The following is a 115,343-nucleotide window of genomic DNA, read 5'->3' on the forward strand; positions in this document are numbered from 1 at the left end:
CGCCGCCCGGCAACGGCACCGTCACGATCAAGCGCGGCAAGGTCAGCGCCACCAACTACAAGCAGTGCCTCGCCCTGGAAGTGCCGGGCTTCATCGCCTTCTATCAGTCGAAGGCCGACTTCGCCGGCACCGACACGGTGACGCTCGAGGTCAAGTTCCCGCAGGGCCGCACCGAAGTGCAGCGGATCATGATCAACGTCGGCGTCGGGCCGGCAGGGCAGAAGATCTGAGCCGCAGCGCATCGGCGCGCCGCCGCCTCCAGCCATGAAAAAGGGCCGCCTCATGGGCGGCCCTTTGCTTCTGCTGTCCCAAGCCGACCGGATCAGACGTGGACCTGCGTCTGGGCGTGGCTGTTGTCGATGATCATCTTGATCACGTCGTCGCCGGCCGTGAGGTTGCCGCCGGTGTCCTTGATCGTCGCGACGTTGGTCCAGCCGGAGCCGGCGTTGATCTGCAGCGTCAGGTCGCCGTTGTTCAGCACGCCGCTGCCGTTGGCCGAGGCCAGGCTGGTGTGCCCGCCGCTGTCGACGAAGCGCACCGCGTCGGCATGGTTGCCGGACACGCTGGCCAAGAGGCCCGAGAGGTCGATGACGTCGCCGGACGTGCCGGTCTGGAAGTCCAGGATGGTGTCGAGCCCGCCGCCGGCGAGATCACCGGCGTTCCACTTGAACGTGTCGGAGCCGCCGTTGCCGGTCAGCTTATCCGAGCCGGCGTCGCCGATCAGGACGTCGTTGCTCGAGGAACCGTTGATGACGTCGTCATAGGCCGAGCCGATGACGCCTTCCATGTTCTTGTAGGTGTCCTGGCCGATCCCGGACAAGGTCGGGCCGGTAGTGTTGCTGCTGCTCTGCGTCAGCGTGAAGGTGATGCCGGCCGTCGCATCCGAGAAGTCGAGCAGGTCGATCCCTGCCCCGCCATCGATGGTGTCGTTGCCGCCACCGCCGCGGATGATATCGTCGCCGTCGCCGCCATTGATCGCGTTGGCAGCACTGCTGCCGATCAGGATGTCGTCGCCCGAGCCGCCGGTCACGCGCTCGATATTGGCGATCGAGCTGAAGCCGGTGGCGGTGCCGGCCCCGAGATTGACCGTCACGTCCTCGTTGGTGATGTAGGTCAGCGTGTCGCTGCTGTTGCCGCCGAGATCGGCGGTCACCGCCTCGATATTGCTGAGCTTGGTTCCGTTGACGTCGGTGATCACACCGCCGGCAACCGTGACGTAGATCAGGTCCTGCGACGACGTCCCCTCGATGACGAAGGTGTCGGTACCGCTGCCGCCGTCAACGATGTCGACGCCGTCGTTGACGCCCCAATAGAAGGTGTCGTTGCCGGAGCCGCCGATGGTGACGTCGTTGCCGCTGCCGCCCCGGATCGAGTCGTTGCCGGCGCCGCCATTGATGTAGTCGTTGCCGGCGCCGCCGAGCAGCGTGTCGTTGCCGCCGAGGCCGTAGATGCCGTCGTCGTCGGCACCGCCGTTGAAGTTGTTGCCGCCGCTCGACCCGATCATCACGTCGTAGCCGTTGTTGGCATTGGCCTCGAGCGGGTTGTCGACCGTGGCGGTGATCGCGTCGCCGTCGTTGGCGCTGTAGCCGGACAGCCACGGGGCCGAACCGACCACCCACGACTTGTCCGACAGCGAGTTGATGGTGAGGTTGAGCGCACCATTGTCGAGCGCATTGAAGGCCAGATAGGTCGATACGGACGATACCGAGTCGGTGGCCGTGACCTTGTAGACATACAGGCCCGCGTCGTTGTTGCTCGGATCTCCGGTGAACTGATTGCCGGTCCGGTGGATCCAGCTGTCGTCGCCGGTCGAGCTGTAGACGAGGCTGTAGGTGTAGGTGACCGTCCCCATTCCGCCCGAGAACAGCGTCGCCGCGTCCAGGCTGATCACGTTCGGCGAGTCGCTGTTCTTCGACAGCGCATAGCGTCCGTCGGCGCTCGTGGTGTCCACCACGGCCAGCGGCGCGGGCTCATTCGTGCCGCTGATGGTCACGTCGATGACCTGGCTGGCCGTGCCGTCGACCGACTTCACCGTCAGCGTGTCATGCTTGACGTCGCCATTGTTGAGCGCCTGCACGTTGGCAGCCGAATTGTTCAGCGTATAGCCCCAGTCGCCTGTCACCGCATTGAAGGTGAAGGTGCCATACGTCCCCGCCAGCGAAGCCGGCGTCTGGAACTGGGCTTCTCCGCTATCGACGTCGGTGACCGTCAGGGTCCCGCCTGCCGTCAGCGTGGCGTCCTCCTTGACCGCACCGCTTGCCATGCCCGCGATCGACGCCGCATCGTTTACGCCGTTCACCGTAACGGTGACGGTCTGCATCGTCGTCCCGCCGTGACCGTCATCGATCTTCACCGTATAGGTCTGATCGATATGGTCGCTGGCGCGCAGCGACTGGATGTCGGCGTCATTGACGGCGAACGTCCAGTTCACCTTGTGGCCGGTATTGTCGACCGTGGCGCTGAACGAGCCGTAGTAGTTGCTGCCGGCCGGTGTCGTGTAGGTCACGGTCTGGGCATCGCCGTCCACGTCGGTGAAGGCGATCGCGCCGGACGCCTGCTCCACTCCCGGTGTCACGACCGTGCTGGGCCGCACCGAGATGTCGTCGATGACGGCGCCGCCGCCGCTCGCGAACTTGATGGTGGTCGACGTCGAGGTCGCGGTGAACTGGTAGGTCTGCTCCGTCCAGCCAAAGTTCCAGGCGCTCGTCGTCAGAAGGGTTGTTCCATCAACGGCTGATGTCACGGCCGTGCCGTAGGTCATCACGTAGAAGTCGACGGTATAGGTCACGCCGACGACGGTGCTGATGGTCTGGCTCATCGAGCTCGATGCGCCGTAGAAATCGGCCGAGCCGCCGTCCGTGCGGCCGCCCACGACGGTGACGGCATGGGCGCCCCCGACCGTCCACGCATCCAGCGTGTAGAAGTTGCCGTTGTAGTAGCCGAACGAGCCGTTCTGGATCAGGTTGCCGCTCGGCGCCGCATAGGAGGCGTCCTCCGTGACGCTTGCCGTGGTCGTTCCCGCCCCGAAGGTCGGCGCGTGGTTCGGCGCCGTGACCGAGCCGGTCTGGCCGCTGGTCACGTTCTCGGCAAAGCCCTGGCCGTCGGTGTAGGTGACGTTGGCCGAGATCTTGTGGCCGACGTCGTTGGAGCCCAGCGTGTAGGTCGAGCCCGTCGCGCCGTTGATGACGGCGCCGTCGCGCAGCCAGTGATAGACGACGTTCGACGCGGCACCATCCGGATCGCTGCCGAGATTGGCGGTCAGCGTCTGACCTTGCGTCGCCGTGCCCGACACCGTCACGCTCGCAGCGCCGTCATTGACCGGCGTGATGGTCAGCGTGAAGGCGTCCGAGACGGCATATTCGCCGTCGCTGGCGTAGACCGTGACGTTGACCGTGCCTGCGAAATTGGCCGGCGGGGTGCCGCTGAAGGTGCCGGTCGTGGCGTCGAAGTGCAACCACGCCGGCAGGTTGCTGCCGTCGCTGAGGTTCGCCGACAGCGTCAGCGGGTTCGCGGTGCCATCGAAGCGGCCATCGACATCGGCAAACGTGTTCGACGGGATGGTGAAGCTGAACGGCTGATCTTCGGCCGAGCTGCGGTCCGCCAGCGCGTTCTGCAGGGTCGGCGCGTCATTGTTGCCGATGATCTGGATCGTCACCGTCTTGGCGGTGCCGTCCTCGGTGTAGACGGTGAAGCTGTCGGTCAGCGTGGTCTCGCCTTCCTTCAGCGCCTGGATTCTCGGGTCGTTGTTATAGATGCCGTAGGTCCACCTGCCATCGCTGCCGATGTCGTACCAGCCGTAGCCGTTGGCCGTGTTCGAGGACGTCGCCTGCCACACATCGTTGTGCCCGTCGACGTCGGTCGCATTGAGGTCGCCGCGGGCGATGCCGTAGAGCGGGCTGCTCTGGCTGTTGGCGATGCCGCCCTCCTCGGCGACGGTGCCGGTGGCGTCACCGCTGATCACGGCCGCGTCGTTGACGCCGGTGACCGTGATCTTGAGCGTCGCGGTGTTCGACACCGCGCCCGACGGATCCTTGTCGGTATAGGTGAAGGTGTCCACCGCGGGCACGCCCGCCGCCAGCGCATCGGCCTTGTCGGCGACATAGGTGTAGGAGCCGTCCGAATTCAGCGTCAGATGGCCGTAGGCGCCCTCGATCGAGGTGCCGACGCCCGCCCCCTGCGTCACGCTGCCGGTGCCAGCCACGACGCCGGACACGACGAGCGAGCTGACGGGGTTGTCGACGTCGCTGTCGGCCACCGAGCCGCCGGTCGAGCCGCGGATGACGCCGTTCGCCGCCGAGATGTTGAGGCTGCCATCCTCCAGCACCGCATGGGTGTCGGAGTTCGCCACCGGCGGGTGGTTGGCGGGGATGACCTCGACGCTGACGGTCTGGGTGGCACTCAGATTGCCGCCGCCGACATTGCCGTTGTCGTTGATGGTGATCGTGACCGACCCCGGATGGTCGCTGTTCGGGGTGAAGACGGCAGAGGCCAGATAGGTGTTCAGATCGCTGATCTTGAACCCGCTCATCGAGAGCGTCTGTTCAGCGTTGAAGACGCCGAGCGACGGAATGGACAACGTGCCGCCGGAGATGTCGAACCTCACGGACTCGACGACATCGCCGTCCGCGTCGGAGAAGGTGATCGCGTTCGCTCCGGTGAAAGCGAACGAGGCGCCTTCGTTGGCCGTCACATGCGTCGGGGCATGGATCTCCGGCGCATCGTTGACGGGCGCCACGTTGATCGTCAGCGTGCCGGTGTCCGTCTGTCCGGCCGCATCACGCACCGTGTAATCCACGGTATCCGCGCCATAGAAGTCGGCCTTGGGCTTGTAGACATAGGTGCCGTCGGCATTGAAATGGATCGTGCCGCCCTTGGCCGTCGTGAAGTCACCCGCCACCACGCTCAGCGTGTCGCCCGTATCCGGGTCGCGGTCGTTGTGCAGAACGCCCTGCACCGGATTGGACACGGTCAGCGTCGTGTCCTCGTTCACGCTGGCCGTGTCATCTACGGCCGTGGGAGCATCCTCGATCGGGTTGATGTTGATCGTGATCGTCTGCGTCGCGCTCAGATTGCCGCCGCCGACATTGCCGTTGTCGTTGATGGTGATCGTGACCGATCCCGTCGCGTCGTTGTCGGCTGATGGCGTGAACACCGCCGACGCCAGATAGGTGTTCAGGTCGCTGATCTTGAACCCGCTCATCGAGAGCGTCTGGCTGGCGTTGTAGACGCCGAGAGACGGTATCGCGAACGTGCCGCCGGAGATGTCGAACCTCACGGACTCGACGACATCGCCGTCCGCATCGGAGAAGGAGAACGCGTTCGCGCCGGTGAAGGCGAATGGCGTATCCTCGTTCGTCGTCACCTGCGTCGGCGCATGGATCTGCGGCGCGTCGTTGACCGGGGTCACCGTGACATCGATCGTCTGCAGTGCGGTGTTGACGACGTCGGTGTGGACGTTGCCGTCCGACAACGTAGCCTGGTCGGTAACCTCCGCGACCACCGACAGCGAGAACGTGCCGTTGTAATTCGCGGGCGGCGTGATCTGCAGCGGATGGCTGTCGAACGCGGCGATCGCGGCGGCGCTGTCGATCACCCACTTGCCGGCGTCAGCGCCGGTTCCGGCATGGCCGACCGAGAAGGTCGCGCCGGCCGGATAACCTGTAATAAGCAGCCGCAGGCTTTCGGAGCCGTCGGTGTCGGTGACGGCGGCACTGATGAGCTTCAGGTTGATCGTGGTGTCCTCGGCACCCGAGGCCGGGCCGAGATCCATGAAGCCCAGCGTCAGCGCGTCCGCCTTCGGTGCGACGTCGACCGTGACATGCGCGGTCGCGGTCCCGCCATCGCCGTCGCTGACCGTGTAATCGAAGCCGGCAACGCCCGAGAAGTTCTTGTCCGGCGTGAACACCGGATTGCCGTTGGAGAGCGAAACGGTGCCGTGCGTCGCGTTCGACACGCCGCTGACGGTCAAGGTGTTGTTGTCGACGTCGGTGTCGTTGTTGAGCAGGCTGAGCAGCGCGTTGACCGTGAGCGGGCTGTCCTCGCTCGCTTGCACCGCGTCGTCATGAGCCACCGGCGGCGTGTTGAAGACGCCGGTCAGCGTGCGCGTGCCGTCGGTGAAGGCAAAGCTCTCATAGTTCGTGAACGTATCGGTCAGGCCGTTGTGGGTGACCTGCACGCCGATCAGCGTCACGCCGTCGGTGGCGAACACCTTGGTGTAGGTCGCCTCGGCGAACTTGAAGCCGAACTTCACGGTGTCGGTGTCAGACCCGCCGTCGGACACAACGCTGGTGTTGCCGGCAAACCGGAAGAGATCCAGCGTGTCGTTGCCGGAGCCACCGTTGAACACGATGGTCGACGGCGCGATCGCGGTGCCGCTGATATCGGTGATCGTCACCGTGTCGCTGGCAGTGCCGCCGGTGATCGTGATGCGCTCGATCTCGTCGGCGCGGATGGTCGCTCCGTTCGGACCGTCATAGCGCACCAGAATGTCGGTGGCGTTGCTGGCGGAGGGATCGTTCAGCGTCGGATTGATCTCGGTGCCGGTCGAGGTCTTGCCGATGGTGAAATTGCGCGCATTTCCATCGCCCGTGATCGCGAGCACGTCGTAGTTCGGAAAGGTCGTGCCAGACTCCGAGCCGCCGTCGATGACGTCGCTGCCGTCGCCCACCGTGTAGAGGAAGGTGTCGTTGCCGGCGCCGCCGAACAGCCGGTCGCCACCTCCTCCGCCGATGATGATGTCGTTGCCGGCGCCGCCATACAGGACATCGCCGCCCACGCCGTTGCCGCCGACCAGAATGTCGTCGCCATTTGAGCCGTGGGCCTCGGTCACGCCGCCGAGCTTGTCGGTGCCGACCACCTTGTCGGTCACCGCGGCGCGGTCGGTCACGCTGTGAGCCCCGACCGTCTCGCCGAGGACCGTCGCCGAGCTGTCGCCGAGATTGACGAACACAGGCGAGTTCGGCGCGTCATAGCGAGTCGTCGTCACCGTGCCGGCAGCATCGACCCGGACAGTGAAATTGTTGGTGAAGACGTCGTGGTCGCGATCCTCGACCGCGAAGGCGAAATTGATGTCGAGATACTGGTCGGCGGCGCTCGAGGTCCCGATCGGCGCGGGGTGATCGAGCGGCTGCAGCAAGGTGAAATTGTAGGAGCCGGTGCCAGCCTCCGACAGCGTCACCGTGAACACGGCAGCATCAGCCGCGTTGCCCGTCACCAGACCATTCTGGCCGATGTAGCTGCCACCGCTCATGCGATAGGCGGTCAGCGTGGTGTGATCGGCCGACATGACGTAGGTCAGACCGAAGCCGAGCGAGGTCAGCCCGGAGAGCTGGTGGTTGGCCGCATCGTAGGCGCGCACTGGCGACGCGCCGAGGAACGTCACCGACGGACCGGAGCTGTCGCCATCGGCTCCATAGGTGATGCGCAGATCGACCGCGCCGGTCGAGACGCTGCCGGCTGCCTCCGAGATCGCGACGGTGTCGACGTCCTGCGACTGCGGGCTGTCATCGTTGACGGTGATGATGATCTGATCGTGCAGCGCAACGGAATCGCCGTCGGAATCGGTGGCGGTCACCGCCGTCGACAGGTCGAGCGTCAGCGTGTTGTCATGGCCGGTGCCGACATGGTCCAGCGCGCCCTTCAGACGGAACGAATACTGGCCGGTGTTGGCATCGACCTGGAACTCGAAGATCGTGACGCTGCCAGCCTTGGCGATCAGCGTGTTGTCGACCCCGATGCTGTAGGTCAGCACCACGCCGCCCGACGTCAGCGACAGCAGCTCGGGCGCGAGGTTGGTCTTCTCGACCGTATAGGTGCCGGGCCTGTCGGCGCCGAACGACACCAGCGAGCTCAGATTACCGGTGAAGTAGGAATCGTTGCCGTTGAGGTCGCCGCCATGGTTGCCGGTCGCGGTCACTACCGTTCCGTTCGGCAGCTCGCTCTCGTAGACCGCCGCTCTCAACACCGTCGCGGTCGCGACGGGGGTGTCGTCGTCGATCGTCACGGCGAATGACGAGCTGGCGCTGTCGCCATCCGCATCGGTGGCGGTGAAGCCGAAGGTCAGCTTGACGTCGTTCTCGTTCTGGCCGGCCGGATGATCGACGTGCTTCAGCAGCGTGAAGCTGTAGCTGCCTGCACCGGAATCATCGAGCGAGACCTTGAACACCTGGCTGGCCACCGACGGCGGGTTGCCGTTGGTCGGATTGCTGCCGGTGTAGCCATAGACCGTATTGCCGACGACCCAGAGCTTGACCTGGACGCCCTCGACCGTCAGCGAGCCCGCGTCCGAAGTGGCGTTCTGGCCGTTGGTGATGCCGCTGAACGCGACCGCGCGGTTCACGCTGCCGCTGTTGTTGTCGTCGGCGCCCCAGGAGATCGCCAACGAGCCGTTGGCCGTGACATTGGCACCGGCGACGTCGCCGGTGGCCGCTCCGGTGTTGCCGCCGGAAAGCCCATCCTCGTCGACGGTCCCGGCATCAGCCGTGCCGATCGCGGGCCGGCCGTTGTCGTCATTGATGGTGACAGTGAAGTTGCCGCCGGAGGCGGTATCGCCATCGGCATCGGTCGCGGTGAAGCCGAGCTTCAGCGACAGTGCATTGGTCTGGCCCGAGCCGACGTGATCGACATTGTCCAGGAGCTCGAAGGTGTAGCTGCCGGAGCCGTCGTCGGACAGCGTGATGTGGAACACCTTGCGGTCGTTCGTCGTGAGCTGGCCGCCATTGTCGTTGGCGACGCCCCAGATCTCGGTGTCCGACACGCGGATGAACTGCACCGCCGTGCCGTTCGACGTCAGCGTCGGGCTGCCTGCGCCGGTGGTCTTGACCACGTCGCCGGTATGGATCGCGCTATCGAACGCGACGCTGCGATTGGCCGCGCCCGAATTGTTGTCGTCCGCGCCCCAATTGATGTTGAGCGCGACACTGGCCGCGGTCTGGGTCTGGAACACCTCCGCCCCGGCGGATCCGGTGGTGTTCTCGGTCACCGTCGCTGCGGTCGGCGAACCGAGCACCGGCACGTCGTCCTTGACCGAGACGGTGAAGCTGTTGCTGGACGTGTCGCCGTCGCCATCGGTCGCCGTGAAGCTGAAGGACAGCTTGACGATGTTCTCGCCGCTGCCGGCGGGATGATCGAGGGTGCCGAGCAGCTTGAAGCTGTAGGAGCCGTCGTTCTGGTCGCTCAGCGACACTTCGAACACGCGGGTGCCGTGGGCGAGATCGCTGCCGGTGTAGCCGACCAGCACGCCATTCTCGAAGCTGTACTTCACCGTCTGGCCGTCCGACGTCAGCGCCAGATTGCGGCCTGCGCTGTCCTCGGCGTCGACATTCGCGCCTGCGCTCGTGTAGCGGAAGCTGACCGAGCGGTCGCCGAGCCCGCCGCCCGAGGTCTTGTTGCTGTCGTCGGAGCCCCAGCTGATGTTGAGGTCGCCGCTGATCGCGGTCGGCTCCTTGGAGACATCGGTGCCGCCCGGCAGATCGTCCTCGTCGACGGTCCTGGCATCGCCGGCCGCCGCCACCGGCGCGGTGTCGAGCACCGTGACCTTGAAGCTGCTGGTGACGCTGTCGCCGTCGGAATCGGTGGCCTTGAAGCCGAACGTCAGCGGCAGGCTGTCATCGTTCTGGCCGGACGCCGGGTGGTCGATGTTGTCGTACAGCGTGAACTTGTAGCTTCCATCGCCGCTGTCGGACAACTGGATGGTGAAGACGGTGCGGTGATCCGCGGTGACCGCCGTCAGCAAGGTGCCGTCGCCGGAGATCGTGTAGCTGATCGCCGAGCCGTCGGAGGTCAGGCCCGTGGCGCCGGCGGCGGTCGTGAAGGCCACCGCGCGGTTGTGCCCGACACCCGTATTGTTGTCGTCGGCGCCCCAGGAGATGTCGAGGCGGCCGGTCTGGACCGTCGAGTTCGATGCATCCGGATGGCTGGTGTCGTAGCCGTCGGTCGGCAGGCTGGCCTCGCTGACGGTCTCGTCCTCGGCGCAGCCGACGGTCGGCACGTCGTCCGTCACCGCCACCGTGAAGCTGCTCGCGGCGCTGTCGCCGTCGGAATCGGTGGCCTTGAAGCCGAAGCTCAGCGCCAGGCTGTCGGTGCCCGACTTGCCATGATCGAGGTTGTCGAGCAGCGTGAACTTGTAGCTGCCGTCGCCGTCATCGCTCAGCGTGACGGTGAAAACGGTGCGGTGATCGGTGGTGACCGCGCTCAGCGTGGTGCCGTCGGACGAGACCACATAGCTGACCGCATAGCCGTTCGACGTCAGCCCGTCCGGTGCGGTCGTGTTGAAGAACGCCACCGAGCGGTTGTTGGTCGCGCCGGAATCATTGTCGTCGGCGCCCCAGGAAATCGCGAGACGGCCGGTCTGCACCGTCGAGTACGGCGAATCCGGGAACAGGACGTCATAGAGATCGGTCGGCAGGTTGGCTTCGCTGACGGTCTCGCTCTCGGCGTGTCCGATCGTCGGGACGTCGTCGACCACGGTGACGGTGAACGTGCTGCTGCTCGAATCGCCGTCGGAATCGGTCGCGGTGTAATCGAAGGTCAGCTTGACGACGTTGCTCTCCTGCCCGGCCGGATGATCGAGATTGCCGAGCAGCTTGAAGGTGTAGGTGCCGGTGCCGTCGTCATCGAGCGAAACCTCGAACACGCGCTGACCGGAATTGAGGCTGTTGCCGGTGTAGCCGACCAGCGCGCCATGATCGAAGGCGTATTTCACCTGCTGACCGTCCGACGTCAGGCCACTGAGGCCGACGTCGCTGCCGTTGGTCACATGGACGTCGTCGGCGGCGTTGGACGTATTGGCGAAGCGAACCGAGCGATCGGCGGCGCCGCTGTCGTTGTTGTCGGCACCCCATTTGATGTTGAGCGCGCCGGTCACCTGGGGATCGCGGCTGCCGCCATCGTGACCGCCGAAATCGGGGCCGCAATCGCCACCGCCAGCGTTGAGATCAGCTTCGCTGATGCTCTTGGCCGTCCCGGTATGCGCCTCCGGGCTGTCGTCGTTGACGCTGACCTTGAACGTGCCGCTGACCTGGTCGCCGTCGGAATCCGTGGCGACGTATTTCAATGTCAGCGCGATGCTGTCCTCGGTGTTGGGCACCGGGTGGTCGAGATTGTCGAGCAGCGTGAAGCTGTAGGATCCGGAATCGAGGTCGGACAGCTTCACTGTGAACACGGCGGCATTGGCCTTGTTGCCGGTCCAGTTGCCGTTGCCGTCGATGTAATGCTGTCCATCGAAGCGGTAGGCCGTGATCAACGTGCCGCCTTCGCTGACGTCGTAGGTCAACGCGACGCCGTTCGAGGTCAGGTGCTGCGCGGCGAGCGTGGTGGTGGCGTCGGACGCGAAGGTGACGGCGCGGTCGCCGTTCACCGGGGACGCACCGGTGATCCCGACATTGCCGAGATTGTTGGCGCTGTCGCTGCCCCAGGAGATGCCGAGATCGCCCGTTGCGACGGTGTTCTGGCCGGGGACGTCGCCAGACCCGCCCGCGAGCCCGGTCGGGAGCCCGTCCTCATCGACCACGCCGGTCGCAATCTCCCGGTTCAGCACCGGCGCGTCGTCGTTGATCTTGACCGTGAAGGTGTCGGAGACCGCATCGCCATCCGAATCCGTGGCGACGAAGCCGAGGGTGAGCGTGACGTCGTCCTCGGTGTTGTGGGCCGGATGATCGATATTGTCGATCAGCGTGAAGCTGTAGGACCCCTGCCCCTGGTCGGACAGCGACACCGTGAACACCGCAGCCTTGGCCGGATCACCGGTGGCATGGCCCTCGCCGTCGACGTAGGTGTGATGCGCTTCATCGTAGCGGTAAGCGGTCAGCAGCGTGCCGTCGGGGGACACGGTGTAGGTCAGCGCGACGCCGTTCGACGTCAGATGCTGGCCGGTGAGCGTCGAGATCACGTCGGAGGCAAAGGTGACGGCGCGGTCGCCATTGACCGGCGTACCGTTGATGCCGCCGTCGACATGGCTGTTGGCACTGTCGGCGCCCCAACGGATGCCGAGGAAATCGGTCACCGTCAGATTGGCGCCGGCTGCGTCCTTGCCGTCCGAATAGGAGTTGCCGGGATTGCCGAGACCATCCTCGTCGACCACGGAGTAGCTGACGCGCTCTCCAAACACCGGAGCGTCGTCGTTGACCTCGACATTGAAGCTGCCGTGGATTGCGTCGCCGTCGGAATCGGTGGCGACGAAGCCGAAATACAGCCCTTGATTATCCTCGCTGCCGTGGACCGAATGATCGAGATTGCCGGTGAGATTGAACGTGTAGGAGCCCTGGTCCTGATCCGACAGCGAGACGGTGAACACCGTGGCGCTGGCGAGGTCCTCCGTCGGCTTGCCGTTCGCGTCGACATAGGTCTCGTGGGCGGCGTCGTAGCGATAGGCGGTCAGCAGCGTGCCGTTCTCGGAGACCTGATAGCTCAGCGCAATCCCGTTCGACGTCAGCCCCAGTTCCTCGAGCGAGGGAACGGTGTCGGCGGCGAAAGTGACGGCGCGATCACCCTTGACCGGGGCGCCATCGATGCCGCCGTCGACATGGCTGTTGGCGCTATCGGCACCCCACAGGATCGCGAGCGTCTTGGTCACCGTGAGATCGGCGCCGGCGACGTCGCTGCCTTGCGCATAGCTGTCGCCGGCATTGCCGAGTCCGTCCTCGTCGACCACGCCAGCGCTCGGCGCATCGCCGAACACCGGCGCGTCGTCGTTGACCTTCAGGGTGAAGCTGTCGGTGACTGCGTCACCGTCGGAATCGGTGGCGACGAAGCCGATGTTGAGCGTGATGTCGTCCTCGGTGCCGTGCACCGGGTGATCGAGATTGCCTTTCAGCTCGAACGTATAGGAGCCGTGATCCTGATCGGACAGCGCCACGGTGAACACCGTCGCGTGGGCCGAATCCGTCGGCTTGCCGTCTGCGCCGACATAGGTCTCGTGCTCGGCGTCATAGCGATAGGCGGTCAGCAGCGTGCCGTTCTCGGACACGACGTAGGTGAGACCGAAGCCGTTCGAGGTGAGATTCTGGGCGTCGAGCGTCGCGACCACGTCGGCCGCGAAGGTCACGGCGCGGTCGCCATTGACCGGCGCGCCATCGATGCCACCATCGACATGGCTGTTGGCGCTGTCGGCGCCCCAGCGAATGCCGAGCGTATCGGTGACCTTCAGGCTTTCGCCATAGGCGTCGCCGTCGTCCTTGTAGCTGTTGCCGGCGTTGCCGAGGCCGTCCTCGTCGACCACCGAATAGCTCGGCTTCTCGCCGAAGCTCGGGGCGTCGTCATTGACCTTCACCGTGAAGGTGTCGGTGATCGCATCGCCATCGGAATCGGTCGCGACGAAACCGATGTTGAGGGTGATGTCGTCCTCGGTGCCGTGCACCGGGTGATCCAGGTTGCCCGACAGCGCGAAGGTATAGGAGCCATGGCCCTGGTCTGACAGCGACACCGTGAACACCACGGCGCCCGACAGGCCCTCGCCTTCCAGCGGCTTGCCGTTGGCGTCGACATAGGTCTCGTGCGCGGCATCATAGCGATAGGCGGTCAGCACGGTGCCGTTCCCCGACACCTCGTAGCGCAGGGCAAAGCCGTCGGAGGTCAGATCCTTTGCCTCGAGCGAGGCCGCCACGTTTGCGGCGAAGGTGACGGCGCGGTCGCCATTGACCGGCGTTCCGTTGATGCCGCCGTCGACATTGTTGTTGGCGTCGTCGGAGCCCCAGCGGATTCCGAGCGTATCCGTGACCGTCAGGTCTTCGCCATAGGCATCATGGCCGTCGGCGTAGCTGTTGCCGGCATTGCCGAGCCCGTCTTCGTCGACCACCGAATAGCTCGGCTTCTCGCCGAAGCTCGGGCCGTCATCCGCGACGTTGACGGTGAAGGCGCTGTTGACGGGGTCGCCGTCGGCGTCGGTCGCAACCACCTTGAAGGTCAGCGGCAGCGAGGCGTCGTTGGCGCCGTTGTGGTCGATATTGTCGGACAGCGTGAAGGTGGCGCTGCCGGAGCCGGTGTCGGACAGCGACACGGTGAAGATGGTGCGTGCGCCCTCACCCTCGCCTGCGGTCGCGATGATCTCGGTGCCGTTGGCCGACAGCGTGTAGGAGATGGCCTCGCCGTTCGAGGTCAGGCCCAGCGCCTGCAAGGTCGCGATCTCGGACGCATCGAACACCAGCGAGCGGTCGCCGTCGACCACGGTGCCGTTGGAGCCGCCATCGACCTTGCTGTTGCCGTTGTCGGCGCCCCAGCCGATGTTGAGGTCCACGCTCGCGGTGGTCGGCTCGAAGCCGTCGCCGCCCACGACCTTGGCGACGAGCTCGCTCTCGCCGCCGCCTTCGCTTCCGCCGCCGGTGTGCTCGGCGACATTGATCGCCTCGACGGTGCCGGCGACCGGCGAATCGTCGTTGACGCCGATCACGATCGTCACCGGCGCGGTGTCGCCGCTGCCGTCGATGGCGATGACGTTGATGGTGAGGTTCAGCGTGTCTTCGGTGCCGAACACCGGATGATCGAGCGGCTGCAGCAGCGTGACCGTGTAGGTCCCCGCGATCGTCGAGTTGGCGTCGAGCGTGACGGTGAAGACCTGGTTGGCGACGATCGAGGGATCACCGCCGATATAGCCGATCAGCTCCGGCTGGCCGTTGACGGTGGTGATCGCAAAATGCAACTCCTGGCCGCCGGACGTCAGCCCGGCAAGACCAGGCTGTGACGCCGCGAACGCAAAGGCGCGGCCGATCACGTCGGTGCCGAAGTCGACGTTCAGCGAACCGGTGAAGCTCGTCACCACGCCGCCGATGTCGCCGCTGCCGCCGGGCCGGCCTTCGGACAGGCCGTCCTCGTTAAGCACCACGCTGTCGGCAACGCCGGCGATTGGCGTCGGATTCGGCGTGACCGGGTTGTCGCCGAATTTGGTGGTGGAGTCCTCGGGTCCCAGCAGCCCGAGCGGCGTGCCGACGGTCAGCGGGTCGACCTTGAACGTCCCGAAGTTCGCGCCGGCGGGCACGCCGGGCGCACCGGGCGTACCCGCGGCAGGCAGCACCGACTGGTCGGTGGTGATCGGAAACAGCTCGGCGAACTGATCGCCATTGATGATTCGGTCGGGGCCGACTTCGAAGCTGACGTCCTTCAGCGGGGCGCCGTTGGCGTCGAAAACCGGGTCGATCGAGACCGTCGACTGATTGTCGAACAGGATGATCAGGCGGTCGCCGATCTTGACGAAGGTCAGCCGCTCGCTGGCGATATCGCTGAAATCGATCTGGCTCTGGCCGTCGAGATGAATCGTAACGGCTTGGTTGCCCGGCGGTTTCCCGATCTTGAGGTGCTTGGCCGAGGCGCTGGATGGCTGCGTGGACGTGCCGGTCAACTGGGCCAGCAGGACAGGAGCATTCATGCGCCAAAACCTCCAAATATGGGGCGTTTTGGTGGCGCCCCACTTCTAATCGTTAAACTATTATTAAACGAGAATACGGGTCAATATTACCGGTTCTTGTTAATCGGACTTTAGGGACTTTGGGTAAATGCAGTCAAGTGCAGCGGCATTTATGAAGGTAAACAAGGCTGTGCCTATGCTTCCGCCCCCCGCGCGGCAGGGGCGGAACGACAAGAATAAATGGAGGCAGGGCCCGGAGAATTACTGCTAATTGGCAGTTATTCGATCACACAATACTTGGGGAACAACGCGCACGCTGTTGGGAATAAAAGCTTGCCGCCATGAAACGGCCGAAATGGAACCGGCCTCTCGCGAATTATTTGCGAAAGGCAGGAACTATTCTTGAGGAGCGTCGAAGTCGCGGCAGATTGCCTCAGATGCGACTGACCACGCAGGCCACCGGTTCGTATTTGCGGAAATACAACAATGCCTGGTCACCGATGCCATCGAGCCACACGCCGCGGCCCGCATAGCGATAGCCGTCGCCCATCGGGACGAGACGGACCGGAATCGCACGGTGAGGATGGAGGTAGAGTTGCGCGGTAACGATCTCGCCCGGCGCGAGCACGGGACGAGAGCGCAGCACGTAGCTGCCGCCATTCTCGCAGGCGATCGAAAACGCAGCGCCCGGCAGCATCACCGCGTGAGCCTGTGCACCGCCGATGAGTCCACCGATCGCCGACAAGGCCAATGCCCCGCAAACCATGACTTGCTTGATATTCACCGCAGCCCCCTGCTCGCCAGCTTCCCTGCGCGCATTAAGACCGCAAATGACCTCGGCTACAAGCCGTCCACCTGCGACATTCAGAGCAGCAGCGGCCGCCCCGGATTCCCGCCGCCGCCGATGTCGGCCTCCGCCGCCGGCGTGACGTCGCTCTCGCTTTCGTGGTGCGGCCGCTCGGCATAGGGCGCAGCGAACAGGCTGACGCCGCGGTGATCGATGGCAAACAACGGCATGAAGGACTGCAGATCGCGGCTTTCCATCAGAGCGGCCCGCCGGTTGTCGAGCACGGACCATTTGCCGTCGAGCCGCACGGCGACGACGGCGTGATCCTGCCGCACGGCGAGGTCTCGGACCAGCAGCAGCTTGAGATCCGATTCGGGCGTCCCCGCCGCCAGCAGCAGCGCGTATTTGGCAATCGAGTAGTCTTCGCAGTCACCGAGTCCACTGCGCAAGGTCTGCAGTGGCGAACTCCAGACGTCCGGCAGGCCGTGTTGCTGATCGTCGCTGACGTAGCGCACCGCCTGGTTGACGCCGCGATTGATCATTTCCGCGCGCGTGCGGCCGTCGCTCACCGCAGACGCCGACCGGGTCAGCGCGACGAAGAGGCGCTCCGAGGCCGAGCAGCGCGCGTCATCGCGGTTGCAACGTTCGACCGAGATCCGCTCGCTCGCCATCGCCCCCTGAATGCCGCGCCACTTCACCCACAGCACACCCTCGGGTGCGCGGAACGTCATCAGGCCGAACGGCTCGTCGCTGGGAGTCGCGACCGCGGGTCCCTGCGGAGCGTCGCTGACTGATCCCGCAGGCCCGGCCGGGTCGGTCGATGCGACTTCCACAGCAGCGGAGGCGGAGCGACGCAGGCCGTCATGCTTGGCAAGCACGGCATTGATGGTGAAGAAACGGACGGGCGGCGGTACCGGCAGCGCGCCATCCGCAGTGCCTTGCGGAGATCTACGATTTGAAGTCTCGGCAAACGCAGCGCCGGCACAACCGGCCACGACCGACAACACAAGCGCAAGTCCCAGCGCGCGCGGGAGAACCCGCGGCCGATCGATCCGCAACATCAGTGACGCCCCGTATGCTCCGGGGCATCGGCCGACGTCATCGCGTCGATCCCTGTCCCGGTTGTTATCGGATCAGGGATAGGGCCGGCGCTGCTGCGGGCCGGTTAAACCGCGGTGATGTTCGCCGCCAAGCTGCGAACGCGACTAATCACGGCCGACCAAATCGCGTCGCATTTGAACGATTCAGATTTTGGCAACGCTGTCCGCCGCACGGGACGCCCCGGATGAGCGCAGCGGCATTCTGGGTCACACGCGCTTTCGTGGAGAACCCGGGTTTCGGTGCGCTCGCGCGGACGCCTGCTCAGCGCTCGCGCAGCGCCTCGTCACGCAGCATGCGGGCAGGCTTGACGAGATAGTCCAGCACCGATTTCTTGCCCGTCAGGATCTCCACGGTCGCGACCATGCCGGGGAGGATCGGAAGCGGCTGCTGGGCGGTGCCGAGATGGTTCTTCTCGGTGCGCACCATCACGCGATAGAAGGTCTCGCCGCGCTCGTTCTTGTCGCCCTTCTCATCGGTGATCGTGTCGGCACTGATGCGCTCAACGCGCCCGTGCAACGAGCCGTACACAGATGAATCATAGGCGCTGAGCTTGACCACCGCCTCGTGGTTGGGACGGATGAAGGCGATGTCCTGCGGACGGATGCGGCCCTCGACCAGCAGCGTATCGTCGAGCGGCGTGATCTCCATCAGGCTGGCGCCCGGCGCGACCACCGCGCCGATGGTGGTGACGTTGAGCTTGTTGACGATGCCGCGCACCGGCGAGCGCAGCTCGGTGCGTCGCACCCGGTCCTGGGCCGACTTGATGTTCTCGTCGAGCACGGCGAGATCACCGCGGGATTTCGCGAGATCGTCTTCGGCCTGCGCGCGGAAGGCGGTGACGATGTTGAGCCGGCGCGAGCGCGCCTCCTGCACCGCCGCCTCGGTCTTCACGATGCTCGCCTGCACCACCGCGAGCTGGCCGCGCATGTCGGTCGCCTGGCGGTCGGCGCGCAGCATCTCGATCTCCGGCACCACCTTCTGGTCGAACAGCTTGCGGGTCAGTCCCAGCTCGCGATTGAGCAGCGCCAGCGTCTCCGAGAAGCGCTTCTCGGTGGCCCTGAGCTCGTCGATCTCCTTGCTCTTCTGCTGTTCCTGCTGCTGCACCACGTCGATGTCCTGCGCGAGCTTGCGTGCATGGGCGTCGAACACCGCGCGCTCGGTCTGCACCGCGCGCGGGGCGTCGGCGACGAGGTCGTCGGGAAACTCGACCGGGCTGCGGCCCTCGGTCTCCGCCGCGAGCCGGATCACCCGGGCCGCCATCGCGCCGCGGCGCTCGCGGATCTCGCCGAACTGCGAGGCGAAATTGGTGTCCTCGATGCGCGCCAGCGGCTGATCCTTCTCGACGATCGCGCCTTCCTGCACCAGGAGGTCGGCGATGATGCCGCCTTCCAGCGACTGCACCACCTGGGTCTGGCGCGACGGCACGACCTTGCCGTTGCCGCGCTTGACCTCGTCGAGCACGGCGAAATGCGCCCAGATCAGGAAGGTGAAGAACAGGCCGAGCGAGGCGAGCAGCAGCATCCGCGCCGTCTTCGGCGTGCGCAGCTCGACGGCAGCCCTGATGTCGTTGGAGAACGCGAAATCGCTGTGCGCCATGTCACCTCGTCCCCTGGACCGGCTTCACCGCGTGGCTCGCGGCCGGCGCCGCCGCGGGCTGCTGCGGACGCAGCATGGTGAGGATCTGCGCGGTCGGCCCGTCGGCGACGATCTTGCCGGAGTCGAATACCAGGATGCGGTCGACCAGCGACAACAACGACGGTCGGTGGGTCGAGACGATGATGGACATCTCGCCTTTGGCCAGAGACTTCAGGCGCTCGAGGAATTCGCCCTCGCTGCGGACGTCGAAATGCGCGGTCGGCTCGTCGAGGAACAGCACGCGCGGCTTGCGGATCAGGACGCGCGCGAGCCCGATCGCCTGCTTCTGCCCGCCCGACAGGCTGCGGCCGCCTTCGGCGATCATCATCTCGTAGCCCTGCGGATGACCGGCGATGAAGGTCTCGACGCCGGCGAGCCGCGCGGCCTCCAGCACCTCCTCATCGGTCGCCGCCGGACGGCCGAGCGTGATGTTGTCGCGCAGCTTGCCGTAGAACAGGTCGGTATCCTGCAGCACGAAGCCGATGCCGGCGCGCAGATCGGCCGGGTCGTATTGCTGGATGTCGATCCCATCGATCAGGATGCTGCCTTCCGTCGGCGGATAGAACGCGGTGGCGAGGCGACCGACCGTGGTCTTGCCCGAGCCGACGCGACCGATGATGCCGATCTTCTCGCCGGGCTTGATGTCGAAGGAGACGTTGTCGAGCGCCTTGGTCTGGCTTCCCGGATAGGAGAAGCTGACGTTCTTGAACTGGATGCGGCCCTGGTTGATCTCGCGCGCGACGTAGATCTTCTCCGGCGGACGCTCACGGTCCAGCGACATCAGCCGGTCGATCGAGCGCAACGCCGACGTCGTCTGGGTGAAGCGCGTCATCAGGCCGGCGATGCCTGCGATCGGACCGAGCACGCGACCCGACAGCATGTTGGCCGCCACCAGCGCGCCGACCGAGAGCTTGCCGTCGAGGATCAGGAACACGCCGACGACGACCAGCAGCAGGCTGCAGAACTGGCTCGCGACGCTCGCCGCTGTCATCGCCATCGAGGCCCAGAACTGGACGTCCTCGCTGGAGCGCGCCTGCGCCGCCACCGAACGCTCCCACACCGTCTGCACCCGGCTCTCGCCGGCCACCGCGCGGACCGTCTCCATCCCGTTGAGCGATTCCACGAGAATGCCGTGACGCGCGGCGGATTGCGCCTGCATCTGCCGCATCGCGCGTTCGAGCGGCCGCTGGATCAGCAGCCCGACGGCGATCATCACCGGCAGCATCAGCAGCGGAATCCAGGCGATGGGACCGGCGATGATGAACAGCACGATGATGAACACGACCGCGAACAGCATGTCGGTCGCCGACACCACGGTGCCGGAGGTAAAGAACTCGCGCACCGAATCGAAGTCGCGGAGCTGATTGGCGAGGATGCCGACCGATGGCGGCCGCTTGTCCATCTTCAGCGACATCACGTGCTCGAAGATGTTCGCGGCGAGCACCACGTCGATCTTCTTTCCGGTCATGTCGATGATGCGGCTGCGCACCACCTTGAGCAGGAAGTCGAATCCGATGGCCAGCATGAGGCCAACGCCGAGTGCGACCAGCGAGGGGATCGCGCCGTTCGGGATCACGCGGTCGTAGACGCTCATCGTGAACAGGGGCGCGGCCAGCGCCAGGATGTTGACGATGAACGCGGCGATCGCGACATGGCCGTAATTGGCGCCGAAGCGGCTGACCACCGACCAGAACCAGTGCGTCTTCGGCACTTCACCGGCTGCCGCCACGCGCGGATCGGCAATTGTGGCGGGCCGCACCAGATAGGCGAAGCCGACATACCGCGCCGCGACCGCCTCGAAGCGCTCGATCGCCGGCTGTTCGCGGCGCGAAGGATCGACGATGGTGAGACGGCCGGCGGCCTCGTCGATCGTCAGCAGGATGCGCGTGGTGCCGTCGTGAAACATCAGCACGCAGGGCAGCACCAGCGCGGGAATATCGCTCAGCGGCCGTTCGACCAGTTGCGCCTCGAGCCCGGCCCGCTGCGCGGCGCGCTCGTAGAGCGCGATGCTGAGCACGCCGCTGTCGAGCGGCAATCCGGACAGCAGCGCGCTGCGGCTCAGGGCGCGGCCGTGATGAGCAGCGAGGTAAAGCAGACTGTCACTGAGAGGATCAGCTGCTGGTGCGGCTGCGCTCATCTGGGGCATCACGTGCGCCGTCTCTTCGAGCTCGAACCTTGTCGGACGAATGTTCAACGACGCCTCGGAAATCCATCTGGCCCACCGAGCAACGCGGACCGGCACCCATTGCTTCTTGCTAATAATTTGCCTTAGCCTAATTCTTTGGCCCGCACTTGGCTTTTCTGAGATTTTTACAGGTGTTTCGCGACAAACTCAGCGCAAAGTAAATGCGTATGGTGAAAAGCCGGCGCGACATGCACCGGCTCTTGTTAGTCTCACCTATTTCGGCGCGTGCCCGTTGGGGCTCTGAGCGTATCCGCCGTATTTTCCGGACGCGACGAACAGCGTCGTATCCTCGGGATCGCTCGAGGCCCACCGATCGCCAAAGGTAATCGGCGCGGGATGCTTCGGCGTACCGTCATGCAGGCCGAACATCGGCACCGGACCGGCGGAGCTCAGCGGCTGCGGTCCGGGCGCCGGCGCACTCAGCCGAATGGGCGCCAGGCTGTAGCCGATGAAGCCACTCGGCGTGTCCACCGGCTCGGTCTCCGGCGGATGCCCGGTCTTCAGGTAGTTCAGCATCTGGCCCATCGCGGCGAGCAGCTGATAGTCGGCAAACACCACCACACCGCGCGCCGACACCAGCGACACGTTGGCGTTGAAGTACTGGTTCTGGGAGTTCAAGAGATCGATCAGCGTGCGCTGGCCGAGCTCATACTCCTTGTTGTAGGCGACGAACGTGCGGCGGGCCGCTTCGACATCGCGGACAAGAGCTGAGACGCGATCGGCGGTGATGATCCGGGCCGCCCAGGCCTTGTCGATCGACTCCAGCGCATCGCGCTGCAGACGAGCATGCTTCTGCTGCTCCTGGATCATCCGCTGCGCGGCTTCTTCGCGGCGCCAGCTGTTCTGGCCGCCGTTGAAGATATCCCAGGATGCAACGACCTTGCCGCTGACCTCGTCGTAACGATTGTTGTAGGTGATCGATTCCTTGCCGGTCGTCGCGCGGCCTTCGAGCGAAAGCGTCGGCAGGAAGGTGCCGGTGGTGGCATCGAATCCCCGCTTGGCGGCCGTCACATCCGCCGCGGCAGCGCGCAGGGTCGGATTGAACTTGTAGGCGATGTCGAGCGATTCCGCCTTGTCCCGCGGCATGTCGGACAGCCGGCCGGGGAAACGCAGGTTATAAGGCTCGACGCCGACGACCTTGCGGTACTTCGCGCGCGCCACTTCGAGGCTGAGACGGAATTCCTCGAGCACGGCCTGCGCTGCCGCAACCCGTTCCTCGGCCTGCTGCGTGTCGCCCTCGCCGGCCCGGCCGCCCTGGAAACGGGCCAGCACGTTCTTGCGCAGTTCGAGATGAACCTTGAGGTTCTTCTCGGCCAGAGCGACCAGCCTGGAGTAGCGCACCACGTCGACATAGGCTTCGGCGGCATCGAGACCAATCAGTTCGGTTCGCTCCAGCACGCGGTACGCGGCGGCATCGACCCGCGCGGCCTGTCGCCACACTTCATTGATCGAGGAAAAGCCATCGAACAGCAATTGACGGACCACCACGCCGGCCTCGCGGCCGCGCAGGTAGCGGCCATTGTTGCTCGGCGCCGGCGAGACATACTGCTTGAGCATCTCCGGTCCGGCGCTCGCATCGAGCCGGACCTGCGGCAGCAGCGTCCCCTGGGACTGGCGAAGCTCGGCTTCGGTGGCCCGCCGATTGGCGGCGGCCTCTCCGACACCGGGATTGGTCTTCACCGCCTGGTTGATGGCGTCCTGGATGGTGAACGGCTCAGCGCCCAATGCCGGGCTAAAGCTCATTCCCACAACACATATGAAAATGGGTGTATATACGATCTTCAACATAGGGAACCGATAACAAACCCGAGATCGGCTCGCAATGTGACTCGCCACATTTGCGGCGAAAAGCCGCCCGGTTGTGGCAGAATAGCTACGCTCCGCCATATTCCTCAGGGCAAAGATTTCAAAATCTGAAGCGAAATCAACGTTGTGGGGATGACGTGAGGCTGAGGCGGTGATTTAAAGTCAGCTATTTATTTCATAAAGAAAAATCTCGCGTCAGAGAATGTCGAGTTTTTCGTGTTTATCTTCAATATGGACCGCTTCCGCGGCATTAACTGAGATGTCGCAGCCGGGGCCCTCAACCCGAGACGGCGGAACGGCAACAGGCGATCAGTCGCCCGCCATTGCCACGTCGGCCCCGCAGATGTCGGAAGCCTGGGTTCTGGCGCGTCGTCACGACAGCCGTGAGCGATCGCCGCCCAGGGATCGCGAACAACGAAGGATCCAATGAAGATCACGACCGGCCGGCAGACCCAGATGCGACCCATATATTTCGACGCATAGTCTGCAGGGAAGCAATGGCCAATGGGGTCCATTGTCCTCGAAAAATCTAGTGGAGCTGAGAGGCAGTGAATGGTGGGGGAGGCAGGACTCGAACCTGCGAAGCCATGAGGCGGCTGATTTACAGTCAGCTCCCTTTGCCACTCGGGACACTCCCCCGTATCGATGGCAATTCGGGCCGGCCGCGGAACAGCAGCGTCGGGACCATCAGCGCCATGGAGACGGTAAGACCGCGGGGCCCGAAGGAGCGGGCGCGCGCGGCCGGGGCCCTTATGATCGAACCCGGCCCTCGAAGTCAACCAAGGGACGACGAATTTTCCCGTCTCAGCGGTGCCAAATTGCCAGAATCCGCAGGCCGTGACAGAAGCTCGGGCCATGAGCGAACGCGATCGAAAGCCCCCTTTTCGCCGTCCGGGCGGTAAATTCTCCGGCAAACCGCGCGGATTCGAGCGCCCCCAGCCGTGGCGGGAGCGCGACCAGGACTCGGATGCCCCCGTCATTCTCTATGGCTGGCACACCGTGACCCTGGCGCTCGCCAATCCGAAGCGGCGGATTCGCAAGCTTTACCTGACCGAGAACGCCGCCAGGCGGCTTGCCGACGAGCGGATCGAGACGCGGGTGACGCCCGAGATCGTGCGCCCCAGCCAGATCGACCAGCGGCTCGGTCCGGACGCCGTGCACCAGGGCCTGTTGGCGGAGGCCGAGCCCCTGCCCTCGCCGGACATCGACACGCTCGCGGCCGAGGGACTGATCCTGGTGCTCGACCAGATCACCGACCCGCACAATGTCGGCGCAATCTTGCGCTCGGCAGCGGCGTTCGGCGTAAAGGCAATCGTGACCACCGCCCGCCACAGTCCGGAGGCCACCGGTGTACTGGCCAAGTCCGCATCGGGCGCCCTGGAGCTGGTGCCGATCGTCACGGTGCAGAACCTCGCACGCGCGCTGACGCGGCTGAACGAGCGCGGCTTTCAGACGGTGGGGCTGGACAGCGCGGGCGAGGAGGACATCGCGGCGGTCGCCTTGCGCGAGCCGCTCGCACTGGTGCTGGGCGCCGAGGGCAAGGGCCTGCGGCAATTGACGCGCGAGACCTGCAGCGTCGTGGCGCGGCTCGACATGCCCGGCGCGATCAAGAGCCTCAACGTCTCCAATGCCGCCGTGCTCGCGCTCTATATCGGCGCGAGCCGGCTCGGCTTGATGTCAAAATGACGAAACGCCCGCGCGCATGAGGCGCACGGGCGTTGGCGCGAACGAACGTCCGTCTGATCAGTAATAGCGGCGCAGCACGCGCTGCCCGTGATAATAAGGCGAAGCGCCCCAGCGATAGGCGTGGCGGCGGTGATGATAGCTGTAGACCGGAAGCGCCTGCTCCTCATAGGCAGGATACGGCGCGAAGGCGCCAGGACCGCTGTAGGTCGGGCCCTGGTTGACATAGTAATACTGCCGGGTCGGCTCGGGCAGCCGCTCATAGCTCGCGCCGCAGGCGCCGCAGCCATGGCCGTAGGTGTAGGTGTAGCCGGGCTGATAGAAATATTGCGGCCGATACGTCACCGTGGGCTGGTACGTCACGGTCGGCTGATAGGTGACCTGCGGCGCGCACGGCGCGGCGTAGCCGCACGGGCCGCAGGCGGTGGCGCCGCAGGCCGCGGCCGGCGCGCTGCCGGCGACGGCGAGGCCGGCAATGGCGACAAGTCCTGAAACTACTCCACGCATAACTCTCTCCTGTTGATCTGTTCTTGCTTGGTCTGGCTGTCGATGGTGAGTTGCTGGCTAGCGGCGGTAGGCCGGCGGCCGATTGGGATAGCCGTGAGGATCACCATCGGGCGGAGCCAGGATGACGGCAGGCGGATACATCGGCACCGCCGGCTCCGGCGGCTGCATCTGGGATTGGGCGCCCCACGAGCGGGAATAGCTCTCGGCCGGCTTCGGCAGCTTGCGATCGGCCGGCGGCTCGATCTCCATCCGGCCATAGCCGGGCCTTGCTCCGAGGGTTGGATAGTAATGGCCAACATATGGCTCGGGCTCGACCGGCCGACCGCCATAGATCGTCGGCTGCATGTAGTTGCCCCTGCCAAGACCGTACTGGCCTTCGACGACGGCGTAGGACGCATCGATGCCGTTGATGACGACGGGCACGCCGGGCCGCTGCGGAATGACGATCTCGAAGCCTTCGCTGGCGAGCGCGGCGGAAGACGCTCCAATCAGAATCACAAGAGCCGTTGTAGTACGCATGAATTCACGCCCCGGTTGTCATCCTACCAATACCGCAACGCGCGCCCCGATGGGTTAAACGCGCACATCAATCTGCTGGTAAGACTAACGCGGGAGCCACCATTCCGGGTTAAAGCCCGGGTGGGGTTCGAGTGCGAGGGTTAATGGCTGATCATCAGCCGATGAGCGACAATATTGCCAGCATCAACCCCGCTGCTCTGTCCTCAAGACTAACAGTCTTCGGGTCGGAGCAAGCCGGACCGCAACCGCGGCTCCGGCCTCCGAAGGCACTGGGCCTCATGTCGTTCCAAAACATTCCCGTCGCGGCGGGAACGACGGGGCCGGCTTGCGCTTAGCAGGTGGGGCGCAACGATGGAGTATTCCATGACACGATTTGCTATTCTCGGGGCTGCGATACTCGCAACGGCGCTCGCCGGCCCGGCCATGGCGCGCGACGTGCACCACCGGCATATGAACCAGCAGGAAGGAATGATGCAGCACCGGCACATGGCCCGCCAGGACGGGGCCATGATGCAGCAGCGCACCGATACCGGATGGAACAACAACGGCTGGGATCGCCGCAACAGCGGCTTCTGGCCGGCTGACGTCGCCGCTGGAGCGGTCGGCACCGCTGCCGGCATCGCAGGCGCAGCCATCGGAACCGCCGGCGCCATCGCGACCGCGCCGTTCCGCACCGCGGATGCCTATGCGTACAGTCCCGGCCCCTCTTACGGCCAACCGAGCTATGATCGCGGCCCGAACGGCTATTATGGCGACTGGAACAGTTACGCGACCCGCAACGGCCTGGTCTGCCGCCCCGGCACCATGTTCAAGGGCAGCGACGGGCTGATGCACATCTGCCAGTAAAGATCGAGCCGGAGCGGCTTCGACGATCGGCTCCGACAGGGGCGGCCCAACGGCCGCCCTTTTTGCTGGGCTGATGGCAGAAGCGGCGCTCACGCGGGGAGTAGCCGGACTGCATCAACTCTGGTAGGAACACCGCGCTTCGCGAGACCTCGTCGCAAACTGACGACGAGATCTCCGCCACCAGCATTCGCCGGCTTAGCTCAGCGGTAGAGCAGCGGTTTTGTAAACCGAAGGTCGGGGGTTCAATCCCCTCAGCCGGCACCAGCTTCCGTGAAGTTGGGATTTGCTGCGGCAATGGCTGTCACCGGCTTTAGGCGTCAATTCGCCCTCGTCCTGACCGCGGGTCTGGCGATGCCGGTCGCCGACGGCGGCCTGGGCGCAGTCCACTCTGGATCCGGCAACGGCCCGCCGCCCTCGCCGGTCGCTCCGATGAGTTGGCCGGGCACCTGATCCGTGACCAGCACCCAGCCTTGCGTCGCGCAGAACAGCCCGAGCAGACAGCCCTTGACCGCCAGCATCTTCGGGCCCTCGCGCCAGATCGAGACGGCATAGGTCTTGCCGTCCTCGGCGTTGTAGACCTCGCCGCTGTGGCGGCCGTCGGCGTTCAGCTTCAGGCCGAGCAGCATCTGGTGGCCCAGCAGCAGACGGCCGCGCCTGGCCGGATCGGGATTCAGCCGGTCGCGGAACGGCTGCCCCTTGGCATCCGCCGTCTCCTTCATCCACACGATGTAGCCGCAGACGCGGTCGGCCATCGCGCCACAGCGCTCGACGCGGACGCGGGCGCGGCCGTCCTCGGTCAACCATGTGCCGAACGGATCGCCGACGGGAGCGGCGTGACCGCGGCCCTCCGCCATCGACAGCAGCAGGCCGACGACGATGCGTAAGCCGACGCGCAGAACGAATCTCAATGTCATGTCCAGGGACCTCACTGTCTCCATGGCCTCGAGCCACGCGCTCGTACGGCCGGGTTGACGTCGCCGCTGACTGCCCGAGATCTGGCCGTGCCCTCGATGCCAAAGCGCGCACACGAAGGCGCCCCGATGCGGGGCCATCTGCCCGCGCGACGCGATCGTTCGCACGGCCCGCTCACTGGAGCTGCGCGACCAGGGCCTCGGCGCCCTTGCCGATTCCGGCCTCGGCGGCCGCGAGCGCACCAACGCTGGCCTTGATGTCGTAGGGCGAGGGATATTGCTTGCTGACGAAGGCGCTCAGCAGTCGCCCGCTCGCGGCATCGAAGATCTCGGCCGCGTAGAATACCGAGCCGGTCAGCAGTCCCTCACCGTCGCGTGCACTCTGCACGCCGTTGTAGAAGGCTCCCGCGAGATCAAAGCGCGAGGCGGTGCCGAGCACCGGCGTGTTGGCGACGGCGCCGGTCAGGGTGAGCCGCACGCGCAGCGTATTCGGCCCCCGCTGATGGACGATCTGGAAGCGCGCCGAGAGACTTTCCAGGAAACGCCGCTGCATGTAGGCGGCGAGCGCAGCCTTGTCCCGGTCGGACATGTCGCCGAACTGATGATCCGCGCCGCGATAGATCACGACCGGATCGAGCGTCACCTTGTCGTAGCTGCGCCAGTCGGTGGCAGTCCCGTAGCGGTAAGGCACCCGGCCCGATGGATCGGATGTGTTGGGCGCCAGATAGCGCGCCGACGCCACCCCGGAATAGGCCACCGGCGTCACCGTGTTGCATCCGGCACAGAGGCTCGCGGCGATCGCCGCGAAGCCAGACATCGGAAATCGACTCCTCATCCCCTCCTCCACGATTGCGGCGCCGTTGCCAGCGCGTCCACATGGCCACCTCAATAAACCGACCAGACGGTTTGTAAATACGAAATCGAATGAAAAGAATTGTTCACACGTCGATGCGGTCGGCACGGGACCTCCAGGAGGCATCGGCGGACGGAAGTCGGACGGCAAGCCAGCCCGACTTCGCTCAGATCGAACCGTCCAATGATGGAGATGGCGCCGAGCTCGAGCGTGTCATCGCTCCCCGGTCGTCCCGACCTGCCGGAATGTGGTCCATTGTTGGTCGTCGAGCAGGCGGGCAAACAGACGGTCCAGATCCGGCTGCTCCAGCGGCGAGACGCGCAGCATCGTCATCAAGGCAAGCCCACGTGCCGCCGCCCATCGCAGGACCGCGAGATCAGCGTCATCGGCCTCGCCGCGGATCTCGGCTACTCTCTCGGCATCCTTGGCACGGGCATCGGCCAGCAATCCCGGCTCCTGGGCGAGCGCCCCGAGCATGGCCTGAGCCACCGAATATTGCTGGGCGATCAGCTCCCGCGAGATCGCGATCTGCGTCGCGAGTTCGGGCTGATCAGCCGCTTTGCCGGCTCCAGCCCTGTACCTGCTGGCGAATTCGTCGAAATGCAGGAATTGCTGTTCCAGCAGAGCCTTGAGCACCGCTTCCTTGTTGGGAAACTGGTGCATCAGGCCGCCCTTGCTCAGCCCGCTCTCGCGGGCGATGGCGTCGAGCGTCAGCCGCCCCGGACCATCGCGGGCGATGATGGTGAGGGCGGCGGTGAGCGCGGCCTTGCGCGACCGCTCGGAGCGTGAAGGGTTGTCCATCGAAGTCTGCGAAGTGCCCGGACAGTGCACGAAGGTTGCGAGCAGATGATGCCCCGAAGACCGGGGCGGCTCGGCCATAGGGGCGAGCCGCGCTCCTCTGTCAAGAAGAGCTCCGGAAAAACGCCGCTTAGGAACCATCTGTGCGGGATTGGATTTCCGGTATCGCCTTTCGCGGGTGGGGGACGAAACGAGTTCAGACTGTGGCAACATTGTTGTCACATCTCACCTAGAACTCCTGCTTATCCCCAGAAGTCACTGGTCTTCAACTTGATTTCGTCAGCCGCTTTTGTTGCAATTGAGGCATCGGGGGACAAGCGTCATGACGTGGAAGGAAGAGCGTGATGCGCTGATCGCGCAGACCATGGCCTTTGTGCAGTCTGTGACCGGCAAGCCGGCCGACTTCGCCCAGTTCGAGCTGCCTACCGTTCCGGTCGGCACCCCCGTCACACCGCAGCAGGCCGGGGCCGGTCGCCCGACGCACGCCGCTGTCGAGCACGTGATCGCCAACACCGTTGAAACCGAGGCACGTCGCGGCGGCAACGTGCAAGTCGCAATCCCCAATGCCGTGGGGGAGCCTGCAAGGCCGAGAGCGCCCGACGCCATTGCATCCGAGGCTTCGTTCGCCGCCCCGAGCCCGGTCCCTGCGGAGCGTTTCACCAGCATCGCCTCGCAGCTCGATCTCCAGCGCGACATGCAGGCGGAGATTCGCGCCCGCGTCGCGCGCTTCCGGGCCCATCAGGAGCGCTTCAATCGGGAGCGTCAGGAATATTTCAGCGCGACACTCGCGCGCCTGAAAGCATCGGCCGGACGGAGCGCCCTCCCTGAGGACTAAAGGCGACCGCGCCGAGGATCTATGGCCGAGGGTACACAAACATATCCGCAATCGACACGCCGGCTCACAGCCAGGCGCACAGCAGCGCCACATTGGCGACGAAGGCGAGCAGCAGCCCAAAGGCGAGCGTCAGCTGGATCCGCCCGCAGAAGATGTGGAGATCGGTTCCCATGGGCTTAACCATCTGGCGATTCTAGCCCCGGAGTCCCACGGATTCTTTTTTCAAAAATTTAGGACTCGTTTACGACTCGGCCGCCCGAAAAGGCCCCTTTCCTGCCCCAGGCGCGCCAGTGTCTCGCTGCACGTGCCGTTCATTCTCGGTTCATCCTTCGCTTCTCTGGAGCTGTTTGGAATGCCCTACGCGCTGTTTTGCAACGACGCCAAGTTGAGCAAGGCCTATCCGACCGAGGGGGATGTCTGGCGGCTGGCGCGGCAGAGCGGGCTGGTGGTGGACGTGATGATCAATGCGCGATCGACCGCGCATCTGCAGCTCGACAATGATTACGAGATCCGGCCCTGCGCCGCCGAGCCCGAGGAAGATCCCTGGCAGAACCGTGCCGAAGCCGAGCAGGAGTTCAACATCCCGTTCGCATCCTGAGCGGCTGCGGCGGAAGCGCGCCGCGGGTGATACTTCTCGGGTGATACTTATAGTCTCCGTGCGCTGCTGTCCCCGAGCCTCGCCGTGCCTGGACGGAAGCCGCCGGCAGAAGACATTCACGTCTTCATGCCAGTCCGGTCCCGCGGACGACTTGCCTTCATCAAGGATTTTTCGACAGACAGACCCGCGATCAGCGGGCAGCCGGAGCTGCCCGCTGGAAGGTCGCCATGAAGCCCGTTCTCAGGGCGTCGCCGTCGCCAGCGATGCCGTTTCGGCCGGAAGGGCGACACAGGCACGCTTGCGGCTGACACCGCGGATCGCACCGGTCACCTTCAGCACCTTGCCCGACGGGCAGGACGCGGTTTGCACCAGCGCCACCTCGTAGGGGGCCAGCATCAACGGTTCGGTCTTCAGAACGGTCTGGGCGGAGCACGGCAAAACAGCCGCCGACAACAACAGCACGGACACCAAGATACGCATGTGGGATGATCCATCAAACCGGCGCACCGATAATATCAACTGATGGCGAAAGTTTCACGAAGGTTTGAAAATTTTTTCGCACTGCGTGAGCGATCCCGAAACCATCGCCAGCCAACCACCGGACAGCAACACGCCCGCACCAGACGGCGCGGGCGTGTTGGAATTGAGGCGTGATCCGCTTCCAGCCGAACGCCGCCGGCCGCGGGCTCGGCGATCTCGCTTAGTACTTGCTGGCGGCTGGTCCGCCCCAGCCGAAGCGGTAATTCACGCCGACCTTGACCGTATGCTCGTCGCTGTTGAAGCGGCTGCCCACAACCGGAGCCGGCCCACCCGTGAAGGTCGTATTGCCGAAATTGTAGTACTGGTACTCAGCCTTGGCCGACCAGTTCGGCGCGAACATGTATTCGAGGCCGGCGCCGACGGTGTAGCCGTCCTTGCTATTGCCGGACGTGGTGAAGCCCGTCGGCACGCCGGCGACGCTCACCCCGAGATTGTTGCCGTCCCGCCAGGCATAACCGCCCTTGGCATAGAGCAACGCCGGTCCCCAGGTGTAGCCGAGACGGCCGGTGACCGAGCCGAGCTGGTTGGCGCCGGTCGAGGTCACGACCGCAGCCCCCGGGAAGCCGAAATTGGTCGTATTGCGATCCATCCAGCTGTACTGGGCTTCGATGCCGAGCACCCAGTTCGGGGCGAACTGGTAGTCGAAGCCGCCCTGCACGCCGCCCAGGAAGCGGCCGTTGTTGCCTTCCAGGCTGTTATTGCCCGCGAAGGCGCCGCCGAGGTGACCACCGAGATAGAAGCCGGTCCAGTTGTAGATCGCCTGAGGCGGCGTGTAGACCGGCGCCTTGGTGTAGGTGCGCGGAGGCATATCGGCGGCGAAAGCCGGGGCAGCCAATGTGGTCAAAGCCACTGCACTGAACAAAAACCGCTTCATGGGACGTCCCCGTTATTCGTTTGCGACATCTATCGAACATCATGGCCGCATTTGGGTTGCCCGGTGGCGGTGACGCAGCTGTGATTGCCGCTGCGGTGTCACCAGAGGGCAACAAAGGCCTTTTGTTCCATAGGCTTCCCGAATATTTCGTGAAGCTGACGCCTCGCCCGATATTTGGTCGCCGCGAGGCGACAAAGCGTTCGGTCCATCCCTGATTTGTGATCGGGCAAGCGGCTTGGCAAGGCGCTGCGACGACGTGGCAATCCTTCGAAAACGCCGGGACCTGAAAACGCCGCGGTCTAGCGCGTGAGGCCCGCCAGCTCCGGGAATGGCGCGTAAGTCGACCCGGCACAGAGCTCGCCGGCATCCTCGACCAGACGGTCGAACCGGCCGTCGACGAACACCGCCGCGCGCTCCTGCGCCGGACGGTAGCTGCCGTCGGACTCGCGCGCCGCATAACGGAGGCAGCTCACATAGCGCAGCCGGCCACCGACCGTCCGTTGCACCGGCTCCGCCATGACGCCGTCGCGCACCCCGACCGGATTGTTCAGGTAGGTCCTGAGATAGGACAGGATCTCGCTGCGGTGGTTGGCTGGAAACGGCTGGCTGCCGACACCACGATCGCCGGTGTAGGAGATGCCGCGATTGTCCTCGCTCATGAACGCGGCGGGACCTCCGCTGGCGCACCCCGCCAACAGCAGCGCCAGCGCGGTTGCTGGCCACCAGCTCATTCTCCCCATCCCCAGGCGCCCAACTCTTGAAAGCCAATCCCGCGGCCGTTCTAGCTCAAAGCCAGAGGCCGGGAAATCCGTCCCGGCTCACGCCTTCGTCAAGCCGCTGCCGCCGGAGCGCTCTGGCGCGCTCCGGCGGTCAACGACCAGATCGGCTCTGCGTGGCCTTGGCCGGATCAGCCGCGGCGGGTCGCCGGCGTCACGCGCTTGAAGCTCACCTTGTTGTGATGGCTGAGATGCGCCACGTGGCGATGCTTGTGGCGGACAAGCGAGGCATGCGGCTTGGTCTTCGTCTTGCCGACGGTGGGCTTCATCTCGTTCGCCTTGTCGCCGGCCTGCGTCGCGCCCGGCTTGGTGACGTTGGTCTTGGCCGCATCGGTCTTGCTCACATCGGTCTTCGCGGTGCCCGTGGTCTGGCTGGACTTCGCGGACGTATCGGTTTTTGCAGCACCAGCAGCGAACGCGGGCGCAGTCAGGATCGACGCGGCGAGCAGCGCAACAGACATTGACTTCAGCATGGTCGTCTCCGTGATGTGAAGATCTGGAGGCACCATCCAGTCTGGATGGGCTCGTGATCATGGAGACGACGATAGGGAACCGGCACTGAACCCACCCTGAAGTAAAGCGCTGTTTTCGGTTCATGGACATGAAGGGATAGTCATCGAGGTGACTGGTCTGTCATCATGTCGTCCGTATAATGCACCGATCGCGGCGCAAAATCCGCGCAAATGGCCGGGAATATTTCGCAGCTGCGGGAGTTCTTCCCCGTACGCAGTCACCTGTTGGATCGACAACTCGGGAGATACGAATGAAAAAGTCTGCGCTCAGGATTGCCACGCTGGCTCTGTTCTCGATGGCCGTGGCCTCCGGGCCGCTGCTTCTGTCGAAGGCCTATGCCGCGGGCAGCGATACCCCGTCGTCGCCGCCGGCGTCGGATTCGGGCAAGAAGAAGAAGGACAAGAGCTCGAGCATCGAAGATCCGAAGTTCCTGGCGGCCTATCGCACGGCCTATACCTCGATCTATGATCGCGGCGACTACGCCACCGCGATCCAGCAGCTCAAGGCGCTGAACCGCGAGGACGTCGCCGACGTTGCCAATCTGATCGGCTACTCCTATCGCAAGCTCGGCAACTACCAGGCCTCCAAGCAGTACTACGAGCAGGCCCTGGCGGATGATCCGAACCACGTGCGCACCTGGCAGTACTACGGCCTGTGGCAGCTCGAACAGGGCAACCGCGAGCAGGCCAAGTACCACCTCGACAAGGTCGCGCAGCTCGCCGGCACCAACAGCCCCGAATATCGCTCGCTGGCCGACGCGCTCGAGAAGCAGCCGGGCACCGGCCTCGTCTACTGACGACGCGATCGGACCAGCTCCGATCTCGACAGTGGCGCAACCCGAAAGGGTTGCGCCATTTTCGTTTGTCCGCTGTCGTTGATCCGTTATGGATGAAACCTCGTGCAGACCATTTTCATCAGATTTTTGAATGGGAGATTGCCTCGTGGAGTCCTGGCTTGGCGCAGCACTCGATTACATCAGGGATTGGCTGGCCTTTCAGGTCGCGGTCTCCGAGCAACCCGGTTGCATTATTGCGATCGCCCATCGCGGTGAGATCGTCCTGGAGGCGGCCTTCGGGCACGCCAATCTCGACAGCGGCGAGAAGCTGACGCCGCGGCACCGCTTCCGCATCGCTTCGCACACCAAGGCGTTCACCGCCGCCGCCATCATGCGCCTGCGCGAGCAGAAGCGGTTGAAGCTCGACGACACCGTCGGACAGTACGTCAAGGATCTGCATCCGGATGTCGCCGCGGCCACACTGAACCAGCTGCTGTCGCACACGGCAGGCCTGATCCGTGACGGCAAGGATTCCGGCCAGTTCACGGATGGCCGGTCCTATCTCGACAAGGACGAACTGCTGGCCGAGCTGAAGCAGCCGCCGGCGATCGACCCCAACAGCCGGTTCAAATATTCCAACCATGGCTACGGCCTGCTCGGCCTGGTCATCGAGGCGATCGCCGGCGAGTCGTACCCGGCCTGGCTCCAGCGCGAGGTCATGACGCCGCTGGCCTTGCGAGAAAGCGCGCCCGACATGACGCTGCTCGGCAAGAGTGTCCCGTTCGCGCGCGGCCATTCACGCGTCGTCCCCGTGGGCCGCCGCGTCGTGATTCCCGGCGACAATCCGACCAACGCGATCATGCCGGCAGCGGGCATCGTCGCGACCGCGGCCGACACCGCCCGCTTCTTCGCCCAGCTTGCCCCGAACGCGAAGAAGAGCCTGCTGTCGGTCGCGAGCCGGCGCGAGATGGTGCGCCGGCAATGGCGCGTGCCCCAGGACGTCGAAGAGGCCTATTACGGCCTGGCGCTCATGAGCGGGACAACGGCCGGCTTCGACTGGTTCGGCCATGGCGGCGGCTTCCAGGGCTACATCTCGCGGACGTCGGTCATTCCCGCCCGCGACATCACGATCACCGTGCTGACCAATGCCGTCGACGGCTGGGCACCCGGCTGGGCCAATGGCGTCAAGTTCATCCTGCAGGCCTTCGCCACCCACGGCGCGCCGTCGCGCAAGACGCGCGACTGGACCGGCCGCTGGTGGACGCTGTGGGGCGCCGTCGATCTCGTCCCGTTTGGTGACAAGGTCATGGTCGCCAATCCGGTATTCATCAACCCGTTCCTCGATGCCGCTCGCATCGACGTGACCGGGCGCGACACCGGACGCATCGTGCACGCCGCCGGCTATGCCAGCCATGGTGAGGCGGTGCGGCGCGTGCGCACCAAGTCCGGCGTCAGCGAGATCTGGCTGGCCGGCGCGCGGGTGCGGCCGGAGCGCGTGGTGAAGGCCGAGATGGAGCGGAAATATCCCAAGGGCCGGCGCAAGAAAGACTCATAGCCCGGGTGTCGCTGCACTCATCGGGCCTCCTCCCTGCCCTCCTTCATCAACGCCTCGGCCTCGCCGCGGAAGGCTTTGCGCGCATCGTCGCGGGAATAGAACATGTGGCCGCCCGGATAGACCACGAGCTTGACCCGCGGCGGCCGCGCGAAGGCCGGCAATTGGTCGAGCAGGATCTTCGAGCCGTAATATGGCGTGGCGAGATCGAACAGGCCGTGGCCGACCAGGAGTTTGAGCTTGGGATCGAGCGCGAGGATCTGCCGGAGCTCGCCGGTGGACTCCGGCGGGTTGGTGCCCTTTCCGAAATCCCATGACCGGTTCACCGCCCCGCTCAACAGCTCATAGGAGCCGTCGGGGTGCCAGTTCAGCTTGCGTGTCGTCAGCTCGACCGCGGCGCTGGTCAACGGCGCGGTGAGCACGTCCCCGGATGGATCGGAGCTGCGCGAGCGGCTCGAATCCGGATAGGGATCGATGCCCAGCACCGAGCCGTCATAGCGCCCGGTGATGCGGCCGTTCTTGCGGTCGAACTCACGGCGAAACTCCGAGACGTCGAAGCGGCCGGCCAGCCTGCGGCTGACCACCTGGTCGATGCCGGTCAGGGTCGCGACCCTGTCGGCGAGCCGATTGGTGGCTTCCGTATCGGCCTCGCCCTTGACGAGATCGAGCAGGAAGTCGCCGCTGGCGTAACGCTCGACGTCGGCAAGATCGGCGCGGGTCACCGGCCCCTTCATCTGCTTCGCGACGGCCGCATAGCTCGGCAGGCTCGCGACATATTGCATCAGGCTCGAGCCGGAATAGTCGCGAAAGTCCATCAGCGGCGACAGCAGGATCAGGCCGCTGATGCCGATGCCCTGGTCATGCTGCAGGTTGTTGACGATCTTCGGACCGCGAATGCCGCCATAGCTCTCGGCCGTGATGAATTTGGGCGATGCGAGACGGTCGTGCTTCTCCAGCCAGCGACGCACCACGAGCGACAGCGAACGCACGTCGCCGTCGACCGAGAAGAACCGTTTGCGCACCTCGTCGCCGGTTGCGACGAAACGGCTGTAGCCGGTCCCGACGGGATCGATGAACACAAGATCGGTAAAGTCGAGCCAGGTGTCTGCATTCGGCATCAGCTCCAGCTTCGACGACGGCGTCACGCTGGCCGCATCGATTCCGATCCGCCACGGACCGGCATTGCCGAGCTGCAGATAGGCGGACGAGGCACCCGGCCCGCCGTTGAAGAAGAAGGTCACCGGGCGGCTGGCGCGGTCGGCGCCATCGAGCTGATACGAAGTGTAGGCGATGTCGGCCTGCGGCTCGCTCTTGTCGTCGAACAGGCGGACCGAACCGGCAGTCGCCGTGAACGACAGCGTGCGGCCGGGCAGTTCGAGCTTCTGTGTCGTGGTAGAGTCCGGCGGCAGCTTGTGCTGCTCGGCGGTCGATGCTGAGCCGGGCGGGCTGGCGGCGCGATTTCCGGCCGAGCCGGTGCGATGCGAGCCCGGCGCTGCCGCGTCGTGCGCCGCCGGTGGCGCATCCTCGGCGTGCAGGGCCGGGCCGGCGAGCAGTGCCGTCACGGCGAAAGCCATCAGTCTCGGCCACGCGACGGATGATCTCATCCCTGCCATCAGCTCACTCCCCTAGGCGCTTGGCGCAACACGCCACCTCTGCAAGGGCATGAACCGCGGCTTGGAAGCAAGCTCAAGCAACTCTTCCGTGATCCAAGTCACATCCGCACCAGTGCCTGTTCCCCTCAGGTGTGTTATGGGCTCGAACCTCTCCATCGCCTCCGACGTCCCATCACTGGGACACCCAGCAGGTTTGGGGCAAGAGGCCGCCGCCGATTGCGATCACGGAGTTCATCATGAAGTTGCCGACGCTCATCATCGCAGCCCTCTCCGGGCTCGCCGGACCGGCCGTGATCGGATCGCCGGCAGCCTGGGCCGGTCCGCCGGCGGCGCTGGTCGAGGACGTCCAGGGTGATGTGGCCGGCGCCGAGCTGATGGACTATGTCGCGCCCGGCCAGGTGATCAAGCTCGGCCCGGATGGCGCCGTGGTGATGAGCTACCTCAAATCGTGCCGGCGCGAGACGGTCAACGGCGCCGGCAGTGTCACCGTCGGCCCCGGCGAAAGCACGGTCGACGGCGCGACGCTCAAGAGCGACATCGTCAATTGCGACGCCAGCCATGCACAGGCCACCTCGCGCGAGACCAGCGAGGTCGCGGCCACGATCGTGCGCAGCGTTGGACCGGACAGCGCGCCGGTGGCGCAGGCGATCATCTACAGCGCGTCACCCATCTTCGAGGCCAAAGGGCGCGGCACGCTGACCGTCGAACGCCTCGACCAGCCCGGCGAGCGCCAGCAGGTCGAGCTCTCGGGCCGGCAATACAAGGGACGATTCTACGATTTCGCCGGCACCAGTCACCCGCTCACGCCCGGCGGCACCTATGTCGCGAGCTTCAGCAACTTGCGCATCGTGTTCAAGGTCGACGCACAGGCCAAGGCGGGCCCCGGCCCGGCGGTCGGGCGATTGATCCGGTTCAACTGAGACCGAAGGCTCTCGTCGGTGGCGATCGGACGCCGGACGCGCGACGCGCTTGCCGTCATCGCCATCGCGCTGGCGTGCGCGGGCCTGTTCGTGTCGCCCCTCTTCGAGCGCGGCCGCGGCCTGTCGCTGGATGCGCTGACATGGCTGCGCTTCGAGACCTTCGGCAACCGTCACGATGCAGCAGCGAGTCCGGCGGTGGTGATCGCGGTCGACGAGGAGAGCTATCAGGCGCCCCCCTTCAAGGGCGCGCCGCTGTTGACCTGGACCGGCGAGATCGGGCGCGTGCTGACGGCCGTCCTCGACGGCGGCGCCAAGGTGGTCGGTTTCGACATCGTGTTCCAGACTTCGATCGAGCAGTCGGAGATTCCGCTCGGCGACAGCACTCTCGGCGAGAAGACGCGCGGCTTCGATCGCGACTTCCTGCGTGCGCTCGCGGCCGCGGCCGCCGGCGGCAAGGTGGTGCTGGGCGAGATCTTTGCCGAGCCGCCGATCCTGCCCGCGCCCGGCCAGCGCATCGCGGTGCGTCAGCAGCAGAACCTTCGTCCGCTCAACACCTATACCGACAACGACGATGTCGTCCGCCGCCATCCGCTGACGCTGTCGGTCGACGGCAAGGCCGTTCCGAGCATGGCGCTGGAATTGGCGGGGCGCGCAACCGGCACCGCGCCGGTCATTGTCGCCGATGGCGTCACACTCGGTGCGTACAAGGTGCCCGGCAGCGTGCCGAGCACCATGACCCTGAATTTCGCCGGCGGCGCCCAGGACATTCCGACCTATTCGTTTGCCGACTTGCGCGCCTGCGCGCTCAAGGGCGACAAGGACTATTTTCGCCGCGAGTTCGCCGGCAAGGTCGTCCTGCTCGGCACCGTCGGGATCGAGGATCGGCGGCTCACCTCGAAGCGCTTCGCAACCCGCGCCGAGGGCGCGCGGCGGCCGCGCTGCGTTCTGGACGAGCGCAGGATCTCCGAGACGTTCGCCCGCAGCACCATTGCCGGCGTCTACATCCACGCCACGGCGGTGAACAATCTGGTTCGGCAGGACGCGGTCACCGAGCTCGGACGCCCAGCGATCTTCGCCATCGCCGCAACCATCGCCCTGCTGGCTGCGCTGCTCGCCCGATTGCTGCGCCCCGCCTCTGCAGCGGCAATCCTGGCAGGGCTCGCGCTGCTCTACACCGCGCTCGCCACCATCCTCTTCGACCATGCCTACGGGCTGCCCTTGACGGAGCCGCTCGCAGCCGGTGTGCTCGCGCTGGCTGCGACCACCGGCTATCGTTTCATGGTCACCGACAAGGACCGCAGGCTGCTGCAGAAGAGCTTTGCCTATTACCTCGCACCGCACGAGATCGACCGCATGCTCGCCTCGCGCCGGCTGCCGCAGCTCGGCGGCGAGACCCGCGAGGTCACCGTGTTCTTCTCCGACATCGAGGGCTTCTCGTGCCTCGCCGAGCAGATGACGCCGGAGCAGCTCATGGCGCTCACCAACGAATATCTCTCGGCCATGACCGACGTCATCGAAAGCCACGACGGCTATGTCGACAAATACATCGGCGACTCCGTGGTCGCCGTGTTCGGCGCTCCGCTCGACGATCCCGACCATGCGCGCAGCGCGGCGCGTGCGGCGCTCGACTGCAAGGCGAAGCTCGCCGAGCTCAACCATTCGTCGACGGCGTTCCAGGGCATCAAGGTGGCACAGCGCATCGGCATCAACAGCGGCGCCGCGCTGGTCGGCAATTTCGGCTCGCAACGCCGCTTCAACTACTCCGTCATGAGCGACGCCGTGAACGTGGCCTCGCGGCTGGAGGGCGCCAACAAATTCTACGGCACCACGATCATCGCCTCCGAGAGCACGGTGGCGCTGGCCGGCACCGAGTTTGCCTGGCGCGAGCTCGACACCATCCGGGTCAAGGGCCGCGAGCAGTCACTGAAGATCTACGAGCTGCATGGCCGCGCAGCCGAGCTCACGCCGGAGGAACAGGCCCTCCTCACCAGCTATGCCACAGGCCTTGCGCATTGGCGCGCCGGCGAGCTGCCGCAAGCGGTCGACTGCTTCGCGCAAAGCGCACTGAGCGATCGGCCAAGCCACTTCTTCGCCGAGCGCGTGAAAGCAAGCTTGGCGACCGGGTCCCTGGCCTGGGACCCCGTGCGCAGCCTGCAGGAAAAATGACGCCACGATGACTTCCGTGCGTGCGCGCACGTCCGGGCCATATCAGCCTCATCCCGGCCCCATTGCCCCAGGATACCGGCCGCGATGGACAAGCACGGGCAAGGTCGGCTAGACGACACGGCGCCTGTCACCGGCCAACTGACCAGCGAGCCCTGCGACGCATGACCACGTCCAAGCGATATGAGCGGATCGCCTTCGTCGCGAGTCCGAGTGCCGAAGCCCAGGCCGCCCTGACGCAGCTCTCCGCGCTGTACGGCAACTCCGATCCGGACCTGGCGGACGTCGTGGTCGCGCTCGGCGGCGATGGCCTGATGCTGCAGACGCTGCACGACCACATGCGCTCGGGCAAGCCGATCTACGGCATGCATCGCGGCACGGTCGGCTTCCTGATGAACGAGTTCAGCACGATCGATCTGCACGGACGGCTCGAAGCGGCCCAGGAATCGGTGATCCATCCGCTGCTGATGCGGGCGACCGATGCCGCGGGCGTCGTTCACATCCACCACGCCATCAACGAGGTCTACCTGTTCCGCCAGACGGCACAGACGGCGCGGCTGCGCATCCTGATCGATGAGCGCGAGCGCATGCCGGAGCTGATCGCCGACGGCGTGCTCGTCGCCACGCCCGCAGGCTCCACCGCCTATAACCTCTCGGTGCAGGGCCCGATCCTGCCGATCAACGCCGCGCTGCTGGCGCTGACGCCGATCAGCGCGTTCCGGCCGCGTCGCTGGCGCGGCGCCCTGCTGCCGAACACGGCCTATGTGATCATCGAGGTGCTCGAAGGCGACAAGCGGCCGGTCGCGGCGGTGGCCGACCATGACGAGGTCCGCAACGTCCAGCGGGTCGAGGTGCTCTCCGACAAGACGATCTCGATGCGGATGCTGTTCGACGCCGGCCACAGCCTGGAAGAGCGGATCCTGAGCGAGCAGTTCGGCTACTGACATCGGGCGGTTTTCCGCGCCTTTTTGCTCCGTGGCCGCCCTGGGCAACGCTTTGTTAACCCGCGGCTCCGTATGGTTAATGTGGGTATACCGCCATCACCGGTGATCCCTTCGGGCCGGCCAAATGTACCGCATCGACTTCAACAAGCTGCGCTTTCTCGTCTGCGACGACAACCCGCACATGCGCCGCATCCTGCGCACGCTGCTGCATTCGTTCGGCGCCCGTGAGGTCAACGAGGCCGAGGACGGCGCGACCGCGCTCGAGATGTACACTCATTTCTCGCCAGATATCGTCATCACCGACTGGGCAATGCCGATCTTCGACGGCCTCGAGCTCGCGCAGATGATCCGGCAGCCGGAAGCCAAGGGCAATCCCTACGCGCCGATCATCATGCTGACGGGACATTCGGAGAAGCGCCGCGTCACCGTCGCGCGCGACGCCGGCGTCACGGAATTCCTCGCCAAGCCGATCTCGGCCAAGGGCCTGTATCAGCGCATCCTCAACGTGGTCGCCAATCCGCGGCCCTTCATCAAGACCAAGACCTATTTCGGCCCGGACCGGCGCCGCAACACCAACACCGCCTATATCGGGCCGGAGCGCCGGATCGGCGGCGAGGCGGAGATCTTCCAGCAGCCGTCACTTCTGGATAAAGCGCGCTCCGCAGTTTAGGGGCGCGGCAGTGAGCCCGCGTTAACGCAATCGGGGGATCGGCGCCCAGCGCGCCAAGGTCCTCGGCTATGAATCGGGGAAGTGAGTCGATTGCGTTGGTCGGCATCATCAGGGGATATCGAGATGGCGAAAGACAAGGCCCCGGCGGTCCAGGTCAAGACCTACGCCTCGCATCACGTCATCACCCAGCCCAATCCGCTGAAGAAGGTGCTGCGCCGCGCCGAGGAGAAGGATCTCGACGATCCGATCGCACGCGCGGAAGCCGCGCTGGCCGGACTGTCCGGCGAGTTCAAATCGTGGATGGACACCGAGGCCAATCGTCTGACCAAGGCCTATGCAGCAGTGCTCAAGACCGGCTTCGACGACGACGCCTGCGAGGAGATGTTTCGCGCCGCCCACGACATCAAGGGCGACGCAGCGACCTTCGGCTATCCCGCCGCTGCCGAGGTTGCCGATAGCCTGTGCCGGATCATCGAGCACGCGCCCGACCTCGAAAAGGTCCCCGCCGAGCTGTTCGAGCATCACGTCAACGCCATCCAGGCGATCGTGCATGATCATACGAAGTATGACAGCGCGACGGTCGCAGGCGAATTGAGCCGCCGGCTGCGCCGCGTGGCGGACGACTATCTGATCCAGGTCAACCGCAACCGGCCTGAGCATCTCGAAGCGATCCTGGCGCCGAGCCTCGTGCCGAGCGATCAGCCATAGGCCGGCAGGCCGCTCACTATCCATGCATTCCATCGCAGGATCGTTGGCCACCATCCATCCTGGCGTCATTCCGGGGCATCGCGCAGCGATGAGCCCGGAATCCATCGCCATAAAATGGAATGTGAGGCGCGCGAGCGGTGACAGCTTGCCTCGGCACGTTGCCCTGTGGTTATGGATTCCGGGCTCGCGCTTCGCGCGCCCCGGAATGACGGGCGGAGAGATGTCGGCCTTGATCTGCTGAGGAATCCGCGGGCGAACAGGCGAGCTGCGCTAGGCCGCGATCAGTCCGAACTCCAGCCCGGCGACGAAATCCTCGGCCATCACCTCGTCGCAGAACTCGCGGGCCTCGTCGCGTGCGGATTCGGTGGCGAAGCGGCGCAGCAGGATCAAGAGCGGCGCGGCCGCGTCGCGGTCGGTGGCGCAATGGGTGAGCACGCGCTCCACCATCTTGCGACGCAGAATCGCTGCTCCGCTCAGGGTGTCGGCAAAGCCGTTCTCGCGGCAGACTTCGAGCGCGATGCTGAACGCGTCGAAGGTAGTGTCGGGAATGCCGGCCTTGCGCAGCAGCCCCTGCAGGCTGGCGCGACCGCGATCGTTGAGCAGCGCCGACACCCGCGCCCGCGGCATGTCGGCGAGCTCCGATAGCGCGATCTCGAACAATTCGACGTTGCCGGAGAGAAGCGCGCGCAGGATCAGGCCCGCGGTGAGTTGCGAGGTTGCGCGCAGATGCTGGACCAGCCCGCGCAGCTCCTCGCCGCGCGAGCGCGCCGCGATGGTGATGGTCGAGCGGTCGCGCGCCTCATTGGTGATGCGCCCTGCCCTGTCGGCGCTGAGCCAGTTCCTGGCGACTACGAACTGCGCCAGTGTCTCGGAGAGCTTGTCGACCAGCGCCGCCCGCGTCGCGGCCGGCAGATCGTCCAGCACCAGCATCGCTTCGCGGATGGCGGCGAGGTGGCCATGGCGCTCGACGATGCGGTCCCAGGAGAACGGCGCGAGCTCGGCATAGGCATTCTCGATCAGCTCGAGCGCGGCGGCGGCGCTGCCGACCTCGGCGATCGCGGCGCACACCGGCGCGGGCAGGCCGACGCGGCGCGCGATCGCGCATTGCGTGTCGGAGTTGCCGGTCGCGACGATGTCGACGAGGTCGGCGTCGATCAAGAGCGGCGAATGTTCGAGGATGATGGCGGCCACGGAAGCCTGGTCGGTGGCGAGCGCCTGGACGATGGCGGCCGGCGCCTCCTCCGAGCGGGCGAACACCTCCGCCATCGCCTGCCGCACCAGCGGCGACGGATCGTCCAGCAGCATGAGGAGCGCGCCCTCCGCGGCGCCGCGATCCTCATCGCAAAGATCCGACAACAGCCACGCCCGCGCGAGCGCCCTGGTGGCCTCTGCCCGCTCACCGGCGGGTGCGGTTCTGACCCAACTGAGAAACTGCCGAACGATCATGGTCTTTCCGGCTTACGCAACTTGCAGACAAAGGCCACGAGGGCCTCAACAGCACCGAAAATAAACCACGACGCTTAACAAAGCGTTCACCATAAGTGGCTGGTTTTGTTGATGTTTTGTTAAGGCGGCAGGTTGTTTACATACTATGGCACCACTCAACGCCGCATTTGGCCGTAATCCGACGGGGGAAATGCGGCCGCCGCCAGCGGCGCGAGCCGCGGCGGGACTTCAAAATAGTTCTTTTTGATCAATGGTTCAGCGACGAGCGCGACCGCCTTCGCCGGCGCATCAGCCCGAGAAGGTGCCGTGCGGATCGCTGAACAGGTCGAGCCTGCGCTGACCATTGCCGCTGGCATCGATACTGCCGCTCTCCGACGGGGTCGCGCTGGCAACCGATGAATGGCCCCACAACTCGCGCACGGTCGGCGAGACCGCCTGGCTCGACTGGCCGTCAACCTGGAATAGCGAACGAAACATCGGATCTGCCGGCCGGTTGACCGCCGACGCATCGGCCGTCGTCGAGGAGCCGGACCGGGATGAACCGCGCGCATCCGGAAACATCGACAGGAAGGTTGCGGTGTCGGTGGTCGGCAGCGCGCCGCCGCCGGCCGCATTGGCTGCGACATTCGTCCCACCATAGAGTGCAAGCGCGCCCCGGGTGGCCGAGGAATTGGCGGCGCCTGCATAGCGCGTGTTCAGGACCGCATAGACCTGGGACACGCTGCGGGCTTGTCCGTCGCGATCGTAGAAGATCGGCCGGTTGGCCGCGGCGGCGCTGGGAAACATCCGCGCAGCCGACGCATTCGGCGTCTCCTGGGTGCTGGTGATCAGCTTCGCGGCGCCGCCGACACCCATGAAGTGCGCCATGTAGAGCTCGGCATCGGTGGGCCGACGGCCGATCTTGCCGGCGAGCTGGAAGCTGTTCGATTGCGTGAGCGCAGCGGCCATCGCGGACGACGCCTGCGGGTCGTCGCGCAGCTTCATGATCGCCTGCCGCATGGCGGGATCGCTGACGGTGTAGTCGCCCGCCGGTGTCCGGGTGATTGCGTCGGCATATTGGCCATAGCCGAGATCAGCGCCGGCTTCCTTCACCGTGCCGAGCCAGGTCTGGTCGATGAACTGGTAGAGCCCGCGCGCTGATGACGTCGAGGCGCCGGCGGTCGGATTGAAGTCGGACTCCATCTTGGCGGTCGACAGCAGATATTCGAAGCTGGTGCCGACGCTGTCAGCGGCCTGCTTGATCGCGCCGGCGACCTTCGCCCGGACGCCATCGAGGAAACCGGTGGACGAGGAGTTGGATGCGTCGACCGACATGGGAAGACCCGCTGTTTGCAGATTCGCTGGCAGACGAACGCGCCGGAAACGTCCGGCAAAATGCGGCGGGTATGGTTAATGGCGAGTTAATTCGCTGGGTCCGGCCGGGCCAATGAACGACCGGACAGACCCGGAGGCAGGTCGCTGGCCTACTTGCGATAGACCTCGGCCGGATCGAACAGCCGGTCAGCATCGACGAAGACGAGCCGCGCACCGCTGCCGTCATCCGATCGCTCGACCTTGCGATAGAAGCAGGAATGGCGGCCGGTGTGGCACGCCGCGCCGGCCTGCTCGACGCGCAGCCAGACCGCGTCCTGGTCGCAATCGGTGCGCATCTCGACCACGCGCTGGGTCTGGCCCGAGCTCTCCCCCTTGCGCCACAACGCATTGCGCGAGCGGCTGAAATACCAGGCTTCGCCGGTCGCCACCGTCTTGCGCAGGGCCTCCTCGTTCATGTGGGCGACCATCAGCACGTCGCCGCTCACGGCATCGGTCGTCACACAGGTGACGAGGCCGGCCGCGTCGAACTTGGGCAGGAAGGCCAAGCCCTCCTCGCGCTCAACTGAGGATGAAGACACGAAACTCTCTGCTCAACGGGTTGGCAGGCCTACCGTTGCGGCGACCGCACCATGGACAGGAAGCGCGACTGCTCGGCCGGATTGTCCCTGAACATGCCGGTGAAGCGGCTGGTGAAGGTGATGGCGCCGTGCTTGGCGACGCCCCGCACCGACATGCAGGTGTGCTCGGCCTCGATCATGACGGCGACTCCGCGCGGCTTCAGCACCTCGTCGATCGCAGCCGCGATCTGGGCGGTGAGATGCTCCTGGGTCTGCAGGCGGCGGGCGAAGATGTCGGTCAGGCGCGCCAGCTTGGACAGGCCGACCACCCGCTCGACCGGCGTATAGGCGATATGCGCGCGGCCGTAGAAGGGCATCATGTGATGCTCGCATTGCGACGTGAACTCGATGTCGCGAATCAGCACGAAGTCGTCATAGCCGGCGGTCTCGCCGAAGGTGCGGTCGAGCACCTCGGCCGGGCACTGGTGATAGCCCTGGTACAATTCATCATAGGCCTCGACGACCCGGCGCGGCGTGTCGACCAGCCCCTCGCGGGTCGGATCCTCGCCGATGTAATTCAGGAGCGTGTAAACCGCGGCCTCGGCTTCCGCGCGCGACGGCCGTGGCCGATCCGGCCGCACGGCGGCGGCGAGAAAATCGGCAGGATCGAGCTCTGCAGCGCGGGGGTCAGTCAGCTTGGCGTCTAACGGCTTGCCCTCGGGCTTGTTCGCGCGCAACGTCTTGATCAAAGTGTCCATCTCAACTCCGTTCGACCGGTCGGCGGTCCGACCGGAGTGTCACCGGCACAGCATCACCTTGAGGGCGTCACCTGCAGAGGTGCCACACGCAGGCTGGCGCCTCTCGCGCCGGACGCCTGTGGATGTGGCTGGAATTCCTGCCAATCGTTTCCATATACTCGCAATATAGGGCGATGAAACCCGGCCGCCAAGGCCGCCACGCCGGTAATTCCGGGACGTCAGGCACATGCTGAACGACATCTACAACAAGCGCATCATCGAGCTGGCCGGCAACATTCCGCGGCTCGGACGGCTGGACCGCCCGGACGCCACCGCCACCGCCCATTCCAAGCTGTGCGGCTCGACCGTCAAGGTCGACCTCAAGATGGACGGGCCCGTGGTGACCGACTTCGCCCACGACGTGAAGGCCTGCGCCCTCGGCCAGGCCTCCTCCTCGATCATGGCCCGCCACGTCATCGGTTCCAGCGCCGCGGAGCTGCGCGAGCTGCGGGAGACGGTGAGAAGGATGCTGAAGGAGAACGGTGCGCCGCCGGAAGGCAAATGGGCCGACATCGCCCTGCTCGAGCCGGTGCGCGACTACAAGGCCCGCCACGCCTCCACGATGCTGACGTTCGATGCCGTGGTGGACGCGATCGGCCAGATCGAGGCCAAAGCCAACGGCGAGCAGCCGGCCGCGGCCCAGGGCTGAGGCGGCATCATTCCCCCGCACGTCGAAATCACATAGCCAGCTCGCACGAGGGTGACGGCACCGGTCGCCCCTTTCGGACGCTGGCGCCGGTTCGCCAGCGACGTCGCTGCCTATTGCGGCGGCGTCGCCGCCACCGTCGCCGCCGGAAGCGCTTCGGCGGTGCGGGAGAGTTGCTTGTCGAGCGCGGCCGGGAAGCGGTCCTGCTGCTTGTCCCTGGCCTGCGGCTTCGGCGCGAGCTCGGCGACGGGCACCGCCCCCTTTGGCGGCAGCACCTCGGCGACCAGATCCGTGGTCACGATATTGGTGAGGCGCAGCTCGGCGCGCGACAGCTCATGCAGGTCCTCCCAGGGCGGCACGTTCAGCGCCAGCGACAGCAGATCGCCCGCTCCGCCCATGTCGAAGGTGTATTTGGCGAGACGCCCGATGTCGCGCTCGACGATCATCAGGTCCTGCGCCGTATAGCTCGCCGCCTTGGCGTCGTCCGCTCGGTCTCCCATCCAGATCTGGTGAACGCGGACATGGGCGGTGTCCGGAACATAACGCGTGGTTCCAGCCAGCAGCAGGAACACGCACATCGACTCGCAATAGGCCTCGGGCACCACGCGCGGCCGGTCACCCGCGCGGCTCGGACGCTGGGTCATGCCGACCGTGGTGCGCATCTTCAGCCCACGGAACCGGCGACCCAGGGTTATGGCGTCGTTGACCGAACCACCGCTGGAGTCGAGCACCAGGGTGGCGCCCGTCAGGTCCCGATCCCTCGCGAAATCCTCGAAATCCTTCGGCGTGTCGCCGGTAACGATCCCGACCACGCTGACCCAGCCGCAATTCGGCTCGCAGGCGACCCAACCGAACCGCATCGGGAGTTTGCGCTCTTCGAGCGCGCCGCCGGCGCGCGCCGTGTTGGACATAACGGTGATCGCCCCACCGACCACCAAACCAAGCGCTGCCACACCGAGTAGCATCCAGCGCAATTCATGCGACCGCAGCAATCTCACGCGCAATCCGTCCCCCTCGTATAGCTCGGTACGCAGTTCCTCGGTTTTCTTGCGGAAAGACCTGACAAGCTGGCCTCAAATCCGTTATTAGTCTGTCACATCCTTGTCGGGAAACGTATCCGGGCAATCACCGACCGTCCAGCTGCGGCGTGCTGCGGCGCCGCTGAAAACTGGCCATTGTTGCATCACATCACCACAAATGAACGAGAGCAGGGTTCCCTGCCGAGGAACCGGTCAGAAGCTCGCACATCCATCTGGCATTTCGCTCATGAAGCACTCATGCTCCGACATCGGCTGCCATTCTGCGCACATCGGGTCGCTGCTGGGGCGACTCCCGCGCCGCGCGGCTCACGCGCTGATCTGGCTTTATCGCCACACATTGTCGCCGCTGGTCGGCTACAATTGCCGGCACCTGCCGACGTGCTCGGTCTATGCTGATGAAGCCATCGAGCGCTTCGGGCTCTGGGCAGGCGGCTGGATGACGCTCGCCCGGCTGCTGCGCTGCCAGCCCTTTGGCACCTCCGGCATCGACAACGTCCCAACGACGGCTCCTGCGCGCGCCCGCTGGTACCTGCCTTGGCGCTATGCGCGATGGCGCGGCGTCAACGGGCCGAACTGAGGTGCAGCGCAACAAGCACCGAATCGATCGATCGACCTCGCAGATGGCGCTGGCGAAATCCCACGCCAGGACTATGCTTCTGCAATGCGACGGCGCTGTCAGCAGGAACCGCGCCGCTTGGACTGGCATTGATGTGACGCTTCCTTCGGGAGGAAACAACGATGCGCTGGACAATCAGCCCCAGAAGCCACCGAGCGCGCAAGAGTGTCGGTCCCGATCATGCCGGCCATCATGACGCACGCCAGGTGGACCTGCTCTGCATCATCGCTTTGTTGATCGTCATTGTCGGTGCCTGGCGCTATCTCACGGACAGCACCGCCCTGCCCCCGCCGACGACGTCCTACATCGTGCCCAGCCAGAGCGTGCACTGGTGAGATTCGCCCCTACCATCTCGGCCAGAAGATGAAATCGTCGCGCCGCGGCGGCGGATAGAGAGGAACCGGCTCCGGCGCCCGCGGCACGCGCCGGGCGCGCGGCGGCGGCTGGTAATCCGTCTCTGGAAGGACGCTCGCTTCGGCCGAGACTGTCGCGTCGGCCGGAGGCGATCTCACCGCGAGCAGGACATTCGATTCACGCGTGCGCCAGCGATAGCCGATCCCGAACTCCAGCGGCTGCGCGCGCTCGAACAGCTTCGCATAGCTCCTCTGATACATGTCCGGAAACTTGTCGATCGGCCCGGCGTAGCGTCCGAACGGCAGGAAACGCCAAGCCCGCGCTTCGTAGCTTGCGAGCGGGATGCCGGAATCGTCCTGGATGATGGTGGCGCTGTTCTTCAGCAGCCAGCTACGGACCCGCCCGAAGCCGTTCTCATGCAACAGATAGGACGCGCTCTTCAGGAGACTGTCGCCCGGCCCCAGCGGCTCGCAGAACTTGAGCAACCCGCTCGCCTTCACGCCGGAATCGGAGAGATCGCTGGAGAAGTAGTAGAGCGTCTTGGCGACCCCGTCGGCGCCGGCAAACAGGATGCGCGCGCCCTTGGTCGCATTGCGCGTCGGCGCCTCGTCGTTGCCGTGCAATCCGCCGTTCTCGTCCAACCAGATCAGACTGGCCTCGCGGATCGTCTTGCCGGTGCGCGCCAGGAAGACGTAGAGGATCGGCAAGGTCCCTTCGAGCTCGCCTTCGCGCAAGTCGACCTTCATGTCCTTGGTGATGAAGAAGGAGAAGCTCAGGACCGATTGCAACGAGCGTTCGACATAGGACAGCGCCGGGCCGATGCTGCCTCGGGGCAATCTGGTCAGGTCCGGGATCGGGCCCGTCGGCTCGAGTGCCGCCAGGACATAGGTCGTTGCCTTCGGATGAAAGGCATCGGCATAGAGAAAATCCGGCCCCGAGAAGAAATAGAACATCGACGGCCGCGGCGCGGCCAGATTGGCATCCGCCCAGGCCCTGATCTTCGACAATTGTCGCTGCTCGAGCTGATTGAAGGCGTTGTCGAAGAACGCCGCGTGCCGCCGCCACGCCGGATCCTGCACGAAGGGCAGGAGCGGCGAGCCCGCTGCTGGCGGCATGCCCGCCAGCACCCGCGCCGTATCGTCCGGCGTGGTGGTCTGAGCCCGAGCCTCGAAGCTCATGGCAAGGATCAGACATGCGACGGCGAACCAGACTCTCGAGACCAACAGCATTTCAATCCGAACCCGATGCGAGCGTTGCGGCGATACGGCGCGATCGCGCGTGAGCGAACCAATAGATCACCAATCCCGACGCCATTGCGCCTGCGCCGAGCCCTGCCTGCAAGGGCCGCGTCGTGATGAGATAGTACATCATGAAGAAGGTCACGCTGAGGAAGATCAACGGCGTGACCGGATAGCCCCAAGCGCGGTAGGGTCGCGTGAGTTCGGGCTGCGCGATGCGCAGCTTGATCAGTCCGAGCACAGCGAGAAACGAGCAGGACAACAGCGAGAACTGGACGACGTCCAGCACCGCCTCGAAGCTTTCCGTGAACAGCATCAGGGTGGCGACCGTGAGCTGGAACAGCACGGCATAGGCCGGCGCCCCATTACGCGAGCGCCGCGCAAACACCGACAGCGCCGGAATGTCCTCGCCCATCGTCATCAGCACGCGCGGGCCGATCCACATCATCGCGGCAATGGAAGGAACCAGTCCGACGCAGATCATCGCGGCCACGAAGCGCCCGCCGGTCTCGCCGAAGATATGACTGCCCGCGATGCTCGCGACCTGGAGCTGGCCTGCGAGCGCGTCCATCGGTGCAGCCCGCAGGAAAACAGCGTTGAGCGCGATGTAGAGTACCAGAACGATCACCGTGCCCAGCAGCAGCGCGCGCGGCAAGGTCCGCTCCGGCGCATGCAGTTCGCCGATGATGTAGGTCGCCGCGTTCCAGCCGGAAAACGCGTACATCACGAACACCAGTCCGGTTGCGAACGCCGCACTCGTCACGTGGCCGATATCGGCCGCGGTCGGCAGGAAAGTGACCGACTGCGGGGCGGCAATGGTGTAGCCTGCGATGAGAAAGGCGGTGATGAGCGCGAGCTTCAGCATGGTCGACAACAGCTGGAAGCGGCTCGACTGCCTGATGCCGCCGAGCTGCACCGCTGTCACGAGCCAGACTGCACCCGTGGCGAGCAGCATCGGCGGAGCACTGGTGATGACGGCCCGACCATATTCGCCGAACGCCATGGCCGCGAGCGCCACCGGCGCCGCGAAGCCCACCGTCGCCGAGACCCACCCGGCCATGAAGCCGATCGCCGGATGGAACGCCCGTGTGAGGAAATTGTATTCGCCGCTCGAGCGCGGAAACATCGTGCCGAGTTCGGCATAGGACAGCGCCCCGCAGATCGACACCAGTCCCCCGACCGCCCACAGCGCCAGAATGGAGAAGCCGGACGGGATGTCCCGGACCTGGAAGCCGAGGCTGGTGAAGACGCCGACTCCGATCATGTCGGCGATGACGATCGCGGTCGCGACCGGCAAGGACACGGATGGAACCCGGTCGCCGTCTGTCCGGCCCCGGCCGGGATCGTCCGCCTCGGATGCAGCCATCTCGTCGAGGGACGCCCGGCGCCCCTTCCTCTGCCTCAGCCCAGGTTCCCGCCGAAGCATTCAAACATCGTTAACGGGCGTTAAATATGACCTTCCTCAAGGGTATTTTTGAACCGATTTCGGCCGGGCTGGGCTGCGGCATTGCATCGGGCCGCCGGCCGTCCCACAATCGCGACACGTTCGCGTGGTGTGTCCCGGTACGCCCGGGGTCGACCGGACACGATCCTTAACGCGACCTCAATTTCGGCGGCGCAGGTTGAACGAAATCCGCTGGTTGAAGAGCCGTGTTGCGGCTCGAACGCGTCTTTGGGGACGGATGATCGGGGAAGACGAGAAAGTGGTGACGTCTGTGCGCAGGGGCTCGTGCCTCTGGTGGCGCGCGGCATCGGCGCTGGCAATCTGCCTTTCCTTCACGCATTGCGGCAAGGCGCCCAATCCCGAGGCGTTGGCCGCCAACGCATCGACGGCCCAGGGGCTGACCTTCGACGATCGTTTTCCGGCACCTGAATTCAGCGACCGCTTCCCGTCCGCGCAGGAGAGCTTCCGGCTTCACACGCCCTCCGACTTCGCTCCGAAGCCGGCGCCCTCACAGATCGCATCGCTGGAGCCGCAACGGTCGGAACGGCGGCAGCGTGAGGATCTGACGACCCTCGTCAGCATGCAGTCGTCGGCCTTTCCCTATTTCGGTAACAATCCGGCATCCGACGCGCCATTCCTGAACGTCAGCAACGGTGAGCGCCGCGGCCACCGCAGCTTGTCCGGCCGCGTCTACTGGCAGGACCAGACCTACAACGACAGCCGTGTGCTGGTGCACGTCCCCGAACAATTCGATGTGCGCAAGCCGGGCGTGATCGTCGTGTTCTTCCACGGCAACGGCGCCACGCTGGAGCGCGACGTGCGCGACCGCCAGTTGGTGCCGCAGCAGATCACCGCGGCCGGCGTCAACGCGGTGCTGCTCGCGCCGCAGATGGCCGTCGACGCCGCCGATTCGAGCGCCGGCAAGTTCTGGCAGCCCGGCGGCTTCAAGCGCTTCATGGACGAGGCTGCGGCCAGCCTCGCCCGCCTGACCGGCAATCCGGCCGCCGCGAAGACGTTCGCCGGCATGCCCATCGTGATCGTCGGCTACAGCGGTGGCTTTCTCCCCACGGCCTGGAGCCTCGAGGTCGGCGGCATCGGCGACCGCGTGCGCGGCGTCGTGTTGCTCGATGCGGTCTACGGCCAGCTCGACAAGTTCGCCAACTGGGTCGAGCGCAACCGCTCCGGCTTTTTCATCAGCTCCTACACGCGCTACACTGCGCGGCATGATCAGGAACTGATGGCGATGCTGCGCAATCGCGGCATCGAAGTCTCCGAGGACATGGACCGGCCGCTGCGCCCGGGCAGCGTCGTCTTCGTCGAGACCGACGAGGGCATCACCCATCGCGACTACGTCACGCAGGCATGGACCCGCAACCCGATCAAGGATGTGCTGGTCAAGATGGCGGCCGCCCAGCCGCCGATCCGGATCGCGGCCGGAGCCCAGGACATGTCGAACCGCGTGTCGAGCCGCTGAGACAGAGGCCGCCGCAATGCCTCAGGACTTCGGAAGCTTCTCGACGAAGCCGTTGAAGCAGGCGAGCCGCTCATCCTCTTCCTTGGTGAACTTGCAGTCGCCGACCACCTTGGCCTTCATCGCCTTCGGCTTGGCTGCCGGCGGAATGACGGCGTCGTAGCAGTTCAGGCGCTCCTTGGTTCCGTCGTCGATCTCCAGGCAGGCCTGGAGCTTGGCGGCCGCCGATTGCGGCTTGGCCGGCGCGGCGGCGGCGGTCTTCGTCCCCTTCGGCTTGACCTGCACCAGCGGACGGTCACCGACCATCGGCGCGCTCTGGGCCAGCGCAGGGGTGCACAGCAGCACTGCGGCCAGGCTCAACATCATCTTCTTCATGCCATATCTCTCTCATCCGACCCGTGGGCACGCGAGGACGTCCGTCGATGCTACTCGCCGGCCGTGGCAGAATCCACGCCCCAGCAGCCCCCCACGACATCGGCCTTTAATCCGGTCGGGCCGGCTTTGCCAAGCGCCAACCCGCTGCTCAGGCCGGAACCGCGGTCCGCGCGCGCTGGCGGCTGACCAGAATTGCCAGCAACGCCAGGGTCAGGAACATCAGTGCGACGTAGCCGGAGGCTCCGAGCAGGTCGCGTGCAAACAGGCTGCCGCCGATCGCGGAGCCGATGGCCTGGCCGATATAGAGCACGGAGGTGTTGAGCGACACCGAGGCCGAGGCAAGCGGCGGCGCGGCTGCCACCAGCCGAACCTGCTGCATCGAATTGGTGGACGCAAACCCCAACCCCCAGATGGCGACCGCCACCGCCATGAGGCCGTAGGTGCCCGCCGCCAGCGTCCAGGCCGACACACCGGCGAACATCAGGCAGGTGAACAAGAGCGATGTCCGGTAGGCCCCCCAGCCATCGACGATCCGGGTTGCGATGACGACGCCGAGAAAGCCGCAGGCGCCGTAGATCGCGAACACCAGCCCGATCTGGTTGGAGTCCGCGCCAGTCAGGCGCTTCAACAGCGGTCCCATGAAGGTGAAGATCACGAACTGCCCCGACATCTGCAGGGTCGTGACCAGGAGCAGCAGAACCACCAGACGGTTACGGCCGAGCTCGGTCCAGGTCTTCAACGCAACCGGCGCGCCCTTCAGGCCGGATGGCAGGCGCCATGTCAGCAGAACAAAGCTGACCGCGCCGGCCGCACCGACGGCGAGATAGGCAGCCCGCCAACCAGAATGACTGCCGATGAAGGTGATCATGGGCAGCCCCACGGCGGCCGCCAGCGACCAGCCCAGGAAGACATAGGCGATGGTGCTGCCGCGTCTCTCGACCGGGCTGATCAGCGCCGCCGTCCCGGCGGCCTGCGGTGTATAGAGCGCGCCGACCGCGAGCATCACCAAGCGCAGCACCAGCAGGCTCGCATAATCGGGCGCAAACGCCGAGGCGAGATTGCCGAGCGTGAGGACCATGAGCGTCGCTGCGAGCAGACGGCGGCGATCGAAGCGGCTCGTCAGCCAGGCGGTCAAGGGCGAGCAGATGCAGAGCACCACCGCGCCGAAGGTGATCAGGAGTCCCGCCGTCTGAACGCCGACAGCGAGATCCGCGGCGAGCTCGGACAGCAGGCCGGCGGGCGCGAGCACCGAGCAGCCGGTGACGAGATTGCCGAGCATGAGCGCGGTCGGCGCAAAGCGCCCGGAAGCGAAAGTGGATGTCATCGCGCCTCAATAGCAGAGAATTTCATGCATTTGCATGAAAATGTCTCATGCCGCCCATGACTTTCTCTCGTCCTCCCTCCTTCGTCCTGGCCGCCCTTCTCGTCAGGGCGCGGGGGCGGACTGCGCCGCCGAGGCCTGCGGCGAGGGAATCTGCGTCCACGGAACCGGCGTACTCGTCGGACGGGCGATGGCCTTGGACGGCGGGCAGCTCTCGGTCAGCATCTTCAGAGCAGATTGCAGGCCTTCGCTGCTCACCGGAAATGTCGAGACATTGCGACGCGCGACATTCAACAGGGAATCGCTCAGCTCGGCCGACGGCATCAAGGACAGCGTTTTCACCTGGCTTGCATTCAGGAACACGCCCCAGGTCTCGCGATCGCCCGACCGCCGCGGCGGCGAGAGGAAATTGAGCCGCATATCTCCGCTCGCCATCGCCAGCGGACCCGGCGGCGAGCCGGCCGGCGCGATGCGCTCGACGTCGAGCTCGAAGCGGTCCTGATCGAAGCAGACCATCTGCAAGCGCGTGGTCTGGAACGTGCTCTCACCGTCCTTGCGTGCGAGAATGGTCTTGTAGGCAATCCCACGGCTGGCGGTCTCGAACATCCAGGAGCTTTCGACCCGCTGCCGCCTGTCGAGCGCAAACCGCGCGATCTCCTCCCGCGTCAGGATGCGCATGCTCTCGAACGGGACAGACCGCGCCACCGTGAGCAGAGCGGGATCCGCGCCGAGCTTGGTGATGTAGTCGAGCACCATCTTGTCGGCCCGCGCCATCGCCTGCTGCATCGCCTGCGCCCGCATCTCGCGGGTCGGCACGCCGCCGGTGAAGTTCAGGATGACGCGCGGCGAATGCACCGCGAGCGTCGCATCCGCTGCGATCTCACGCGTGGGCGCGCCGAGCAGCATGTAGGGACAGGCCGAATTGCACATCGCCCCCCGCGTCCAGACCTCGCCATGCAGCTCGCGCCCGGACAGCTTCAGCTTGGTACAAGCCTCGCCCTCCTGAGGCTCGAAGCCGCACTCGCGCAAGGTGGTGCGTCCCACCCGCACGGCGGCCTTGCGCTCGCGCAGCATGTCGCCGATGGCGAGCGCCTGCTGCAGATTGCCGCCTGGCGAATTGAAGTAGATCGGCAGTCTGCGCTCCCCGATCTGCTTCATGAACTTGCGAAAGCGCGCCGCGGCGCCGCCGTCGATCTTGCCTTCGGCGGCGATCCAGCTGTCACAGCCATGTCCACAGGCGTCCGAGGAGCCCTTGACGAGAGCGAACGCAATCGGCGTCGAGCCGTCGGCGACCCACGGCGACGCGGCGCGGCGCGCGGCCGGCCTGGACTCCGTTGCAGGCCTGGCCGGGGCACCCGGCCTCGCATGTGCCGCGGGCTTTGGCTGGGTCGCCGGCTTTGGCATCGCCGGAACGGCCGCGAGCGACGACAGGCTCGACAACACGAACACGATCAGCGCGGCCCCAACATGAATGCCGCCGCGCCGACACACAGACAGCGGCGCCTCTCCTGCAGACTCCATCGCCAAACGCGTCCCCACGCCCCGAACACTTGAAGTTGTATCATACCGGCCCGCGGCGGCAATCTCCGCATCGCCGCACCAGCCGCAATTGGGCGGTTTTCCCGTCCCTCTCCCGGTTGCAGCCTGAAAATCCCCTGCTATACCCCTTGCTCCCGCTTACCTGCGCTCGTTCGCAGGAGTGAGCTCAAGGAGTGACCCATGTCCGATCCGAAATCGCCTGATTCCAAGTCCGACCAGCAAAAGTCCAATTTCCAATACAGCCTCAGCAACCTGAAGCCCGCCGCTCCGGTCGAGAAGATCACCATCAGCTTCCCCGACGGCGCCCGGCGTGAATATCCCCGGGGCACCACCGGCTTCGACATCGCCAAGGGCATCTCGCCCTCGCTCGCCAAGCGCACCGTCGCCATGGCGCTGAACGGCGATCTCGTCGACCTCAACGATCCGATCAATGAGGACGCCAGGCTCGAGTTCGTCGACCGCGACGATCCGCGCGCGCTGGAATTGATCCGGCACGATTGCGCGCATGTGCTGGCCGAGGCTGTGCAGGCGCTGTGGCCGGGCACCCAGGTCACCATCGGCCCTGTCATCGAGAACGGCTTCTACTACGACTTCTTCCGCAACGAGCCGTTCACGCCCGAAGACTTCGCCGCGATCGAGAAGAAGATGCGCGAGATCATCGGCCGCGACAAACCCTTCACCAAAGAGGTGTGGGACCGCGAGAAGACCAAGCAGGTGTTCCGCGACAAGGGCGAGGCCTTCAAGGTCGAGCTGGTCGACGCCATTCCCGGCGAGGAGCCGATCAAGATCTACTACCAGGGCGACTGGTTCGATCTCTGCCGCGGTCCGCACATGACCTCGACGGGCAAGATCGGCAACGCCTTCAAGCTGATGAAGGTGGCGGGCGCGTATTGGCGCGGCGATTCCAACAATCCGATGCTGACCCGCATCTACGGCACGGCCTTCGCCAAGCAGGAGCAGCTCGACGCCTACCTCAAGCAGATCGAGGAGGCCGAAAAGCGGGACCACCGCAAGCTCGGCCGCGAGCTCGACCTGTTCCACTTCCAGGAGGAAGGCCCGGGCGTCGTGTTCTGGCATCCGAAAGGCTGGAGCATCTTCCAGGCGCTGATCGCCTACATGCGCCGGCGCCTCGCCGGCGACTATGACGAGGTGAATGCGCCGCAGATCCTCGACAAGTCGCTGTGGGAGACCTCGGGCCACTGGAACTGGTATCGCGAGAACATGTTCGCGGCGCAGTCCGCCGGCGACGAGGCCGAGGACAAGCGCTGGTTCGCGCTGAAGCCGATGAACTGTCCGGGTCACGTGCAGATCTTCAAGCATGGCCTGAAGAGCTACCGCGACCTGCCGCTGCGGCTCGCCGAATTCGGCGTCGTGCACCGCTACGAGGCCTCCGGCGCGATGCACGGCCTGATGCGCGTGCGCGGCTTCACCCAGGACGACGCGCATGTGTTCTGCACCGAGGACCAACTCGCCGACGAGTGCCTGAAGATCAACGACCTGATTCTGTCGACCTACTCGGATTTTGGCTTCGAGGGCGAACTGACGGTGAAGCTCTCGACCCGCCCGGAGAAGCGCGTCGGCACCGACGAGATGTGGGATCACGCCGAGCGCGTGATGGCGACCGTGCTGAACGAGATCAAGGCGCAGAGCAACCACATCCGCACCGAGATCAATCCAGGCGAAGGCGCGTTCTACGGGCCGAAGTTCGAATATGTGTTGCGCGATGCCATCGGCCGCGACTGGCAGTGCGGCACCACGCAGGTCGACTTCAACCTGCCGGAGCGGTTCGGTGCGTTCTACATCGACGCCGACGGCGCCAAGAAGGCGCCGGTGATGGTCCATCGCGCGATCTGCGGCTCGATGGAGCGCTTCATCGGCATCCTGATCGAGCACTATGCCGGCAGCTTCCCGCTGTGGCTGGCGCCGACCCAGGTCGTCGTCACCACCATCACCTCGGAAGGCGACGAATACGCCAAGCAGGTGCTGGCTGCGCTGCGCCGCGCCGGGCTCAGATGCGAGATCGACCTGCGCAACGAGAAGATCAACTACAAGGTCCGCGAGCACTCGCTGCAGAAGATCCCGGCCCTGCTCGTCGTCGGCAAGAAGGAGGCCGAGACGCATTCGGTCTCCGTCCGCCGGCTCGGCCGCGACGGCCAGACCGTGATGCCGACCGCGGAGGCCATCGCCGCCCTGGTGGACGAGGCGACGCCGCCGGACGTGCGGCGCCGTCAGCGCGAGGCGGCGTGACGTCGTAGCGCGTAGCCCGCACGAGCGCAGCGACATGCGGTGTCGCCGCGACAGCGCGTGAGATCCCGGATGTCGCTCCCGCCGTCGCCCTGACGGGCTCCGGCGCGCGCTCATCCGGGCTACGCGGCTACGCCGACAGACTGGCGACAGCATCCGCCGAACCTCTGTCTCGACCCGCGGCCTGCAGCGCCACGTCGGCGCATTCGGCCATGTAGAGAAACATCGTCGCGAGCATCCGCTCGATCGCCTCGCGCCCCAGCGGCAGAATGGTGATGGCGTCGGTGCTGCGGATGAGCAGGCGCTTCTCCTCTGCGTCTCGCAGCAGCGTCAGCACGTGCTTGCGCGACACCGAAAAGCGGGTCGCCAGACCGTTGATTGAGAACGGCACGGGGCCGTCGGGCGGGAATGGCTGGTCCGGCCCGGCGCCTTGGGCCAGGCTGAACAGGATCACCATGCCCGCGGTCCGTTCGGCAAACGGCTCGAGCTCCGGCGCTCCGTCGAGGATCCGGACGCCGGCGATGAAACGACGGCCGAGCTCGAGCACGAAGCTCTTCACGAAGGCCGGATCGTTCAACGCAGCCCGGTAACCCACGGCGGCCGGCAGCACCGCGCTCATGGCGTCGAACTGTACGCCCCAGCGCTCGCGATGCAGCGCGATCAGCTTGTCGGTCGGGACCAGCGGCCGCCGCCGGCGGTCCAGATTCGAGGCCGACGCCACCAGCCCGGTCGCCCGCATCAGCGCCAGCATGGCCTCGCAGCGGCCGCCGCTGCACAGGTCGAGCCTGGCACACATCTCCTTCATGGCGCCGACGGTGAGACCGAGCTCGCCGTCGCGCTCCTCGGCAAAATGCAGATACAGCGCGACGTGCGGAAACAGCGCCCGCGCCCGGTCGCTCAGCAGCGCATTGAGGATGCGATCGCCCCGATACAGCCTGATCGCCGATGCCGTCGACGCCCGCATCGCCCGTGCGAAACCAGCCGTCCCGCGCAGCCGCGCGACGGCGTCAGGTGACGGAATCAGTGCGGTCATCGGCACGTCAGATCTTGCACTCGAGGCAACTCCCGGCGGATCTCTTAGCACTATGTTTTTACCGGCCCGCCCAAGGTTCGACAATTCGCTGGGAATATCGTGCTTAGGACAGATGGCCGCATCGGATATGCCCCGATCCGCGTCGTCCCGCGCGAAGTCTTCGCCGAAACCCGCAAAGGCTGCAGCGCCGGGTGCAGTAGAACCGATCAAAACGCCGTGCCGTGGTCTCGTTGCAGGCGGAGGCCCATGCTATCTGTCGCGCGTGCAACGAACGAGACCCACCGACGTGACCGACGCGATTGAACTGCTGAAGACCCGCCGCTCCGTGAAGCCGCGCGAGATGAGCGGCCCCGGCCCCTCGCCCGCCGAGCTCGACACCATTCTGACCATCGGCGCCCGCGTGCCAGACCACGGCAAGCTTGCGCCATGGCGCTTCATCGTGTTCGAGGGCGACGGCCGCCGCCGCGCCGGCGAGGTCATCGCGGCCGTGTTCGCCAGGAAGAACCCGCAGGCGAGCGCCGCCGAGCTGGAGGTCGAGAAGAATCGCCTCATGGAGGCGCCGCTGGTGATCGGCCTCGTCAGCTTCACCCGGCCGCATCCCAAGGTGCCGGCCTATGAGCAGGAGCTCTCCGCCGGCGCGAGCGCGATGAACATCCTGACCGCGGCCACCGCACTCGGCTATGGCGGCTGCTGGCTGTCTGGCTGGTTCATGTTCGACCGCGACGTGATGGACGGTCTCGGCCTCAAGACGGAGGAGAAGCTCGCCGGGCTCATTCACATCGGCAAGCCGGCCAAGCCGAGCGAGGACCGGCCGCGTCCGGCGCTCGCGGACATCGTGACGCGGTTCTGACGAAGGCACGCGCGGGACCGGCGCGACCTTCAGGAGCAGACGCCCGGCGATCGCTCGGCTCATTGCCGCGCCACGCTCCATCCGCCCAACATTGCGAGCGCAAACAATCCAGGATTCCTCCGCGGAAGCCGTCCGGATTGCTTCGCTGCGCTCGCAATGACGCGCGGAGATGCCTCAGCCCCCAACTAATTGGCACTCCGAAGCCGCGTGCAACATTCCGTACGCTTCCCTCTAATCCTCACGCCGCCTGCGATGATCTCGCGCCGAACTGCGCCAGCAGGCCCGCGATCTCCGAGGCCGGCTTGGCCGTGCTGAACAGAAAGCCCTGGACCTGGTTGCAGCCCTCGGCGCGCAGCCACTCGAGCTGATCCGATGTCTCGACACCCTCGGCGGTGGTGATGATGTTGAGGCTCTTGCCGAGGCCGGAGATGGCGCGGACGATGGCGAGGCAGTCGGAGCGCTGCGCGAGATCCTTCACGAAGGAGCGGTCGATCTTGATCTTGTCGAACGGGAAGCTGCGCAGATAGCTCAGGCTGGAATAGCCGGTGCCGAAATCGTCCATCGAGATGCGGATGCCGAGCTGGCGAAGCTGATGCAGCGTCGCCAGATTGGCCTCGGTCTCGGCCAGCAGGATAGACTCGGTGATCTCCAGCTCGAGCCGCTCCGGCGCCAGCGCCGACTGCGCCAGCGCCTGGACCACGACCTGCACGAGGTTGCGGCTGCGGAACTGCACCGCAGAGAGATTCACCGCGACCTTGATGCCGTCGGGCCATCGCGCCGCCTCGTGACAGGCCTCGCGCAGAACCCACTCGCCGAGCGGCACGATCAGGCCGATGTCCTCGGCCACGGGAATGAAATCGGCGGGCGAGATCATGCCCTTGTCGGGATGACGCCAGCGCAGCAGGCATTCGAATGCGGAGATCGCGCCGGTCGCGACGTCGACCAGCGGCTGGTAGTGCAGCTCGAACTCGCCCTGGGCGAAGGCACGGCGCAGATCGTGCTCCATGTCGCGGCGCTTCTGCGCCTGGCGGTCCATCTCCTTTTCGAAGAACCGATGCACGCGGCCGCCGTCCTGTTTGGCGCGGTACAGCGCCATGTCGGCGTTCTTCATCAGCTCCTCGCAGCTCGCGCCGTCGCCCGGCGACAGCGCGATGCCGATGGAGGCACCGATCACGAGCTCGTTGCCGTCGATGTCATAGGGCGCGCTGAGCGCCGCGATCAGGCGGGCGGCACACTCGCTGGCGTCGCTGGCGCCGCAGCTCTGACTGATGATCACCGCGAACTCGTCGCCGCCCAGCCGCGCCGCCAGCTTGCCGCCATGCATCTGCTGTGTCAGGCGGCCCGCGACCGCCTGCAGCAGCCGGTCGCCCATCGGATGACCGAAGGAGTCGTTGACGGTCTTGAACAGATCGAGGTCGATGCACATCACCGCGATGCGGCGGTCGGCCGCCCCGGCGCCGTCGAGCTCCTGCGCGAGGCGCTGCTGGAAGAATTCGCGGTTCGGCAGGCCGGTCAGCCCGTCGTGGTGCGCCATGTAGGCGATGCGCGCCTCGGCGCGACGACGCTCGGTGATGTCGACGATCGCGACCAGCACGCCGTCGCGGCCATCGAAGGTGATCTCGCGGCCGTAGGTCAGCACCTCGATCTCGCTGCCATCGGCCTTGCGATGGCGCCAGTCGCGGTGAAACAGATCACCGTCGGCCAGCCGCAGCAGCGCGTCATCGAGGCTTTCCCATTCGCCCGGCGGCCAGAGATCCCAGACATTCATGCACAGCAGATCCGCCCGGCCGTAGCCATAGTGCCCGACCATCGCATCGTTGACATTGAGGATCTGCGCGGTCTTCGCATCGAGGATGCACATCGGCACCGGGTTGGCGTCGAACAGCAGCCGGAACGAGGCCTCGCGCCGCTTCAGCGCGGTCACGTCGGCAATGGTCAATGAAATGATGTCGCCAAAGGCGTGGGCGCCGAGCCTGAGACTGCGCGCCTCGCTGTCGAGCTCGAACTGGTCGCTCCGCCCGTGCGTGACGACGTCGAACAGCCGCGCCATCACCTCGGGCGTGCACAGCATGTTGCCGCCCTGCTTCAGCCGATGCCATTGCAGCGTCGCCGACGGCAGCCTGAGCAGGTCGGCCGCCGCGCGATTGTGATGAACCACCTGGAAATCGCAGGGCATGCCGACGCTGTCGCGGATGGTCGCGAGCGAGACCACGCCGTCGTCCGTCGTCGAGAAGATCGCATCGAGCAGATTATATTGCGCGTCGCGCTCGTTGACGTAGGTCCCGACCAGCGTACTGCCCCACCGCGAGTTGGTCGGCAGCGCCAGCACGTCATAACTGCGGACCATGCCGTCGCGGACGCAATGCGCATGAGCGAGATAGGGCTGGCCGCTAACGAGCGCGCAATTGGCCGCCTCCACCAGCACGGTGGCGCAATCCGGCGACACGGCTTCGACCGCGACGTCCCAGCGCTCGTCCTGCAGCCATTGCTGGACGTAGCGGCCGCTGCGCGAAATCTGGAGGCCACCGTCCTCGTTGTTGAGCACCGCGATATGATCGGCGAGACGGCCGAGGCTGCCCAGCATGACGTCCTCGTAGCGCGGCAGGCGCTGGCCCGGCTTCAATGCCGCCTGCCATTTGCGCCTGAGCACCGGAATGTCGTCAAACAGATCGCTGCTGATCGTCGTCAACGCCTTGGTCGTCGCGGCACGCATCATTCCCACTCAATCGCCACCCTGTCGGTCCCGACGGTATCTGAAGCAGACACGGCTTTAACGAGCTGTAAATGCATTGGCTTCGCGCCTCGCGCGCAGCGATTGTGACAGTTTTAAGTGGTTCCATGGTTATCGCGCATTAGCGACTATGACAGCATCGCTTCACGTTCGTCGCCGATGTCGCAACGGCGAGGTCGATACGGATACGGCATAGATGCGGACGTGAACCTGCGATCTCGCGACAATATCTGCCCGAGTTTTGCTAATCGAACCGCCCCCTTCGAACAGAGGGCGCAGGGAGAGCCGGACCTCGACTGAGGCCCGTGGCCCGCCTGCGAAAAAAATGCAGGCGGCAGGTACCACAGGTCAGCCGGAAACCCGGCCCTCCCTGCGCGATGGCTGAACGGCTGCTTCGCGTTCTCCCTGGTGCGCCGGGCTTTCTGGCCACCATCCCCACGCGAAGCGAAGCCTCAACGTGAGTTGACATCAGCATCGGGATATCAGGACCGCGCGACTTGACCGTGCGTGGCGAATTGTTCGTCGGCGCGGGCAACCCGCGCTGCAATCCACCACGCCCACCGCTCCCCGCCTCGCGTCTCGTGACGACCGCGATACGCCCCTCATCTCGAGGCGGGATGCGCGGAAAGATCCGCCTGATTTGCCCGACGACACAAGAACTAATAACTGCGACAAAGTAACCCGACGGGCAGATGTGCACGACTTAGCGAGTCGTGTCGCGCACCACTGCTTCGACAATCACCGCTGTCGTCCCGGCCTTGAGCCGGACCCATAGCCACCGGCCGCGGTGATGCGGACCACTGACAGCGACGTCCCCCGATAGCATCCGCGGTATGGGTCCGGCGTTCGCCGGGACGACACCCGTGGTCAGGCGCGCTCCTGCCAAAAACGCTGTTCTTGCATCAGTCCTCCTCGAGACGGATGCCTGCGTCGCTGAGCGCCCGCATGATCCGCTCGATGTCCTCGGGTTCGACTGTGTTACCCGGGCAAAGTGCGTTCAGCTCGTCGAACGTGATCCAGCCCTTGCGCTCGCCGATCTCGATGGCCTGGCGGATGATGTGGGATATCTGCATGCGGCTCTCCCGGAGACTGGCTCTCATAGATAGCGGGGAGAGTCGGTGTCCTTCTGCGGGGCCATTTCGCGTGCGAGCCGCTCAGCGCGCGAGCACCTCGACCTCGCCGTCGACGCCGTTGACGACGCTGAAGGAGCGCTCGAACACCTTGCCTTCGTTCTTGGCGATGGCGCGGTAGTCGCCTTCGGACAGCACGACCTTGGGGAAGGCGCCGATCGATTCCTTGATCACGTCGCCGCCGGGGTTGATGACCGACCAGGCGGTGTTGGCGAGCGCCTCGCCGCCCTTGTCGGAGACGAGCTTCAAGGTGATGACCGCGGCGCGGTGCGTCACCGTGACGTCGGTGAGCTTGCCAGCCTGGACGCGGATGTCGGAGCGCACCACCGAGTTGGCGTCGCCATAGTTGGAGACGATGTAATAGGTGCCCTCCGGCAGCATCAGCATGTCGCCGGCGGCGACGTTCGGCACCAGCGGCGCCCGCTCGCGGCCGTCGAACTGGCTGCCCTTGTAGATGGCAAACGAGATCTGGTTCTGCGGGATCTTGCTGGTGCCGACCCTGCCCTCGAGGCGCAGGCCCCCGGCCGGCAGCACGAAAGATTCGCGATCGGTCTCCGTCTTCAGGTTCACCGACCTGACCGCGCTGACGAGGCCGAGCGCGACATGCACGACATAGGTGCCGGGCGGCAGCACGATGTTCGGCGTCGGGCCGCGATCCTCGCGCAGCATCTTGAAGGCGCCGGATTCGTCCGGCCGGTCGGCGAACACGCGCCAGACCAGACCGCCATTGATGTTCGGCAGGTCCTTTCCGAACCGCGCCGACAGCGACAGCACGCCCTGATTGGGAGCCGCGGCGGGTGGAGCAGCAACCGGCGGGATCGCAGCCGGCGCGCCGGGTGGGATCGCGGCGACGGGCGGTCCCGGCAGCACCTGCGGGGCCGGCGGCGGAATGGGACCGGCGGCGGGGCCGGAGGGTGGCGCCAGGCTCACCGCCGCCCCGGGATCGGGCACCGAAGCCGGCGGAATCGGCGGTGGCCGGTCGCTGAACAGTTGCGCCGCGGCCGGCGGCGTCACGAGCCCGGTCAGCGGCCACGACAAGGCGAGCACAAGCCATAGCCGCCCGCTGCGCCGGAATCTGGTGAACCCGCGACCTGTCGTCATCGTCTTGCTTTTGAACAAAAACGCGGCAAATTCAAGCCTCTACTCAACTGTCCCGGAGGAACCCCGTAAGCAGCGCGCGACTTGGTCGCATTCTCCGGCGGAGAGTTCAAATCAGCGGCATCCGGCGCTCCCGTCGACCCGGCATAAAGGATGCTTCTGGTAGGCTGGTGCTAGGCTGTCATGCGTCATGAGTCCGTTGCCGACTCGTTGCACACAGTTTGCGTAGGCGTGGAGATCTCGGTGCTGGACATTCTGAAAGGACGCCGTGCGAACGGAACCGAAGGTTCCGATGTCGGTCTCGGCACGATCCGCAAGCCGGTCATCGGCCTTGCGCTTGGCGGCGGCGCGGCGCGCGGTTTTGCCCATATCGGCGTGATCCGGACCCTGATGGCGCACGGCATCGTGCCCGATGTCGTGGTCGGCACCTCGATCGGCGCCGTGGTCGGCGGCGCCTATGCGGCCGGCCAGCTCGATACGCTGGAGGAATGGGCGCGCAGCCTGCAGATGCGCAACATCCTCGGCTATCTCGACATCCGCCTCAACGGCTCCGGCCTGATCGGCGGCGAGAAGCTCGCCGCCCAACTCGAAGCCTCGCTCGGCCGCGTCACCATCGAGGAGCTGCCGATGAAGGTGGCGACCGTGGCGACCGAGATCCGCACCGGGCACGAGATCTGGCTGACCCATGGCAGCCTCGTCGACGCGATGCGCGCCTCCTACGCCCTGCCCGGCATCTTCGCGCCGGTCCTGATCGGCGACCGCTGGCTGGTCGACGGCGCCATGGTCAATCCGGTGCCGGTGTCGGCGGCGCGCGCGCTCGGCGCCGAGATCGTGATCGCCGCCAACCTGTCGAGCGACGTGTTCACGCATTCGACGACGATCTACTCGCATGGCCAGCCGGTCGAGGTGCCGGAGACAGTGATGGAGAGCGCGCCGCCGAAGCGGCGCTTCCGCAGGCTGTTCTCGCCGGAGCGCGCGGTGAAGCGGCAGTTCTTCGGCGAGGGCGGCCGGCCGGGCATCTCGTCGGTGATGGTCGACGCCTTCAACATCATGCAGGACCGCATCACCCGCGCGCGCCTCGCGGGCGATCCGCCGGACCTTCTGATCTCGCCGCGCGTCGGCCAGATCGGCTGGTTCGACTTTCATCGCGCGGCCGACCTCATCGCGTTCGGCACCAGGGCGGCCGAACGTGCGCTGGATTCCATCCAGGAAGCGATCGGCGCGGTGACGCCGACCGGCGGCGGAGCGACTACGCCGTCTTGATGTACTGGCGCAGTGCTTCCTGCTCGGCCTCGTATTCCTGGACGCGCCACTTCACGACGTCGCCGATCGAGATCAGGCCGGCCACGACGCCGCCCTCGATCACCGGCAGATGGCGGAACTTGCCGTTGGTCATCATTTCCATGATCGAGGCGACGGTATCCGCAGGCTTGCAGCTCACCACCCGCCGCGTCATCACGTTCGACACCGGCTCGGTCAGCGCGGCGGCGCCGCGCTCGCCGAGCGCGCGGACGATGTCGCGCTCCGAGAGGATGCCCTCCATCCGGGAACCCGACATCACCAGCACCGCGCCGATCTTGCGGTCGGCGAGCCGCTTGGCGGCTTCGGCGAGTGTAGTCTGGGACTCGACGCTCTCGACCTGATGGCCCTTGGTGTCGAGGATCGCACGTACTGTCATTGCTCGTCTCCTTGAGGGGCCGGTGTGCCTTCTTGAGCGAGGCGTCGTTGCGGCCGATGCTTCCAGCGATCGTCAGTCAAGCGAGTCTTCAATCAACAGTCTGGCAATGCAACGGATCCAATCCTTCTGATCGCGCTTTGGTTGCATTGCACTCCGCAAGCTGGCCTGCGCGGCACAAATCGCCTGCTTTCGTTCATCCGGAATCGTGCCCCGGTTGCAGTGGACGCAAATGATGAATGAAATCACCTGCGCTCGCAAGCGCAGGATCGCGGCACCTAACGGTCGACCACGTCGGATGGCAACGCAGGCGCAGCATCGTCACGCACATGCGGGGTGGGATCGAACAGCGCAAACAGGATCAGCCCGGCGATGAAGCCGCCGATATGAGCCTGCCAAGCGACGTCGGCGCCCTCGGCGCCGGGCGTGATGCCGCCGATGCCGAACACGATGTTCACGCCGAACCACACTGCCAGAAAGCCGAGCACCCGCGGATTGCGCAGCGCACGCGTCAGCGACAGCGCCGGAACCCTGGCCGCCGCGTCGGCATCGCCGCGGGTGAACGACAGGAAGCTGCCGCTCACGAAGGCAAAGCGCATCGCCGCCGCCATGGTGCCGGACACCGAGGCCGAGGCGCCGATCATCGGCGCCAGCGCGTGCTCGTGGGTGAGCAGATGCGCCAGCGCACCGGCCGCCGCCGTCACCGCCATGAACAGATAGAACCGGACCGCCCCGAAGCGGCGCGCGAGCGCGCTGCCGAACGGCAGCAGCCACAGCACGTTGAAACCGATATGCGCCAGATTGGCGTGCAGCAGCGAGTAGCTGAAAAAGGTCCAGATCTTGGCCGGCGTGCCGCCGGGAAACGCCCCGTCCATCAGGGTCTGGTCGTATCGTTTCGGGACGAAGGCGAACAGGTCGATGATCCAGCCGTTCCACTCGTCCGGCAGCAGCACACGCAGATGGATCACCGCGATCAGCAGGATGTAGGCGGTCAGTGCGCCCGGCAGATTGAGGATCGGCTCCCGCGCCTGCTGGAGCGGCGGATCCTGCGTGAGGTCTGACGAGGGAGAATCCAACGGAACGCACGCCTTCGACGAGAGGAACAGATCCGTCAGATAGGCGGCTTTGGCCGGCCTGTGCAAGCGCATGGCGGCAGAGTTGATGTGCAGCCCCGGGCTGCGGAGGCGAAAGGACAGCCGATCCGCCAAAAGAAAGAGGGAGGGTTCTGAGAAAACCCTCCCTCCGAGACTTGCCGGCCTTTGCCGCGTCCGGAGCGCCCGGGGTCGTTTTCCCCACCCCACCCCGTCGCGACGACCAGACTTGTTTGACGCCGCCTGCGTGTAACTCACCGTATCGCGGCGGACCTTCCACCTTCCGGCCGCGATCTGATGAACGCATTGTTAACGATCGCGCGGCGGCCGCCAAGCTCATCGTTAATTTAACCTTAACGCGCGGAAGGCCGGGGGAAAGCCGGCACGATCGCACCATCGGCATGGACGCTGCACCACCCCTCCTGCGAAAACAAACCAGGGAGGCGCCTGGACGAAAGCGGGACAGCAATGTCCTCCGTGACGTCGAGGGCGCGAGGGATCACCGAGATGAAACATCCGTCCAATCGCGAGCTCTTCGCCTATTGGAACGACAGGCGCGGCCATGCCAAGGCGCCGGAGCGCTGCGACTTCGAGCCGTCGGCCGTGCGCGAGCTGCTCGGCGACATCTTCGTCTTGTCCTGCGATGCCGACAGCGGCTTTCCGTTCCGCATGGCCGGCACGCGGCTGTGCGCCCTGCTCGGCGGCGACGTCAAGGACAGGAGCTTTCCGGCGCAGTTCGCGCCCGCCAGCCGCCGCGAGATCGAGGAGATCACCGCGGTGGTCTGCGAAGAGACGCTGCCGGCGATCGCCGGCGTGACGGCGCAGGCGCCGGATCGCACGACCGCGCATTTCGAACTGCTGCTGCTGCCGTTCGCCGCCCGCGCGCATGAGCCGATCAGCCTGACCGGCCTGCTCGCCCCGTTCGAGACGCCGCAAGGCGCGCTCGGTCCGCTGGAGATGGTGTCATGGCGCTACATCCATCCGCCCGCCGGACCGATCGTGCCGCGCGCGTTGCGCAAGCTCGCGCTCGCCCGCGGCCTGATGGTGTATGAGGGACTGCGCTGAGTGCAGCGCCGATTTCGTGGCCCGGATGAGCGCCAGCCGGAGCCCGAAGGGCGCAGGCGAAAGCGACATCCGGGACAGACCATCCTTACATCGCGTGCCCGCGTCGAAGCTGTCGCACGCCGACGGTGAATCTCCGGCGGACAGACGTCCCCGCATGTCGCTGCGCTCATGCGGGCTACGGGATCTGGGCTGCCGTCCCGCCTCCTCAATGTGAGCCGGTCAGCGGCGTGATCGGACTGCCGTCGGGCGCAAACGCGGCGACCTGATCCGAGATGACGAACGACGTGAGATCGCGCCCGACCACGAGCGGGCCCTGATAGCTCGTCCGCGTGCGCGCGATCAGCGCCTCTTCGGGCACGTCCCGGACCGGCTTCACGGTGGCGAACACGATGTGCGAGTAGACCGCCAGCTTCGGCTTCGCCTCGGTGAAGATCCTGCCGGCCTCCTCCGGCGAGGTGTGATGGTCCTCGATCGCACGATAGTTCGGATAGGTCTTGATCAGTTCGGGATCGATCACCGCCACCTCGTGGATCAGAAGATCGGCGCCCTCCGCCGCCTTCTCCACCCGCGGATCGGGCTTGGTGTCGCCGGACAGCACGACCTTCTTGCCGTCGAATTCGACGACATAGCCGAGCGCCGGCTTGATCTTCTCGCCGTGATTGACCTCGATGGCGCTGACCCTGACGCCGTTGCGCTCGTAGACGACACCCGGCCCGATATCGGCCGCGGCGAAGGCGACGCCTTCCGGCGGATAGTGCTCGTCATCGATGCGGATGCGGATGTCCTCGGAGAAGGCCTTGGTGAGATTCTCCGTCATCGCCACTGTCCCCTGCGGTCCGAACACGACCATCGGCCCCTTGCGCGAGGCCCAGGGCGTGCCGATCCAGCCGCTCAGCCACATGTCCGGCAGTCCCACCACGTGATCGGAATGCAGATGGGTGAGGAAATGCGCGGTGATGCTGCCGAGCGGGATGCTCTTCTGGAACAGGCGGATCGTGGAGCCGCGTCCGAGGTCGAACAGCAGCCGCTCAGGCCCGGCCTCGATCAGGGTCGAGGCGCTGAAGCTCGACAGCCGCGGCGTCGGCGTGCCTGTCCCGAGCAGGGTCACCTTCATCTCGGCTGCCGCGGCCGGCGGCGATCCAGCCACCACGCAGACCACGACCGCCACGACGGCTCCCAACAAGCTCCGCATGAACGTCTCTCCCATCTCCGTTGGCGTCATTGGCGCGATGTCGCGCCTGCCCATTCTATCAGCTCGTCATGGCCCGCGGCAGAGTGCTGCAGGAGCACAACGTAACGCTGAATTAACCGTGAAGGACTTAGTTTCAACACTGGATCATCCGGCACGCTAAGAGCCGGCTTTGAGTGGCGAAACATGGCGTTGCCGAACAAAAAACTCTCTCTTCCGGCCGCCGAGGAGCGCCGCCGTTTCCAGCGGGTCAAGGTCCACCTGCTCGGCCGCTACATGCTGCCCGACCGGCGCGAGTTTCCCTGCCAGGTGATCAACATGTCGCCGGGCGGGCTGGCGCTGCTCGCGCCCGGCATCGGCAATGTCGGCGACCGCGTGATCGCCTATCTCGACCATATCGGCCGCGTCGAGGGCAAGATCACCCGCATCATCGACAACGGCTTCGCCATGACGATCGGCGCCACCGCGCGCAAGCGCGACAAGCTCGCCGCGCAGCTGACCTGGCTCGCCAACCGCGACATCCTCAATCTGCCGGAGGATCGCCGCCACGACCGTATCATTCCGCGCAACCCGATCGCGGTGCTGACGCTCGAGGACGGCACCAAGATGACCTGCCGCATCATCGACATGTCGCTGTCGGGCGCGGCGATTGCGGCCGAGACCAGGCCGCCGCTGAAATCGCAGGTCATGCTCGGCCGCGTCCAGGCGCGCGTGGTGCGAAATCTCGAAGGCGGCTTCGCGATCGAGTTCACGCACGCCCAGCTCGCCGAAACGCTCGAAGACAGCGTTACCGCGCGGTAAAGCCGCAAGCCTCTGAAATCCCGCAACTTCACGGAGCACACGGCGTCCGCCACCACGGGCGCCGTGTGGCGTTCGGCCAGCGCACAGGTGATCCGGCGCAGTTAATAGTTGACGGGAAAAGCGCAGGGGACCCTGCAACGGCAGCGGTTCCCGGCTTAATGCAGCGCATTCGATTCAACCGCGAATGATTCAAATTTTAGCTAGATTCGATTCAAGTGAAAGTCGAATAAGCCCTTTGTTTTACTTGGATTTGCGTCAAATCCATCGTGGCGATTTAGCGGCAGCGAAAAATCTTTGTGAGACACATGGTCCCAACGAAAACGGGGGCCAAAATGGTCAAGCGGACGGGACAGGCAACGGGGTGGGCGGTCGCAGCCTTCCTGATGGCGATGGGCGGGATGGCGCATGCCGGTGATGACCGGGTGCTCTATGCGAGCCTGGGCGACACCGCACGGGCGCCGATCGGCTGGGTCGAGTTCTGCACCGAGGCGCCCGAGGAATGCCGCGGCGGCGCGTCGCAGCCCCGCGACATCGTGCTGTCCCAGACCGCCTGGCGCGATCTGCTAAAGGTCAATCGCTGGGTCAACGAGAACGTCAAGCCCATCACCGACATGGACCATTGGGGCGTGGTCGAGAAATGGTCGCTGCCGACGGACGGCTACGGCGACTGCGAGGATTACGTGCTGCTGAAGCGCAAGCTGCTGATCGATGCCGGCTGGCCCCGCGAGGCGCTGCTGATCACGGTGGTGCGCGACAAGAAGGGTGAAGGACACGCCGTCCTCACCGTGAAGACCGACAAGGGCGAGTACGTGCTCGACAATCAGAACGAGAGCGTCGTCGCCTGGACCGAGACCGGCTACCGCTTCGTCAAGCGGCAGTCGCAGAGCGACCCCAACGTCTGGGTCTCGCTCGGCGACGGTCGCCCGGCAGTGGCCACCGCCAGCGCCAGAGAACGCTAAGGCGTCCGCAAGCGCTGATCAGAGAGGCGAGACACGAATTCGAGTTACGCGACCCGGTCACATCCCCACCCCTCCCCGTCCCAGACCGGTTCGCGCGCGGCCAGGCCTCCCCCAAGGCCTGGCCGCAACTTTTTTTGGCCTTGCTTTGACGATATGTCGCAGGCGGGGCGCGGCAACGGCCGGCCAACCTTGTTTTCCCTCGACCGTCGGGTTTAGGTTTTCGGCATGATGATGATCCTGCGAAGCGCGACCTTGCTGGCCGCGGCCCTGACCCTGGCGAACTGCTGCATGTCCGGCGCCGGCTGCTCGGGACCGCTGGCCGCGGCGGGCCCAGCCGCGCCGGCGATGGCCGCTACGCCCGCGGTGATTACCGCGCAGCCGACGAGCGCTGCGGCCGACTGGGACGGCCGTGTCGCCACCTCCGACGCCGACACCGAGATGGTGACGGAGCCGGACATCGGCACGTCGCGCAAAGGCGCGAAGCGCCGTGGCGACTCGCGGGTCGACGTGATGTCCGCGCAGTCGAGCTCCGGCTATCGCGGCCGGATGAGCTGGGAGGAGGAACAGGCGGCCGACCTCGCCGACGAGGCCCGCCTCAAGCAGAAGCTCACGATCTGCCGGAACTGCAGCGCAACGCAGTAAGCATTTGTCCGGCCGCAGTTTTCGGCTGGTCGCGACCGCGCCCCGGAACCGGCGTGGTGCATGCGGCGGGCGCGCCATTTCGGGCTTGCAGGCCTCGCTTTTGTCGGATTTCCTAATCAAAACCTGACGACTTGGTTCGTTCGCCAGATGCACGATTTGCGGGCTGGGCGGACAGCGTTCTCTGCTCGAGTTTTTCGCCTCTCCCAGTTTTCGGGAGGAGCATCCGAAGCTTTTTCAATTTGGGTGGTTTCGTGATGAATCCGGTGACGCGCGACACCAGACGCTACCCCGAGAAGCTCAGCCCGGCCCCCGTCAAGGGCGCCCAGCCGATCGCGCTCGCAGCCGCGACGCTCGTGGTGCTGATCGCGGGCATCGGCGGCATCATGTTGTGGCGTGCCTATGGCGGCGCGCCGGAAGCCGAGCGCGGCGCGGTGACGCGGCAGTTGCAGGCGCGCACGGTGCAGGCGTCCGAGCAGTTGGTGGAGAAGACCAAGGGCCTGGAGGCCACCCAGCAGGAATCGATCGACCAGTTGCAGATGATGCAGGAGCAGTTGCAGAGCATGCGCCGCCTGCTCGCGGCCCAGCAGGCCGACACCAAGCGCCTGTCGGACCAGGTCTCGACCCTGAAGGACTCCATCGATGGCCTGCGCCAGTCGTTCGCCAGCACGCAGAGCTCGGAGCAGGCCGCGCCTGCTCCACGCAACCGCAGCATCCGCGCCCGCGCCCATGCCAGCCGCGGCGGCCATCGGCATCGTCGCAACCGATCCTGAGACGGCCGGTCCCGACGCCTGCTCGTAGAATTCCCGCCGAATATTCCCAGGATCCTGTGAAGTGCTTCACAGATTGAAACCGGGAGTCACGCCATCCTGCCTTCACCGGATGGCGAGCCAATTTCAGGATGGCACAGGGCCAATTTCAATATCCGGGGCTGGCAAGGTCGTTGGCGCCATACTGCGCCGACGGCCTTGTTTTTTGTGGCGGCGCGTTCGACCGCCCGGAACGGATCCGACGCCGCGGCTCTCCGGCTGGTGACTTGCTTTTCCCCGTCAATTCTCGGCTCAATGCGCCCGTAAGACGCAGAGGAGCCCCCATGTCCGCCGATCCAGCACTGACGTCCGATGTCATCGGGCTGACAAAAGTCGCCCCCTTCTCACGCCGCGGCTTCATGACCGCGTCCGCTGCCGTGACGGCCGGCTACACGCTGGCTGCCGGCCCGGTGCGGGCCGAGGTCATTACCACCGACACCAGCGGCCTGAATGCCGGAGATGCGAAGATCAAGGTCGGCGACCGCGACATGCCGGCCTATTTCGCGCGCCCCGCCAGCGCCAGCAATCCGCCCGTCGTGCTGGTCGCGATGGAGATCTTCGGCCTGCATCAGTACATCAAGGACGTGACGCGCCGTCTCGCCAAGCTCGGCGCGCTCGCCGTGGCGCCGGACTACTACTTCCGCAGCGGGACCGACCTCACCAAGATCACCGAGATCAAGGACCTGCTGCCGATCGTGAATGCCAAGCCCGACGCGGAGCTGCTGTCGGACCTCGACGCGACGGTGGCCTGGGCCAAGTCGCAGGGCGGCGACACCTCGCGTCTCGGCATCGTCGGCTTCTGCCGCGGCGGCCGCACCGTGTGGGAATATGCGGCGCATAGTTCGGCGCTGAAGGCGGGCGTTGCGTTCTACGGCCCGCTGATCGATCCGCCCAATCCCGCCTGGCCGAAGAGCCCGACGCAGCTCGCACCCGAGATGAAGGCGCCCGTGCTCGGCCTCTACGGCGAAGCCGACACCGGCATTCCCGTCGCCAGCGTCGAAGCCATGAAGACCGCGCTCGCCGACAACAAGAAGACCGCTGAGTTCAAGATCTATCCCGGCGCGCCGCATGGCTTCCACGCCGATTATCGCCCCAGCTATCGCAAGGACGCCGCCGAGGACGGCTGGGCGCAGATGCAGGCGTGGTTCAAGAAATATGGCGTGCTGAGCTGACAGCCGCGGCCCGGGCGAGCGAACCCGTCAGACTGCGCCCGCGAGGCTTCCCGCATGTCGCTTGCCGCATGTCGCTTGCGTTCATGCGGGCGCCGGACCGTCGGCTGCTAGCGCAGGCGACGATCGTCGCGACGGATCTTCGCCAGCTGCCTGCCGCCCTGCTCGAGCTCCCAGGCCATCCAGACCAGCGCGGCGCCCAGGCTGACGACGACGCCCATGAAGACAAACGTGAGTTCAGGGGATGTGAGTGTGTTGATCATGCCTGGATCCCATGCAAGCGTTGCGCCAGCTACTTCTCCGCCGCCGCTCCGCCGATCGGAGCGGCAACAAATCGTCACGAGATGTCGTTAAGGCGAAGTGACCGGATCGGCCGGTCGCCTCGCCCAAGCTTCATTCACACACCTCGACGTTGCGGAAGCGCCAGCCGCGCGCTGTCCGCACACGCTTGCGGGCGACGTAACAGCCGCCGAGGTCCTCGTAGGTGTACGGGTAGTAATAGGGATAGCCTCCGTATCCGTAGTAGCCGGGATAACCAAAACCCAAGCCAAACCCGAGTCCAAAACCCGGGCCAAAGCCACGATGGCCGAAGCCATGATGGAAACCGCCCGGCCCGTGCGCCGACGCCATGCCGGGCATCATCGCCGCCGCGATCACGGCCCCCGCCAGCAATCCCATCAATCTCTTGCGCATCTATCCGTCTCCAAATTCAACCGGCATGACAATGTCATTGCACTCGGTACTGTCCATCGAATGTCTCTAAGCCGGATTTGGAACGGCGCGCGGGCAACCCCGCTCACATCTGCGCGATCTCGATGTCGTTACGTGACGTCCGGAGCCGCGGGCAATATTCAGCAACCGCGGCAGATGCTCTTCACCTTCCGGTCGGCCGTCTTGTTCTCCTGCTGAACCTGCTCATCGGTATCACTGGCGCGGTTCGGTCCCGTCGCCGCGGTGCCTCCCGCTCCACGACCCACGCCGGTCGTGACGCCGGAATTGCTCGACCCCACCCGGCTTGCGCCCGAGCCGGACGACTGCGCTGTGCCGAGGCTGTTAGTCCCGTTTGCAGCTGCCGCCCCCGGTTGCGACAGCCGCGAGGGATTGCTGCCGCTTCCGGCTTCGTTCTGCGCGTTGCCGAGACCGGCGACGTTCCCTGATCCTGCAGCGGTACCGGTCGTGCCGATGCCGGCGGCTCCCGCGCTCGCCGCGCCACCCGCGCTCGCTCCACCGCCAGCGCCTCCCGCACCGCCGCCACCGCCTTGCGCGAACACCGCAGTGGCCGTGCCGAGGCCTGCAATCACGATCAAGGTGCCCAATGAAAACCTGGCCATGGGACCGTCTCCCTTTACACTTCAACCCAGCCGGACGGACCGCGTTCCGGAACGAATGTTGATCGGAGAGGATTGATGGGGCGAGGAGAGCAAGGAGCCGTGCGCAAGCTGATCGCCTTCGACGAGGACACGTTCGACAAGCTCAAGCAGCTCGGCCGCGATCAGATGCTGAGTCTGCAGGACCTCGCCGACGAGGCGTTCATGGACCTGTTGGAAAAGCACGGCGTGCCGGCGGATCTGAAGGACGCGCTGCGCAAGAGCGCTGCGGAGGATGGCGATGGCGCAGGCAAGCCTGCGCGCAAACGCAAGAACGAGCCCGACGACAAGTCCAGAAACCAGTCGAAGCACAAGCCGAAGCAGAGGAGCAGGACGTCAGCATGAGCACCGACCCCGATCCGTTCGAACAGGGCGAGCGCGCCGCGCGCGCGAACATTCCGGCCGAGGCCAATCCCTATCAGGACGGCAGCGAACAGCATGCGCTGTGGGCGAGCGGCCACGAACGTGTCGCCAGCGCAGTGGAGGCAGGCGAGTCCGAAGGGACGTGAAGAATCTCCGACTCCATCGGCCGTGACGTCAGCCGATCTTCTTCAGACCCTTGGTGTAGCGCGGTCCCTTGGCGACATAGGCCTTGGCCGCGATGCCCATGCGCTCGACCTGCGCCGGCTCCAGCGTGCGCACGACACGCGCGGGCGCGCCGATGATCAGCGAGTATTCCGGAAAATCCTTGCCCTCGGTGATGATGGCGCCGGCGCCAACGACGCTGCCACGGCGGATATGCGCGCCATTCATGATGATCGAGCCCATGCCGATCAGGGCATCATCCTCGACCGTGCAGCCGTGCAGGATCACGTTATGGCCGACGGTGACGTTGCGGCCGACGCGCAGCGGGAAGCCAGGATCGACGTGACAGGTGGCGTTGTCCTGGATGTTGGAGCTCTCGCCGATCTCGATCCAGTCATTGTCGCCGCGGATCACCGCGCCGAACCAGACCGTGACCTCCTTGGCGAGCTTCACCCGGCCGATCACGGTGGCATTGTCGGCGATGTAGTAGTTGCCGTCCGCCGGCAGCTCGGGCGCCTGCCCGTCGAGTTCGTAGATGGCCATCGAGGTCTCCCGTTCGCAGGCGACCTTGGCACAGCCCCCAGAGCGATTTCAAGCAAGCGCCGCTGCGGCGCCCGGCGCGGGAACTAGGCCAGCACGCCCGCGGCGCGCAGCGTCATGACCACGAAGGTGCCGCACATCATGCTCCAGAAGCCGGCGATCACGGTCGCCAGCATCACGAACTCGAAGCGACGGCGCTCGATGCGGGCGCCGCGCAGCGTGTTGCGCATGATGATGAAGGGCGCGGCGAACACCAGGAATGGCACCGCGGCGAACCGCCGGGGCGTGACGCCCTCCTGCAGCAGCTCGAATCCCGGCGGACGTTCGGCATAGGCCTGGTAGCCGCTCGCCAAGGCGCCGGCCAAGGCGAAACCGATGAGGAGCGAGAACAGGGAATTGAACGCCTCTGCCGACATCGTACGCACTCACACGCTTGCAGAACTGACCGATGCTGGTTTGGCAAAAAGCGACCGCGCCCGCCACATTATCCTTAAGGAAGGGTTAATGGCGGCCGCGGCCGGTGCGCGTCTCCCTGCAGGTAAGTTTCTGCAGAATGCCGCATCGCCATGGCATAGTCGGCGCTGATTCGGTCCTTGAGATCCCCTGCCCGCCATGACGATGTTTTCGGTCCGCAGTGCCCGCCCTTCGAACGGACATGGCCATGCCGTGCCGATCATCCTGGGCTGCGTGCTGGCGGCGGCGGCAATCGCGCTGGTCGCCTACCTGCTCTGGCCGACCTGGCGCGCCGGCACCTTCAAGGGACCCGAGCGCCTGCCGGTCAGCATCGGCGGCACCGTGTTCAACGTGCCGACGGCCGCCATCCGGGTGAAGATCCAGCGCCATACGGGGCCGCAGGAGCGCGTCGATCTCGGCTTCGAATATCCCTCGCTCACGCCGCCCGAGGCGCCGCATCACGTCAGCGCCGACCAGATCGATCAGGCGCCGCACCCGATCGATCGCATCTTCGTCTCGATATCGGCGCATCACGACGCGATGTCGCCCGAGACGCGACTGAAGACGATCTATCCGCGCTATCTCAATCCGACGGCCGTGCCGGTGCAGGACGGATTGAGCATGCGAAGCTTCCGCGCGGGCACAGCGTACGACATGGAGGATCTGTTCACGGCCGAGCAGCCTTTGCTGGTCGCCCGCTGCACGCGTGATGCCGCCACGCCGGGCATGTGCCTCAGCGAGCGCCGCGTCGAGGGCGCGGATCTCGTGTTTCGCTACCCCCGCAGCTGGCTGTCGCAATGGCAGGACGTGGCGAGCGCGATGGAGCGGCTGACTGCGCAGATGCACGCGGTGAAGTAGGTCGTAGGCAATCGTTGAAATCGTGGCCCGGATGAGCGCAGCCCGCGCACGGACGTCGAATGTGAGAGCTGCCAAACTCTCTCCGATCGTCATTCCGGGGCACGCGAAGCGTGAGCCCGGAATCCATACTCACGAGCGGATGTTGGGGCGACCACATGCGCCACGACCATCGCGCGTCTCACGCCGTCCTGGGGCTATGGATTCCGGGCTCGCGCTTCGCGCGCCCCGGAATGACGGCGTGGATGGAAGCCGGGCTCATCCGCGGACGGATTGCGTGCTGACAGCGTGTGCGTAAGCACGCTGGAGCCGGTCTGCGGGAGCTGCTCTCTCAACCCGCGCGAGCGCGCCCCTGGGCGCGCCTGCACCACGATTCGTTCTGGCAACGCCGCCATCTTCGCAAGCGTCCCCGCATGCGCTTCGCGCTCATGCGGGCCGCTGCATCCGGCAACTACTCGACCAGATCGTCTTCCAGGATCGCCATCTGGAACTGGAACGAGCGGTCGTCGTCCTCGTCGTCGACGAACAGCACGCCGATGAACTCTTCGCCGATATAGACCTCGGCGGAGTCTTCCTTCTTCGGCCGCGGCACCACACGGATCTTGGGATTGCCGAACACGCGCTTCAGATACGCGTCGAGCTTCCTGACTTCCTGAACGTCCACGGTGATCTCCAATCGACAGCGAGGTTTGCAGATGATGCGGACGTTGCAGCGCGAACGTCCGTGTCCTTATGAGTTCGACATTCCAGCCCATCGATCGAGGCAAGACGAGCCGGCGATGTCGAACGACCTGAAAGGGACGCCGTGGATCTCACATTCATTCCGCCAAGACAAACGGCGGATCGTCAAATCCACAGACGCCGATGTGTTGGCACGAAATTCCCTGGATGAGAAGGTCTTGACTTCGCTGTCGCCGACGCGCTCGCGGCTCAGATCCCGATCGCGTTGATCATCTGATCCATGGTGCGCGACGGCTCCGCACAACCGGCCTCGCCGACGATCTTCGCCGGCACGCCTGCGACGGTGACGTTGTTCGGCACCGGCTTCACGACGACTGAGCCGGCGGCAATGCGCGCGCAATGACCGACTTCGATGTTGCCGAGCACCTTGGCGCCGGCGCCGATCAGCACGCCGTGACGAATCTTGGGATGCCGATCCTCGTTCTCCTTGCCGGTGCCGCCGAGCGTCACGCCGTGCAGAATCGAGACGTTGTCCTCGATGATGGCCGTTTCGCCGCAGACGAAGCCGGTGGCGTGATCGAGGAAGATGCCGCGGCCGATGCGCGCCGCCGGATTGATGTCGGTCTGGAACACCGCCGAAGACCGGCTCTGCAGATAGAACGCGAAATCCTTGCGGCTCTTGCGGTACAGCCAATGCGCCAGCCGGTGCGTCTGCAGCGCGTGAAAGCCCTTGAAGTAGAGCAACGGATCGATGAAGCGCGTGGTGGCGGGATCGCGATCGTAGACGGCGACGAGATCGGCGCGAAACGCATGGCCGAGGTCCGGCTCGTCGCGCAGCGCGTCGTCGAAGGTCTGGCGGATCAGGTCGCCCGACAGCGCGGAATGATCGAGACGATCGGCAACCCGGTGCACGACCGAATCCTCGAGACGGCCGTGGTGCAGAACGGTTGAATAGATGAAGGTCGCAAGCTCGGGCTCGCGACGCACGATCTCTTCTGCCTCGTGGCGGATCCGATCCCATATCGGATCAAGCGTCGCCAGCTTGCTGCCCTGCTGCGGATTGGTCTGATGCATAGCCATGGCTGCTTCTCGCAGTTTCAGTGGGCGGGCCTTATAGCACGGCGCATGGAACGATGTCCTCAGCGGGCTGCGCGAGGCCGGGGATCCATTCCAGCCAGCCTGCCTCCCAGAGAACACGGGATTGAGACATTTCCGTTACGCCCCGCCGGTGACGTCCCGGTTGCGCCGCCATGCCATTCGGCACCGCGTCGGCTCAAGGTGGGCAGCAGGAACCCAAAATCAAGACGATCACCGGGGAAGCAATCCGTTCCCGCCCCCTGGAGCACCCTGCGGGAGGGCGGGTGGGGCGGATACCGGTGGCTGCGGCAAAAAGGAACCACCCGGAGGATCGAAGGCCGGCGGCCCCCCGTTCGATCACGGGATCGGCTTTACCATCCATCGCTCTGCGTCTACTAGTGAATATCGCCCTGACCATACTTCGGCCACGGTGCTCCTGATCGGGGGGACACGGGTATCAGTAACACTCAGATCCTGGACGAACGCGCGACCGAGGCCGGATTGGCCTGGCTCCCCGTCATCGTCATCCCGCTCTTCCTGGTCGCGCCGGCGCTGTGGAACGGCTACCCGCTGCTGCAGTGGGACACCGGGGGCTATCTCGCGCGCTGGTACGAAGGCTATCTGGTGCCGAGCCGCTCGACCGTGTTCGGGCTTTATCTGCATTGGGGCGAGGGCTCGAGCTTCTGGCTCAATCTCGGCCTGCAGGCGCTGGCGACGCTGTGGATCCTGCAGCTCACCTTGCGCCTGCTGGGACTGGCCCAACCGCTGCGTCTGCTCTGGATCGGCCTGCTGCTGATCCTGACCACCGCCCTGCCCTGGCTCGCCAGCATGCTGCTGACCGACATCTTCGCCGGCCTGTCGGTGCTCGCGCTCTACATCATGGTCACCCAGGCGCGCCGGACCACCGTCCTGGAAAAGTGCGCGCTGTTCGGCTTCGTCGCCTTCGCCTCCGCCACCCACAGCGCCACGCTCGGCGTGCTGTTCGGCCTGTGCTGCGCCGGCTGGATCGCCTATCCCTGGCTGCGCCGGCAGATCGCGCTCTCCGGCCTGATCCAGGCCAGCATGACGATCGTCGCGGGTGCGGCGATGCTGCTCGCGGCCAACTTTGCCCTGTCCGGCCAGCTCGCGTGGACGCCGGGCGGTACCGGCGTCGCCTTCGGCCGCATGCTCCAGGACGGCATCGTGGCGCAATATCTGAAGGACCATTGCGCCCGCGAGAAGCTGAAGCTCTGCCCCTATCGCAACGAGCTGCCGCCCACCGCCGACGACTTCCTGTGGGGCAACAGCATGTTCAACAAGCTCGGCCGCTTCGAGGGCATGAACGACGAGATGGGCTTCATCGTGAAGCGGTCGCTCGCGGCCTACCCGCTGTGGCAGGCCAGGGCCGCCGCGGTCGCCACCGCCGAGCAGCTGGTGCATGTGGCGACCGGCGAGGGCACCAACGGCTGGCTGCCGCACACCTATGGCATCATCGAGCGCTACGTCCCCTCGCAGGTCAAGAAGATGCGCGCCGCACACCAGCAGCACTGGGAGATCAGTTTCGCCGTCATCAACTGGCTGCACGTGCCGGTCGCGCTGGCCTCGATGCTGGCGGCGGCGGCGATCGCGGCGCACGCGATCTGGCGCCGGCGACGCGACGACGTGGCCCTGCTCGCCATCACCGTGACCCTGGCACTGCTCGGCAATGCCGTGATCTGCGGCGTCATCTCCGGCCCGCATGACCGCTACGGCGCCCGGATGGTGTGGATCGCCACCTTCACCGCGCTGATCGCGGCGACGAGGTGGTTCAGCGGCGAGCGTGTGGACGGCTCCGCCGCATGACGCCTCCGTAGCCCGCATCAGCGACAGCCGGCGCCGCAAGGCGTCGGCGACATGCGGGATCTCGCGCGCTGTGTCGGAGAACCCCGGGGTCGCTGCGCTCGCCCGGGCTACGGCTTCAGCGCCGTGACAGAAAGTCGATCACCCCGGCCTTGTAGACCTTGTCGCCGACAGCGCGCATGTGATCGCGATTGGGGATATCGAGCACTTCGGCACCGGGGATGAGCGCGCCGAGCGCCGGACCCGAGCCCGACACCTCGTCGGCCGTGCCGACCGCGACCAGCACCGGCACGGCGATACGGCGGGCGTCGTCGCGCGAGATCAGGCCGCGCGAGCCGCGCATGCAGGCGGCCAGCGCCAGGCGGTCGGAGCGGGTCTGGTCGGCGAAGGCGCGGAAGGTGCGGCCCACGGGATCGGTCACGTTATCGATCGAGGGCGCCTCGAGCGCGGCGGCGACGTTCTCGCCGGGACCGCCGCCTTCGATCATCGCCATGCCGATGCCGCCGAAGATCGCCGAACGCAGCCGCTCTGGCGCGGTCAGCGCGATATGCGCGGCGATGCGGCCGCCGAGCGAGTAGCCCATCACGTCGGCGCTGGCGAGGCCGAGATGATCCATCAGCGCCGTGACGTCGCTCGCCATCTCCGCGATCGAATACAGCGTGGGGTCGTACAGCTTGGCCGAATCGCCATGGCCGCGGTTGTCGAGCGCGATCACCCGGCGGCCATCCTTGCGCAATTCGGAGATCCAGGCCGGATAGACCCAGTTGACGTTCTTGCTCGAGGCAAAGCCATGGACGAGCACGATCGGATCGCCCTCCCCCTCGTCGATGAAGGCAATTTCAACGGCGCCGTTGTGAAAGCTCGGCATCGGTCGCGAATCCCGGAACGCTGGAGTGAAGCTGGTCGGACGAAGTCTAGATCATGATGCGATTCCACGGAATCGCATCATGATCTTATCCCTTTGTTTGAGCATGATCTTTTCGGAAAACCGGCTTCCACTTTTCCGGATCATGCTCTAGCCGCAGGGCGCGGTTGCGGCCAGTTCGGGAGCGACGGCCGCGGCCTGCATCCGGCGCAGGCGGCGCCGCCGGCTCCGGTCGAGCCAGGCCTGGGTGGCCCGCTCGGTCATCGCCTTCAGCGATGCGACGAAGCTGAGCAGCGTCATCAGCGCGCCGAACAGCCAGAGCGCGAGATTGAATGCCCCCGCGGTCAGCAGCAGCGCGCCGCGGCCGAGCAGCTTCAGGATCGCCCGCGTCTGCCCGCCCTTGGCCTCCGCCAGGCGGGCCGCGCGGGCGATGTCCTTCGGTCCTTCGGCGAGCTTGAGCGAATCCAGTGCGCCGCGCGTGCCGGCCTTTTCGGTGATGCGGCCGACATCCTTGGCGAGCCGCACCAGCGCGCCGGCCTTCTCGGCGCGGAACGCCGCCCGGATCGCGGTCGCGGTCTGGCCCGGACGAAGCACCGAGCCCGAGGCCACCGCCTGCTGCAACAGCGGCGCATCGACCACCTCGCGCGCGGAGCGTCCCGCCCAGGCGGCGAGCCCCTCGCCGAGCCGGCCAACCTTTCGCGCATCCTTCACCAGCGTCAGCCCGGCCCGCACTGGCGCGGCGGTGCCGGCCGAGGCATAGGTTGCGGCGGTGACGGCAAGACCGGCCGTGGCCAGGCCCAGCACCAGGCGGTCGGTCTCCTCGCCCATCACCAGATGCTTGCCTTCGCGGACCGCGTCGCGGATGTCGCCGAACACGAAGAGATCGCCGGCTACCGTGCCGGACAGGCTCGCGACGTCGTCGGCCTGGCCGGTGACGAGCCCGGTCGCGAACCGCTTGGCAACGCTGGCCGGCGCCTTCTCGGCGGCCACCGCATCGCTCACGCGCTGCACCAGCCCCTCGTCGAGCACCACCTGCTGATCCCGCGCGAGCGCGACGAAGCTCTCCGCGAGATCTGGATCGCCGGCGGCGAGCGCGTCCTCGATATTGCTGATGATCCGCGCCGGATCGTTCTGCAGAACGAACGCGATCTGAAGCTCCGACAGCCTCGCCGGATCGTCCTGCGCCACGACGATGGCTCCGGCCCCATAGGCGTGCGGCCATATCGCAGCGCCAACCGCGGCGCTCACGGCGAGCCCGGCCAGCGCCAGACCGAGTCCCAGCTTGATTCGCTTCGAGATCACGCCGCCTTCACGTTTTCGCGGGAACGATGCGGAGACACATAGTAATTCCCGTGCCTGGCACAACGGCCCCGACGAAAGAAGGGCTTCTCGGCGGCCCCGAGTTTGTGTCGAATCCACAGGCCACAACATAACGGCGTGCGTTGCACCAAACGCGGGTTCCCAGCACTAGGAATTGGCCTTAAGGCTCAGTATGGTCGCGCCGTTTTCGACGCGCGCGGCCGTGCGACCTCAGTCCCGTCCCGCTCCGTCGTGCTGACCGCATACGCTCCCGTTGCCACGCGAGGTGATACCGATGGCCGATAACATCGTCCCGCATTTCCACAATGATGCCGGTGTCCCCGTCATCGAGATCGGCTCGCATGAGTTCATGTGCGTGGGCGCCAATCCGCCGTTCGATCATCCGCACGTGTTCCTCGATCTCGGCAACGACAAAGAGATCATCTGCCCGTATTGCTCGACGCTGTACCGCTATGCGCCGGACCTCGCCGCCGGCGAGGCGCGGCCGCCGGAATGCGTGCTGAAGGACGTCGCCTGATCGGCGTGTCGTGGCATCGCGTACCGTCTATGTGGCGGGGGCCGGAATTGGCGGCCTGACGGCTGCGCTCGCGCTCGCCACCAAGGGCTTCCGCGTCGTCGTGCTGGAGAAGGCCGAACGGCTCGAGGAGGTCGGCGCCGGCCTGCAGCTCTCGCCCAACGCCAGCCGTATCCTGCTCGATCTCGGCCTGGGGCCGCGGCTGACCGCGCGTGCCGTGGTGCCCGACGCCGTCAGCATCATGAGCGCGCGGGCCGGCGGCGAGATCGCCCGCCTGCCGCTCGGCGAGGCCGCGAGCCAGGCGGCTGGCGCGCCTTATTGGGTGATCCACCGCGCCGATCTGCAGGCGGCGCTGGCCGCGGAGGTGATGGCGCATCCGGACGTCGAACTGCGGCTCGGCTGCCAGTTCGAGGACGTCGCCGCCCACGCCAAGGGTCTGACCGTGGTGCATCGCCGCGGCAATGAGCGCCGCCAGGACGTGGCGCTGGCGCTGATCGGCGCCGACGGCGTGTGGTCGGCGGTCCGGCACCACCTGTTTCCGCAGGTCCGCGCCGCGTTCTCCGGCCTGATCGCCTGGCGTGGCACGCTCGACGCCCGGCAATTGCCACGCGAATTGACGGCAGCGCGGGTGCAGCTCTGGATGGGTCCCGAGGCCCATCTCGTCGCCTATCCGATTTCGGCCGGCCGCCAGGTCAACGTTGTCGCGGTGGTGCCGGGGACCTGGAACCGGCCGGGCTGGAGCACGGAGGGCGATCCGAGCGAGCTGAAGGCGGCGTTCGCGCCGCCGCGCTGGCCGGCGACGGCGCGGCTGCTGCTCAATGCGGTCGACGGCTGGCGCAAATGGGCGCTGTTCGGCGTCCCCGAAGGCATCGAATGGACCGAGGGCAGCGTCGCGCTGCTGGGCGACGCCGCGCACGCCATGCTGCCCTTTGCAGCGCAAGGCGCGGGAATGGCGATCGAGGACGCGGTGGTGCTCGCCAAGTGCCTGAGCGAGGCGCGCCCGGACGGTCCGGGCGCGATCCCGGCTGCGCTGAAACGCTACGCCAAGCTGCGCCGCCCGCGCGTCGGCCAGGTGCAGCGCACCGCACGCAACCAGGGCCGCCTCTATCACATGACCGGACCGCTGGCGCTGGCCCGCGACCTCAGCATCAAGGCGCTCGGCCCGCAGCGCCTGTCGGCGCGGCAGAGCTGGATCTACGACTGGCGGCCGTAGGCGAAGCAGCCCGGTCTCAGTAGACCGAGCCGTCCCGCGGCAGGGTCGACGGCGTGCCGGCACCGGAGGCCATCGGCCGCGCAGGACGCGCCGGCTTGACCGGCTTGCCCGATTTCGCAGCAGCCGGCTGCGGCGCCGGAGTCTCCTGGCACTTGTTGCGGCGCCAGGCCTCTTCGGCGAACTGGGTCTGGCCACGGATCGCGATATAGTCGTTGCGATAGGCGACCTCGGCCACCACCGCGCCGCCGGCTCCGGTCTCTGCCTTGGCCATCAGGCCCTGCAGCTCGGCTGCGCGCCCGGCCAGCGCCTTGCGCTCGGCCTCGAGCTGCTTGCAGTCATAGAGCTCATACTTGGCCGGATCCGCGAAGGCGGTCGACACGCTGTCGCTCATGCCGGCGCAGCCCGACAGCAACGATCCCAACCCCAGCAGTCCCGCGGCCAGCGCGACGCGAAGCCGATCGCTGGTCACGCAGCCTCGACCGTGCAGCGGCGTCGAGCCATGGGCTCGATCCTGGGCTCGATCATGGGCCGATCGGCCGCGGACATCGGCCCGAACGGCGGCAGCATTCGTCTCTGCGATGGTCCTCGGATTCGTCACGCTCACCTCGCCCAACGACCGGCCCGCAAGGGATGCGGATCCGAATCGGATTCTCGTGATGGGTCCGTGCCTTACAACGGCCGCTTCGTCCATGTCTTGCACCACGTGATCCCAGACTTGGCAAAGCGCTTCAACGCGAAGGCATCTCAAAGCAGCTGGTGACGGCCGGATTGAGGCTTTACCAAGGCGCTCGCGCTGGCTTGAGCAGGAGCTTCGTCAGGCACGCCATTGCCGGACGCTTACGGTTTTTCACCTTGATCCGGTCCCTTTCACGGTGCGGGCGGTCAATCGGTTTCGACACCTTCCCCTCTTATCCCTTGCTGCGGGCGGCGGGGACAGGTCGGCCCCGATCTCGCCGCGCCCAAGGGAGCGACGAGGAGGCCGCCCGAGCGAGAGAAACAAGCTTCGGGGCGGGACGGCGGCGCCGGCCACAGAGCGCCGCCGTTGGCGAGATCAGCGGTCGGCATCACCGATGCGAATATAGATGCGCGATCCATTGCAGATCTGAGCGTACTGGTTGCCATCGGAACGGCTGACCAATTGGACGATCGGCGCGGGCTGGGCGAATGTGATGGTCCGCGCGCCCTCGCTGATCACCCCAGTCGCATCTGCAACGTCGGCGACTTGCGTCAGCCCGGCGATCGGGCCGGTTAGGATCGTGTGGCTGTACGTGCCCGGCACCGCCTTGAGCAACACTCTCTCATCGGAGGCGATCGTGTAGGTGAACTTGTATGAGGTAACGCCGGTCTCGCCTCCGCCGGTGTCCACCGAGAAGTCCTGGACATCCATCATCCCGGTGCCATCGGCGCGAAGCACCATGACGCCTTCGACGGTGAAGGAAAAGAGCTTCAGCGGGCCGCCCTTTGGCGTGAAGTTCGAATTGAATCCGACAGCGGCCGGATTCCGGATGCACAACGATTTGCCAGCTAACGCATAGGTTCCGCGTAGACTTGCATGATCATTCGCAGACGCGGCCGTGCTTGCCGTCGCAGCGGCGGCCAAAATAAGAAAGCGGTGCATATGGTTTCCTCCCCGATCAGAACAATGGCTCGCCCTTACATCAGCGGTCGTCGTCGCTGAGGCGGGTCATGATGAGAGATCCATTGCAGATCCGGGCAAACTGGGTGCCATTGGAACGACTGACCGTCAGGACGGTCGGCGCGGGCGGAGCGAGGACGATGGCCCGTGCTCCTTCGCCGATGAATCCGCTGGTGTCGGGAACATCGACGACTTGCGTCAACCCGGCGTTCGGTCCGGTCAGGGTCGTGGAGCTGTACGTACCTGGCACCGCCTTGACCGACAGCTTGCCACCGGGGTCAATCGAGTAGGTGATCTGGTACGAGATATCGCTGGTCGTCCCTTCGCCTGCGTCGACCGTGAAGGACCGGTTGTTCACCGTGCCGGTGCCGTCGGCGCGAAACACCATGACGCCGTCGACGGTGGTGGCGAAGAACACGACCGGACCCTTCGGCAAGAAGTTCGAATCGAATCCGATCGACGCCGAGTTCTGGATACAGTCCGATGCGCCCGTCATCGCATAGGTCCCGTGAAGCCGACTGGGGTGATCATGAGCAAACGCCGCCGCGCTTGCAGTGATACCGACGAGGACCAGAATAGAAGAGCGATGCAAAGTAGCCTCCCTGATCGAATGATCGCCCTTGCGTGGGCTGGAGGTACCATATGCCGCAAAGATGACGATTAGTCGTTGTTAGTAACAAAGCTGCAAAATAACGCCACACTCGCAAGAGTTGAATGCTCTGCGGCAATTTCTCATACGAACAGCTCGACTCCAGCAGGCGCAATCTCCACATCAGTCCCCGCTCCTCGTGCATCCACAACCAGCCGTGCGGGATCCGAGGTCGTGTCCCCGGTGGTGGTGTAGCTAGCGGTGGGGCAGCGCGTTCGCCGGGGAGAGCCGGGCAGGTCAGCTGGCGATTGCCGGGGCGGGAGCTGGGCCGCCACGGCTCACCAAGCCTTATTTCGTTATCATCCGCTTCGGTGGCGCGGTCGGCGTTGGTGCTGCCGGCGAGATGACAAACGTCACCCAGGCGTTCCAGCCGTCAGGCCGGTTTTCCGCGGCAAATTCCTTGTAGGCCTTGAAGTTGAGGTAGCCTTGCATGTCACCGACCGGGAAGATAAACCCGACCTGCGGGCCGACACCCGCGACCTGCGAGCGGAAGCAGCCGACGCGATCGCCGGAGCCGCTATCGCAGCCAAGTTGCTTGTAGACGTAGCCCACCAGCCCGATCTGGACTTGCTTGCTCAGGAATTGCGAAGCGCCCCAGTCGAAGTGCATGTCGACGCCGCTTTGATACTGCGTGTCAGGATTTGTGAAATTGTAGGTGAAGCCTAGCACGCCGGAGAGCTCATGTCCGCTCTGTGGATTGAAATAGGTGTAGCCGCCGCCCGCATCGATCGTCCCATGCCCGATCCCGATATTGGCGAGGCGCGTGGACTGGTAAGCGCCGACAGGGATGTCACCCATCACGTAGGTCATGTAGTTGTTGACGCCCGCGTTCCAGCGCAGTGCGAATTGGGGGATCAAATCGCCGAAGCCAGTGATGGAATCGCTGACGGAATCAAAGCGCGAGAACGGAATTGAGCCGCCCGGTGTTGAAAGCGAGCCCGTCACCAATCCATTGAGCGAGGTTGTATTTGCGCCGTAGATTCCGATCAGGCTTGCAGACGCCTGACCACCGAGAACCGGTGTCGCGAAGACGTAGGTCGCGTTCAGCAGGCCAAGATCGACGTTCGCATTGACGTTTGCGTTCAAGGTAGCTGTCAAATTCGCAGGAATACGGCCGATCTGGATCTCGCGAGCGCGCGCCACGTCCCTGCCGGCAGACACTGAGGTATGATAATAAATTGACGCAGCCGACCAACCGGGCTGCTGAGGCGTGGCGGCAAGGCTACCGAATGTGCCCGGAATCCAAAAGCTGATGCCGCTCTCATCTGCCGAGACAATCGTCGGTACTGATGCAATGGTCGCAAATGCAATAGCGCCAAGCGCCCTCGTCATTCTCATGGCAATCTCCTGCCGAACCACGACCCTCGCTCATAGTGAGTGACGAGCATGATGCTGACAGCATGACAGGCCGTACTGCGCCGGGCGATAGCCGTCACGATGATAGGGAACAATTTGCAACCGGATGTTGCAAATGGAGCACAGTGTCGCGCTGGTCCGCCGCTTAGCAAAGAATTGCTGTTTGTTCCTAAGGAAATTCACGCGGCGCTCTGAGAGACAGGATAGCCTCGCGCGTGATCATGAGAGACAAACCTTGTCGCCGTTTGGGAAAGTGCCTTTTGGTTTCTCGTCTTTCAGGAGGCAGCTGCCAGCTACATCCATAGGGCCACACGGCCTCCGCACAGCCATCTCCCAGGTCAAGACGATTGCCCTACTCGAGACGATCGCTCTTGATCGCAAGCCGATGCTTCGCAGAAAGCTTCTGCCAAGAAACCAACGAAACTGCTGCAACCAAGGTGATCGCGAGCGCGGCGCCGACGACGGGATGATTGAGCTTGTAGGCGAGCATAGCGTATCGCTGTCGATCCAGGAAGACCAGGAAAGCTTGCCCTTGACGGTTTGAGACTCAGAAAATGTTCCCCATTGATTTCGCTCAAGGTCCGTTATTCGACTTGTTCGGTGCAGCACGATGCCGAGCGTGTGCGCGTGTCCTGCTCTTCAATATTTCTTCGATATTTGATGGTTCTTTGCAGATGCCTGACCGGCGTGAGACATCGGCAGGTCCATACAATAATACAATAGATGAGCGTGCCCCGCTGGTTAGCACAGCCAGGCGATCGCATCTGCCCTAGGCGCCTTCGCGCGTGGGTTGATCTGCGTCAACGTCGCTCCTTGCGCCGTCCTAGAGGATCACAAGCATCTGCGCGGTTGCGCGCACCTCTTGGGGAGGGCCTGCGATGAATTTTCGTGCGATTGCTTCCATATTGTTTTTGACGTCGGCGATATCCGCCCCCGCGTTTGCACAGCAAGCGCAACCGACTACGCCGCCGCTCGGCTCCCCGGCCGCGACCATCACCATTCCGGGCGACCAGCTTCCACCGCCACCGCCGAAATTCGGCGGCACGATCACGGAGGATGCGAAGACCTCGAAGCCGTGGTGGCCTCCGACGGTCGTGCCGCGTAAAGGTGCGCCGAACGTTCTGCTGATCATGACCGACGATTCCGGTTATGGCGTGCCGAGCACATTCGGCGGGGTGATCCCAACGCCAACGCTCGATCGCATCGCCAAGAATGGCCTGCGCTACACCCAATTCCACTCGACGGCGCTCTGCTCGCCGACGCGAGCGGCTCTGATCACCGGTCGCAACCATCACTCGGTCGGCTTCGGCCAGATCAGCGAACTGGCGACTGGATATCCGGGCTATGACTCGGTCATCGGTCCGGAGAACGCGACTATCGGCCGGATTCTGAGCGACAACGGATATGCCACATCGTGGTTCGGCAAGAACCACAACACGCCGTCCTTCCAATACAGCGCGGCCGGTCCGTTCGACCAATGGCCGAGCGGGATGGGCTTCCAGTACTTCTACGGCTTCATGGGTGGCGAGACCGACCAGTGGACGCCGTACCTGTTCCGCGACCACACCCCCGTTTACCCGTGGGTCGGGAAGAAGGGCTACAACCTGATCACCGACATGGCGGACGACGCGATCCGTTACATGAAGGAACTTGACGCCGCGGCGCCCGAGAAACCGTTCTTCGTCTACTACGTACCTGGCGCAACCCATGACCCGCACCAGCCAACCAAGGAATGGATCGACAAGATCAGCAAGATGCACCTGTTCGACCAGGGCTGGGAGAAGTTGCGAGACCAGATCTTCGCCAACCAGAAGCGATTGGGCGTGATTCCCGCAAACACGCAGCTCACGCCGTGGCCGGACGTCTTGCCGAAGTGGGATTCGCTCTCGGAGGTGAAGAAAAAGATCGTCATTCGCGAGGCCGACGTGTTCGCGGCCTATACCGCCTATGTCGACGATGAGATCGGCCGGGTGATCCAGGCGGTCGAAGACATGGGCAAGCTCGACAACACGTTGATCATCTACATCAACGGCGACAACGGCACGAGTTCGGAAGGCTCGATGATGGGTACGCCAAACTGGCTGACGGTCGCCAATGGCGTGCTCGATTTGCCGGAGGTCGAGTATCTTCGATATTACGAATCCTGGGGTTCGGACCAGACCTATCCGCACATGGCCGTGCCGTGGGCGTGGGCGTTCGACACGCCCTTCAAGTGGACCAAGCAGATCGCGTCGCATTTCGGTGGGACGCGGCAGGGTATGGCTATCTCGTGGCCCGGCCACATCAACGATGTCGGAGGCATTCGCCCCCAGTTTCATCACGTGATCGACATCGTGCCCACAATCCTTGAGGCGGCCGGCATCAAGGCGCCCGACATGGTCGACGGCATCAAGCAGAAGTCGATTGAAGGCGTTAGCATGGCGTACACGTTCGACAAGGCAAATGCCAACGCACCGTCGAAGCGCACGACCCAGTACTTCGAGATGTTCGCCAACCGCGGCATTTACCACGAAGGCTGGTACGCCGCGACCACACCACCCGAGCCGCCGTGGCTTGTCGGCACGAAGGCGCTGCCGCCGGTCGAGCAGTACAAGTGGGAGCTCTACAACCTTGCCGAGGACTTCTCGCAGGCGGACGACCTTGCGGCGACGAATCCCGAGAAGCTCAAGGAACTGCAGGCGGTGTTTGCGGCGGAGGCGAGCAGGTACCAGGTGTTTCCGCTGGATAACTCGGTGCTCCCGCGACTTCTCACGCCGCGGCCGAGTGGGACGGCGGGGCGAACGGAGTTCACCTATGTCGGTGAGAACGCTGACATTCCGATTGCCAATGCTCCCAGCCTCCTGAACAGGGACTACACGATCACAGCCGAGATCACCGTGCCCAGTGGCGGTGCCGAAGGGATGATCGCTACAATGGGCGGGAGGTTCGGTGGCTACGGCCTTTACCTGCTCAAGGGTAAACCGGTCTTCGTCTACAATCTTCTCAATCTCAAACGTTATCGCTGGGAGGGCGGCGTTGGAGCCGATGACTGGCTGGGCCAGGCGCTCAGTCCGGGTAAGCACAAGATCGTCTTCGACTTCAAATACGATGGACCCGGACTCGGCAAAGGCGGCAGCGGTGTCCTTTCGGTTGACGGCCGAGTGCTGTCGCAACAAAAAATGGAACACACGATTCCATTCATGATGGCGATCGATGAATCCATGGACGTTGGGCTCGATACCCGCACCGCGGTCGATGATAGCTATACGCTGCCATTCCGATTCACCGGCAAGATCGACAAACTGACCTACAACATCAAGCCGGAACAGTTGGCTGAGGAAGATCTCAAAGCCATGCAGAAGGCCGCGACCAAAGCAAACGACTAGCCTGGTCATTCCCAGCAAAGCAGTGGGGAGCAAAAAGCTCCCCACTCTCAGAACCCGATATGTTCCGGGCGTCATCTGCGGTGGTCTCCCTCTTCCACGGCTTGCGACCGAAAGACGGGACGTTTCGAGCTTAGGTCAAATATGGGTCGAGCGGCGCGCTAATGAAAAGGAGATCGCTCATGAATTCATCTGCTGGACAGGAAGGCATTTCGCTTCATCGCCGCTGCCTGCTCACGACCGCACTCGGTGCCGGGCTGGGCACAGCCTTGTCATCCACAAGAAGCGAGGCCGCCGGCCCGCTGCTGCGCGCACTCGGCGACCTGAAGGGCGATGTCGAGGAAGAACTGGCGTATGTTCTTGCGTTGGAATGCTATGTCTACGGCTTTCCGCTTGTCATGATGGACGCAACCCGAGCGGTGATGACGGCCACGTCGAAGTCCGAACAGTATAAAGCGCCTGTCAACCAGTTCGGCAGGATGCGGACTTATGTCGATCCGGATTTCAAAGACTGCGTCCGCATCAGCGTCAACTCCCTCTGGGCGTTTTCATTCATCGACCTGGACAAGGAGCCGTTCGTCTATTCTCAGCCCGACACTCAGGGGCGATACATCATCATGCAAGCGCTCAACATGTGGACCGACGATTTCGCCTCGGCGGGCAGTCGGACGACCGGAACTGGCGCCGGAAACTTCCTGATCGCCGGCCCCAAATGGAACGGTGTTGCGCCCAATGGCATCAAGCAAACGTTCCGTTCGACGACCCGCTACGCATCTGTTCTGGTCCAGATCGCATGCGACAGCCCCAAGGAGTTCGTTGCAATCAACAAGCTGCAGGATGATTTGCAACTGACGCCGCTCAGCGCCTGGGGCAAGTCCTACACGCCACCCTCCGATGTGCCGATCGACACCAGTGTCGATACAACGGCGACGCCGTACGATCAGGTGCGGCTCATGACCGGCGAGATGTTCTTCAAGCGCCTCGCCGCTGCGTTGAAGGACAACCCGCCTTACCCTGACGACGCCAAGACTATCGACAAGCTTAAGCGCATCGGGATCGAGGTCGGCGAGGACTTTGAACCGTCCAAGCTCGATCCGGCCGTTCTGCGGGGGATCAACCGGGCGCCGGCCGAGGTCTGGTACAAGCTGGAAACAGGCCCCTACACTGCGCCGACCGTCAACGGCTGGCAGGGCGCGCTGAATATCGGTCGCTTCGGTACCGACTACACCACGCGGGCATTCATCGCCTGGTTTGGATTGGGGGCGCTGACGTCGGACGATGCGGTCTATCCAACCGCCTTTGTCGATGGCGACGGCAACGTGCTGGACGGCGCGGCGAAGTATGTTCTCCATCTGGAGAAGGACGAGATATTCCCATCCGAAGCTGGGGTCTGGTCGGTCTCGCCCTATCGCGAGAATTTCTATGTTCGGAACGCGATCAACCGCTACGGCATCACTTCGGCGATGCCGATCAAATACAATCCAGACGGCTCGCTCGATATCTACATCCAGGCGCAATCACCAGGCGCCAACAAGGAGACGAATTGGCTTCCGTGTCCGCCGAGCCTGCCATTCAATCTCAGCGTCAGGGTCTATCAGCCCAAGACTGCCCTTAAGGATGGCACGTTCAAGATCCCGCCCATCCGGCGCGTTCGCGACACCTGAAGAACTTGCAAGGACTGCGCGAAGAGATGGACAGTGTAATCCAGTTAGTGCCGGTAACGCCTTCAATCGACCAACTGGCACGGATCATCGGCAACGTGGCGGCCCCGGCTTTCCTGCTGGGAGCCGTCGCGTCCTTCATCTCGGTTCTTATTTCCCGCATCAACCGTGTGGTCGACCGGGCCCAGTTCCTTCACGGCATCACCGATGATGATGCTTCAAAGGCTTACCTCAAGACGGATATTCCCCGGCTGCGGCACCGGGCTTCGCTCCTGAACAGGTCGCTGTTCTGCTCCATCCTTTCTGCGATCCTCACCGCCCTCATCATCATCGTTGCCTTCATCAGCGCCCTGTTCGATGTTGCCCACGAATATGGCGTGGCGCTGCTGTTCATGGCTGCGCTGCTGACGTTCTGCGCTTCTCTCATCGACCTCGCCCGCGAAACCCGAATTGCACTTCACGACAACGACCTGCGCGTGTAAGTCTTCCAGGGCAGTCGAGGGGTGATCGGATGTGACGAAGAGGTCTCGGAAGAGGCGCGGGCGTCAGAAGGCCACCGCGACGGCCCGGCCTGAACAAGCCCTTCGACTCCTGCTCAACGCTCCGCGCCAACATTCCGCTTGCGGACTGCCGCGCTGTTGGCAATCGGGTCGGGTGCGCTGTTTCCTCTGCTTGCAAGCGGGCTGTCCTGGTTCAAGACGCCGGATACCTCGTCTCAGCCGACCAGCGTAGCAGAGCTGAGCTTTGTCGGCAGCCAAGCGTGTAGCGGCTGCCATCAGGCGGAGACAGGGCTATGGCAAAGCTCGCAACATCGCCACGCTATGGATCACGCGAACGACACGTCGGTCCGCGGCGACTTCAACGATACAGCGTTCGAATATGCCGGAACGCGCTCGCGCTTCTTCCGCAAAGACCGGAAATTCTTGGTCGAGAAGGCCCACAAGGCCGATCCCAACGCTAACCGCGAGTGGGAGTGGCAATTCGCGCGCGAGAACGCTCCGCTCGAAATCAAGATTTGCCTGTTCCTCGCACGTTACAAGGCGCGCAAGAACGACAAATTCGTGAACCTACCGGTGCTGCCCGAGTTGCAGGCCTTCATGGGCGAGCTGAAGGTGCAGCGGGCGGACGGGCTGATCGCTGTCCGCGACGACGGGACGGTGTGGCCGTCCGAGAAGGAGACGCAGACCCGGGTGAGCCACTGGCTGCGCGACCGGGAGCGCGCCGGCCACATTGGCGCCGGCACCACGCTGCACGGTCTGCGCGTGTCCTACGCTGCTTGGTGGAGGCGCAACGGCGCCAACACCCGCGAGGTGGCCGATCTGATCGGCGACGAGTCTGAACGCATGGGCGCCCACCATACCCGGCACGTCGAGGCCGAGCAGAACATCATCCGGGCATTCAGCAGGATCAAAGACGGTCAGGACAAGGCGTGAACGGGTTTTGTAACCGAAATGGAAAACGCAAGGGTTCGATTGGAAAACATTTGCCGGCCTGGAACGAAAAAGCTATGGAAATCAATAGGGCGGACGTGGCGGAACGGGTAGACGCAAGGGACTTAAAATCCCTCGATGGCAACGTCGTGTGGGTTCGAGTCCCACCGTCCGCACCAGCTATGCTCACCTTCCTTGGCCGCCCTGCCCGGCTCAGTTCAACGCCGCCAACCGCTCGAGCTCGGCGAGATCGGTAACCTCCAGCCTGCCCTCCGAGATCGTCAGGATCTTGCGATCGCGAAACAGCGCGAGCACGCGGCTGACATGGACCGAGGTCAGGCCGACGGCGTCGGCGATGTGCTGCTGCTTCAAGGGAAACGGATAGCGGTGATGCTGGACCACACCGTCCACCGCGACGCGCCGCATCAGGCTGAGCAGCAGATGCGCGATCCGACGCTCGGCCGGACGCTGGCCGAGCACGGTGATGAGCTCGTAGGAGGCCCGGCCGTTGTCGCCGAGAGAGCGGAACACCTCCATCATGACCAGCTCGTCGGCGCGGCACTGCTTGCGGACCTCCTCGCCATCGAGCCGGCTGACCTGGACCTGGGTCAATGCCTTGGCCGAGAAGCTCATGCCTTTGGCGAAGATCGCCGCCGGCGAGAAGATGTCGCCCGGCAGCAGGAAGCGCAGGATCTGGCGGCCGCCATCCGACAACTGGATGTAACGGAATGCCCAGCCGCTGCAGAGTACGAGCACATCGTCGCGCGCCTCGCTCTGGCATTTGATCTGCTGGCCGGCCCGGACGGTGAAGAACTGCTGATGGAGCCGCGGCAGCGCCGACTGCGCCCGGCAGGCCTTGAAAAGCGCGGCACAGAATCCGGAATCGACGTGGGTGCAGGAGACGCAGCAGCCGGGGAGATCGGGTTCTGATCGCAGCATCAAGGGGTGCGCGCTTGTGTCCAATCCGTCCCGCCGACCCGGCTTCGTCATTCGGTCATCGGGACGCTGTGGCGGTCGATCGGGTGCGGCGGATGCCGAGGCCCTTCGACCTACGTCGCAGCTAAAATGGAACCGGCCCGCCGCGATATAACCTGGATTAATCACGCGGCTGAAAGTCGCGTATCCATGCCGACGGCCGTCGCGGCGCGATCGCTCGCTTGGGCTTTGGATCTCACCCGAAGCATGATTGACGCCACGTGCCTACGCCGCTCGCGCTCGCGCCGTCAGCTCCGCCATGGTGGTGGACTTGAAGCTCGGCCGCGCCTCCAGCCGTTCGATCCAGGCGACAAGGTTGGGATGGCCGGCGGTCAGCTCCGCCCATTCCGGCGTCAACGACAGGAAGCTCGCCTGCGGCGCGGCCTGCAGATCGGCCAGCGACAGATGATCGCCGACCATGAACGGCTGCTCGCCGAGCAGCCGCGACAACTCCGCGATGACGGTTCTCGCCTGCGGCATCGCGCGCGCGATCGCGGCTTCGTCGGTGGTCGTGCCGAAGAATTGCGGGCCGACGATGCGCTGGAAGATGATGACGTTGCAGACGCCCTGGAACAGGTACCAGTCGCTGATGTTCATCACCTGGTCCATGCGCGCGGCCTGCCTGATATCCGCGGGCGTCAGGGCCGGCTCGGGCAGCACGCGGTCGAGATAGCGCAGGATCGCCTGGGTCTCGTACAACACGAAGCCGTCATGCGCGAGCACCGGCACGCGCCCGAAGGGATGACGCGCCAGATGCGCCGCGCCCTTGGAGTCGCCCGGCGCCAGCGCCGCGAGCCGATACGGCGCGCCTTTCTCCTCCAGCGCGATCAGCACGCTGCGCCCGAACGGGCTCCCCGGCACGGAATGGACGACGAACTCGGACATCACGATCTCCCCCACGCAGATGATGAACTGCTCATGATGACGCCGGCGGCCGCTCGGCCTCGGCTACGAAGCGCTGCAGCAGCCCCGGCCAGCCGCCGTCGACATCCCGCCGCATCGACGCGCCGGCCTCGCGGCCCATGGTTTCGAACTTGTGGTGCAGCAGCTCGACGCGGGTCACGTCCGGGTCCTCGGCAACGAATTGCACATCGACCTCCGAGCGCATCGCCGCGTCCGGCTTCCACTGCGCATCGATCTGCCACAGCATGACGAAGCGATGCGGCGGCTCCCATAGCGTGATGGTCGCGACCGTGGTCGCCGTGCCGTCCTCGGCGATCTCGAGCCAGCGGCCGCCGAGCTTCGGCTCCAGCATCACCTTCTCGATCGGCTTGCGGCCGACCCCATGCGTATGCGGCCACCAGCGCGTCAGGCCGCGCGTGAACACGTCGAACGCATGATCGATCGGCGCCCGGACATGGACGAGCTTCCGCTCCGGCGCGATCACGGCCCCCTCACTCATCGATCCCCCCTTTCGTCTGCCGATGCGTGCGCTCCGCCTCGATCTTGAAGGCGAGCAGCGCGTCGTCCCAGAAGCTGTCGAGCCAGTCGCGCAGCTCGGCCAACCCCTCACGGCGCAACGCGTAGATGCGGCGCACGCCTTCGCTGCGCTCCTCGACCAGCCCGGCATCCTTCAGCACCTTCAGATGCTGCGAGACCGCCGGCCGCGACACCGGCATCCCGGCCGCGATCGCATGGACCGGCCGCGGTCCACCGCGCAGCCGTTCGAACACCTCCCGCCGCGTCGGGTCCGCCAGCACATTCAGTGTCGTTCCGTAAGTCATGGCTTACTGTAAGCCACTACTTACATAAACGTCAAGGCGGCAGGCCGGAGAACGCGAGAGCCCCGATCCCTGCAGATCTCGCCACCGCCGGTTGCAAGGAGAAACCCGCCATTAACCATAACCGAACCAGGGTGGAACCAACGGTTGCCGGCGTCCGGGCGGGTTGTGCGACGTCGCTCAGGCTGGCCGGGGCTCGCCATCAATGAGAGGCACGATGCTGGGATTCCGCCGAAAGAACGAACCATCGGACGCCCCGCTTGCGTCCGACACCTCCGCACACGACGCCTTCCAGGACGCGCTGGCCCAGTGCCTCGGTGACTGGGCGGACGGCAAGCTCAATCGCGATATCGGAGGCGTCGATGCTGCCGCGCTGCGCGCCCAGCTCAAGCCGCAACTGATCGAGGCCATCCATCGTCTCGGCACCGCGCTCGCGGCCCGCGCGTCCCAGGATCTCGATTCCGTCGTCGACATCTGCATCAACAGCAACGAAGCCTCGATCAGCGCGGCGCGCCTGATCGGCGCCTCCAACAATCAGTCCGAACGCTGTCAGAGTCTCGCTGCCGCATCGGTGGAGATGCAGGCCTCCGTGCACACCATCCGGTCGACGTCGACCGAAGCCGCTGCCGAGGCTGCCGCGACGCGCCAGGCCGTCGAGAACAGCGTGACCGCGGTACAACGGACGTTGCAGACGATGAACGGCATCGCCAGCTCCGTGCGCGACACCTCGGCGAAGATCGCCGATCTCAGCGCCGCCTCCGCCGAGATCGGATCCATCGTCGGCACCATCGACGCGATCGCCAACCAGACCAACCTGCTGGCACTCAATGCCACCATCGAGGCGGCGCGCGCCGGCGAATTCGGCAGGGGCTTCGCGGTGGTCGCCGCCGAGGTCAAGAACCTGTCGCAGCAGACCACCAAGGCGACGGAGGACATCAAGGGTCGTATCGAGCGGCTGCAAGCCGAGATGAGCGGCATCGTCGAGGCCATGGCCGGCGGCGCCAAGGCGGTCGAGGTCGGCATGTCCGAGATGAACGATCTGGCGCAGGCGATCGATCAGGCCGGCACCCGGACCGCGGTGGTCAGCACCAAGATGGATGAGATCTCCGGCATTCTCGCCGAGCAGTCCGCCGCAACCGACGAGGTCGCGCAGGGCATCACCATCATCGCCGATCTCGCGACCGCCAATGCCAACGAGGTGATGTCGCTCGCGGACACCATGGGCAAGACGGACGCAAAGGTCGGCAAGATGCTGGGCGAGATCGCCAAGCTCTCGCTCGACAACCAGGTGGTGAGACTGGCCAAGGCCGACCACGTGATCTGGAAAAAGCGGCTGGTCGACATGTCGGTCGGCCGGCTGCAACTTCGCGCCGACGAGCTCTCCGATCATCACACGTGCCGGCTCGGCAAATGGTACTATGGCGAAGGCGGTCGGCAATTGGCCGCGGATCCGGCATTCCGCAACCTCGAGCGCCCTCACGAGGCGGTTCATCGCCACGGCAAGGAAGCCGCGCGCCTGTTCAGCTCAGGGCGCATCGAGGAAGCGCTCAACGAGATCGGCAGGGTCGAGGTCGCGTCCAGCGAGGTGTTGGCGGCGCTGGACGAGATCAAGGCATGACCGGGCGGTCGTAACCGAGCGAGATGCGCAGCCCGGATGAGCGGACCGACATCCGGGGCCTCGCGCTGCGGCGGTGAACCCGCATGTCGCTTCGCTGATGCGGGCTACGAAGCGCTACATCTCGTCACTCGCTCTTGTCGACGTTCCAGAACACCGGCACCGCCTGCCCTTCCAGCACGCCGGTGATCGACTTGCGCCAGGCGCTCGGCATGAACCATTGGCCGAGCGGCACGTAGATCACCTGGTCGTAGACTTCCTTCTGGATCTCGGCGGCGATCCGCTTCTGGTCCTCCGGCTTCGTGGCCTTGGCGAAGGCGTCGCGCAGCTCCTCCATCCTGGGATCGTTGGGCCAGCCGAACGGGCTCTTCTGGCCGCGTGCGCCGACGAAGGTGCTGCCGATCGGATTGCCGGAATCGGCGATCACCGAATTGGTGAAGAACATGTTCCAGCCGCCCTCCTTCGGCGGCTTCTGGCTGGCACGTCGCGTCACCACGGTCTGCCAGTCCGTCGTCTGCAGATCGACCTTGAACCCCGCGTCGCGCAGCAGCTGCGCGGCGACCACCGGCTGCGCCTTCAGGGTGATCGCATCGCCCGGCGCGAGGATCACGACGGGCGTACCGTCATAGCCGGCCTCGGCCAGCAGCTTCTTGGCCTGCTCCATGCCGTTGCCCTTCACCAGCGTCTCCGAGCCGATGTCGGATTCGAGCGGCGTGCCGCAGCCGAACACGGCGCCGCAGATCGTGTAGTACTTGGCGTTACCGACGAGCGCGTCGAGCACATCCTTCTGGTTCAGCGCCAGGAACGCCGCACGGCGGATCTTCACATTGTCGAACGGCGCAAACAGGAAGTTCATGCGTCCCAAGGTCTGGTAGCCGAACTTGTTCAGCACGTTCATCGACAGATCGGGATTGGCTGATAGCACCGGCTCGAGATCGAGCGGCGGGAATTCCATGAAGTCGATGTCGCCGGCCTGCAGCGCGTTGACGGCGGTCTGCGCATCGGGCATCGAGACCCACTCGACGCGGTCGACCTTCACCACCTTGCCGCCGGCCGTCCAGCTCGGCGGCTCCTTGCGCGGCACGTAGTCGGTGTTCTTCTCATAGACCGCCTTCACGCCCGGCTGGAATTCAGCCTTCACGAACTTGAACGGTCCGGAGCCGATCTGCTCCGAGATCTGCTGGTTCGCGGGCGTCTCGGCCAAACGCTTCGGCATCATGAATGGTACGTAGGAGGACGGCTTGCCGATCGACTCCAGCACCAGGCCGTACGGCTCCTTCAGCTTCAAGGTGATGGTCTTGGCGTCGGTGGCCTCGAGCGAGGCCGTGGCCTCCATCAGCTTCTGGCCCATGCTGTCGTTGCGGCTCCAGCGCTTCAGCGAGGCGACGCAATCCTCGGCGGTGACCGGCGTGCCGTCGTGCCACTTCAAGCCGTCGCGCAAGGTGAAGGTGTAGGTCAGCTTGTCGTCCGAGACCTTCCACTCGGCCATCTGCGGCTGGACCTGAAACTTGGCGTCGGTCCCGAGCAGGGTGTCGTATACCATGTAGCCGTGGTCGCGGGTGATGTAGGCCGGCGTGAACACGGGATCGATGACGCGCAGGTCTGAATGCATCACCGCCGTGATCGTCTTCTTGCCGGCGGCGAAGGCCTGGGTCGTCACGCCCGCCATCGACACGGCCATGACCGAGGCGACGAACCATGAAACGAGCGCGGATGCGGTCCGGCGCGGAGTATGTGACATGCGATCTCTCTTGACGTGGGCTTCCATCCGAGGGCCCCGATACCGATCAAGGCCTAACGAGGCGTCCTGCGTCGCGTCTGCAAACGCTCAGCAAACAGTCTCGGCGAGGGAGACTTGCAGCAGTTCCATCGGAGGTCAATCGCCACGGACGCATGGGTCACCGCATCACGCGGCCGCACACATCGTGACTGCCGACGATGGCGTCCCGCCATCTGGAACTCGGCTGCGCCTCGTCCGTTATGCGCAGCAGCAAGGAGCCTGATGATGCCGAATGAAGTCACCAAGCCGCGGGACAGCCGACATCCGGCCATGCCGATCCGCACCGATAAGAACCCGTCCCAGGATCAGATCAGCCCACCCTTGATGGTCGAGGGTCTCGAAGCCGTGCGCGATCCGCACTGCTGAAGGGCGCTAACGCACGGGCGAATGCAGGAACAAAAAAGAGACGCGGCGAAGTCTCCACTTCGCCGCGTCTTTGTTTGCTTCACGAGTGCGTCCGCCGCCTACTCGCTCTTGTCGACATTCCAGAACACCGGCGTCGCCGGGCCGTCGAGCACGCCGGTCAGCGATTTGCGCCAGCCACTCGGCAGCAGATATTGTCCGAGCGGGATGTAGATCACCTTCTCGTAGTTCTGCTTCTGGATTTCGGTGGCGATCTTCTTCTGCTCGTCGAGCGAGGACGACCGCGCATAGGCGTCGCGCAGCTTCTCGATGTCGGCATCCTCGGCCCAGCCGAACCAGCCGCCCTTGGTGCCGCGGCCGCCGACCGAGACGTTCGCCACGGGATTGGCGACGTCGGCGCCGACCCAGTTGGTGAAGAACATGTTCCAGCCGCCCTCCTTCACGGGCTTCTGGCTGGCGCGCCGCGTCACCACCGTCTGCCAGTCGGTGGCCTGCAGGTCGACCTTGAAGCCGGCCTCGCGCAACAGCTGCGCCGCCACCACGGGCTGCGCCTTCAAGGTGGTGACGTCGCCCGGCGCCATGATCGCGATCGGCGTGCCGTCATAGCCGGACTCGGCGAGCGCCTTCTTGGCCTCGGCCATGCCGTTGCCCTTGATCAGCGTCTCGGCACCGACGTCGGTCTCGAGCGGCGTGCCGCACACGAACACGGCGCCGCAGACCTTCTGGTACTTCTCGTTGCCGACCAGCGCGTCGAGCACGTCCTTCTGGTTCAGGGCGAGGAAGGCCGCGCGGCGCACCTTCACGTTGTCGAACGGCGGGTTGAGGAAGTTCATGCGGCCGAGCGTCTGGTAGCCGAACTTGTTCAGCACGTCGATCTTGAGCTCGGAGTTCGACTCCAGCACCGGCAGCATGTCGTAGGGAAGGTTCTCCATGAAGTCGATGTCGCCGGACTGCAGCGCGTTCACAGCGGTCTGCGCGTCAGGCATCGTGATCCACTCGACGCGGTCGACCTTCACCACCTTGCCGCCGGACGTCCAGCTCGCCGGCTCCTTGCGCGGCACGTAGTCGGTGTTCTTCTCGTACACCGCCTTCACGCCCGGCTGGAATTCCGCCTTGACGAATTTGAATGGGCCCGAGCCGATCTGCTCGGGAATCTGCTGGCCCTGCGGCGTCTCGGCGAGACGCTTCGGCATCATGAACGGCACCAGCGAGGACGGCTTGGCGATCGACTCCAGGACGAGTCCGTAGGGCTCCTTCAACTTGAGCACGATGGTCTTGGCATCCGGCGCCTCCAGGCTCGCCGTGAAGTCCATCAGCTTCTGGCCCATGCCGTCGTTGCGGCCCCAGCGCTTCAGCGAGGCGACGCAGTCCTCGGCGGTCACCGGCGTGCCGTCGTGCCATTTCAGGCCGTCGCGCAGCGTGAAGGTGTAGGTCAGCTTGTCGTCGGAGACCTTCCAGTCCGCCATCTGCGGCTGGACCTTGAAATTCGAATCGGTCGCCAGCAGCGTGTCATAAACCATGTAGCCATGATCGCGGGTGATGTAGGCCGTCGTGAATCCGGGATCGATGACGCGCAGATCCGAATGCATCACCGCCGTGATCGTCTTCTTGCCGGCTGCGATGGCCTGGGTGCTCAGCGCCGTCGAGAGCGAAAGCATGGAAACGGCGAGGCTCGTCGCGAGCGTCAGACGTTTCCAGCGCGGGCTGTGGAACATTACGAGGTCTCCTGAGTGGATGGCTTGACCTGAAACTCATCAGATCCAGACCATTCGTTGGGCGTGCAGATCAATCCTTGTGCGAACTAACATGCTGTAAGTCGCGAGCTTTCGACAGTTGCAGACGTCGCCTTTCGCGTCAATCCGCATTCAGCGCATGCGGCCCTGGGCTGAGAATGCCGTTAACGTCTGCGTAGCTTTCGCTTTACAAGACGTGCGCAACTCCGTCTCGTGTCATGAGATCGCGACAAAGCCTTGAGAGAGCACAAATGAATCCAGCCCATCTTCCCTTCGATACCGACATCATGCTGCAGGGCTTGCGGGACTGGGTCGAATGCGAAAGTCCGACCTGGGACGCCGCAGCGGTGGAGCGCATGCTGGATCTCGCCGCGCGCGACATGGCCATCATGGGTGCGACGATCGAGCGCATCGCCGGACGCCAGGGCTTCGCCGGCTGCGTGCGCGCCCGCTTCCCGCACCCGCGGCAGGGTGAGCCGGGCATCCTGATCGCCGGCCACATGGATACCGTTCACCCCGTCGGCACGCTGGCCAGGCTGCCTTGGCGCCGCGAGGGCAACAAATGCTACGGGCCCGGCATCTGCGACATGAAAGGCGGCAACTATCTCACGCTGGAAGCGATCCGCCAGCTGATCAAGGCTTCCATCGCGACGCCGCTGCCGATCACCATCCTGTTCACGCCGGACGAGGAGGTCGGCACGCCCTCGACCCGCGACATCATCGAAGCCGAGGCGCAGCGCAACAAATACGTGCTGGTGCCCGAGCCGGGCCGTCAGGACAACGGCGTGGTGACCGGCCGCTATGCCATCGCCCGCTTCAATCTCGAGGCGATCGGACGTCCGAGCCATGCCGGAGCGCGGCTCGGCGCGGGCCGTTCCGCGATCCGGGAAATGGCGCGACAGATCCTCGCCATCGACGGCATGACGACGGAGGACTGCACCTTCTCGGTCGGCATCGTGCATGCCGGCCAGTGGGTCAACTGCGTCGCCACCACCGCCACCGGCGAGGCCCTCAGCATGGCGAAGCGGCAGGCCGATCTCGACCGCGGCGTGGAGCGGATGCTGGCGCTGTCCGGCACCACCGACGACGTGACCTTCAAGGTGACGCGCGGCGTGACGCGGCCGGTGTGGGAGCCGGATTCCGGAACCATGGCGCTGTACGAGAAGGCGCGCGGCATCGCCGAACAGCTCGGCCTGTCGCTGCCGCACGGCTCGGCAGGCGGCGGCTCGGATGGCAACTTTACCGGCGCGCTCGGCATTCCGACCCTCGACGGCCTCGGGGTGCGCGGCACCGACATGCACACCCTGAACGAGCACATCGAGATCGACAGCCTCGCCGAGCGCGGCCGCCTGATGGCGTGCCTGCTCGCGACCCTGGCGTAGGATTGCCTCCGGGCAAGATCTCGTAGCCCGCATGAGCGCAGCGACATGCGGGGTCATCGCCGCAGCGCGAGACCCCGGGGTCGCTTCGCTCTCCCGGCTACGCACCGCCTGCTGCGCAGCAGCACGGTTTCATTTTCCGGGACCAGGACGGTGAGTAGACAACGGCTCCACGGCGCGCGCATGATGGCATGCGGCTTGCAAAGTTTCGCGCAGGGTTCGCCGCAAAGTGCTGCGACATTGTTCGCAAATGCGACGGTTCGCGCGGATCACGAACACCGTGTCATCGCGCGTGCACGAGCGGACGAGCGAACACCGGAGACCTTGAAAGCGATGGATATCGGTGACATGCACACTCTCTCACGACGTTGCGCGCGTCGCCCCAGCACCATGAAGGCGGTTCTCTCAAGATGATCGGTTATCTGCTTCGCCGCATCCTCGCATCCATCCCCGTGATGGGCGTGGTGGCGCTGTTCGTCTTTCTCCTGCTGCGGCTGACGCCGGGCGATCCCGCCGCGATTCTCGCCGGCGACAACGCGACTCCGGAGCAGCTCGAGCGCATCCGCACCACGCTCGGACTGAACGAGCCGCTCTACATCCAGTTCATCACCTGGATCAATCAGCTGCTGCATGGCGATCTCGGCGTGTCGCTGATCTCCAAGGTGCCGGTGCTGCAGATGATCGGCCAGCGCATCGAGCCGTCGATCTCGGTCGCGGTCTCGACCATCATCCTGTCGATTCTCGTCGCTGTCCCGCTCGGCGTCATCGCGGCCTGGAAGCACGGCACCTGGATCGATCGTTTCGTGATGGCGCTCTCGGTGATCGGCTTCTCGGTGCCGGTGTTCGTCATCGGCTACATCCTGATCCAGCTGTTCGCGATCAACCTGCGCTGGGTCCCCGTCCAGGGCTTCAAGAGTCTCAGCGCCGGCTTCGGCCCGTTCTTCGAGCGCATCATCCTGCCGACCTGCGCATTGTCCTTCATCTACGTCGCGCTGATCGCGCGCATGACGCGCGCCGCGATGCTCGACGTGCTCGGCGAGGACTTCGTGCGCACCGCGCGCGCCAAGGGCGTCAGCGAGATCGCGGTGCTGCTGCGCCACGCGTTGCGCAATGCGGCCGTGCCCGTCATCACGGTGATCGGCTCCGGCTTCGCGCTGTTGATCTCCGGCGTCGTGGTCACCGAGAGCGTGTTCAACCTGCCCGGCATCGGCCGCCTCACCGTCGACGCCGTGCTGGCGCGCGACTATCCGGTCATCCAGGGCATGATCCTTCTGACCTCCTTCATCTATCTCGCGGTCAATCTCCTGATCGACCTCGCCTACACCCTGCTCGATCCACGCATCCGCTACTGAGGCCCTTTCCGATGGCGATCGTCACCACCCCTGAGCCGTCGATCCCGGTCACCACGCGACTGGGGCCCCGGTTCGGCTTTCTCACCTCGACCCCGATCATCGCCGTGGCGACCGTCTGCCTGTCGCTCATCGTGCTGATATCGATCCTCGCACCGCTGCTGGCGCCGCACGATCCCGTGCTGCTCGCGCCGGCGCAGCGGCTCAAGCCGTCGAGCGCGCAACACCTGCTCGGCACCGACGCCTATGGCCGCGACCTGCTGTCGCGCACGATCTATGGCGGCCGCATCTCGCTTCTGGTCGGCGTCGGCGCCGCGATCATCTCGATCGCGATCGGACTCGTGATCGGCCTCGTCTCCGGCTTCTTCCGCTGGGTCGACGCCATCCTGATGCGCGTGATGGACGGCCTGATGGCGATCCCGAGCATCCTGCTCGCCATCGCCGTCGTCTCGCTGTCGGGCGCCAGCGTCGGCACCGTGATGATCGCGATCACCATCGTCGAGATCCCGCGCGTCGCGCGCCTGGTCCGCTCGGTCGTGCTGACGGCACGCGAGGAGCCCTACGTCGAAGCTGCGATTTCGCTGGGGACGTCGATGCCCAAGATCATGTGGCGGCATCTGATGCCGAACACGATCGCGCCGCTGATCGTCCAGGGCACCTACATCTGCGCCGCCGCGATCCTCACCGAGGCGATCCTGTCGTTCCTCGGCGCCGGCATCAGCCCGGAGACGCCGACCTGGGGCAACATCATGGCCGAGGGCCGTTCCTACTTCCAGATCAAGCCGTCGTTGATCTTCTGGCCGGGCCTGCTGCTGTCGATCGCCATCCTCTCGATCAACCTGATCGGCGATGCCGCGCGCGACGCGCTCGACCCGCGCATGAAGCAGCGCGAGGCCGGCAAGTGACGGCCTTTCGTAGCCCGGATGATCATCTCACTTTTCGTCATTGCGAGCGAAGCGAAGCAATCCAGGGCCACGCCCGGAACTCTGGATTGCTTCGTCGCTTCGCTCCTCGCAATGACGCTGGAGAAATGAACACATGACCGACACCATCCTCGACATCGACAATCTCGTCGTCACAGTCGGCAAGACGAAGAACCCGAACGGCCCGCGCATCATCGACGGCGTATCGATCAAGGTCGAAAAGGGCGAGACGCTCTGCGTCGTCGGCGAAAGCGGCTCCGGCAAATCGGTGACCTCGCTGACCACGATGGGCCTGCTGCCGAAGAACGCGCTGCATGCCGTCGGCGGCAGCGTCAAGCTGGTCGGCGAAGAGCTGCTCACGGCGAGCGATCGCCGGCTGCGCGAGCTGCGCGCCACCCGGATGGCGATGATCTTCCAGGAGCCGATGACCGCGCTCAATCCGGTCGTGCCGGTGGGCCGCCAGATCGACGAGGTCCTGCGCGCGCATACGTCCCTCGATGCGCGGACGCGGCGCAAGCGCATCCTCGACATGATGGAGCAGGTCCACCTGCCCGACGTCGAGCGCATTTTCGGCTCCTATCCCCATCGCCTGTCCGGCGGCCAGCGCCAGCGCATCATGATCGCGATGGCGCTGGTGCTCGAGCCGAAACTCCTGATCGCCGACGAGCCGACGACCGCACTCGACGTCACCACGCAGAAGCAGATCCTCTCGCTGATCCGCGAGTTGCAGCGCGATCACGGCACCGCCGTGCTGTTCATCACCCACGACATGGGCGTCGTCGCCGAGATCGCCGACCGCGTCTCGGTGATGCGCCAGGGCCGCCTGGTCGAGACCGGCGCGCTCGACAAGATCCTGCGCAGCCCCGAGATGGACTACACGCGCAACCTGCTCGCCTCCGTCCCCAGCCTGATCCCACGCCCGCCGCGGCCCGAGAGCACCGAGCCGGTGGTGCTGGAGACCAACGAGCTCGGCAAGGTCTATCGCGAGCGCTCGTTCCTCGGCAAGGCGCGCGAAGTCGTCGCTGCGCAGAACGTCACGCTCACCCTGCGCAAGGGCCGCACGCTCGGCATCGTCGGCGAAAGCGGCTCCGGCAAATCGACCGTGGCCCGCTGCATCGTGCGGCTGATCGATCCGACCTCCGGCGGCGTCCGCCTCGCCGGCCACGAGATCTCGATCCTGACCCGCCGGCTGCTGCAGCCGCACCGCAAGCGCATCCAGATCGTGTTCCAGGATCCCTACCGCTCGCTCAACCCGCGGCTGACCGTCGGCGAGAGCATCGCCGAGGGACCGGTCAACTACGGCACCTCGCATGACAAGGCGATGGCGCGGGCGCGCGAGCTGCTCGAGCTGGTCGGCCTGCCCGCGGACGCGATCTCGCGCTACCCGCACCAGTTCTCCGGCGGCCAGCGCCAGCGCATCGCGATTGCGCGCGCGCTCGCGCTCGATCCCGACGTGCTGGTGGCGGATGAAGCGGTCTCCGCGCTCGACGTCTCGGTGCAGGCGCAGGTCCTGGAACTGCTCGACGAGATCCAGCAACGGCTCGGCATCGCCATCCTGTTCATCACGCATGACCTGCGCGTCGCCGCGCAGATCTGCGACGACGTCGTCGTGATGCAGAAGGGCCGCATCGTCGAGCAGGGCCCGGCCGGCGAGATCCTGACGCATCCGAAGGAGGCCTATACCAAGTCCCTGCTCGAGGCCGCGCCGGGACGGAACTGGGATTTCGCGAACTTCCGGCCGGTGGCGGAGGCGGTGGCGTAGCAGCGCCACGCACCGCTGTCATTCCGGGGCGTGCGCAGCACGAACCCGGAATCCATACCCACAGGCGGGTGTGGTGATATCGGCTGGTCGACAGCCTGCTTCCCAACGACCGCCTGTGGGTATGGATTCCGGGCTCATCGCCGCGCGATGCCCCGGAATGACGCGCGGAGAGAGTCCGTGCAGGCCGGCGCGCCGTCATCGTGGCCCGCATGCAAAACGGCATCGCTCCTTCGCTTGCCTGCGCCGCGAGGGCCGGTCTAACGTCATGACACGTTCAACGGCCTGAGGCGAAGTAATGACGCGCGTCGCGATCGGCGGCTTCCTGCACGAGACCAATACATTCGCACCGACGAAAGCCGACTACGACGCGTTCATGCACGGCGGCGGCCGCGCTTCGATCGCCGATGCGGCCTCCGTGCTCACGACGATGCGCGGCATCAATGCCGGCCAGGCCGGCTTCATGGCAGTCGCGGAAGCCAACGGTTGGGACGTCGTGCCCACCATCGCCTGCGCGGCGAGTCCCTCCGCGCATGTCACCAGGGATGCGTTCGAGCGCATCACGGGCGTGATGGTCGACCGCATCAAGGCCGCCGGCCCGCTCGACGGCGTCTATCTCGACCTGCATGGTGCGATGGTGACGGAGCATCTCGACGACGGCGAAGGCGAGATCCTGGCGCGCGTGCGCGAGGTGATCGGCCCGAACGTGCCGCTGGTCGCGAGCCTCGACCTGCATGCCAACGTCACCCCCGAGATGATGGCACATGCCGATGCGCTGATCGCCTACCGGAAATATCCGCACACCGACATGGCCGACACCGGCCGCGCCAGCGCCGAGCACCTCGCGCTGCTGCTGCGCGCAAAGACGCCGCTGGCGAAAGCCTTCCGGCAGTTGCCGTTCCTGATCCCGATCAGCTGGCAGTGCACCAATGACCAGCCGACCAAGGGCATCTACGAGAAGCTTGCGGCGCTGCAGAGCGAGGCGGTGCCGACGCTGTCGTTCGCGCCCGGCTTTCCCGCCGCCGATTTCGCGCATTGCGGCCCAAGCGTGTTCGCCTATGGCCGGACGCAGGCCGACGCGGACGCCGCGGCGGATGCGATCGCGGCGATCGTCGCGGGCCACGAGGATGATTTCGACGGCCGCATCTACACGCCCGATGACGGCGTGCGCCATGCGATGACGCTGGCGAAGACAGCAACGCGTCCGATCGTGATCGCCGACACCCAGGACAATCCCGGCGCGGGCGGCGATTCCGATACGACCGGCATGCTGCGCGCGCTGGTGCGCAATCGCGCCAGCCGCGCCGCGATCGGCATGATCTACGATCCGCAAGCGGCGATCGCCGCGCATGCGGCCGGCGAAGGGGCCACCGTGACGCTGTCGCTCGGCGGCAAGAGCGGCATTCCCGGCGATGCGCCGTTCGAGGAGAGCTTCATCGTCGAGAAGATCTCCGACGGCCGCTTCGTCGCACCCGGCCCGTTCTACGGCGGCCGCAAGATGGAAATGGGACCGTCAGCGTGTTTGCGCATTGGCGACGTCCGCGTCGTCGTGGCCTCGCACAAGTCCCAGCTTGCCGACCAGGAGATGTACCGCTTCGTCGGCATCGAGCCGACCGCGCAGGCGATCCTGGTCAACAAGAGCTCGGTGCATTTCCGCGCCGATTTCGAACCGATCGCCGAACATCTCCTGATCTGCGCCGCGCCCGGCGCGATGCCCGCCGATCCCTCCACCCTGCCCTGGACCAGCTTGCGTCCGGGCATCCGCCTCAAGCCGAACGGCCCGGCGTTCGAAGCTTAACCCGACAACGGAAACGCCCCATGCCCACCATCGATCGCATCCAGGCTTACGCCGACGAGCTCACCGCCATCCGCCGCGACCTGCACGCGCATCCGGAGATCGGCTTCGAGGAGACGCGCACCTCCGGCATCGTGGCCGAGAAGCTTGCGCAATGGGGCATCGAGGTGCATCGCGGCCTCGGCGGCACCGGGGTGATCGGCGTGCTGAAGGGCAAGAACGACAGCGGCAGGAAGATCGGCCTGCGCGCCGACATGGATGCGCTGCCGATGGAGGAGAACACGAACCTGCCGTGGCGCTCGACCATCCCCGGCCGTTTCCACGGCTGCGGCCATGACGGCCACACCACGATGCTGCTCGGCACCGCGCGCTATCTCGCCGAGACCCGCAACTTCGACGGCACCGTGCACTTCATCTTCCAGCCGGCGGAGGAAGGCCTCGGCGGCGCACGCGCGATGATCAAGGACGGCCTGTTCCAGAAGTTTCCCTGCGACGAGCTCTACGGCCTGCACAACGCGCCGGACTTGGAGCACGGCGAGATCGCGATCCTGCCCGGTCCGGCAATGGCCGGCGCCGACTTCTTCGACATCCGGATTTCCGGCTACGGCGCTCATGGCGCCATGCCCGAGCGTTCCAAGGATGCGGTGGTGATCGCGACCAGCGTGGCGCAGGCGATCCAGACCATCGTCAGCCGCAATGTCGAGCCGCTGCAGGCCGCGGTCGTCTCGATCACGCAGATCCACGCCGGCTCGGCCTACAACGTCATTCCCGGCGATGCGTGGCTGTGCGGCACCGTGCGCGCGTTCTCGGATCCCGTGCGCGCGTTGGTCCGCGAGCGCATGCGCGCGATCTGCGCCGGCATGGCGGCCGCCTTCAATTGCGAGATCGATGTCGACATCCGCGACACGTTCAGCGTGCTGGTGAACCAGGAGGAGCAGTCCAAGGTCGTCGAGCAGGTCGCGCGCACCGTGGTCGATCCATCCAAGGTGCTGACGCGCTCGACGCCGAAGATGGGCAGCGAGGATTTCGCCGACATGCTGCAGACGATTCCCGGCGCCTATTTCTGGGTCGGCCATGACGGCTCGGTGCCGGTGCACAATCCCGGCTACGTGCTCGACGACAAGATCCTGCCGATCGGCGCCAGCATGTTCGCCCGCATCATCGAGACGCGGCTGCCGGCGGCCTAGCGCGACTGACATACGTCAATGAGCGGGCGGCAGATCGAGATGAACTTCGGCGTGGGAGTACCAGCATGCACAAGCCCGTCTCGGATGACGTCACCTCGCTTCACGATCTCTCCGCCGTCGACCTGATCGCCGGCTATCGCGCGCGCCAGTTCTCGCCGTCCGAGGTGATGGACGAGGTCCTGGCGCACGTGGCGGCGTGGGAGCCGCACATCAAGGCGCTGTATCTGCTCGACGCCGACGCCGCGCGGGCCGCGGCCGAGGCGTCGACCGCGCGCTGGGCCAATGACGAGCCGGCCGGCGTGCTCGACGGCGTACCGGCGACGGTGAAGGACAATCTCGCCACCAAGGGTCAGCCGATGCCGCTCGGCGCAGCCAGCGTCACGCGCACGCCGCTCGCCGCCGATGCGCCGCCGGTGGCGCGGCTGCGCGAGGCCGGCGCGATCATCTTCGCCAAGACCACGATGCCCGATTACGGCATGCTGTCGTCCGGCCTGTCGAGCTTCCATCCGCTGACGCGCAATCCATGGGATCTCCGCATGAACCCCGGCGGTTCGAGCGCCGGTGCGGGTGCCGCAGCCGCCGCGGGCTACGGTCCGCTGCATGTCGGCACCGACATCGGCGGCTCGATCCGGCTGCCCGCGTCGTGGTGCGGCCTCGTCGGATTGAAGCCGAGCTTCGGCCGCGTGCCGATCGACCCGCCTTATGTCGGCCGCGTCGCCGGTCCGATGACGCGCATCGTCGACGATGCCGCGCTGATGATGAGCGTGCTGTCCAAGCCCGACCGCCGCGACGGCACCAGCCTGCCGCCGTCGGACCTGCACTGGAAGGTCACGGAGAAGCCGGTGCGCAAGCTGCGCATCGGCCTGATGCTCGATCTCGGCGGCGTCGGCCAGCCACTGGAGGAGCCTGTGCGCGCGACGACCCTGGCTGCGGCGAAAGCGTTCGAGGACGCCGGCGCCGTGATCAGCGAGGTCAAGGGCTTCCTGACGCGCGAGATGCTCGACGGTCTCGACAATTTCTGGCGTGCACGGCTGTGGGACGATCTGGCGCGGCTGGCGCCCGAGGTGCGCGCGAAGACCCTGCCCTACATCCTGCGCTGGGCCGAACGCGGCGCCGCGCTCTCCGGCGTCGAAGTCGTCAGAGGCTTCAACGTCACGATGGCGCTACGCGCCGCCGCGGCAAGACTGTTCTGCGACTACGACTACATCATCTCGCCAGTCTCGCCCGGCGTGAAATTCCCCGCCGAGCTCGCCTCGCCGGTCAACGATCCCGAGAGGCCGTTCGAGCACATCACCTACACCGTGCCCTGGAACATGTCGGAGAACCCGGCAATCTCCGTCAATGCCGGCTACGACCCCGACGGCTTCCCGATCGGCCTGCAGATCGTCGGCCGCCGCTTCGATGATGTCGGCGTACTCGGGATGGCCAAGACGTTCGAGGGATTACGCGGCGAGCAGCGGCCATGGCCGATACCGCCGGCCTCCTGATTCGCGTCACCCCACTCCTTCCTCCGTCATTGCGAGCGAAGCGAAGCAATCCAGAGTCCCGCCCACGACTCTGGATTGCTTCGCTTGCGCTCGCAATGACGGGGAAAGAGCGTGGGCCACATCGCTGCCGGATCGCGTGCTGGGAGACCAATGAAAAGCGCGGCTCTTTGCCCGCCATGCGGAATGTCGGCACGATTTGACGCGGCCTCTCGCTGAACTATTGTACTCCCTATCGTCGATCCCAGTCGTCGTCATTCCGGGGCGTGCGAAGCACGAGCCCGGAATCCATACTCACGATGGTGGTTATGGATTCCGGGCCTGCGCCCAAGAGGGCGCATCCCGGAATGACGGCGGAGATTGTGGCACGAGCAAACAACTAATAAGCGCCACGACAACATCAGGAAGCGCCAATGGCCTATCAGACCATCCTCTACGACGTCGCCGACAAGATCCTCACCATCACGCTGAACCGGCCGGAGAAGCTCAACGCCTTCACCGGCACCATGATGGAGGAGCTGATCGACGCCTTCGATCGCGCCGACAAGGACGACGGCGTCAGGGCGATCATCGTCACCGGATCGGGCCGCGCGTTCTGCGCGGGTGCTGACCTCTCCTCCGGGGCCGACACGTTCGATCGCGATGCCAAGCGCGGACCGGTGAAGCGCCACGCCGATGGCCGCGTCGACTATTCCGATCCGCAGGTGCGCGATGGCGGTGGCCAGGTCACCTTGCGCATCTTCAAGTCGTTGAAGCCGGTCATCGCCGCGGTCAACGGCCCCGCCGTCGGCATCGGCGTCACCATGCAGCTCGCGATGGACATCCGCATCGCCTCTGACGCGGCGCGGTTCGGCTTCGTGTTCTCCCAGCG

The 115,343-nt window shown here is 65.4% G+C and carries 99 protein-coding genes and 3 tRNA genes (2 of these 102 running past the window's edge); 47 read left to right on the forward strand and 55 right to left on the reverse strand.

Translation table 11 applies throughout. The features are described 5' to 3' along the window. Positions 1-230: the final stretch of a hypothetical protein gene (locus QW861_RS04270; RefSeq protein WP_315714971.1), read on the forward strand. The gene continues 241 nt to the left of window position 1, outside the view; 230 of the gene's 471 nt are visible here — the last part of the coding sequence; the start codon falls outside the window, past its left edge; its stop codon occupies positions 228-230. Between the two features lie 92 nt (positions 231-322). On the opposite strand, the gene QW861_RS04275 is transcribed toward QW861_RS04270, so the two are convergent. From QW861_RS04275 to QW861_RS04305, 7 genes are all read right to left on the reverse strand, one after another. Then, positions 323-15,355: a VCBS domain-containing protein gene (locus QW861_RS04275; protein ID WP_316173007.1), complete on the reverse strand. Its 15,033-nt coding sequence runs from the start codon at positions 15,353-15,355 to the stop codon at positions 323-325. A 412-nt stretch (positions 15,356-15,767) separates the two neighbouring features. Then, entirely contained in the window at positions 15,768-16,079 is a 312-nt protein-coding gene (locus tag QW861_RS04280; protein ID WP_316173006.1) for a hypothetical protein, read from the reverse strand. Between the two features lie 119 nt (positions 16,080-16,198). Then, complete coding sequence (locus QW861_RS04285; RefSeq protein WP_316173005.1) at positions 16,199-17,182, reverse strand: transglutaminase-like cysteine peptidase; 984 nt, start codon at positions 17,180-17,182, stop codon at positions 16,199-16,201. A 301-nt stretch (positions 17,183-17,483) separates the two neighbouring features. Next, a complete protein-coding gene (locus tag QW861_RS04290) occupies positions 17,484-18,818 on the reverse strand; it encodes an HlyD family type I secretion periplasmic adaptor subunit (RefSeq protein WP_315749499.1) in 1,335 nt (444 codons plus the stop codon). A gap of 1 nt (position 18,819) precedes the next feature. Next, on the reverse strand, positions 18,820-21,003 hold the full coding sequence (locus QW861_RS04295; RefSeq protein ID WP_315714635.1) for a type I secretion system permease/ATPase: 2,184 nt from the start codon (positions 21,001-21,003) through the stop codon (positions 18,820-18,822). A gap of 252 nt (positions 21,004-21,255) precedes the next feature. Continuing rightward, on the reverse strand, positions 21,256-22,785 hold the full coding sequence (locus tag QW861_RS04300; RefSeq protein ID WP_315729346.1) for a TolC family outer membrane protein: 1,530 nt from the start codon (positions 22,783-22,785) through the stop codon (positions 21,256-21,258). A gap of 616 nt (positions 22,786-23,401) precedes the next feature. Beyond that, positions 23,402-23,487: transfer RNA gene (locus tag QW861_RS04305), tRNA-Tyr, on the reverse strand. Between the two features lie 216 nt (positions 23,488-23,703). On the opposite strand from QW861_RS04305, the gene rlmB reads away from it, so the two are divergent. Continuing rightward, complete coding sequence (gene rlmB / locus QW861_RS04310) at positions 23,704-24,534, forward strand: 23S rRNA (guanosine(2251)-2'-O)-methyltransferase RlmB (RefSeq protein ID WP_316192743.1); 831 nt, start codon at positions 23,704-23,706, stop codon at positions 24,532-24,534. 57 nt (positions 24,535-24,591) lie between these two features. Here rlmB and QW861_RS04315 read toward each other — a convergent pair whose 3' ends face one another. Together QW861_RS04315 and QW861_RS04320 are read right to left on the reverse strand one after the other, a co-directional pair. Beyond that, positions 24,592-25,038: a hypothetical protein gene (locus QW861_RS04315; RefSeq protein ID WP_315749495.1), complete on the reverse strand. Its 447-nt coding sequence runs from the start codon at positions 25,036-25,038 to the stop codon at positions 24,592-24,594. Positions 25,039-25,095: 57 nt separating this feature from the next. Further along, a complete protein-coding gene (locus QW861_RS04320) occupies positions 25,096-25,557 on the reverse strand; it encodes a hypothetical protein (RefSeq protein WP_316192744.1) in 462 nt (153 codons plus the stop codon). A gap of 363 nt (positions 25,558-25,920) precedes the next feature. On the opposite strand from QW861_RS04320, the gene QW861_RS04325 reads away from it, so the two are divergent. After that, positions 25,921-26,403 carry a hypothetical protein gene (locus QW861_RS04325; protein ID WP_316192745.1) on the forward strand — a complete coding sequence of 161 codons (483 nt, stop codon included), beginning with the start codon at positions 25,921-25,923 and terminating at the stop codon, positions 26,401-26,403. A 189-nt stretch (positions 26,404-26,592) separates the two neighbouring features. Further along, a tRNA-Thr gene (locus QW861_RS04330) sits at positions 26,593-26,667 on the forward strand. A gap of 53 nt (positions 26,668-26,720) precedes the next feature. Here the strand turns inward: QW861_RS04330 and QW861_RS04335 are convergent. The 3 genes from QW861_RS04335 to QW861_RS04345 all read right to left on the reverse strand — a co-directional run bounded on the left by QW861_RS04335 (position 26,721) and on the right by QW861_RS04345 (position 29,178). After that, positions 26,721-27,317 (reverse strand): DUF2147 domain-containing protein, encoded by a 597-nt coding sequence (locus QW861_RS04335; protein WP_315749491.1) that lies wholly within the window; start codon positions 27,315-27,317, stop codon positions 26,721-26,723. Between the two features lie 172 nt (positions 27,318-27,489). Next, a complete protein-coding gene (locus tag QW861_RS04340) occupies positions 27,490-28,131 on the reverse strand; it encodes a DUF3313 domain-containing protein (RefSeq protein ID WP_315749489.1) in 642 nt (213 codons plus the stop codon). 249 nt (positions 28,132-28,380) lie between these two features. Beyond that, positions 28,381-29,178: a TetR/AcrR family transcriptional regulator gene (locus tag QW861_RS04345; RefSeq protein ID WP_315749487.1), complete on the reverse strand. Its 798-nt coding sequence runs from the start codon at positions 29,176-29,178 to the stop codon at positions 28,381-28,383. 109 nt (positions 29,179-29,287) lie between these two features. Between QW861_RS04345 and QW861_RS04350 the strand changes: the two genes are divergently transcribed. Beyond that, positions 29,288-29,800: a hypothetical protein gene (locus tag QW861_RS04350; RefSeq protein WP_315749486.1), complete on the forward strand. Its 513-nt coding sequence runs from the start codon at positions 29,288-29,290 to the stop codon at positions 29,798-29,800. A 64-nt stretch (positions 29,801-29,864) separates the two neighbouring features. Here the strand turns inward: QW861_RS04350 and QW861_RS04355 are convergent, their stop codons facing one another. Further along, positions 29,865-29,972 (reverse strand): hypothetical protein, encoded by a 108-nt coding sequence (locus tag QW861_RS04355; protein ID WP_041750859.1) that lies wholly within the window; start codon positions 29,970-29,972, stop codon positions 29,865-29,867. Positions 29,973-30,152: 180 nt separating this feature from the next. Here QW861_RS04355 and QW861_RS04360 point away from each other — a divergent pair, with 180 nt between their 5' ends. Continuing rightward, positions 30,153-30,398 carry a hypothetical protein gene (locus tag QW861_RS04360; protein WP_315714645.1) on the forward strand — a complete coding sequence of 82 codons (246 nt, stop codon included), beginning with the start codon at positions 30,153-30,155 and terminating at the stop codon, positions 30,396-30,398. A gap of 240 nt (positions 30,399-30,638) precedes the next feature. On the opposite strand, the gene QW861_RS04365 is transcribed toward QW861_RS04360, so the two are convergent. The 4 genes from QW861_RS04365 to QW861_RS04380 form a co-directional block, all read right to left on the reverse strand. Continuing rightward, positions 30,639-30,878, reverse strand: a complete 240-nt coding sequence (locus tag QW861_RS04365) for a DUF6719 family protein (RefSeq protein ID WP_315714646.1) — start codon at positions 30,876-30,878, stop codon at positions 30,639-30,641. Between the two features lie 220 nt (positions 30,879-31,098). After that, positions 31,099-31,812 (reverse strand): porin family protein, encoded by a 714-nt coding sequence (locus QW861_RS04370; protein ID WP_315749484.1) that lies wholly within the window; start codon positions 31,810-31,812, stop codon positions 31,099-31,101. A 299-nt stretch (positions 31,813-32,111) separates the two neighbouring features. Then, positions 32,112-32,543: a hypothetical protein gene (locus tag QW861_RS04375; RefSeq protein ID WP_409998611.1), complete on the reverse strand. Its 432-nt coding sequence runs from the start codon at positions 32,541-32,543 to the stop codon at positions 32,112-32,114. Between the two features lie 176 nt (positions 32,544-32,719). Beyond that, positions 32,720-33,061, reverse strand: coding sequence for a hypothetical protein (locus QW861_RS04380; RefSeq protein ID WP_316192746.1), 342 nt, complete (start codon positions 33,059-33,061; stop codon positions 32,720-32,722). 290 nt (positions 33,062-33,351) lie between these two features. On the opposite strand from QW861_RS04380, the gene QW861_RS04385 reads away from it, so the two are divergent. Continuing rightward, positions 33,352-33,897, forward strand: coding sequence for a tetratricopeptide repeat protein (locus tag QW861_RS04385; RefSeq protein WP_315714649.1), 546 nt, complete (start codon positions 33,352-33,354; stop codon positions 33,895-33,897). A 145-nt stretch (positions 33,898-34,042) separates the two neighbouring features. After that, the gene (locus QW861_RS04390; protein WP_315749480.1) at positions 34,043-35,431 is read left to right on the forward strand and encodes a serine hydrolase domain-containing protein; all 1,389 of its coding nucleotides are present in this window, start codon (positions 34,043-34,045) and stop codon (positions 35,429-35,431) included. A 17-nt stretch (positions 35,432-35,448) separates the two neighbouring features. Here the strand turns inward: QW861_RS04390 and QW861_RS04395 are convergent, their stop codons facing one another. Beyond that, positions 35,449-37,041, reverse strand: coding sequence for a S10 family serine carboxypeptidase-like protein (locus tag QW861_RS04395; protein ID WP_315749478.1), 1,593 nt, complete (start codon positions 37,039-37,041; stop codon positions 35,449-35,451). A gap of 236 nt (positions 37,042-37,277) precedes the next feature. Between QW861_RS04395 and QW861_RS04400 the strand changes: the two genes are divergently transcribed. The 5 genes from QW861_RS04400 (at position 37,278) to QW861_RS04420 (ending at position 42,446) form a co-directional block, all read left to right on the forward strand. Continuing rightward, positions 37,278-37,961 carry a hypothetical protein gene (locus QW861_RS04400; RefSeq protein WP_315714652.1) on the forward strand — a complete coding sequence of 228 codons (684 nt, stop codon included), beginning with the start codon at positions 37,278-37,280 and terminating at the stop codon, positions 37,959-37,961. 18 nt (positions 37,962-37,979) lie between these two features. After that, positions 37,980-40,127 carry an adenylate/guanylate cyclase domain-containing protein gene (locus QW861_RS04405; RefSeq protein ID WP_315749477.1) on the forward strand — a complete coding sequence of 716 codons (2,148 nt, stop codon included), beginning with the start codon at positions 37,980-37,982 and terminating at the stop codon, positions 40,125-40,127. A 161-nt stretch (positions 40,128-40,288) separates the two neighbouring features. Continuing rightward, positions 40,289-41,068: an NAD kinase gene (locus QW861_RS04410; protein WP_315714654.1), complete on the forward strand. Its 780-nt coding sequence runs from the start codon at positions 40,289-40,291 to the stop codon at positions 41,066-41,068. A 124-nt stretch (positions 41,069-41,192) separates the two neighbouring features. Next, entirely contained in the window at positions 41,193-41,738 is a 546-nt protein-coding gene (locus QW861_RS04415) for a response regulator (RefSeq protein WP_172107934.1), read from the forward strand. 123 nt (positions 41,739-41,861) lie between these two features. After that, a complete protein-coding gene (locus QW861_RS04420) occupies positions 41,862-42,446 on the forward strand; it encodes an Hpt domain-containing protein (RefSeq protein ID WP_315749476.1) in 585 nt (194 codons plus the stop codon). Positions 42,447-42,716: 270 nt separating this feature from the next. On the opposite strand, the gene QW861_RS04425 is transcribed toward QW861_RS04420, so the two are convergent. The 4 genes from QW861_RS04425 to folE all read right to left on the reverse strand — a co-directional run bounded on the left by QW861_RS04425 (position 42,717) and on the right by folE (position 46,521). Next, positions 42,717-43,892 (reverse strand): DUF2336 domain-containing protein, encoded by a 1,176-nt coding sequence (locus tag QW861_RS04425; protein ID WP_315714656.1) that lies wholly within the window; start codon positions 43,890-43,892, stop codon positions 42,717-42,719. 288 nt (positions 43,893-44,180) lie between these two features. Beyond that, positions 44,181-45,206, reverse strand: a complete 1,026-nt coding sequence (locus tag QW861_RS04430; protein ID WP_315749474.1) for a lytic transglycosylase domain-containing protein — start codon at positions 45,204-45,206, stop codon at positions 44,181-44,183. A gap of 149 nt (positions 45,207-45,355) precedes the next feature. Next, positions 45,356-45,784, reverse strand: a complete 429-nt coding sequence (gene hisI, locus QW861_RS04435; protein WP_315749472.1) for a phosphoribosyl-AMP cyclohydrolase — start codon at positions 45,782-45,784, stop codon at positions 45,356-45,358. Positions 45,785-45,813: 29 nt separating this feature from the next. Next, the gene (folE, locus tag QW861_RS04440) at positions 45,814-46,521 is read right to left on the reverse strand and encodes a GTP cyclohydrolase I FolE (RefSeq protein WP_315714660.1); all 708 of its coding nucleotides are present in this window, start codon (positions 46,519-46,521) and stop codon (positions 45,814-45,816) included. A 226-nt stretch (positions 46,522-46,747) separates the two neighbouring features. On the opposite strand from folE, the gene QW861_RS04445 reads away from it, so the two are divergent. Then, a complete protein-coding gene (locus tag QW861_RS04445; protein ID WP_315714661.1) occupies positions 46,748-47,209 on the forward strand; it encodes an iron-sulfur cluster assembly scaffold protein in 462 nt (153 codons plus the stop codon). A 110-nt stretch (positions 47,210-47,319) separates the two neighbouring features. Here QW861_RS04445 and QW861_RS04450 read toward each other — a convergent pair whose 3' ends face one another. Beyond that, positions 47,320-48,210, reverse strand: a complete 891-nt coding sequence (locus QW861_RS04450; protein ID WP_315749470.1) for a hypothetical protein — start codon at positions 48,208-48,210, stop codon at positions 47,320-47,322. A 262-nt stretch (positions 48,211-48,472) separates the two neighbouring features. Between QW861_RS04450 and yidD the strand changes: the two genes are divergently transcribed. Further along, a complete protein-coding gene (yidD, locus tag QW861_RS04455) occupies positions 48,473-48,823 on the forward strand; it encodes a membrane protein insertion efficiency factor YidD (protein ID WP_315749469.1) in 351 nt (116 codons plus the stop codon). Positions 48,824-48,984: 161 nt separating this feature from the next. Further along, a complete protein-coding gene (locus tag QW861_RS04460) occupies positions 48,985-49,197 on the forward strand; it encodes a hypothetical protein (RefSeq protein WP_315714664.1) in 213 nt (70 codons plus the stop codon). A 9-nt stretch (positions 49,198-49,206) separates the two neighbouring features. Here the strand turns inward: QW861_RS04460 and QW861_RS04465 are convergent, their stop codons facing one another. After that, on the reverse strand, positions 49,207-50,445 hold the full coding sequence (locus QW861_RS04465; RefSeq protein ID WP_409998610.1) for a hypothetical protein: 1,239 nt from the start codon (positions 50,443-50,445) through the stop codon (positions 49,207-49,209). A gap of 1 nt (position 50,446) precedes the next feature. Further along, complete coding sequence (locus QW861_RS04470; protein WP_315749466.1) at positions 50,447-51,820, reverse strand: APC family permease; 1,374 nt, start codon at positions 51,818-51,820, stop codon at positions 50,447-50,449. 340 nt (positions 51,821-52,160) lie between these two features. On the opposite strand from QW861_RS04470, the gene QW861_RS04475 reads away from it, so the two are divergent. Then, positions 52,161-53,372, forward strand: a complete 1,212-nt coding sequence (locus QW861_RS04475) for an alpha/beta hydrolase (protein WP_409998609.1) — start codon at positions 52,161-52,163, stop codon at positions 53,370-53,372. Between the two features lie 21 nt (positions 53,373-53,393). On the opposite strand, the gene QW861_RS04480 is transcribed toward QW861_RS04475, so the two are convergent. The 3 genes from QW861_RS04480 to QW861_RS04490 form a co-directional block, all read right to left on the reverse strand. After that, complete coding sequence (locus QW861_RS04480; protein ID WP_315714667.1) at positions 53,394-53,744, reverse strand: hypothetical protein; 351 nt, start codon at positions 53,742-53,744, stop codon at positions 53,394-53,396. Positions 53,745-53,892: 148 nt separating this feature from the next. Then, positions 53,893-55,068 (reverse strand): MFS transporter, encoded by a 1,176-nt coding sequence (locus QW861_RS04485; RefSeq protein WP_315749464.1) that lies wholly within the window; start codon positions 55,066-55,068, stop codon positions 53,893-53,895. Between the two features lie 102 nt (positions 55,069-55,170). Then, the gene (locus tag QW861_RS04490; protein WP_315750024.1) at positions 55,171-56,469 is read right to left on the reverse strand and encodes a hypothetical protein; all 1,299 of its coding nucleotides are present in this window, start codon (positions 56,467-56,469) and stop codon (positions 55,171-55,173) included. A gap of 315 nt (positions 56,470-56,784) precedes the next feature. Between QW861_RS04490 and thrS the strand changes: the two genes are divergently transcribed. Continuing rightward, positions 56,785-58,851, forward strand: coding sequence for a threonine--tRNA ligase (gene thrS / locus QW861_RS04495; RefSeq protein ID WP_315749462.1), 2,067 nt, complete (start codon positions 56,785-56,787; stop codon positions 58,849-58,851). A 127-nt stretch (positions 58,852-58,978) separates the two neighbouring features. Here the strand turns inward: thrS and QW861_RS04500 are convergent, their stop codons facing one another. After that, positions 58,979-59,881 carry a hypothetical protein gene (locus QW861_RS04500; protein WP_409998608.1) on the reverse strand — a complete coding sequence of 301 codons (903 nt, stop codon included), beginning with the start codon at positions 59,879-59,881 and terminating at the stop codon, positions 58,979-58,981. Between the two features lie 286 nt (positions 59,882-60,167). Between QW861_RS04500 and QW861_RS04505 the strand changes: the two genes are divergently transcribed. Next, positions 60,168-60,731, forward strand: a complete 564-nt coding sequence (locus QW861_RS04505) for a nitroreductase (protein ID WP_316164494.1) — start codon at positions 60,168-60,170, stop codon at positions 60,729-60,731. A gap of 238 nt (positions 60,732-60,969) precedes the next feature. Here QW861_RS04505 and QW861_RS04510 read toward each other — a convergent pair whose 3' ends face one another. The 3 genes from QW861_RS04510 to QW861_RS04520 form a co-directional block, all read right to left on the reverse strand. Next, positions 60,970-63,444: a putative bifunctional diguanylate cyclase/phosphodiesterase gene (locus QW861_RS04510; RefSeq protein ID WP_316192788.1), complete on the reverse strand. Its 2,475-nt coding sequence runs from the start codon at positions 63,442-63,444 to the stop codon at positions 60,970-60,972. A gap of 920 nt (positions 63,445-64,364) precedes the next feature. After that, on the reverse strand, positions 64,365-64,535 hold the full coding sequence (locus QW861_RS04515) for an RNA polymerase sigma factor region1.1 domain-containing protein (RefSeq protein WP_316170248.1): 171 nt from the start codon (positions 64,533-64,535) through the stop codon (positions 64,365-64,367). An 81-nt stretch (positions 64,536-64,616) separates the two neighbouring features. After that, positions 64,617-65,693 carry a hypothetical protein gene (locus tag QW861_RS04520; RefSeq protein WP_315714673.1) on the reverse strand — a complete coding sequence of 359 codons (1,077 nt, stop codon included), beginning with the start codon at positions 65,691-65,693 and terminating at the stop codon, positions 64,617-64,619. Positions 65,694-65,933: 240 nt separating this feature from the next. Here QW861_RS04520 and QW861_RS04525 point away from each other — a divergent pair, with 240 nt between their 5' ends. Further along, a complete protein-coding gene (locus QW861_RS04525; RefSeq protein WP_315714674.1) occupies positions 65,934-66,953 on the forward strand; it encodes a patatin-like phospholipase family protein in 1,020 nt (339 codons plus the stop codon). Here QW861_RS04525 and QW861_RS04530 read toward each other — a convergent pair. Beyond that, on the reverse strand, positions 66,940-67,368 hold the full coding sequence (locus QW861_RS04530; RefSeq protein WP_315714675.1) for a CBS domain-containing protein: 429 nt from the start codon (positions 67,366-67,368) through the stop codon (positions 66,940-66,942). The two genes, QW861_RS04525 and QW861_RS04530, sit on opposite strands and share 14 nt — an antisense overlap. A gap of 275 nt (positions 67,369-67,643) precedes the next feature. Next, positions 67,644-68,441 carry a rhomboid family intramembrane serine protease gene (locus tag QW861_RS04535; RefSeq protein WP_316192789.1) on the reverse strand — a complete coding sequence of 266 codons (798 nt, stop codon included), beginning with the start codon at positions 68,439-68,441 and terminating at the stop codon, positions 67,644-67,646. A 522-nt stretch (positions 68,442-68,963) separates the two neighbouring features. Here QW861_RS04535 and QW861_RS04540 point away from each other — a divergent pair. Next, complete coding sequence (locus QW861_RS04540) at positions 68,964-69,521, forward strand: PAS domain-containing protein (protein ID WP_315826219.1); 558 nt, start codon at positions 68,964-68,966, stop codon at positions 69,519-69,521. Positions 69,522-69,726: 205 nt separating this feature from the next. On the opposite strand, the gene QW861_RS04545 is transcribed toward QW861_RS04540, so the two are convergent. After that, complete coding sequence (locus QW861_RS04545; RefSeq protein ID WP_316192747.1) at positions 69,727-70,713, reverse strand: MBL fold metallo-hydrolase; 987 nt, start codon at positions 70,711-70,713, stop codon at positions 69,727-69,729. A 183-nt stretch (positions 70,714-70,896) separates the two neighbouring features. On the opposite strand from QW861_RS04545, the gene QW861_RS04550 reads away from it, so the two are divergent. From QW861_RS04550 to QW861_RS04570, 5 genes are all read left to right on the forward strand, one after another. Beyond that, entirely contained in the window at positions 70,897-71,511 is a 615-nt protein-coding gene (locus QW861_RS04550) for a PilZ domain-containing protein (RefSeq protein ID WP_315714678.1), read from the forward strand. A 332-nt stretch (positions 71,512-71,843) separates the two neighbouring features. After that, the gene (locus QW861_RS04555) at positions 71,844-72,470 is read left to right on the forward strand and encodes a transglutaminase-like cysteine peptidase (protein WP_315714679.1); all 627 of its coding nucleotides are present in this window, start codon (positions 71,844-71,846) and stop codon (positions 72,468-72,470) included. Positions 72,471-72,695: 225 nt separating this feature from the next. After that, the gene (locus QW861_RS04560) at positions 72,696-73,112 is read left to right on the forward strand and encodes a hypothetical protein (RefSeq protein ID WP_315714680.1); all 417 of its coding nucleotides are present in this window, start codon (positions 72,696-72,698) and stop codon (positions 73,110-73,112) included. 254 nt (positions 73,113-73,366) lie between these two features. Beyond that, complete coding sequence (locus QW861_RS04565; protein WP_315714681.1) at positions 73,367-73,882, forward strand: hypothetical protein; 516 nt, start codon at positions 73,367-73,369, stop codon at positions 73,880-73,882. Between the two features lie 395 nt (positions 73,883-74,277). Further along, positions 74,278-75,090 carry a dienelactone hydrolase family protein gene (locus QW861_RS04570; RefSeq protein WP_409977902.1) on the forward strand — a complete coding sequence of 271 codons (813 nt, stop codon included), beginning with the start codon at positions 74,278-74,280 and terminating at the stop codon, positions 75,088-75,090. Between the two features lie 107 nt (positions 75,091-75,197). On the opposite strand, the gene QW861_RS04575 is transcribed toward QW861_RS04570, so the two are convergent. The 3 genes from QW861_RS04575 to QW861_RS04585 all read right to left on the reverse strand — a co-directional run bounded on the left by QW861_RS04575 (position 75,198) and on the right by QW861_RS04585 (position 76,418). Next, on the reverse strand, positions 75,198-75,350 hold the full coding sequence (locus tag QW861_RS04575) for a hypothetical protein (protein WP_315715000.1): 153 nt from the start codon (positions 75,348-75,350) through the stop codon (positions 75,198-75,200). Positions 75,351-75,480: 130 nt separating this feature from the next. After that, the gene (locus QW861_RS04580) at positions 75,481-75,780 is read right to left on the reverse strand and encodes a hypothetical protein (protein ID WP_316192748.1); all 300 of its coding nucleotides are present in this window, start codon (positions 75,778-75,780) and stop codon (positions 75,481-75,483) included. Positions 75,781-75,938: 158 nt separating this feature from the next. Beyond that, on the reverse strand, positions 75,939-76,418 hold the full coding sequence (locus QW861_RS04585; protein WP_316175593.1) for a hypothetical protein: 480 nt from the start codon (positions 76,416-76,418) through the stop codon (positions 75,939-75,941). 75 nt (positions 76,419-76,493) lie between these two features. Here QW861_RS04585 and QW861_RS04590 point away from each other — a divergent pair, with 75 nt between their 5' ends. Together QW861_RS04590 and QW861_RS04595 are read left to right on the forward strand one after the other, a co-directional pair. Further along, positions 76,494-76,799: a hypothetical protein gene (locus tag QW861_RS04590; protein ID WP_315749454.1), complete on the forward strand. Its 306-nt coding sequence runs from the start codon at positions 76,494-76,496 to the stop codon at positions 76,797-76,799. Further along, positions 76,796-76,963, forward strand: coding sequence for a hypothetical protein (locus tag QW861_RS04595; protein WP_316164487.1), 168 nt, complete (start codon positions 76,796-76,798; stop codon positions 76,961-76,963). Before QW861_RS04590 ends, QW861_RS04595 begins: the two co-directional genes overlap by 4 nt. A gap of 28 nt (positions 76,964-76,991) precedes the next feature. Here QW861_RS04595 and QW861_RS04600 read toward each other — a convergent pair whose 3' ends face one another. Further along, positions 76,992-77,522 (reverse strand): gamma carbonic anhydrase family protein, encoded by a 531-nt coding sequence (locus QW861_RS04600; protein ID WP_316170253.1) that lies wholly within the window; start codon positions 77,520-77,522, stop codon positions 76,992-76,994. Positions 77,523-77,605: 83 nt separating this feature from the next. Continuing rightward, complete coding sequence (locus tag QW861_RS04605; protein ID WP_009027540.1) at positions 77,606-77,935, reverse strand: DUF6949 family protein; 330 nt, start codon at positions 77,933-77,935, stop codon at positions 77,606-77,608. Between the two features lie 196 nt (positions 77,936-78,131). On the opposite strand from QW861_RS04605, the gene QW861_RS04610 reads away from it, so the two are divergent. After that, positions 78,132-78,830, forward strand: coding sequence for a hypothetical protein (locus QW861_RS04610; protein ID WP_316192749.1), 699 nt, complete (start codon positions 78,132-78,134; stop codon positions 78,828-78,830). Positions 78,831-79,278: 448 nt separating this feature from the next. Here the strand turns inward: QW861_RS04610 and QW861_RS04615 are convergent, their stop codons facing one another. Both QW861_RS04615 and cysE read right to left on the reverse strand, forming a co-directional pair. After that, a complete protein-coding gene (locus QW861_RS04615) occupies positions 79,279-79,491 on the reverse strand; it encodes a DUF3126 family protein (RefSeq protein ID WP_006611186.1) in 213 nt (70 codons plus the stop codon). 266 nt (positions 79,492-79,757) lie between these two features. Continuing rightward, entirely contained in the window at positions 79,758-80,588 is an 831-nt protein-coding gene (gene cysE, locus QW861_RS04620) for a serine O-acetyltransferase (protein WP_315714689.1), read from the reverse strand. 498 nt (positions 80,589-81,086) lie between these two features. Between cysE and QW861_RS04625 the strand changes: the two genes are divergently transcribed. Continuing rightward, on the forward strand, positions 81,087-82,406 hold the full coding sequence (locus QW861_RS04625; protein WP_316192750.1) for a hypothetical protein: 1,320 nt from the start codon (positions 81,087-81,089) through the stop codon (positions 82,404-82,406). Between the two features lie 115 nt (positions 82,407-82,521). On the opposite strand, the gene QW861_RS04630 is transcribed toward QW861_RS04625, so the two are convergent. Together QW861_RS04630 and QW861_RS04635 are read right to left on the reverse strand one after the other, a co-directional pair. After that, positions 82,522-83,271 (reverse strand): alpha/beta hydrolase, encoded by a 750-nt coding sequence (locus QW861_RS04630; protein WP_315714691.1) that lies wholly within the window; start codon positions 83,269-83,271, stop codon positions 82,522-82,524. 147 nt (positions 83,272-83,418) lie between these two features. Next, entirely contained in the window at positions 83,419-84,570 is a 1,152-nt protein-coding gene (locus QW861_RS04635; protein ID WP_410052322.1) for a hypothetical protein, read from the reverse strand. A 292-nt stretch (positions 84,571-84,862) separates the two neighbouring features. Here QW861_RS04635 and QW861_RS04640 point away from each other — a divergent pair, with 292 nt between their 5' ends. After that, the gene (locus tag QW861_RS04640) at positions 84,863-85,105 is read left to right on the forward strand and encodes a zinc-finger domain-containing protein (RefSeq protein WP_006611181.1); all 243 of its coding nucleotides are present in this window, start codon (positions 84,863-84,865) and stop codon (positions 85,103-85,105) included. A gap of 10 nt (positions 85,106-85,115) precedes the next feature. Continuing rightward, positions 85,116-86,315 (forward strand): FAD-dependent monooxygenase, encoded by a 1,200-nt coding sequence (locus tag QW861_RS04645; protein ID WP_315826223.1) that lies wholly within the window; start codon positions 85,116-85,118, stop codon positions 86,313-86,315. A 16-nt stretch (positions 86,316-86,331) separates the two neighbouring features. Here the strand turns inward: QW861_RS04645 and QW861_RS04650 are convergent, their stop codons facing one another. From QW861_RS04650 to QW861_RS04670, 5 genes are all read right to left on the reverse strand, one after another. Continuing rightward, on the reverse strand, positions 86,332-86,706 hold the full coding sequence (locus QW861_RS04650) for a hypothetical protein (RefSeq protein WP_409999229.1): 375 nt from the start codon (positions 86,704-86,706) through the stop codon (positions 86,332-86,334). Between the two features lie 660 nt (positions 86,707-87,366). Beyond that, positions 87,367-87,933, reverse strand: coding sequence for a hypothetical protein (locus QW861_RS04655; protein ID WP_316170257.1), 567 nt, complete (start codon positions 87,931-87,933; stop codon positions 87,367-87,369). 40 nt (positions 87,934-87,973) lie between these two features. Beyond that, complete coding sequence (locus QW861_RS04660) at positions 87,974-88,447, reverse strand: hypothetical protein (RefSeq protein ID WP_315826227.1); 474 nt, start codon at positions 88,445-88,447, stop codon at positions 87,974-87,976. A gap of 441 nt (positions 88,448-88,888) precedes the next feature. Then, on the reverse strand, positions 88,889-89,932 hold the full coding sequence (locus tag QW861_RS04665; RefSeq protein ID WP_316192791.1) for a transporter: 1,044 nt from the start codon (positions 89,930-89,932) through the stop codon (positions 88,889-88,891). A gap of 376 nt (positions 89,933-90,308) precedes the next feature. Next, positions 90,309-90,446 (reverse strand): hypothetical protein, encoded by a 138-nt coding sequence (locus QW861_RS04670; RefSeq protein ID WP_315826228.1) that lies wholly within the window; start codon positions 90,444-90,446, stop codon positions 90,309-90,311. 388 nt (positions 90,447-90,834) lie between these two features. Here QW861_RS04670 and QW861_RS04675 point away from each other — a divergent pair, with 388 nt between their 5' ends. From QW861_RS04675 to QW861_RS04695, 5 genes are all read left to right on the forward strand, one after another. Next, entirely contained in the window at positions 90,835-93,321 is a 2,487-nt protein-coding gene (locus QW861_RS04675) for an arylsulfatase (RefSeq protein ID WP_316172946.1), read from the forward strand. 179 nt (positions 93,322-93,500) lie between these two features. Then, on the forward strand, positions 93,501-94,982 hold the full coding sequence (locus QW861_RS04680; protein WP_316172945.1) for a DUF1254 domain-containing protein: 1,482 nt from the start codon (positions 93,501-93,503) through the stop codon (positions 94,980-94,982). Between the two features lie 26 nt (positions 94,983-95,008). Next, a complete protein-coding gene (locus tag QW861_RS04685) occupies positions 95,009-95,461 on the forward strand; it encodes a DUF2721 domain-containing protein (protein ID WP_315826231.1) in 453 nt (150 codons plus the stop codon). 339 nt (positions 95,462-95,800) lie between these two features. Further along, positions 95,801-96,412 carry a hypothetical protein gene (locus QW861_RS04690; protein WP_316192751.1) on the forward strand — a complete coding sequence of 204 codons (612 nt, stop codon included), beginning with the start codon at positions 95,801-95,803 and terminating at the stop codon, positions 96,410-96,412. A gap of 89 nt (positions 96,413-96,501) precedes the next feature. After that, positions 96,502-96,588 (forward strand) — tRNA-Leu (locus QW861_RS04695). A 34-nt stretch (positions 96,589-96,622) separates the two neighbouring features. Here QW861_RS04695 and QW861_RS04700 read toward each other — a convergent pair. The 4 genes from QW861_RS04700 to QW861_RS04715 all read right to left on the reverse strand — a co-directional run bounded on the left by QW861_RS04700 (position 96,623) and on the right by QW861_RS04715 (position 99,108). Then, on the reverse strand, positions 96,623-97,348 hold the full coding sequence (locus QW861_RS04700) for a Crp/Fnr family transcriptional regulator (protein ID WP_316164479.1): 726 nt from the start codon (positions 97,346-97,348) through the stop codon (positions 96,623-96,625). Between the two features lie 261 nt (positions 97,349-97,609). Beyond that, complete coding sequence (locus QW861_RS04705) at positions 97,610-98,269, reverse strand: glutathione S-transferase family protein (protein WP_316172943.1); 660 nt, start codon at positions 98,267-98,269, stop codon at positions 97,610-97,612. Between the two features lie 31 nt (positions 98,270-98,300). After that, positions 98,301-98,786, reverse strand: coding sequence for an SRPBCC family protein (locus QW861_RS04710; protein ID WP_316192752.1), 486 nt, complete (start codon positions 98,784-98,786; stop codon positions 98,301-98,303). Further along, the gene (locus QW861_RS04715; protein ID WP_315714704.1) at positions 98,779-99,108 is read right to left on the reverse strand and encodes a metalloregulator ArsR/SmtB family transcription factor; all 330 of its coding nucleotides are present in this window, start codon (positions 99,106-99,108) and stop codon (positions 98,779-98,781) included. Before QW861_RS04715 ends, QW861_RS04710 begins: the two co-directional genes overlap by 8 nt. A 214-nt stretch (positions 99,109-99,322) precedes the next feature. Here QW861_RS04715 and QW861_RS04720 point away from each other — a divergent pair, with 214 nt between their 5' ends. Beyond that, positions 99,323-100,723, forward strand: a complete 1,401-nt coding sequence (locus QW861_RS04720) for a methyl-accepting chemotaxis protein (RefSeq protein WP_315749436.1) — start codon at positions 99,323-99,325, stop codon at positions 100,721-100,723. 124 nt (positions 100,724-100,847) lie between these two features. Here QW861_RS04720 and QW861_RS04725 read toward each other — a convergent pair whose 3' ends face one another. After that, positions 100,848-102,461 (reverse strand): ABC transporter substrate-binding protein, encoded by a 1,614-nt coding sequence (locus QW861_RS04725; RefSeq protein WP_315749434.1) that lies wholly within the window; start codon positions 102,459-102,461, stop codon positions 100,848-100,850. A gap of 264 nt (positions 102,462-102,725) precedes the next feature. Between QW861_RS04725 and QW861_RS04730 the strand changes: the two genes are divergently transcribed. Continuing rightward, positions 102,726-102,866 (forward strand): hypothetical protein, encoded by a 141-nt coding sequence (locus QW861_RS04730; protein WP_315714707.1) that lies wholly within the window; start codon positions 102,726-102,728, stop codon positions 102,864-102,866. Positions 102,867-102,964: 98 nt separating this feature from the next. Here the strand turns inward: QW861_RS04730 and QW861_RS04735 are convergent, their stop codons facing one another. Next, positions 102,965-104,578, reverse strand: a complete 1,614-nt coding sequence (locus QW861_RS04735; RefSeq protein ID WP_315749432.1) for an ABC transporter substrate-binding protein — start codon at positions 104,576-104,578, stop codon at positions 102,965-102,967. Between the two features lie 269 nt (positions 104,579-104,847). On the opposite strand from QW861_RS04735, the gene QW861_RS04740 reads away from it, so the two are divergent. The 8 genes from QW861_RS04740 to QW861_RS04775 form a co-directional block, all read left to right on the forward strand. Beyond that, positions 104,848-105,978, forward strand: a complete 1,131-nt coding sequence (locus tag QW861_RS04740) for a M20/M25/M40 family metallo-hydrolase (protein ID WP_315749431.1) — start codon at positions 104,848-104,850, stop codon at positions 105,976-105,978. Positions 105,979-106,385: 407 nt separating this feature from the next. Continuing rightward, complete coding sequence (locus QW861_RS04745) at positions 106,386-107,327, forward strand: ABC transporter permease (protein WP_315749429.1); 942 nt, start codon at positions 106,386-106,388, stop codon at positions 107,325-107,327. A gap of 11 nt (positions 107,328-107,338) precedes the next feature. After that, the gene (locus QW861_RS04750) at positions 107,339-108,229 is read left to right on the forward strand and encodes an ABC transporter permease (RefSeq protein ID WP_315714711.1); all 891 of its coding nucleotides are present in this window, start codon (positions 107,339-107,341) and stop codon (positions 108,227-108,229) included. 133 nt (positions 108,230-108,362) lie between these two features. Next, positions 108,363-110,009 (forward strand): ABC transporter ATP-binding protein, encoded by a 1,647-nt coding sequence (locus QW861_RS04755; protein ID WP_315749428.1) that lies wholly within the window; start codon positions 108,363-108,365, stop codon positions 110,007-110,009. A gap of 295 nt (positions 110,010-110,304) precedes the next feature. Further along, on the forward strand, positions 110,305-111,804 hold the full coding sequence (locus tag QW861_RS04760; RefSeq protein WP_315749427.1) for a M81 family metallopeptidase: 1,500 nt from the start codon (positions 110,305-110,307) through the stop codon (positions 111,802-111,804). 20 nt (positions 111,805-111,824) lie between these two features. After that, complete coding sequence (locus QW861_RS04765; protein ID WP_315749426.1) at positions 111,825-112,988, forward strand: M20 aminoacylase family protein; 1,164 nt, start codon at positions 111,825-111,827, stop codon at positions 112,986-112,988. A 65-nt stretch (positions 112,989-113,053) separates the two neighbouring features. Beyond that, complete coding sequence (locus QW861_RS04770) at positions 113,054-114,475, forward strand: amidase (RefSeq protein ID WP_315749425.1); 1,422 nt, start codon at positions 113,054-113,056, stop codon at positions 114,473-114,475. A gap of 410 nt (positions 114,476-114,885) precedes the next feature. Then, positions 114,886-115,343: the 5' portion of a crotonase/enoyl-CoA hydratase family protein gene (locus QW861_RS04775; protein ID WP_315714716.1), read on the forward strand. It continues 433 nt past the right edge of the window; the window shows 458 of its 891 coding nt (coding positions 1-458); it begins with the start codon at positions 114,886-114,888; its stop codon lies off the right edge, out of view.

This window comes from Bradyrhizobium sp. SZCCHNRI1029 (assembly GCF_032487555.1).
GTDB lineage: Bacteria > Pseudomonadota > Alphaproteobacteria > Rhizobiales > Xanthobacteraceae > Bradyrhizobium.

Excerpts from the sequence above, each read along its gene's own strand:
- QW861_RS04730 (WP_315714707.1), top strand. The coding sequence starts at position 102,726 with ATGCCGAATGAAGTCACCAAGCCGCGGGACAGCCGACATCCGGCCATG.
- QW861_RS04425 (WP_315714656.1), bottom strand. The coding sequence starts at position 43,892 with ATGATCGTTCGGCAGTTTCTCAGTTGGGTCAGAACCGCACCCGCCGGT.
- QW861_RS04300 (WP_315729346.1), bottom strand. The coding sequence starts at position 22,785 with ATGAGCTTTAGCCCGGCATTGGGCGCTGAGCCGTTCACCATCCAGGAC.
- QW861_RS04550 (WP_315714678.1), top strand. The coding sequence starts at position 70,897 with ATGGCGTTGCCGAACAAAAAACTCTCTCTTCCGGCCGCCGAGGAGCGC.
- QW861_RS04755 (WP_315749428.1), top strand. The coding sequence starts at position 108,363 with ATGACCGACACCATCCTCGACATCGACAATCTCGTCGTCACAGTCGGC.
- QW861_RS04355 (WP_041750859.1), bottom strand. The coding sequence starts at position 29,972 with ATGGGAACCGATCTCCACATCTTCTGCGGGCGGATCCAGCTGACGCTC.
- QW861_RS04740 (WP_315749431.1), top strand. The coding sequence starts at position 104,848 with ATGAATCCAGCCCATCTTCCCTTCGATACCGACATCATGCTGCAGGGC.
- QW861_RS04520 (WP_315714673.1), bottom strand. The coding sequence starts at position 65,693 with ATGACGACAGGTCGCGGGTTCACCAGATTCCGGCGCAGCGGGCGGCTA.
- QW861_RS04715 (WP_315714704.1), bottom strand. The coding sequence starts at position 99,108 with ATGACTTACGGAACGACACTGAATGTGCTGGCGGACCCGACGCGGCGG.
- QW861_RS04580 (WP_316192748.1), bottom strand. The coding sequence starts at position 75,780 with ATGCGCAAGAGATTGATGGGATTGCTGGCGGGGGCCGTGATCGCGGCG.
- QW861_RS04530 (WP_315714675.1), bottom strand. The coding sequence starts at position 67,368 with ATGACAGTACGTGCGATCCTCGACACCAAGGGCCATCAGGTCGAGAGC.
- QW861_RS04470 (WP_315749466.1), bottom strand. The coding sequence starts at position 51,820 with ATGGCTGCATCCGAGGCGGACGATCCCGGCCGGGGCCGGACAGACGGC.
- QW861_RS04765 (WP_315749426.1), top strand. The coding sequence starts at position 111,825 with ATGCCCACCATCGATCGCATCCAGGCTTACGCCGACGAGCTCACCGCC.
- QW861_RS04325 (WP_316192745.1), top strand. The coding sequence starts at position 25,921 with ATGACACGATTTGCTATTCTCGGGGCTGCGATACTCGCAACGGCGCTC.
- QW861_RS04750 (WP_315714711.1), top strand. The coding sequence starts at position 107,339 with ATGGCGATCGTCACCACCCCTGAGCCGTCGATCCCGGTCACCACGCGA.
- QW861_RS04445 (WP_315714661.1), top strand. The coding sequence starts at position 46,748 with ATGCTGAACGACATCTACAACAAGCGCATCATCGAGCTGGCCGGCAAC.
- QW861_RS04640 (WP_006611181.1), top strand. The coding sequence starts at position 84,863 with ATGGCCGATAACATCGTCCCGCATTTCCACAATGATGCCGGTGTCCCC.
- QW861_RS04295 (WP_315714635.1), bottom strand. The coding sequence starts at position 21,003 with ATGCCCCAGATGAGCGCAGCCGCACCAGCAGCTGATCCTCTCAGTGAC.
- QW861_RS04710 (WP_316192752.1), bottom strand. The coding sequence starts at position 98,786 with ATGAGTGAGGGGGCCGTGATCGCGCCGGAGCGGAAGCTCGTCCATGTC.
- QW861_RS04400 (WP_315714652.1), top strand. The coding sequence starts at position 37,278 with ATGAAGTTGCCGACGCTCATCATCGCAGCCCTCTCCGGGCTCGCCGGA.
- QW861_RS04770 (WP_315749425.1), top strand. The coding sequence starts at position 113,054 with ATGCACAAGCCCGTCTCGGATGACGTCACCTCGCTTCACGATCTCTCC.
- QW861_RS04395 (WP_315749478.1), bottom strand. The coding sequence starts at position 37,041 with ATGGCAGGGATGAGATCATCCGTCGCGTGGCCGAGACTGATGGCTTTC.
- QW861_RS04490 (WP_315750024.1), bottom strand. The coding sequence starts at position 56,469 with ATGCCAAAGCCGGCGACCCAGCCAAAGCCCGCGGCACATGCGAGGCCG.
- QW861_RS04660 (WP_315826227.1), bottom strand. The coding sequence starts at position 88,447 with ATGACGGGCGCATCGGACTGTATCCAGAACTCGGCGTCGATCGGATTC.
- rlmB (WP_316192743.1), top strand. The coding sequence starts at position 23,704 with ATGAGCGAACGCGATCGAAAGCCCCCTTTTCGCCGTCCGGGCGGTAAA.
- QW861_RS04680 (WP_316172945.1), top strand. The coding sequence starts at position 93,501 with ATGAATTCATCTGCTGGACAGGAAGGCATTTCGCTTCATCGCCGCTGC.
- QW861_RS04365 (WP_315714646.1), bottom strand. The coding sequence starts at position 30,878 with ATGCGTATCTTGGTGTCCGTGCTGTTGTTGTCGGCGGCTGTTTTGCCG.
- QW861_RS04630 (WP_315714691.1), bottom strand. The coding sequence starts at position 83,271 with ATGCCGAGCTTTCACAACGGCGCCGTTGAAATTGCCTTCATCGACGAG.
- QW861_RS04430 (WP_315749474.1), bottom strand. The coding sequence starts at position 45,206 with ATGTCGGTCGACGCATCCAACTCCTCGTCCACCGGTTTCCTCGATGGC.
- QW861_RS04565 (WP_315714681.1), top strand. The coding sequence starts at position 73,367 with ATGAATCCGGTGACGCGCGACACCAGACGCTACCCCGAGAAGCTCAGC.
- QW861_RS04340 (WP_315749489.1), bottom strand. The coding sequence starts at position 28,131 with ATGTCTGGCTTCGCGGCGATCGCCGCGAGCCTCTGTGCCGGATGCAAC.
- cysE (WP_315714689.1), bottom strand. The coding sequence starts at position 80,588 with ATGGCTATGCATCAGACCAATCCGCAGCAGGGCAGCAAGCTGGCGACG.
- QW861_RS04510 (WP_316192788.1), bottom strand. The coding sequence starts at position 63,444 with ATGCGTGCCGCGACGACCAAGGCGTTGACGACGATCAGCAGCGATCTG.
- QW861_RS04705 (WP_316172943.1), bottom strand. The coding sequence starts at position 98,269 with ATGTCCGAGTTCGTCGTCCATTCCGTGCCGGGGAGCCCGTTCGGGCGC.
- QW861_RS04685 (WP_315826231.1), top strand. The coding sequence starts at position 95,009 with ATGGACAGTGTAATCCAGTTAGTGCCGGTAACGCCTTCAATCGACCAA.
- QW861_RS04285 (WP_316173005.1), bottom strand. The coding sequence starts at position 17,182 with ATGTTGCGGATCGATCGGCCGCGGGTTCTCCCGCGCGCGCTGGGACTT.
- QW861_RS04350 (WP_315749486.1), top strand. The coding sequence starts at position 29,288 with ATGACGTGGAAGGAAGAGCGTGATGCGCTGATCGCGCAGACCATGGCC.
- QW861_RS04570 (WP_409977902.1), top strand. The coding sequence starts at position 74,278 with ATGACCGCGTCCGCTGCCGTGACGGCCGGCTACACGCTGGCTGCCGGC.
- QW861_RS04380 (WP_316192746.1), bottom strand. The coding sequence starts at position 33,061 with ATGCTGAAGTCAATGTCTGTTGCGCTGCTCGCCGCGTCGATCCTGACT.
- QW861_RS04595 (WP_316164487.1), top strand. The coding sequence starts at position 76,796 with ATGAGCACCGACCCCGATCCGTTCGAACAGGGCGAGCGCGCCGCGCGC.
- yidD (WP_315749469.1), top strand. The coding sequence starts at position 48,473 with ATGAAGCACTCATGCTCCGACATCGGCTGCCATTCTGCGCACATCGGG.
- QW861_RS04575 (WP_315715000.1), bottom strand. The coding sequence starts at position 75,350 with ATGATCAACACACTCACATCCCCTGAACTCACGTTTGTCTTCATGGGC.
- QW861_RS04720 (WP_315749436.1), top strand. The coding sequence starts at position 99,323 with ATGCTGGGATTCCGCCGAAAGAACGAACCATCGGACGCCCCGCTTGCG.
- QW861_RS04375 (WP_409998611.1), bottom strand. The coding sequence starts at position 32,543 with ATGAGCTGGTGGCCAGCAACCGCGCTGGCGCTGCTGTTGGCGGGGTGC.
- QW861_RS04600 (WP_316170253.1), bottom strand. The coding sequence starts at position 77,522 with ATGGCCATCTACGAACTCGACGGGCAGGCGCCCGAGCTGCCGGCGGAC.
- QW861_RS04335 (WP_315749491.1), bottom strand. The coding sequence starts at position 27,317 with ATGACATTGAGATTCGTTCTGCGCGTCGGCTTACGCATCGTCGTCGGC.
- QW861_RS04655 (WP_316170257.1), bottom strand. The coding sequence starts at position 87,933 with ATGCACCGCTTTCTTATTTTGGCCGCCGCTGCGACGGCAAGCACGGCC.
- QW861_RS04360 (WP_315714645.1), top strand. The coding sequence starts at position 30,153 with ATGCCCTACGCGCTGTTTTGCAACGACGCCAAGTTGAGCAAGGCCTAT.
- QW861_RS04370 (WP_315749484.1), bottom strand. The coding sequence starts at position 31,812 with ATGAAGCGGTTTTTGTTCAGTGCAGTGGCTTTGACCACATTGGCTGCC.
- QW861_RS04590 (WP_315749454.1), top strand. The coding sequence starts at position 76,494 with ATGGGGCGAGGAGAGCAAGGAGCCGTGCGCAAGCTGATCGCCTTCGAC.
- QW861_RS04560 (WP_315714680.1), top strand. The coding sequence starts at position 72,696 with ATGATGATGATCCTGCGAAGCGCGACCTTGCTGGCCGCGGCCCTGACC.
- QW861_RS04665 (WP_316192791.1), bottom strand. The coding sequence starts at position 89,932 with ATGACGAGGGCGCTTGGCGCTATTGCATTTGCGACCATTGCATCAGTA.
- QW861_RS04545 (WP_316192747.1), bottom strand. The coding sequence starts at position 70,713 with ATGCGGAGCTTGTTGGGAGCCGTCGTGGCGGTCGTGGTCTGCGTGGTG.
- QW861_RS04315 (WP_315749495.1), bottom strand. The coding sequence starts at position 25,038 with ATGCGTGGAGTAGTTTCAGGACTTGTCGCCATTGCCGGCCTCGCCGTC.
- QW861_RS04650 (WP_409999229.1), bottom strand. The coding sequence starts at position 86,706 with ATGAGCGACAGCGTGTCGACCGCCTTCGCGGATCCGGCCAAGTATGAG.
- QW861_RS04690 (WP_316192751.1), top strand. The coding sequence starts at position 95,801 with ATGGATCACGCGAACGACACGTCGGTCCGCGGCGACTTCAACGATACA.
- QW861_RS04670 (WP_315826228.1), bottom strand. The coding sequence starts at position 90,446 with ATGCTCGCCTACAAGCTCAATCATCCCGTCGTCGGCGCCGCGCTCGCG.
- QW861_RS04415 (WP_172107934.1), top strand. The coding sequence starts at position 41,193 with ATGTACCGCATCGACTTCAACAAGCTGCGCTTTCTCGTCTGCGACGAC.
- QW861_RS04555 (WP_315714679.1), top strand. The coding sequence starts at position 71,844 with ATGGTCAAGCGGACGGGACAGGCAACGGGGTGGGCGGTCGCAGCCTTC.
- QW861_RS04515 (WP_316170248.1), bottom strand. The coding sequence starts at position 64,535 with ATGCAGATATCCCACATCATCCGCCAGGCCATCGAGATCGGCGAGCGC.
- folE (WP_315714660.1), bottom strand. The coding sequence starts at position 46,521 with ATGGACACTTTGATCAAGACGTTGCGCGCGAACAAGCCCGAGGGCAAG.
- QW861_RS04460 (WP_315714664.1), top strand. The coding sequence starts at position 48,985 with ATGCGCTGGACAATCAGCCCCAGAAGCCACCGAGCGCGCAAGAGTGTC.
- QW861_RS04385 (WP_315714649.1), top strand. The coding sequence starts at position 33,352 with ATGAAAAAGTCTGCGCTCAGGATTGCCACGCTGGCTCTGTTCTCGATG.
- QW861_RS04605 (WP_009027540.1), bottom strand. The coding sequence starts at position 77,935 with ATGTCGGCAGAGGCGTTCAATTCCCTGTTCTCGCTCCTCATCGGTTTC.
- QW861_RS04675 (WP_316172946.1), top strand. The coding sequence starts at position 90,835 with ATGAATTTTCGTGCGATTGCTTCCATATTGTTTTTGACGTCGGCGATA.
- QW861_RS04760 (WP_315749427.1), top strand. The coding sequence starts at position 110,305 with ATGACGCGCGTCGCGATCGGCGGCTTCCTGCACGAGACCAATACATTC.
- QW861_RS04480 (WP_315714667.1), bottom strand. The coding sequence starts at position 53,744 with ATGAAGAAGATGATGTTGAGCCTGGCCGCAGTGCTGCTGTGCACCCCT.
- QW861_RS04485 (WP_315749464.1), bottom strand. The coding sequence starts at position 55,068 with ATGACATCCACTTTCGCTTCCGGGCGCTTTGCGCCGACCGCGCTCATG.
- QW861_RS04585 (WP_316175593.1), bottom strand. The coding sequence starts at position 76,418 with ATGGCCAGGTTTTCATTGGGCACCTTGATCGTGATTGCAGGCCTCGGC.
- QW861_RS04320 (WP_316192744.1), bottom strand. The coding sequence starts at position 25,557 with ATGCGTACTACAACGGCTCTTGTGATTCTGATTGGAGCGTCTTCCGCC.
- QW861_RS04610 (WP_316192749.1), top strand. The coding sequence starts at position 78,132 with ATGACGATGTTTTCGGTCCGCAGTGCCCGCCCTTCGAACGGACATGGC.
- QW861_RS04410 (WP_315714654.1), top strand. The coding sequence starts at position 40,289 with ATGACCACGTCCAAGCGATATGAGCGGATCGCCTTCGTCGCGAGTCCG.
- QW861_RS04290 (WP_315749499.1), bottom strand. The coding sequence starts at position 18,818 with ATGGCGCACAGCGATTTCGCGTTCTCCAACGACATCAGGGCTGCCGTC.
- QW861_RS04420 (WP_315749476.1), top strand. The coding sequence starts at position 41,862 with ATGGCGAAAGACAAGGCCCCGGCGGTCCAGGTCAAGACCTACGCCTCG.
- QW861_RS04275 (WP_316173007.1), bottom strand. The coding sequence starts at position 15,355 with ATGAATGCTCCTGTCCTGCTGGCCCAGTTGACCGGCACGTCCACGCAG.
- QW861_RS04540 (WP_315826219.1), top strand. The coding sequence starts at position 68,964 with ATGAAACATCCGTCCAATCGCGAGCTCTTCGCCTATTGGAACGACAGG.
- QW861_RS04465 (WP_409998610.1), bottom strand. The coding sequence starts at position 50,445 with ATGCTGTTGGTCTCGAGAGTCTGGTTCGCCGTCGCATGTCTGATCCTT.
- QW861_RS04725 (WP_315749434.1), bottom strand. The coding sequence starts at position 102,461 with ATGTCACATACTCCGCGCCGGACCGCATCCGCGCTCGTTTCATGGTTC.
- QW861_RS04500 (WP_409998608.1), bottom strand. The coding sequence starts at position 59,881 with ATGACCGCACTGATTCCGTCACCTGACGCCGTCGCGCGGCTGCGCGGG.
- QW861_RS04745 (WP_315749429.1), top strand. The coding sequence starts at position 106,386 with ATGATCGGTTATCTGCTTCGCCGCATCCTCGCATCCATCCCCGTGATG.
- thrS (WP_315749462.1), top strand. The coding sequence starts at position 56,785 with ATGTCCGATCCGAAATCGCCTGATTCCAAGTCCGACCAGCAAAAGTCC.
- QW861_RS04700 (WP_316164479.1), bottom strand. The coding sequence starts at position 97,348 with ATGCTGCGATCAGAACCCGATCTCCCCGGCTGCTGCGTCTCCTGCACC.
- QW861_RS04345 (WP_315749487.1), bottom strand. The coding sequence starts at position 29,178 with ATGTTGCCACAGTCTGAACTCGTTTCGTCCCCCACCCGCGAAAGGCGA.
- QW861_RS04735 (WP_315749432.1), bottom strand. The coding sequence starts at position 104,578 with ATGTTCCACAGCCCGCGCTGGAAACGTCTGACGCTCGCGACGAGCCTC.